Here is a 115343-nt window from a genome sequence, read left to right as displayed (position 1 = left end):
GCTTCGAGGCCGATATAGTCGAGCGCGCGGCGCAACGCGGCGGCGGCTTCCGGTGTCTTTTGCGTGGCCGCGGCGGGAATCCGTTCGTCGACGGCGATGGCCTGGTCGGGACTCGTGCCCCACGTGACAAACGGCGCGATATCACGCGCATCGAATACATGCTCGCTATCGAAGCGCGCGCCCGGGTCCGATTTCAGTTCGCGCCAGTCGCTCATCGCGGCGTGCCACGCGGTCTCATCGAGCGACGTTGCGTGTGCGCGGATGTAGTCGAACGTGGTGGCATCGGGCGCGATCAGCGCGGCACGCGCACCCGCTTCGACGGTCATGTTGCACAAGGTCATGCGTGCTTCCGCCGACAGCGACGCGATGGTCGATCCAGCGAATTCCACCGCGTAGCCGCGCGCACCCTGCGCGCCGATGCGGCTGATGATCCACAGAATCAGATCCTTCGACGAGGTGCCATACGGCATGGCGCCCTCGATCGTGATGCGCATGGTCTGCGCGACGCGATACACCAGCGTCTGCGTGGCGAGCACATGTTCGACCTCGGACGTGCCGATGCCGAAACCCAACGCGCCGAGCGCACCATACGTGGTGGTGTGGCTATCGCCGCACAACACGACCATGCCCGGCCGAACCAGCCCACGCTCGGGCGCGACGATATGTTCGATGCCTTGCAGCGGATCGTTCGCCGCATGCAACGCGATGCCGGCCTCCGCGCAATTGCGCGCCAGGTTGTTCGCGAGCAGCAACGACGCGGCATCGCGAATCACACGCGGCGATTCCGCGTGCGTCGGAATGATGTGACTGACCACCGCGAGTTGCTGCTTCGGCCGGCGGACGTGCCGCGTTTTCGCGTCCAGCGCGCTGAACGCTTGCGGACTGGTGTATTCGTTCATCAGATGCAGATCGACGTACAGCAGCACGTTCTGTTCATCGACACGCGTCACGACATGCGAATCGACCAGCTTCTGGTAAAGGGTTCGTGTTGACATGATGATGGCCCGCGCGACTAGATCTGCAGAAACGGAAGGACGCGTTCGAGCAATACCCCGGGCGCTTCCTCGGGAATGTAGTGGCCGCACGGCAGCGCTTCGCCGCTCACATTGGCCGACCACTTCCGCCATTCGGCGAGGGGCTCGAAGCATTGTTCGATGACGCCTTGCGCGCCCCACAGCGCCAGGAAATCGCATTCGATCTTCCGCCCTTCGGCGAGCGACGCGCGGTCGTGTTCGAGGTCGATCGTGATGCTCGCGCGGTAGTCCTCGCAGATGCCGTGCGCGGTGCCGGGGTCGCTCAGGCAGCGCAGATATTCGGCGTAGGCGGCGTCGGTGAATGGCGCGAGGCCGGCGCTGCGCGCGCCGATGGTCTGCTTCAGATAGAGGTCGGGATCCGCGCGAATCAACGTCTCGGGAAACGGCGCGGGTCGCACGAGAAAGAACCAGTGCCAGTAAGCGCGCGCGAAATCGAACGAGGTCTGTTCGTACATCGCAAGGGTCGGCGCGACGTCGAGCGTCACAAGCCGCGTCACGGTTTGCGGATGATCGAGCGCCATGCGGGCGGCCACGCGTCCGCCGCGATCGTGGCCGATCACGGCGAATCGGTCGAAACCTTGCGCACGCATTAGCGCGACCTGATCGGCGGCCATGCGGCGCTTCGAATAGTTCGCGTGGTCGTGGGTGCCCTGCGGTTTGCCGCTGTCGCCGTAGCCGCGCAAATCCGCGGCGATCAGCGTGAAGTGCTGCGCCAACGTCGGTGCGACCTTGTGCCAGATCGCGTGAGTTTGTGGATGCCCATGCAGCAGCAGCAAAGCCGGTCCGTTGCCGCCGCGAATCGCGTTGATGCGAATGCCGTCGACCTCGGCCGACGCGTCTGTGAAACCTGCAAACATCATTGCCTCCCATGTTTGAATGAAGTCTAATTGATGCCTGAAGCGATATGGTTTCTCTCAGCGCAATCCGGAATTAACTTTTAGGAACGAATCGATGGACAGCTTTTCCGACCTGAATCTGTTCGCGCTGGTGGCGCGCCATCGCAATCTCGCCGCGGCCGCGCGCGAACTCGGCGTCACGCCGCCGTCCATCAGCAAACGGCTCGCGCAACTCGAACAGCGTCTCGGCGTGCGCCTCGTAAACCGCACCACACGGCGCGTGAGCCTGACGGCGGAGGGCGAGATTTATCTGGCGAATGGTTCGCGCATCCTCGACGACCTCGCCGAACTCGAACAACTGGTCACGCAGAGCCGCGCCGAGCCGACCGGTCTGTTGCGCGTGAATGCGTCGTTCGGTTTCGGCCGCGGGCACATCGCCCCGGCGATTTCGCGTTTCAGCGAGCGGTTCCCATCGATGAAGATTCAGTTGCATCTGACAGACCGGCCGGTCAGCTTGCAGGAGGAAGGCTTCGATCTCGGGATTCGTTTCGGCGAAGTGCCGGATGCGCGCATCAACGCGCGCTTGCTGCTGAAGAACCAGCGTGTCGTATGCGCGTCGCCGGCTTATGTGAAGCGGCACGGGGCACCGCAAATGCCGCACGATCTCACGCGCCATGCCTGCCTCGTCCTACGCGAAAACGAATCGGCGTACGGCACGTGGCATTTTTCGCGCGGCAAGAAATCGGAGACGGTGAAGGTGGACGGTCCGTTGAGCAGCAACGACGGCAGCGCCGTTTTGAAGTGGGCGCTCGACGGCCGCGGCGTCGCCGTGCGTTCCGCGTGGGAAATCGCGGGCCATCTACGGCGCGGCGAACTGATGCCGCTTCTCTCCGACTGGGCGCTGCCGAACGCGGACATTCACGCGATCTATCTGGAGCGGCACCGTTTGTCGGCCAAGCTGAGGACGTTTATCGATTTTCTCGGCGACGAGTTGCGCGAGAGCGTACAGGCCGCCTAGCGAGACGTGTGCTCACCCTGCCCGCTTATTGCGCTGTTGGGCCCGGCTAGCGCGCCAGCGCAGCACTAGGCTGATAAGCGCGGCAAAGGCGGCAGTCGCCACGTAACCGGCGAGACGAATCGCGTCTTCGCCCGGTAGGCGCGAGATCAACAGAACGCCTACGGCAAGCGCCAGCACGGCTAGAAATCCGATGATCCATTTCATCTCTTGTCTCCGCTCTTTTTGCGTAGCATACCTGCGCGAGATACAAGATGAACCTCGTCGTTTACGCGGGCAAGCCTCGGCCCGTGCCATGCGCCTGCTGCAAAATGAAATCAATGAACGTCGACGCCGCGCGCGTGTGATGCCGGTTCGGCATATACAGCATGTACATGTGCGTGCCGAAGATGCTTAAGCGCCATTCATCGAGCGCGGTGAGCACGTCGCCGCGGCGCAGATCGTCCTGCACTACATAGTCCGGCACGAGGCCCACGCCGAGTCCGGCGAGCACCGCCTGGCGCAAAAACAGAAAGTTCTCGGAGATGATGCTCGGTTCCAGCAGCACTTCATGCCGTTCGTCGCGCAAATAGGCGGCTACCCGCAACTGCCGGCCGACCACTGCCGCGGTAATCAGCGGCGCCGTGCGCAGATCGTCGAGCCGCTGCGGCATGCCGTGCCTGTCCGCAAAGTCCGGCGACGCGCATGCCACATACCGCACCGGCCCCATGTCGCGCGCGACGAGGTTTTGCGGCGGCTCGGACATCACGCGCACGGCGATATCGACTTCATCGCGCATCAGGTCTTCAACGCGGTTCTCGAACATCACATCCAGCACGATGCCCGGATACAGCCGCTTGAACGCGATCAGCCAGTCCGACATGACGAGTTGCCCGTAACCGCTCGGCACGCTCAGCCGCACGCGCCCTTGCAGACTTTGCCCGAGCGTGGTGACGGATTCGCGCGCGGCGAGCAGCGCGTTCTGGATCGTGCGGCCATGTTCGTAGAGTTGCAGACCGATCTCGGTCGGCTCCACGCGGCGCGTGGTGCGCCTCACCAGTTGCAGCCCGATGGAACGCTCCAGCTGATTCAAGTGGTAGCTCACGTTCGCGCGGCTCATTTTCAGCCGGCGCGCGGCTTCGCTGAGATTGCCCGCGTCCAGAATGTCCACCAGCAGGGTCAGCGAATTGACGTCCATGGCGGCGCCTTTGTCAAAGAAACTTTGACAGTCTGTCAACCGCCCATGTAATTGTCAATAAACCTTGACCGACTCACAATCGGGACAGTTCGCCAGATCCGGCATGCTTTGCCATGCGACCCACCACACTCAGGAGACGCCATGACCCCCAACCCTTCGGCCGATGTTGTCACGCGCGAATTGCGCGGCAAGGTGCTGCTCGTGACGATCGACCATGCGCCGGTCAATGCGTTATCCGCCGACGTGCGGCGCGGCCTGCTCGCCGCCATCGAAGCCGCGGATGCCGACAAGGCCGTGGAGGCCGTGCTGGTCGTCGGCGCGGGGCGCAATTTCATCGCCGGCGCGGACATTCGCGAGTTCGGCAAGCCGCCGGTCCCACCTTCGCTGCCGGACGTGTGCAACCGCATCGAGGCGTGCACGAAGCCGGTAATCGCTGCGATTCATGGCGCGGCGCTCGGCGGCGGTCTGGAAGTGGCGCTCGCGGCGCACTACCGGATTGCCGTCGACGGCGCGAAGCTCGGCTTGCCTGAAGTGCAACTCGGCCTGTTGCCGGGCGCGGGCGGCACGCAGCGCACGCCGCGTTTGATCGGCGCGCAGGCCGCGCTCGATCTGATCCTGAGCGGCCGCCACGCCAGCGCGAAGGAAGCGCTCGCGTTCGGTCTGATCGACCGTCTCGGCAGCAGCGACGACATCCTCGCCGAAGGGCTCGCCTACGTGCACGAGTTGCTGGCCGCCCACGCGCCGGTGCGCCGCACGCGCGACGCGTCTGCACTCAGCGACCGCGCCGCGAGTCTCGCCGCCGTCGCCGCGGCGCGTGCGGAAACCGCGAAGAAATCGCGTGGCCTGTTCTCGCCGCTGAAAATCGTCGACGCCGTCGAGGCCGCCATCGAACAGCCTTTCGATGACGGTCTGCGGCTCGAACGCAAGCTGTTCCTCGAATGTATCGATAGCCCGCAGCGCGCCGGTCTGATCCACGCGTTCTTTGCCGAGCGCGAAGTGCTCAAGGCGCCGGAAACGCGCGACGCCAAACCACGCGCGCTGAACGCGATCGGCGTGGTGGGCGGCGGCACGATGGGCGCGGGCATCGCCGTCGCGGTGCTCGACGCGGGCTTGCCGGTGACGATGATCGAATGCGACGACGCGTCGCTCGCACGCGGCCGCGCGCACATCGAAAAAGTCTACGACGGCCTGATCGCCAAAGGCCGCCTGAGCGCGGAGAAAAAAGCAGCGCTCATGGCGCGCTGGAGCGGCAGCACGTCGTACGATGCGCTCACCGGCGCCGACCTCGTGATCGAAGCCGTATTCGAAGACCTCGCCGTCAAACAGGCCGTGTTCGCCGAACTCGATCGCGTCTGCAAAGCGGGCGCGGTGCTCGCGACCAATACCTCGTATCTCGACATCGACGCGATCGCGTCGAGCATTTCGCGTCCCGCCGACGTGATCGGCCTGCACTTCTTCTCGCCTGCCAACATCATGAAGCTGCTGGAAGTGGTGGTGCCGAAGCAGGTCAGCGCCGACGTGGTCGCCACCGCGTTCGAGCTGGCGAAAAAGCTGCGCAAGACGCCGGTGCGCGCGGGCGTGTGCGACGGCTTTATCGGCAACCGCGTGCTCGCCGTGTATCGCAGCGCCGCGGACGCCGTGATGGAAGACGGCGCCTCGCCCTATCAGATCGACGCAGCTGTGCGCGCGTTCGGCTTTCCGATGGGACCGTTCCAGGTGGTGGATCTGGCGGGCGGCGACATCGGCTGGGCGGCACGCAAACGGCGCGCGGCCACGCGCAATCCCGCCGCGCGATATGTGCAGATCGCGGACCGTCTGTGCGAGCGCGGCTGGTTCGGTCAGAAGACCGGACGCGGCTTCTATCTGTACCCCGAAGGATCGCGCAGCGGCACGCCGGACCCGGAAGTCGAAGCGATCATCGATGCCGAACGCGTGCGCGCCGGCATCACGCCGCGCAGTTTCACTGACGATGAAATCATCCGCCGCTACATGGCCGCGATGATCAACGAAGGCGCCAATGTCGTGCATGAGCGTATCGCGTTGCGGCCGTTGGACGTCGACGTGACGTTCCTGTACGGCTACGGCTTCCCGCGCTATCGCGGCGGTCCGATGAAATACGCGGACATGGTCGGCCTGCCGAAGATCCTCGCCGACATCCGCGAGTTCGCCAAGCAAGACCCGCTCTTCTGGAAGCCCTCGCCGCTGCTGGTCGAACTGGTGGAACGCGGCGCAGATTTCGCGAGCCTGAACCAGAGCGTCTGAAACGGCGCATCATCATCGACTTGCATCAGGCTGACCGGACGCGCGCGTGCGCGCCGGTCGCTCAACCCAATTCGGAACACCCGCCATGGATCTGAACTTCACTCCCGAGGAAGAAGCCTTCCGCGCCGACGTGCAGGCCTTTCTGCGCGACAAGCTCCCGCAACGTCTCGCCGACCAGGTCCACGGCGGCCGCCGTCTCACGCGCGACGACATGGCCGAGTGGCACGCCATTCTCAACGCGCAAGGCTGGCTCGCCAATCACTGGCCTAAAGAGTACGGCGGCCCGGGTTGGAACGCGGTGCAAAAATTCATCTTCGAAAACGAATGCGCGCTGGCCGGCGCGCCGCGCGTGGTGCCGTTCGGCGTCAACATGCTCGGCCCGGTGCTGATCAAATACGGCAGCGAAGCGCAAAAGCGTCATTGGCTGCCGCGTATTCTCGACGGCTCGGACTGGTGGTGCCAAGGCTATTCGGAACCGGGCGCGGGCTCCGATCTCGCCTCGGTCAAAACCACCGCCGTGCGCGGCATCGACGCGCAGGGCGAGCACTACATCGTCAATGGACAGAAGACATGGACCACGCTCGGCCACTACGCGAACATGATCTTCTGCCTCGTGCGCAGCGCGACCGACGTGCGCAAACAGGAAGGCATCAGCTTTCTGCTGATCGACATGAAGACGCCGGGCGTCGAAGTGCGCCCGATCATCACGCTCGACGGCGAGCACGAAGTCAACGAAGTGTTTTTCACCGACGTGCGCGTGCCGGTCGAGAACCTCGTCGGCGAAGAGAACAGGGGTTGGACCTACGCCAAGTATCTGCTCACGTATGAGCGCACCAATATCGCGGGCGTCGGCTTCTCGGTGGCCGCGTTCAATCGCCTGCGCAAGATCGCCGCGAAACAGCGGCGCAACGGCCGGCCGCTCGCGGAAGACCCCGCGTTCGCGGCGCGCATGGCGCGCGTCGAGATCGATCTGGAGAACATGAAGACCACCAACCTGCGCGTGATCGCAGCGGTGGCGGGCGGCGGCGTGCCCGGTGCCGAAAGTTCGATGCTGAAGATTCGCGGCACGGAGATCCGTCAGGAAATCTCATCGCTTACGCGGCGCGCGATGGGCGCTTACGCGCAGCCGTTCATGGAGGAAGCCTTGCATGACGGCTTCGACGGCACGCCCGTCGGCCCGGACGAAGCCGCGAGCGCCGCGTCGCTGTATTTCAATAACCGCAAGCTGTCGATCTTCGGCGGCTCGAACGAAATCCAGAAGAACATCATTTCCAAAATGATCCTGGGACTGTAAGGGGCGCACGTCATGAATTTCCAGCACACCGAAGACCGCCGCATGCTGGCGGATACGCTGAACCGTTTTGTCAGCGAGCAGTACGGTTTCGCGACGCGCGACCGGATCGCGCGGTCTGACCAGGGCTATAGCAGCGACTTATGGAGCCGCTTTGCCGAGCTCGGCATTATCGGCGCACTGTTCGATGAAGCGGACGGCGGCTTTGGCGGCGGCGGTTTCGATATCGCCGTAGTGTTCGAGAGCTTGGGCCGCGGTCTCGTGGTCGAGCCGTTTCTCGATACGCTGATCGTCGGTCGCGCCATTGCGCGCAGCGGCAACGAAGCGCAGAAGGCCGCGCTCGCGGAATTGATTGACGGCTCGCGGATCGTCGCGCTCGCGCACGGCGAACCGGACAGCCACTATGAACTATCCCGCGTGACGACGCGCGCGGAGCGAAGCGGCTCCACGTGGCGACTGAACGGAGCCAAGGCCGTGGTTCAGCACGGCGAGCACGCTTCGCTTTTTCTGGTCTCGGCACGCACCAGCGGTGATGACGATAGCGAAGCAGGCGTGACGCTCTTTCTCGTGCCGCGCGATACGCCCGGTGTCGGCGTGCGCGGCTATCGCAAGATCGACGGCGGCCGCGCTGCTGAAGTGACCTTCGACACCGTCACGCTGAACGACGGCGCATTGCTCGGCACGACGGACGCGGGCTTCGCGACACTCGAATACGCGATTAGCTGCGGCGTGCTCGCGCTGTGTTCCGAAGCCGTCGGCGCGATGGATGTCGCCAAGGACTACACGCTCGAGTATCTGCGCACGCGCAAACAGTTCGGCGTGCCGATCGGCAGCTTTCAGGCGTTGCAGCATCGCATGGCCGATCTGCTGCTGGAGATCGAGCAGAGCCGCTCGGCTGTAATCAACGCCGCCGCGGCGCTCGGGGCGGAGCGCAAGGTGCGGGAGCGCGCGGTGTCGGCGGCCAAGTACAGCATTGGGCGAATCGGCGCGCTAGTCGCGGAAGAATGCATTCAGTTGCATGGCGGTATCGGCATGACGTGGGAACTGCCGCTCGCCCACTACGCGAAGCGCCTCGTGATGATCGATCATCAACTCGGCGACGAGGACCATCATCTCGAACGATTCGTGGCGCTAGGCCGCGAATGAGACGCCAACCGAGCGGCCACCTCCCGCCGGTCACCTCACGATGACGCGCTTGACGTTCAGCCCGGTCCGCCGGCGTTCCGTTCGTTGTCAGTCGGACATTCGCCAAAGCGAACTCACTCCGGCGAGTCCATGCCCGATTGCAGATAGTTCTGAATGCCGACCTTGTCGATCAACTCAAGATTCGTCTCGAGCCAGTCGATATGTTCCTCGGTGTCGTCGAGAATATGGGTCAGGATCTCCCGCGAGATGAAGTCGCGAACCGATTCGCAATAGACGATGGCCTCCTTGCAGGTAGCCTGCGAAATCTGTTCCAGCTTCAGATCGCACTCCATGATCTCTTTGGTTTCTTCGCCGATTAGCAGCTTGTGGAGGTCTTGCAGATTCGGCAGGCCGTTCAACAGGAAGATACGTTCGATCAGCAGATCGGCATGCTTCATCTCGCCGATGGATTCGTCATATTCATGCTTGCCGAGCTTGACGAGCCCCCAATGCTTGTACATGCGCGCATGCAGGAAATACTGATTGATCGCGGAGAGTTCGTTCTTCAGTTGCGAGTTCAGATATTCCAGGACCTTTGGGTCGCCTTGCATATTACCTCCGTGTTTCGTGTGCGAAGCCCCCGGCGCCGGCGAAGGATGATGGATCGGGCAGGATCTTCAGTGGCATTGCACCAACACCGAACCTGCCTCGCGTCTTGTATTTTTGGCCGTTACCCCAGCATAGCGCATCGAACCGGCGGGACAAAAAATGAGAATCGTTACCAACGCCTGACGGCAAGCTGGCGTCGGTGCAGACGACGCATGGCAAGCGCCGTGCCACCGGCAGCGCAGGTTTTGCCGCCAGGGCGACCGCCGATGCGATCCGCGCAATGCGCGGCAGAGATCGTAGTACGCAGGAAGATTCCCAACCCTGGCAACCGCTCGCAATCCGGCAATCGACAGCCGGGTCACCGAGGCGCCGAAAAGGCGGCACGACACTAGATAGCGTGCTTGGCTACCTTCGATAAACGACTAGTATGGTTGGGTGAGCGCCCTCCTCGGACCTCGGGGAGTACAGCATGGATCGCGACTTGTCTGTCGCACAGACCCGGCACAGAATTCCGCCCCGGTGCCCGCTCACGACGCCAATTAAATGCGGTGCAGTGACATGAATGCGCCCGCTTCCTCACGCCGCGTAAGAACCTGGTTGCACGTTGCAACGCAAAGCGTTCGCCGTCGACAAGACGCCGGAGCCTCTCTTGTGTTCACACGATCGATGAAAAACGATGCCTGCCCGGCGCGAAGGAGCGACAAAATGAACGCGAGTCTTCAGGCAGTGCGTTCGGGTTCCCCGGACACGGTAGTGATAGCGCGCACGAAAGAACTCGAAGACGACGCCATCAAGGCGGCGAACGTCGACGGAATCGATCTGATCGTTCTTCGCCACAGTCACGCCATTTCGATTTTTCAGGGACGCTGCCCGCATCAAGGCACTCTCCTGTCCGAAGGCACAGTCAAAGACGGTGTGCTCACCTGCCGGGCACACAGTTGGCAATTCGACTGCTCGTCAGGCTGCAACCAGGGAGCGATTAGTTCGAATCTGAAGCGCTTCGACGCGATCGTCGAGGACGGCGAAGTTAAAGTCGATCGGAACGAGGTGCGCGCGTGGAATGCACAGCGCGCTGACCCGGCTGGGACAATGCCGTGCCGCGAATCTCCCGTGAGATCGCTTGACCAGCTTCCTGGCCCAAAGCGCGTTCCGTTTCTCGGCAATACGTTGCAACTACGTCCCGAGAAGCTGCACCTCGTCCTCGAACAGTGGTCCAGAGAATTCGGCCCTGTGTACACGTTCAGATTGATCGGCCGCCCGTTCGTTGCGATCGCCGATCCGATTCTCATCAGTCAGGTCTTGCGCGATCGCCCTGGCGCCTATCGCCGCTGGAACGTGATCGAAACGGTTGCGCGCGAACTGGGCATCAACGGCGTTTTCTCCATGGAAGGCGAGGCCTGGCGACGGCAACGGCAACTCGTCGCCAAGGCACTGGATCCTCTGCATCTGCGTGCCTTCTTTCCGCTGCTCTGCGAGATGACACGTCGGTTGCTGCAACGCTGGGAGAAAGCGAATCGCGATCAGCAATCCATTGATATCCAGAAGGATCTGATGCGATATACGGTGGACGTCACCACCAATCTCGCGTTTGGATACGACATGGACACCATCGAGAGTGAGGGCGACGTGATCCAGCGGCACCTCGAAGTCGTGTTCCCGATGATCAACCGGCGCATCAATGCGCCCTTCCCCTATTGGCACTACGTCAAGCTGCCCGCCGACAAGACGCTGGATCGCGCGTTGATTGCGGTTCAGGCGCTCACGAAGGACCTGATCGCCGCCAACCGCGCGCGTCTCGCGCAGCGCTCGGAGACGGACGCGATGCCCACGAATCTGCTCGAGGCGTTGCTCATGGCGCAACAGGAAGGAGAGGCGCCGCTGACAGACGACGAAGTGCTGGCCAATGTGTTCACCATCCTGCTGGCCGGACAGGACACGACGGCGAACACCATCGCCTGGGTGGCGTATTTCATGGCGTCCCTACCAGACGTCCAGCGAAAAATGCAGGAAGAAGTCGATGCCGTTATCGGATCCGCGGCCATGCTCGAAGATTTTGACGCGGGTGATGCGCTCCTCTATCTGAACGCGGTCATCAGCGAGTCCATGCGGCTCAAATCCGTTACGCCCGTTCTCGCAGTCGAGCCGAATTACGACGTGCAAGTGGGCGACATTGCGATCCCGAAGGGCGCGGTGCTGTCGCTATTGACGCGCGAGGCAGGTTTGCAGCAAGGCGGCCATTCGGAGGCCGACCGCTTCGATCCGGAGCGCTGGCTCACTGGCGAGAGTGCCGCCAGCCATCATCGGGCGGGGTTCATGCCGTTCGGCTCGGGACCGCGTCTGTGTCCGGGACGCAGCCTCGCCTTGATGGAAGTGAGATCGGCCGTCGCCATGCTGTGCCGCAACTTCGATCTGTTGCTGGTGCACGACGCGGCCGAGGTGGAGGAAGTGTTCGCGTTTTCGATGGTGCCGCGAAACCTGCGCATCGAATTGCGTCGGCGTGGCTAGTCGATCTCTTCAAACGAATACGAAAGCGAGGACACCAGAGCTTTCCTGGCATTCTGCATCATGCGCGCACGCCGTTCGGGAATGGTGTCGGCTCGGGCTATCTCGGCGACGTTTCCCGAGCCGATATCGAGCGCGCATCGGAGACGATCCGGGGAACCGTCGTCCGCACACCGCTGTTGCCCTACGCCGCTGCCACGGATCGAAGCGTGTTTCTCAAACCGGAGAACCTTCAGCCACGAGGGTCGTTCAAGATACGCTGCGCGCTGAATGCGGTATCGAGCCTTACGGCCGCTCAACTGGCGAACGGTGTCTATACGGCGAGCACCGGCAACTTCGCGCTTGGCGTGACCGAAGCGACGAGGGTTCGCGGCGCGGACGTCAGGGTGTATGTCACCGATACCGCAGCAAGGAGCAAAATCGAGGCGCTTCGCTCGCTGGGCGCCGCGGTGATCGAAGTGCCCTACGAAAGATGGTGGGCAATACTGTGCGGTGAAATACCGCCCGGCGAAACCGGCACATTTCTGCATCCTTGTGCGTGTCGCGATGTGGTCGTCGGCGACGCGTCGATCGGACAGGAGATCCTGGAAGACCTGCCGGATGTCGACGTGATCCTCGTGCCCTTCGGCGGCGGCGGGTTGATCATGGGTACTGCGCTGGCGTGCGCGCATTGGGACTCGCGCGCGAAATTGTATGCGTGCGAAAGCGAAGCGGCGGCACCGTTCTATTCCTCTCTTGCGGCCGGCGCTATCGTTGAGGTATCTGTCGACTCGACGCCCATGATCGCGGGCATCGGCGTCTCGACCGTGCTCGACGCGAATTGGCCATACCTCAATGCGTTGGTGGACGGCGTCATTGTGTCAACGCTCGAGGACACGGCCGAAGCTATCCGCTGTCTGGCGAAGCACAATCATCTTGTCGTCGAAGGCGCGGGCGCGGTTGCGCTTGCCGCGGCTCTCCACCCTTATTTTGCCGGTAAGCGCATAGCCGCTGTGCTAACTGGAGGCGGCATCGATATGCATGTTCTAGCTTCAGTGCTGAATGGCGACCGGTCGGCGTATCTCATGCCGTCGCAGCTTCGTAACTATGAATAGAACATCACTTCGCCGCAGGCGCATACGGAAGTGCAAGCGCGGCTGGCGCTCCTAATGATCGATTGGGCGCGTGGTATCAGTAGTTCGTTCAGGATGCCGTTTGATGCGGGCGCGCCTGGACCCGCACGACAGAGTGCTTACCGACGCGTGACGGTGCTCGCATCCTGTTAACCTGGAATAGACGAAGCCGACGGAAACACCATCCCTCCTTCGGCCTCGCTCCAACGCGCGACCCATTCGGGCAACGCCGGCGATGATTGCGTCACGCCGGACAGTTGCATCAACTCGGCAGTAGTCACGACACCGCCGCTTCGCTTCAGAAAGCGTGCCCGCACGACGGCCAGCGCGACTTGCGCATTGTCACGCACGAATCCTTGTTCGATGAAGATGTGCTTGTCGTCCCAGCCGATCACGCGGGTCCGGACGTCATAGCGATTGCCGAGTTCGAGCGAGCGGTGAAAACGCATCGTTTCCAGCGTGACAACCGGATACCAGCGCTGTGCCTTCAATTGACGCCACAAGCCGCTGCGCATCATCAAATCGACGCGCGCCAGATCGAGGATCGTGAAATAACGGCCGTTGTTCATGTGAAATAACACATCGAGGTCATTCAACCAGACGCGAAACGGCGTGACGCACATATCGAGCACATGCAGCCGGCTGCGCCGCCGGCTGGTGAATATCAGAAGCAACAAACGAAGTAGCAGACTCATGCGGAAACCCGTTGATCAAGACGCGCCGCACGCGGCGGGCAAACGTGCATGGTAGACGCGCGGATCAGGAACAGGATGCAGGTGATGGGCAAATCTGTAGAGCGCTTATTCGAAAACGAGCGGCTGCGATCGAGCCGCTAGTCGTAGATTCGCGCACCGGCTTGCTCGAGATCGAACCAGCCGAGCCCAGACCTCTCAGCGCCCTTCCGCCGAATGGCTCGTTGGCCGCGTTGCAGCAGAACGCAAAGCCACTGTAACGCACCGCGCCGGAAAAATTTCCGTTAGAAAGCGCGGCAGCGTACCTTCGTTCATCGCTAACAATGCGCCGAAAGCAATCTGGATCATCACGAGGCGGAGTGGTACGCGGATCAATTGATCTGATCGTGATAGGCGCGACGAACGATCGCAGCCTTGCCGCGGTGGCGACCAAAAACGAAAAAGCCGCGACGCCTTACGGCGTGCGGCTTTTTTAATCTTGGTCGGGGCGAGAGGATTTGAACCTCCGACCACCTGCACCCCATGCAGGTACGCTACCAGGCTGCGCTACGCCCCGAACAGCTAAAAATTATAACAGACACTTCATTCGATTAGAACCGCCTTCTGCTAACAAACGCGACTAGTGTCCCAACAAATCGATTACGTGCAGCAATTCCTTACGCAACTGCTCGACGTCTACCGTGGCGGCGGTTGTGGTTGCCGCCGGCACCGCAGCGCCCTCGCCCTCCTCGACCATATCGCCCGGCGCACCGTGCGCTCCACCGCCATGTGAATCGAGCCGGTTGCGCGCGCCGTTGATCGTGAAGCCCTGTTCATACAACAACTCGCGAATCCGCCGGATCAACAGCACCTCGTGATGCTGGTAGTAGCGACGGTTGCCACGCCGCTTGACCGGCCTCAACTGCGTGAACTCCTGCTCCCAGTAGCGCAAGACATGCGGTTTCACGCCGCATAGTTCGCTGACCTCACCAATCGTGAAGTAACGCTTCGCCGGAATCGGAGGCAAGACGACTTTTTCGATCGTCGCTGTCATCGTCAGTTAGCCGTCGTGGTGGGTTGCGCAGGAATGCGCCAGTCGATTAGCGCGTGAAGCTTGCGTCAGCGCCGTTCTCAACCAGTGCTTTCAGCTTTTGACTTGCATGGAACGTCACAACGCGACGCGCGGCGATCGGAATCGCCTCGCCAGTCTTCGGGTTTCTGCCGGGACGCTGGGGTTTGTCGCGCAACTGGAAGTTGCCGAACCCCGACAGCTTCACGCTGTCGCCACTCTCCAGCGCGTCGCGGATTACCTCGAAAAACGCTTCGACCATGTCTTTCGCTTCCCGCTTGTTGAGCCCGACATTGTCGAACAGCAACTCAGCAAGTTCCGCCTTGGTGAGCGTCGGCGTTTCAGTGGAAACGACGGCGGGTGATGTCGGAATTTCGCGAATCATGGCGCTACGCTGCGCCGTAAGAAGGGCTTCGAAATCACTCGAGTTCATTTCATTCATATCTATCAAATGGCGCGCCAAGCGGAAAACAATGGATGCGGATACAGCCGTGCAATTGTTAAATGCGGCTTATCCGCGCAACCGTGCGCCATATACTCGAGCCAGACGTTCCACCAGAGTATGAATAGCCAGATCGACCGTTTCATCCTGAAGGGTTCCGCCAGTATCTTGCAAGGTCACACGGAACGCAAGGCTTTTCTCGTGAGCGCCCAGACCACCGGAAGTGTTTGATTTTGGACGGAATTCGTCGAAAAGCACAACCTTCTGAACGGTCTTGCAGGCGGGTTCGGACTGGGCCTTCTGGAGCTCGTCCAACAGTGCCTGGACCTCGATTTTCTGATCGACGACGACCGCAATATCACGACGCACCGGCTGAAACTTAGACACTTCAGACGGAATGGGCAATACGCGCTGCATTAATGCTTCCGCTTCGATTTCAAACAGAATCGGTGCATGCGGTAAATCATATTTTTGCATCCAGCGCGGATGCAATTCGCCAATCCAGCCGACTGCGCGGCCATTCAGTTCGATACGCGCGCTACGTCCCGGATGCAACGCCGGATGTTCCGCTTTGACGAAGCGGGCAACGGCCGGCGCCAGCACGGCTTCCAGGTCGCCCTTCACGTCGAAGTAGTCGACCGTGCGCGTGGCGGCGCCCCACTGCTCTTCGAGCGCGGGACCGTACGCGAGGCCGCCGATCATCTTCGGCTGCGCGAAGCCTTCGACCGTGAGCTCACCGGCCTTGATCGACGGATCGTGCAGGAACACGCGGCCGGCTTCGAACACGCGTACGCGATCCGCCGTGCGACGGTTCAGATTCGTACGCAGCACGTGAATCAGGCTGCCGAACAGAGTCGTGCGCATCACCGACAAGTGGCTCGCAATCGGATTCAGCAGACGTACCGGCTTGTCGTTGCCGGCGAAGTCCTGTTCCCACTCGGCGTCGACGAAACTGAAGTTCACCGTCTCCGCGTAGTCGCGCGCCGCGAGCGCGTGACGGATCTCGTGGATCGAACGCTGCGTCTCATTGGTCGCGCGCATCTCGCTGGTCGCGATCGGCGGACGTGCCGGAATTCTTTCGAAGCCGTAGATGCGCGCGACTTCTTCGATCAGGTCTTCTTCGATTTCGATATCGAAGCGATACGACGGCGGCGTCACCGAGAACGTGTCTTCACTGCGCTCGAACGACAGGCCGAGGCGCGTGAAAATCTGCGCGATTTCGTCTGCATCGATCTTGATGCCGATGATGCGGTTCGCACGCGAAACACGCATCTTGACGGGCTCACGCTTCGGCACGTTGACGATCTGATCGTCGACCGGGCCGGCTGCGCCGCCGCAAATGTCGAGGATCAGTTGCGTGATGCGCTCGATATGCTCGACGGTGGTCGCATAGTCGACGCCGCGTTCGAAGCGATGGCCTGCATCGGTCGAGAAGTTGTACTTGCGCGAACGGCCACGAATGCTGTCGGGCCACCAGAAAGCGGCTTCGAGATAGATGTTGGTGGTGTCGAGCGTGACGGCCGTGCTGTCGCCGCCCATGATGCCCGCGAGACTTTCGATGTGCTGCTCGTCGGCGATCACGCCGACCGTTTCATCGAGTTCGACGGTGTTGCCGTTCAGCAGCTTGAGCGTTTCGCCCTTGCGGCCCCAACGCACGTCCATGCCGCCGTGGATCTTGTCGAGATCGAACACGTGCGACGGACGGCCCAGTTCGAGCATCACATAGTTCGAGATATCGACCAGCGCGGAGATGCTGCGCTGGCCCGAACGCTCCAGACGCTCGACCATCCACTGCGGCGACCTGGCGCGCGCGTTCACGCCGCGAATCACGCGGCCCGAGAAGCGGCCGCACAGATCCGGCGCCGAGATTTTGACGGGCAGCGTCTCGTTGAGCTTCACTTCGACCGGCTTGATCTCGAGCGGGCGCAACGGCGCGCCGGTGATCGCCGAGGTCTCGCGCGCCACGCCGAATACCGACAGGCAATCCGCCTTGTTCGGCGTCAGCTTGATCTCGAACACGGTGTCGTCGAGATTGAGCGTTTCGCGGATGTCCTGGCCGATCGGCGTATCTTCCGGCAGGATCAGCAGGCCGCTATGATCTTCAGAGAGCTTCAGTTCGCGTGCCGAGCACAGCATGCCCTGGCTTTCCACGCCGCGCAGCTTCGAGAGCTTGATCGCGAATGGCGCGCCGCCTTCTTCAGCGGGCGGCAGTTGCGCGCCCACCAACGCGACCGGCACCTTGATGCCGGGCGCCACGTTCGGCGCACCGCACACGATGTTCAGCATCGCGCCCGTGCCGGCGTCGACCTGACACACGTTGAGCTTGTCCGCGTCCGGGTGCTTGACGACTTCCAGCACCTGGCCGACGACGATCTTCGAGGTCGGCGGCGCAGCCGGCCGCAGGTCTTCGACTTCGAGACCCGCCATCGTCAACGCGTGCGACAGTTCGTCGGTTGTCAGTTGCGGATCGACAAAGGTTCTCAGCCAGGATTCCGGGAATTGCATGGTTCTGTGTACGTTCTGATCAGGTTAGGTCCACGTCCGGCAATGTTTTGACTCGGCGCGATGTTCATGCAATGCGATTCATCGGACACTGCCGGGGACGCTGCACGCGGCAGGCACTGTGTGCCTTGCCGCGCTCTATGCTTGTCGCGTTCGTACGCGCCGGTTCAGGCGAATTGACGCAGGAAACGCAGGTCGTTTTCGAAGAACAGACGCAGGTCTTGCACGCCATAACGCAACATGGTGAGCCGCTCGAGGCCGCTGCCGAAAGCAAAGCCGATGTAACGCTCCGGGTCGAGGCCCATATTGCGGATCACCGTGGGGTGAACCTGGCCCGAGCCGGAAATTTCGAGCCATTTGCCGGCGTTCTTGCCCGTTTCGAACAACATGTCGATCTCGGCCGACGGCTCGGTGAACGGAAAATACGACGGACGGAAGCGCACGAGAATGTCGTCGCGCTCGAAGAATTTCTTGAGAAAGTCGGTGTAGACGCCCTTCAGATCCGCGAAGCTGATGTTCTCGTCGATCCACAGGCCTTCGACCTGGTTGAACATCGGCGAATGCGTCGCGTCGCTGTCCACACGGTACGTGCGGCCCGGCACGATCACCTTGATAGGTGGCGTGTTGGTGCGCGCATAGCGCACCTGCATCGGGCTGGTGTGCGTGCGCAGCAGCAGTTGGCGGCCGTCGGCATCTTTGCCGTCGACGTAGAAGGTGTCCTGCATGGAACGCGCCGGATGATTTTCCGGGCTGTTCAGCGAGGTGAAGTTGTACCAGTCGGTTTCGATTTCGGGGCCGTCGGCCACGTCGAATCCGATCGTACGGAAAATCTGTTCGACGCGCTCCCATGTGCGCATCACCGGGTGCAGACTGCCTGCGCCGGTGCCGCGGCCCGGCAGCGTGACGTCGATGGCTTCAGCGGCGAGGCGCTGGTTCAGCAGCACGTCGGCCAGCGCCTGACGGCGGGCCGTCAACGCGGCTTCCACTTGTTGCTTGACGAGGTTGATCCGTGCGCCTTCGGTCTTGCGCGTTTCGGGGTCGAGTTTGCCAAGGCCCTTCAACAGCTCGGTCAGCGCACCCGATTTGCCGAGGAAGCGCGCTTTCTCGTTCTCGAGGGTAGTGACGTCGGAGGCTTCTGCGAAGGCTTTTTGCGCGTCGGCGACAATCTGGTCCAGATCCATTGATCCCATCATTTCAACGTCAGTGTTCAATCGAAGCAAAACTGGTTCTACCAACAAAAACGGGGCTCGGTGAGGAGCCCCGTTTTTGCTGCAGCGTCACCGAGACTACCGGATCTTCGCTGCAACGAACCACGCAGTATTAATTGCCAGAAGCGCAATCAGGCTGCAACGGCGGCTTTCACCTGCTGAACGATCGCAGCAAAAGCAGCCTTGTCGAACACAGCCATGTCGGCCAGCACCTTGCGGTCGAGTTCGATCGAAGCCTTCTTCAGGCCGTTGATGAACACGCTGTACGTCATGTCGTGCTGACGCACCGCCGCGTTGATACGCGTGATCCACAATGCACGGAACACACGCTTCTTGTTGCGGCGATCGCGGTAGGCGTATTGGCCTGCGCGCATGACCGCCTGCTTGGCGATGCGATAGACGTTGTTGCGACGGCCGCGGTAACCCTTGGCCAGCTTGATGATCTTCTTGTGACGGGCCCGTGCGGTAACCCCACGTTTTACTCGAGGCATGTCTTGCTCCTATGAGTTTCGGTTAAGGGTTAAGCGAACGGCAGCATTGCGCGCACGGAGTTCATATCTGCATCATGAACTGCCGTCGAACCGCGCAAATGGCGTTTGTTCTTGGTGGTCTTCTTGGTAAGAATGTGGCGCTTGAAGGCTTGACCGCGCTTGACGGTACCGCCCGGACGCACCACGAAGCGCTTTGCAGCACTCTTCTTGGTCTTCATCTTCGGCATGACAACTCCATTATTAGATGGATATGGGTGTGCGGTCGGCCATTGGCCATTACCCGCCCTTCGAAACCCACTCCACTTGGTATGCAGACCGCCTGAATTGCCGGCAGCCGCTTTTCGGGAAGCGACGCGCATTGTACACGCGTCGTTCCGAAACCTGCTGAGGCGGCACCGGACACCCGGCGCCGCCTCGTTTCAAACTTCACTCACAACCAGAGCGCGCACCACACGGTGCGCCGCAGCGCTGATCGCTTACTTCTTTTTCTTCGGAGCGAGCACCATGATCATCTGGCGCCCTTCCATTTTCGGCATCTGCTCGACCTGACCGACTTCGTCGAGGTCCGTGCGCAGGCGCTCGAGCATGCGCATACCGATTTCCTGGTGAGCCATTTCGCGGCCACGGAAACGCAACGTGATTTTCGTCTTGTCGCCGTCGTCGAGGAAGCGGATGAGGTTGCGCAGTTTGACGTTGTAGTCGCCGTCATCAGTGCCCGGGCGGAATTTGACTTCCTTGACCTGGACGATCTTCTGCTTCAGCTTGGCCTCGTGTTGCTTCTTCGCTTCCGAGTACTTGAACTTGCCGTAGTCCATCAAGCGGCAAACCGGCGGAACCGCTTGCGGAGCGATTTCGACCAGATCCACGTCTTGCTGTTCCGACATGCGGAACGCATCAGCGAGCTTCACGATGCCGAGCGGTTCGTTCTCGACGCCGACCAGACGCACCTCGGGTGCCGTAATTTCACCGTTGATGCGGTGCGCAGACTTATCAGTAGCGATGTTACGTTTCCTCTAAAATTTAAAAAAACGAGCCGGGCTGCCAAGTGGCTCAATTGAACGACTGCACATCCTGGCGCAGACGCTCAATGAAGGTGTCGGGGGGCATCACACCCAGATCGACACCGCCACGGGCACGCACGGCTACCGTTTGGGCTTCACGCTCTTTGTCGCCGACCACAAGCAGGTACGGCACCTTTTCCAGCGTGTGCTCGCGTATTTTATAGCTAATCTTCTCGTTGCGCAAATCGGCCTCTACTCTAACCCCTTGTTTTTGCAACGATTGGGCCAAAGAACGCGCATATTCCGCCTGACTTTCCGCGATATTCATCACTACGACCTGCATCGGAGCCAGCCATGCGGGCATTGCACCAGCATGGTGCTCGATCAGAATGCCGAGGAACCGCTCCATTGATCCGACGATTGCCCGGTGCAGCATGATCGGGCGGCGGCGGCTGTTGTCTTCGGCAACGTACTCCGCGCCCAGACGCTCCGGCAGCACCATATCGAGCTGCAGCGTACCGCATTGCCACGAGCGGCCAAGCGCGTCCTTGATGTGGTATTCGACCTTCGGGCCGTAGAACGCGCCCTCGCCCGGCAACTCTTCCCACGTCACGCCGCAGGCCGTCAGCGCCTCGCGCAGACCCTGCTCCGCGCGGTCCCACGTCTCATCCGTGCCGGCACGCGCGTCCGGGCGCAGCGACAGCTTGATCTCGACATTGTCGAAGCCAAAATCCTTGTAGACGCTCATCGCCAGCGTATTGAACGCGATCGATTCGCTGATGAACTGGTCTTCGGTACAGAAAATGTGCGCGTCGTCCTGCACGAAGCCGCGCACGCGCATCAGACCGTGCAGCGCGCCGGACGATTCATTGCGGTGGCACGAACCAAATTCCGCATAGCGCAGCGGCAGATCGCGGTACGAACGCAGACCGTGATTGAACACCTGCACGTGACCAGGGCAGTTCATCGGCTTGATCGCGTAATCGCGCTTTTCCGATTCCGTCGTGAACATGTTTTCACGATAGTTCTGCCAATGGCCCGACGCTTCCCAAAGCGAACGGTCCATGATCATCGGCGTCTTGATTTCGAGGTAACCCGCGTCGTTCACGCGACGGCGCATGTACTGCTCGACCTGCTGCCACAGCGTCCAGCCGCGCGGATGCCAGAACACCATGCCCGGCGACTCGTCCTGCATGTGGAACAGATCGAGTTGCTTGCCGAGCTTGCGGTGATCGCGCTTCTCCGCTTCTTCGAGCATGTGCAGATACGCTTCCTGGTCTTCCTTCTTCGTCCAGGCCGTACCGTAGATGCGCTGCAATTGTTCGTTCTTCGAATCGCCGCGCCAGTAGGCACCCGCGACCTTCATCAGCTTGAATACTTTCAGCTTGCCGGTGGACGGCACGTGCGGACCGCGGCACAGATCGGTGAAGCCGCCATGCGAGTACAGCTTGATGTCGTCGGTAGCGGGAATCGATTCGATGATCTCGGCCTTGTACTTTTCGCCGATGCTCTTGAAGTAGTCCACCGCTTCGTCGCGCGACACTACGCGGCGCGAAACGGGTTCGTCTTTCTTCGCGAGTTCCTGCATGCGCTTTTCGATCTTCTCGAGATCTTCCGGCGTGAAGGGACGGTTGTATGCGAAGTCGTAGTAGAAACCGTCGTCGATGACCGGGCCGATCGTGACCTGCGCTTCCGGGTACAGATCCTTCACCGCGTATGCGAGCAAGTGCGCGGTGGAGTGACGGATGATATCGAGACCGTCCGCGTCTTTCTCGGTGACGATGGCCAACGCCACGTCGTGATCGATCAGCGCAGACGTATCGACCAGTTCACCGTCGATCTTGCCGCCAAGCGCGGCTTTCGCGAGGCCGGGGCCGATCGAGGCGGCCACTTCGGCGACGGTCACCGGATGCTCGTACTGTCGAACAGAACCGTCAGGCAGACGTATCGAAACCATTGCGTTCTCCGAGGTGCCGACCGGCGGTGGCACATACAACCAGGTCAAAAAAACAAAAAAAATGCGGCCCCGCTTTCGAGGGGCCGCATTCACATTTCCTGCTAACTACAGTGGCGAAAGTGGTCCTCGACTAGCGTCGCTCCGAAGTAGTCTCGGTCAACGTTCGCGGTGTCATAACCGTATTCGCCTTTTGCGCCAAAGGCGCTTACTGCAGCTTGCGAAACCCCGGCAAAGCCGGAATTTCTCTTTCGTTGGTAGGCTCGATTGGACTCGAACCAACGACCCCCACCATGTCAAGGTGGTGCTCTAACCAGCTGAGCTACGAGCCTGAAGAAACGAGATTATATGGAGCGCCACACTGCTTGGCAAGTACTTTTATGCACCGACTTTAAATTTCTACTCACGCGCTCACGCATGCCCAGCAGATACCTCGACTGGCCATGCGTGCGTCGCACACTCGTCAACTCTTGCGCGAAGCGCGCACGACGCCCGTAACTTCGCCGAGCAACGTGCACGCGCGCTGAATCTGCGCCGCGCTCGAGACCTCGACGGTAAATTGCATGAACGCAGCGTTACGGCGCGTCTGCGTTTTCACTCCGATCACGTTCATTTTCTCGCGCGCGAACACTTCGGAAATATCGCGCAGCAAGCCCTGCCGATCCGTTGCATCGATCGAGAGATCGACCGGATAGACCGACTGCCCGCGGCCGCTCATCACCTCCGCCGACCACGCCGTTTGCAACACGCGCTCGGGCGCACGGTCGGCCATGCGCAGGAACGTCGGGCAATCGCTGCGATGAATCGACATGCCTTTGCCGCGCGTAACGAAGCCGCAAATATCGTCAGGCGGCGCGGGCCGGCAGCAGCGCGCGAGTTGCGTGAGCAACGCATCGACGCCGACCACCAGCACGCCGGTGGACGCGCCGCGCGCCACGCTCGCGCCACTACTGCGCTTCTCGAATTGCTCCGGCGCTTCGACCACCGGCTCAGGCGGCGGCGCATCGTGCAGCGCCTGCTCGACGAGCCGCAAGCTGAATTCTTCCTTGCCCACCACGGAGAACAAGTCGTCGGTAGTCTTGAAGCCAAGCTTGGCCGCGAGCTGATCCAGATTGACCGACGTCTTGCCCTCGCGCTGCAAGGTCTTCTCGACCATCGCGCGGCCGCTCGCGATATGTTCCTGCACTTCGACCGCATTGAACCACGCGCGCACCTTCTGCCGCGCGCGCGGACTTTGCAGATAGCCGAGTTGCGGGTTGAGCCAATCGCGCGACGGCCCGCCCTCCTTCACCGCAACGATCTCCACCGTCTGACCGTTTTGCAAGGGCGTGTTCAACGGCACCATCGCGCCGTCGACGCGCGCGCCGCGGCAACGGTGCCCCAACTCGCTATGCAAGTGGTACGCGAAATCGACAGGCGTGGCGCCGTGCGGCAACGGAATCACCCGCGCCTGCGGCGTCAGCACATAGATGTGGTCGTCGTCGAGCGTGGCCTGGCGCAGTTGTTCCCACGGCTGCGACGCGCGCTTCTCACCGTGCTCGCCTTCGGAGACTTCATCTTTCCATGCGAGCAACTGACGCAGCCACGCGATCTTCTCGTCGTACTTCTCGTTGGCGGCGAACTGGCCGCCGTAGCCGCGCGTGCCGGCTTCCTTGTAACGCCAATGCGCGGCCACGCCGTATTCGGCGAACTGATGCATTTCGTGCGTACGGATCTGCACTTCGAACGCGCGGCCGTCGTCGCCGATCACCACCGTGTGCAGCGACTTGTAGCCGTTCGGCTTGGGCCGCGAGATATAGTCGTCGAACTCTTTCGGCACCGGTTGCCACAGGTTGTGCACGATGCCGAGCACCGTGTAGCAATCCTTGATGTCCGGCACGATCACACGAAATGCGCGCACGTCGTACAGTTCGGCGAAGTCCAGCTCCTTGCCGCGCATCTTGCGCCAGATGCTGTAGATGTGTTTCGGCCGGCCGCTCACTTCCGCGCGAATATGCGCCGCGGCCAATTCCTTTTGCAGGCGTTCGATAGCCTGCGCGACATAGCTCTCGCGCTCAACGCGTTTTTCGTCGAGCAACTTGGCGATACGCTTGTAAGTCACCGGCTCTTCGAAGCGCAGCGCGAGATCCTCGAGCTCCCACTTCAGTTGCCAGATCCCGAGACGATTGGCGAGCGGTGCATAGATATCGAGCGTCTCGCGCGCCACGTCCGGTGAAGGCGTGATTTTCGCCGCCGCGTAGTAACGCAGCGATTGCAGGCGCGATGCGAGCCGGATCAGCACCACCCGAATATCCTGCGCGAACGCGAGCAGCATCTTGCGCAGCGCCTCGACCTGCGCGCGGCGCGCAGCCTGCGCATCGCGCCCGGCTTCAGGCATGGCGTTCTGCGCGGCGCGCATGCTCACCGTGCCAAGGCGCAGCAACTTGCGCACGTCGCCGACCAGTTGCGCGACTTCTTCGCCGAAGTTGTCGGCGATCAGGCGCTCCGGGTCCTGCAGATGCGGCGTCAATGCAAACAGCGCCGCCGCCAGCACCGCCGGCGGATCGACATTGAGCTTGCGCATGATCGACGCCGTGCCCGCCGCGTGATCCGCCAGCATTTCGCCCGACGACAGCCGCACCTCGCCCGCATGCTCGCGCACGAACGCCATCGCTTCATCGAAAGAAGGAAGAGGGTTCGGCGCGTTCGTAACGGTTTCGGTATTCATGGTGCGACGGCCCACCGGGCCAGACGATTCAACGGAATTTCAACTGCACGTGCCCAGCTTACGCGCGCTGCGCAGCGACTACGCAGATTTCGACCAGGCACTTCGGATTGGCGAGCTTTGCCTCGACGGTTGCGCGCGGCGGCGTGGCGCCTTGTGCAACCCACTCGTCCCAAACCGCGTTCATGCCCGCGAAGTGCACCATGTCAGAGATGTAGATCTGCACCGACAGCAAGTGCGACTTGTCGCTGTTCACTTCGCCCAGCAGACGGTCGATGTGGCCGAGCACTTCGCGCGTCTGACCCGTGATGTCCTGATCCGCGTCTTCGGCGATCTGGCCCGCGAGGTACACGGTGCCGTTATGCACGGCGATTTCCGAGAGGCGCTTGCCGACGTGGTGACGAATGACTGCCATGGCGAATCCTGAGTTGGTTTGAAAATTGATCGGAGATGCGCTGCGCTTCGCGCCCCGTCGAGGACGCCGCGCGCAACTGCATATTATGACGCGTCGGCGGCCGGTCCGATAAAGAACTGCCTCGCGATGTCGATCTGATCGGCCGACAAAAACGCCGGCGCGTGTCCGACACCGGCGATTTCCGCGCTCGACACCGCACGCCCGGTCTCGATCATCTTCGCGACGGTTTCACGCGAGAGCAGATCGGACAGCTCGCCGCGCACCACCAGCACCGGCCCTTGAAACGAGGCCAGCGAATGCCACAGCGCGGCCTCGCCGAGCTTGGCCGCCTCCTCGGTCGTCGCGGTAAAGGGCTGCGCGATCCGCGGGTCGTAACGGAACAGCCATTTGCCGTCCTGTTCGTGCAGAAGCGGGGTGTTGATTTCGCGCCACTCGTCAGGTGTGAGCGGGCCAAAAGTCTGCACGAGCAAGGCTGCGTAGTCGATACCCTGCTGCAGCGTTTCAAACTGCACGGGCTTGCCGAGATACTCGCCGATGCGTTGTACCGCAGCCGGCTCCAGGTGCGGACCGACATCGTTCAACAACATCTTGCGGATCGGCGTTTCGGGCAACCCGGCAAGTCCAAGCCCAATCAGGCCGCCCATCGACGTGCCGAACCAGTCGACCGTCTCCACATTCAGGCGCGCGATGAGTGTGACCATGTCGGCGACGTATTGCGGCACCGTATAGAAGTTGGGGTTCGCAAGCCACGATGACAAGCCCCGCCCCGCGACATCCGGACACACCACGCGGTAAGTGCCCGCGAACTCCTGCGCGAGCCGGTCGAAATCGCGCCCTGAACGGGTCAAGCCGTGCACGCACAACAGCACGCGCGGATTGGCCGGGTCGCCCCACTCGGTATAAGCGATGCGGTGCAAGCCACCGGCGCTCGCGCACTGCACATAACGTTGGCGCGGCGCAAGCCGCCCGGTGGTGGAAGCGAACGTGGTTGCGGTCATCTGGGTTCCTTGCAAAAGCGCTGCGGGTTCGGCCTGGGCACAGCAGGGACAGATATGCGTTCAATCTTCAAACGATTGTAAACCGCTTTGCCGAGCGGCAAGAGTCGGCCGGATGGCATAGGACGGCTCGAAACGAATGTCCGTCGCAGAAAACAAAACGGGCGAGACTCACGCCTCGCCCGCCTGGGAACCGCCTCGCGGCCGCCTGCCGCTCACACCAGCCGCATCCGGCCGCACAGCGGCCTCAACAAGCCTCAACCCGCCTCAAACAGCCTCCAACCGCTTCAGACGGCCTCGCCACACGCCAATCAGCTAACCGCGCTCACATCGAGCGGCGCGCCCGTCTTGGCCTTGATTTCCTCGACGCTCACGCCCGGCGCCAGTTCGGTCACCTTCAGCCCGTTGTCCGTGACTTCGATCACGCCAAGGTCGGTGATGATCTGGTCGACCACGCCCACGCCCGTGAGCGGCAGCGTGCATTCGTCGAGAATCTTGTGCTGATCGCCCTTCGCGACGTGCTCCATCAGCACGACCACGCGCTTGACGCCCGCGACCAGATCCATCGCGCCGCCCATGCCCTTGATCATCTTGCCCGGGATCATCCAGTTGGCCAGATCGCCCTTCTTGCTGATCTGCATCGCACCGAGAATCGCCAGATTGATGTGGCCGCCGCGAATCATCGCGAACGAATCCGCCGACGAAAAAATCGACGAGCCCGGCAGCGTGGTCACCGTCTGCTTGCCGGCGTTGATCAGGTCGGCGTCCACTTCTTCTTCGGTCGGCGACGGGCCGATGCCGAGCAGGCCGTTTTCCGACTGCAGCCACACTTCGACGCCCGCCGGCACGTGATTGGCGACCAGCGTCGGCAGGCCGATGCCGAGGTTCACGTAGAAACCGTCCTGCAATTCCTTCGCCGCGCGTGCGGCCATTTCGTCACGAGTCCATGCCATGATCAGTCTCCTTTCGCGCGGACAATGCGTTGTTCAATGCGTTTTTCCGGATTCGCATTGAGCACAATGCGTTGCACGAAAATGCCAGGCGTATGGATCGCGTCCGGATCGAGTTCGCCCACTTCGACGATCTCCTCGACTTCCGCGACGGTGATCTTGCCGGCCATCGCGCACATCGGGTTGAAATTGCGCGCGGTGCGGCGGTAGATCAGGTTGCCCGACTTGTCGGCCTTCCACGCCTTCACCAAAGCGACGTCGGCCGTCAGCGAGTGTTCCAGCACGTAGTGGTTTTCGCCGAACTGGCGGGTTTCCTTGCCTTCGGCGATCAGCGTGCCGTAGCCGGTATTGGTGAAGAACGCCGGAATGCCCGAACCGCCCGCGCGCAGCTTCTCGGCGAGCGTGCCTTGCGGCGTGAATTCGAGCTCGAGTTCGCCGGCCAGATACTGGCGTTCGAACTCCTTGTTCTCGCCGACATACGACGAGATCATCTTCTTGACCTGGCGCGTTTCGAGCAGCAGACCGAGGCCGAAACCGTCGACGCCCGCATTGTTGCTGATGCAGGTGATGCCCTGCACCTTCGAATCGCGCAGTGCGCCGATCAGCGCCTCCGGAATGCCGCACAGCCCGAAGCCTCCGACGGCAAACGTCTGCCCGTCCTTGACGATGTCTTTCAGCGCCTCGGCGGCGCCTGGATAGACCTTGTTCATCAGTATGTCCCTTCCTTTATGGAAACCCGAATTCGGATCGTTGCGGCTGATATCACGTTGGGCGGGCCCGAGCCCGACACGTCATTCTAGTCATCCCCGGCGGGCCGCGCCCCGGTTTCGCTGCGCGTAGTACAAAGCCCGCCGCGGACGGCTTCGCCGCGTTGTCATGTGCTCGAAAGAGTACGCTGGGCGCGCCATGCGGCACAATACGCAAAAATACATAAGTACTTGCCGCCAATTCATGCCCGCACTGGATTATCAAACCGCGTTCCAGCTCGCTCCAATCGGACTCGTCCTGTCGCGCGAACGAACTATCGAAGACTGCAATGACGAGCTCGCGTCGATATTCGGCTGCACGCGACAGTCGCTGCTCGGCCAGTCGTTCCAGGTGCTGTATCCGTCCACAGACGAATTCGAGCGGATCGGCGCGCGGATTCCGCCGATCATGACGGCGCACGGCAGCTACGCGGACGACCGCATCATGAAGCGGGCCAACGGGGAATTGTTCTGGTGCCACGTGACGGGCCGCGCGCAGGAACGCGCCGACCCGCACGCGGCGGGCGTCTGGACCTTCGAGGACTTGAGCGCGACACGGCGCGTGGCGGTCGAACTGACACCGCGCGAACGCGAAATCGCCGCGCAACTGGTGACGGGAAAGACCAGCAAGCAGATCGGCCGGGTGCTGGATATCAGCCCGCGCACCGTCGATGTCTACCGGGCGCGGCTTATGCGCAAATACGATACGGGTAACGCGACGGAGTTGTTGCAGCGCCTGCTCGGGCATTGAAGCAGCGGCGCGTGTGTCGGGACGCTGGTTCGCGCGACGCTGAGTCGCGCCTTTAGCAGGCCACTCAGAGGCAAGCGGCAATGCACGGCGACGTTAGCGAACGCCGCCAGTTCGCCACGAAAGTCGGCTCAAGGCCCGGCTATTAGGCCACCTTGACCAGCGCCGCCCGCTCGATGGTTTCGCGCAGCAGGTCCGGCACCGGCACCGACTTGCCCGCCGCGTAATCGATCCAGACGCAGCGCGCGGCGCCACGTGCATAGACGGTATTCGGATCGTCCGCGCGCACGAGTTCGAAACCCGTGTCGAAGCTGCTGCGGCCGGGCGTGGCCACCGTCATCCGGCCGATCACGTCGCCGGGATAATGCAGTTGCTTGAGAAACTCCATCGACGCATTGACGATCACCGGACCCTGGCCGTCGGCATTATTACCGGCCAGGCCCAGCTGTTCGAACCAGGAAATCCGCACCTGCTCCATGTAGCGGAAATAGACCGTGTTGTTCACATGGCCGAAGGCGTCCATGTCGCCCCAGCGGATCGGCATCGACATCTCGAAAACTGCGTGAAAATCGCTCATCGTACTTCTTTAACGGGTTGAAATCAGGTTGAAGCCGGCACGCGGACCGGCGTAGAGACAGACAACAACATAGCGCGCGCCCTCAAAGAGACAAAGGCCCGAGGGTGTAAAACAGTTTCTTCGAACGGACGCAAATCCGGGCCCTCGCGACCGGCAAGCACGAGCGCCGGCCGCGCCGTGCTGCGTTCAGGAGAGCCCGAAGCCGTCGTCGGCGGCGATCACCGAGCCGTTGATGAACTGCGATTCGTCCGCCGCCAGCAGCAGCAGGAGCCCGTCCAGATCTTCCGGTTTGCCGACGCGGTGACGCGGCAGCATCGACACGAGCTTCTGCCCTTGCTCCGTCGACCAGTGATGGTGATTGATCTCCGTGTCGATATAGCCCGGGCAGATCGCGTTCACGTTGATGCCGTGCTTGCCCCACTCCAGCGCCATGGCTTTCGTCATATGCACGACAGCCGCCTTGCTGATCGAATACAGGCCGATCTGCGGCAGCACGCGCAAACCCGCCATCGACGCGATATTGATGATGCGGTACGACGGTTTCTGCGCGCCGTTGCCGCGCATGATCATGCGCTTGGCGACTTCCTGAGCGACGAAGAACGCGCCGCGCGTGTTGGTATCGAACACATATTCGAAGTCGGCGGGGGTGACTTCCGAGAGCTTCTGCGTGGTCGACACGCCCGAATTGTTCACCAGAATGTCGATCGTGCCGGCCTCGGTCTCCGCATGGGCGACCGCCGACTTGATGCTCTGGTAGTCGGTCACGTCGAGCGAAACGACGTGCGCCGCGCCGCCGGAGGCCTCGATCTCGGCGCGCAACTCCTTCAGACGCTCGGTCCGCCGGCTCGCCAGCACGACCTTGGCGCCCGCCTGCGACAACACTTGAGCAAAGCGCTTTCCCAACCCGCTCGAGGCGCCGGTAATCAGCGCGACCTTGCCTTCCAGATTGATCGAACGGCCCATTGTCGTTCCTTGTTCGGTTGTTGTTACGGCTGCGGTTGACGGGTGCGGTAAGACCGTCACTACGGGTCATACCGTATCATAGAAATAGAACGATCGTGCTAATCTCTGTTCATCTGGTTGCAGTGCGGGTGTGCATCGCCCACAATACGAACCCGAAAAAAGCATTCTAACGGTAAGAGGAGCATCAATGACCCCCGCAAGTCTCATTGAGCAATACGGTCCACGCGAGTCGATGGAATACGACGTCGTGATCGTCGGTGGAGGCCCGGCCGGCCTGTCCGCGGCGATCCGCCTGAAGCAGCTGGCAGCGGAAAAAGGCGTCGAGCTTGGCGTGTGCGTACTGGAAAAAGGCTCGGAGATCGGGGCGCATATCCTGTCGGGCGCGGTGATGGATCCGCGCGCGATCACCGAACTGATTCCCGACTGGAAAGAAAAAGGCGCACCGCTGACGGTGGGCGTGACCGAAGACAAATTCCTGTTCCTGACCGAAACCGGCTCAAAGAGCGTGCCGACCTGGGCGTTGCCGGACAATTTCAAGAATCACGGCAATTACGTGATCAGCCTTGCGAATGTCACGCGTTGGCTCGGTCAGCAGGCCGAAGCGCTGGGCGTGGAGATCTTCCCGGGCTTTCCGGCGGCGGAGATTCTGTATAACGGCGATGGTTCGGTCAAAGGCGTCGCCACCGGCAACCTCGGCATCGGCAAGGACGGCGAGCCGACCGAAAACTTCCAGCTCGGCATGGAGCTGCACGCGAAGTACACGCTCTTCTGCGAAGGCGCGCGTGGGCATCTGGGCCGTCAGCTGAACGATAAATTCAAGCTGCGCGAAGGCGCCGATCCGCAGGTCTACGGGATCGGCATCAAGGAACTGTGGGAAATCGATCCTTCGAAGCACAAGCCGGGTCTGGTGATGCACACCGCCGGCTGGCCGCTGGAGAACGATACTTACGGCGGCTCGTTCCTGTATCACATGGACAACAACCAGGTGGTGGTGGGCTTCGTGGTCGGCCTCGGCTACACGAACCCGTATCTGTCGCCGTTCGAGGAATTCCAGCGCTACAAGACGCATCCGGCGATTCGCGCTGTGCTCGAAGGTGGCAAACGTGTGTCGTACGGCGCACGCGCGATCACGGCCGGCGGCCTGATGTCGCTGCCGAAGCTGGTGTTTCCGGGCGGCGCGCTGGTCGGCGACGATGCGGGTTTCCTGAACGCATCGCGGATCAAGGGCTCGCATGCGGCGATCAAGACCGGCATGCTGGCTGCCGAAGCTGCTTTTGAAGCCGTGCAGGCAGGTCGCACCAGCGATGAACTCACCGCGTATCCGGAGAGTTTCAAGACTTCGTGGCTGCATACCGAACTGCACCGCGCGCGCAACTTCAAGCAGTGGATGAGCAAGGGTCTGTACCTCGGCACGCTGATGGTCGGCATCGAGCAGAAGCTGCTGGGCGGCAATGTACCGTGGACGCTGCATCACCAGCATTGGGATCACGAGATGCTCAAGCCGGCTTCCCAATGCAAGCCGATCGTGTATCCGAAGCCCGATGGCAAGCTTACTTTCGACCGGTTGTCGTCGGTGTTCATCTCGAACACGAACCACGAAGAGAATCAGCCGGCTCACCTGACGCTGAAAGATCCGTCCGTGCCGGTGAATGTGAACTGGCAGACGTATGCCGGGCCGGAATCACGCTACTGCCCGGCGGCCGTGTACGAGTTCTTGAAGAACGACGACGGCAGCGAACGCCTCGTGATCAACGCGCAGAACTGCGTGCACTGCAAGACCTGCGATATCAAGGACCCGACGCAGAACATCGTGTGGGTCACGCCTGAAGGTGGCGGCGGTCCAAACTATCCGAACATGTAATCGATGCTTCACTTGCCTTCGCAGCGCCCGCTTCTGAATGCGGGCGCTCTGTGAAGGCAAGCAAACTCAGCGCCGCCCCACCGCTTCAATCCGCTCTCGCACCTTCGCCACCACCGGCGCCCAGTCGCCGACATGCGGCTGTCGAACTAACTCGATCGAATCGTACCAGGCAGTCTCCGGCGATCCATCGCCCCAGAACCAGGCGGAGACGTGGTCGATCATCAAACAGGTCGGCACGCCGAGCGCCCCCGCAAGATGCGCGGGCCCGCTATCGATCGTGACCACCAGATCCAGATTCGCAAGCAACGCTGCGACATCGTCGAAGCCGGACTGAAAATGATGCGTCAGATCGACGACGTCGAGACCCTTGGCCCGCCACTGCGCGACCGTCTCGCCGCGCCCCGGCGACACAGCGAAATAGGTCACACCGGCTACATTCAACAGCGGTTCGATTTGCTCGACTGGCACCGAACGCCGCGTATCGCGGATATGGTCCGGATTGCCGTTCCACACCAGACCGACCTTGCGATTGCCGCGCTTACCCGCCGTGTGCGCTTCGACTCGCTCACGCCATGTCTGCTCAAGAGCAGGATCAGCGCTCAAGTAGGGCGCGCCCCACCCCGTTGCGTCGACAATACCGAGCCGCAGCGGCAGGCTCATCAGCCCGCAATGAAAATCCGGCTGCGTCTCAAGACTCGTTTCGAGCGGCAAATCGGCGGGCAGCATTCTTTCGAATAGATGCCGCAGGGGTCCGTCGTGGCCGAAAATCACCCGGCCGCCCTCGCGCCGCGCCCGCTCGGCCAGCACCGGCAAAAAACGCACTGCCCACAGGCAATCGCCATTGCCTTGCTCGCCGTACACCACCAGCGTTTTGCCGGCAAGCGATTCGCCCTGCCAATGCGCACTGATCGCCGCGAGGGCTTGCTGCGCGTTATTCAGTTCGCCCGCCGCGAACGCGATGCGCGACTCGTAATGCGCCCAGCCCTCGGCAAAACGTCCACTGCGAATCTCGAGTTCCGACAGATCGAACAGCGCATGGGCGTTGTGCGGCGAAAGCGCCAGCACTTGCCGCAGCAACGCCTCGGCCTCGGCGAACCGCGCCTGCTCCTTGATACACAGCGCCAGCTTGTGAAGCGCCACCGGATTACCCGGCACGACGCGCACGGCTTCGCGTAAATGCGCTTCGGCCGCGGCGAAGTCATCGCGCTGCTGGACGGCCGCCGCGCGCCAGATCAACGCGTTGGCGTCTTCGGCATGGCGCGCGAGCAGCAGGCCGGTGGCCGAGTCGACCAATGCCCAGTCGCGCAACACGAACGCCGTTTGCGCAATCGTATGCAGCAGTGTCGGTTCGCAGGAAGGATCGAGTTGATAGGCGCGCACCAGCGCAGCAAGTGCCTCGCGCTGGCTCGCCTTGTCGCGGCCGGCGTGTTGCAGCAGCGCCAGACCGAACGCCAGGCAGTCGCCGGCGGCGGCATTGGGCGCGGCGGCTTGCGCACGCAGACCCGCGAGGTGGCTCGCGGACGGCGCGGAGTTGAGATCGGTCATGGAGAAGGCACTGCCAACGGGTACAGAGCTGCCTGAAGCAGGCCCGTTAAGGCGCGCTCGCCGCGATCTTCGGCGTGCTCACGGCTACGTCGCCGCATTGCGCGCGATGGCGCAGCGCATGGTCGATCAGCACCAGCGCGAGCATGGATTCAGCGATCGGCGTCGCGCGGATGCCGACGCACGGGTCATGCCGTCCGAACGTTTCGACGACGACCGGTTGCCCCGCCTTGTCGATCGAGCGGCGCGGCGTGCGAATGCTCGACGTCGGCTTGATCGCGATCGACACTGTCACGTCCTGGCCGGTCGAGATACCGCCGAGCACACCGCCCGCGTGATTGCCGACGAAACCCTCCGGCGTCAATTCGTCGCCATGCACCGAGCCGCGCTGCGCGACGCTGGCAAAGCCCGCGCCGATCTCGACACCCTTCACTGCGTTGATGCCCATCATGGCGTGCGCAATGTCCGCGTCGAGGCGGTCGAACAACGGCTCGCCGAGGCCGACCGGCACACCCGACGCCACGACGTTGATGCGCGCGCCGATCGAGTCGCCGTCTTTGCGCAGCGCGTCCATGTAGGCTTCGAGCTGCGGCACGATCTCCGCGTTAGGCGCGAAGAATGGGTTCTCGCGCACGTGCGCCCAATCGACGAACGGCACGTCGATCTCGCCGAGCGCCGCCATATACCCGCGAATCTCGGTGCCGAATTTCTCGCGCAGCCATTTCTTGGCGACCGCGCCCGCAGCCACCGTCGGCGCCGTGAGGCGAGCCGACGACCGGCCGCCGCCGCGATAGTCGCGGATGCCGTATTTCTGCCAGTAGGTGTAGTCGGCGTGGCCCGGGCGGAACGTGTCGGCGATGTTGCCGTAGTCCTTGCTGCGCTGGTCCGTATTGCGGATCAGGAGCGCGATCGGCGCGCCGGTGGTCTGGCCTTCGAACACGCCCGACAGAATCTCGACCTTGTCTTCTTCCTGACGCTGCGTGACGTGGCGCGACGTGCCGGGCTTGCGGCGGTCGAGTTCGAACTGGATGTCGGCTTCGTTGAGCGCCATGCCCGGCGGGCAGCCGTCGATCACACAGCCGATAGCGGGGCCGTGCGATTCGCCGAAGGTCGTGACAGTGAAAAGCGTACCGAGCGTGTTGCCGGACATGGGCGTCGTCCAAAGAAATGCGGGGAAAGCGTTATTATGCCAGCCCCGTGGCGTCCGGACCGCGTCGCGCGGCCGCTTTGGCCGATCGGCCAGGGGTGCATGCGCGAGCGCTTCCCGCTCGATCACCCGGTTTGTCAGGACACATGCCGCGCGATGTAGGAACGCTCGCATCGCCGCCGGCCCAAGTCATTCAGGCTGCGGGAATGCAAAACATCGCGAGTCGGAAATTTCTGCGCCGATGTTGCGCACAACTTGGCCGGCAATCTGCGCCTGGCCGGCGCCGGCATTCCACCACCTTTCACCCGAGCCCCGCCCGCGCTGGCATCTTTCGTTTTCCGTGACGCCGTTCGCGGGCTTCAGCGCCGCGGTCACGCTACTTCCGTGCCCCGCGCAACTCGGTGACGATCTGCTGCAACTTCTCCGGCGTTGCCAATGCCGGCTCGATCGGCTCGCCCACCGCCAGCGTCAGGCGACTCATGACGCCCTTCTGGATCGGCCGCGGCCAGCGCGCGTCGCCCGCGCGCGAAAACACGCTGCCCCACAGGCCGCGCAACGCCATGGGAATAACCGGCGCCGGCGTGCGCCGGATGATCTCGGTGACGCCATGACGGAACGGATTCATGTCGCCGGTTCTGGTCAGCTTGCCCTCCGGGAAGATGCAGACCAGATCGCCCTCCGCGAGCGCCTGCGCGCAGCGTTCGTAGGCGCGCGTCAGCAGTTGGGGGTCCTGATGCGCGGGCGCGATCGGAATTGCCTTGGCGTGACGAAACACCCAGCCGGCGAACGGCGATTTGAAGATCTGGTGGTCCATCACGAAACGGATCGGCCGCGGGCTCTCGGCCATGATGACGATCGCGTCGACGAAACTCACGTGATTACAGACCAGCACGGCCGCGCCTTCTTCCGGAATGCGCTCGGCATGGACGAGGCGAATCCGGTAGAACGTGTGCACCAGCACCCACGCGATGAAGCGCAGCAGAAACTCCGGCACCAGCGAGTAGATATAGGTCGCCACCACGATATTGAGCAGCGCGGTGACGAGAAAAATCGCCGGAATGCTGAAGCCCGCAGAAGTCAGAGCGACGGCCATCAGCGACGAAACGATCATGAACAGCGAGTTCAGGATATTGTTCGCCGCGATGATGCGCGCACGGTGGCTCGGCTGGCTGCGGCTCTGGATCAACGCATACAGCGGCACGCTGTAGAAGCCGCCGAACATGGCGAGCAGGAACAGATCGGCCAGCACTCGCCAGTGCGCGGGCCGCAGAACGAACTCGCCTACGCTCAGCAGATGTCCCGGCAGCGGTAGCGCGTGGCTAGCGAAAAACAGGTCGATCGCGAACACGCTCATGCCGATCGAACCGAGCGGCACAAGCCCGATTTCGATGCGCCGCTTCGAGAGCTTTTCGCACATCAGCGAGCCGAGGCCGATGCCGATCGAGAAGGTGCCGAGCAGCACGGTCACAACGTCCGGATCGGCCGACAGCACATTCTTCGCGAAGCTGAAAAACGATGACAGGAAAATCGCGCCGACGAACCACAACCAGGAAATCCCAAGCAGACTCAGAAACACGGTGCGGTTCTCGCGCGCCAGTTTGAGGTTGCGCCACGTCTCGCTGACCGGATTCCAATTGATGCGCAGATCGGCCTGCGGCGCCGGCGTGGTCGGCACGAAGCTCGACACCACGCGCCCGACCAGCGCGATCGCAACGCACGCACAGGCCAGCACCACCGCGCCATGTTCGACAAAACCCGCGCCCACTCCGCCGACGATCGTACCGATCAGGATCGCCACGAAGGTGCCCATTTCGACCATGCCGTTGCCGCCGACCAGTTCCGCCTTCGACAGATGCTGCGGCAAATAGGAGTATTTGACCGGCCCGAACACGGTGGAGTGCACGCCCATCAGAAACGTGCACAGGTACAGGAGCGGCGCGCTATGCAGCCAGAAACCCGCGCCGCCAACCAGCATCACGACGATTTCGAAACTCTTGACCGAGCGCGTGAGCATCGCCTTGTCGTACTTGTCGGCAATCTGGCCGGAGGTGGCCGACAGCAGCACGAACGGCAGAATGAAAATGGCCGAGATCAGGAACGCCGCCGTTTTCGGATCGACTCCGGAAAAGCGCGCCGCCTGATACGTGACAAGCGACGTGAAGCCGATCTTGAACACGTTGTCGTTCATCGCGCCGAGGAACTGGGTCCAGAAAAACGGCGCGAAACGGCGCTGACTGAGCAGCCGGAACTGGGATTCGTGCGCCTCGTGTTGACGGGCAGCGCGGCGGGCAGCAGGTAACGGACGATCGCTCATGGAATTCCAAACACAGGCTGGAAGAACGACATGGAAGAAAGTGCCATGCACGGTGTTGCGTGTGGGCGGGTCGCCGGGCGCCGCGCGGTGCCGGATTGCAAACCCCGGACTGCAAATCCATTACGCGCGCTCGCGCGGGCCTCGGCGTCGTGCCGGCCCCCGAACTGGACACGAAACTCCACATGAGGCGGAACCCAGCGCCGGACACAAAAAAAGCGCACGCTTTCGCGCGCGCCTCGACTGCCTTTTCGCGCTCACAGCAACGACCAGCGCGTCGCAGTGAATCGCCGCGCATTAACGCGCCGGCTGCTGTTCCTGCTGTTCTTCCGGCCAGTCGCGGATATATGCCTTGAGCATGCGGTTTTCGAAGCCCTGCTCTTCGACCACTGCCTTGGCGACGTCGTAGAACGAAATCACGCCCATTAGCGTGCGGCTTTCCAGCACCGGCAGATAACGCACGTGATGCTCGAGCATCATGCGGCGGACTTCGTTGACGTCCGTTTCCGGCGTGCAGGTGAGCGGATGGTCGTCCATCACCTTGCGGATCGTGGAAGTGCCGACGCTGCCGCCGTTCTTGCTCAGCGTCAGCATGATTTCGCGGAATGTGAGCATGCCGACGAGGTCGCCGTACTCCATCACCACCAGCGAGCCGATGTCGTGCTCGGCCATGGCATTGACTGCGTCGTGCAGCGTGGTATCCGGCGTGACCGTGAATAGGGTATTGCCTTTGACTTTGAGGATGTCGCTGACTCGCATGATCTGTCTCCCGTAGTGCCCGCTAAGCTGGTAAAGCATCGATGTTTTTCGATCCTAGCGGAAAGACCCATAAAAGGAAAGCGGCCCGCCCACCAAGGCGCAGCGGGCGTTCGCCGGTTCGAAGCGGTGCTTGCGCGCGCACCCACATCGGGAAAACCGCGCTTGAAGCGCCGCATGCCGGTGATAGGATGGCCGCCACTTTCACCATTCGCGAGGCCGTCCGTGGCCTCGCCGTCCAGCATGTCCGCCAACCGTTTCGACACGCTTGCGCTGCACGCCGGCGCTGCTCCCGACCCGACAACCGGCGCGCGCGCCACGCCGATTTACCAGACTACCTCGTTTTCGTTCCGCGACTCGGACCACGCCGCGGCGCTCTTCAATATGGAGCGCGCCGGTCACGTGTACTCACGCATCTCGAACCCGACCGTGGCCGTGTTCGAGGAACGCGTCGCCGCGCTGGAAAACGGCGCGGGCGCGATCGGCACGGCAAGCGGCCAGGCGGCCTTGCATCTGGCCATCGCCACGCTGATGGGCGCGGGCTCGCACATCGTCGCCTCCAGCGCGCTGTACGGCGGCTCGCACAATCTGCTGCACTACACGTTGCGGCGCTTCGGTATCGAGACGACCTTCGTCAAGCCCGGCGACCTCGATGCGTGGCGCACCGCGCTGCGTCCGAACACGCGGTTGCTGTTCGGCGAAACACTCGGCAATCCGGGCCTCGACGTGCTCGATATCGCCGCCGTGGCGCAGATCGCGCATGAGCACCGCGTGCCGCTGCTGGTCGACTCGACTTTCACCACGCCTTATCTGCTTAGACCGTTCGAACACGGCGCGGACTTCGTTTATCACTCGGCCACCAAATTTCTCGGCGGCCATGGCACGACGATCGGCGGCGTGCTGGTGGACGGCGGCACGTTCGACTTCGAAGCCTCCGGGCGTTTTCCCGAATTCACCGAGCCTTACGACGGCTTTCACTGCATGGTGTTCAGCGAGGAAAGCACCGTCGCGCCGTTCCTTCTGCGAGCACGCCGCGAAGGCCTGCGCGACTTCGGCGCCTGCCTGCATCCACAGGCCGCGTGGCAACTGCTGCAAGGCATCGAAACGCTGCCGTTGCGGATGGAGCGGCACGTTGCCAATACACGCCGCGTGGTCGAATTCCTGGCCGGTCACGCGGCAGTCGAATCCGTCGCCTATCCGGAGTTGCCGACGCACCCGGATCACGCCCTTGCGAAGCGCCTGCTGCCGCGCGGCGCCGGCGCGGTGTTCAGCTTCAATCTGCGCGGCGACCGCGCCGCCGGGCGCAGTTTTATCGAGGCGCTCTCGCTGTTCTCGCATCTCGCGAACGTGGGCGACGCGCGCTCGCTCGTGATCCATCCCGCATCGACCACGCACTTTCGCATGGACGCCGCCGCACTCGCCGCGGCCGGCATAGCCGAAGGCACGATCCGCCTCTCGATCGGCCTTGAAGACCCGGACGATCTGATCGACGACCTCAAGCGCGCATTGAAAGCCGCACAGAAAGCGGGCGCGACGAGCGCGCCGCATGCCGGCACAGCCGCCCAACCCCGCCCGGAGTCAGCATGATCCTGACCGTTCAAGGCAAACCCGCCTACGCGTACACCGGCGGCAAAGCGTTCGATGCGAACCTGCCGACCGCCGTCTTCATCCACGGCGCCGAGCACGATCACAGCGTGTGGGCGCTGCAAACGCGCTACTTCGCGCATCACGGCTTCAACGTGCTGGCCGTGGATCTGCCCGGTCACTGCCGCAGTGGCGGCCCGGCGCTGACCACCGTGCCGGCCATGGCCGACTGGCTGGCCGCGCTGCTCGACGCCGCCGGTGTGCAACGCGCCTTCGTGGCCGGCCACAGCATGGGCTCGCTGATCGCGCTCGACTTCGCCGGCCGCTATCCGGAACGGGCAACGCATCTCGCCCTGCTTGCCACGGCGATTCCGATGGCCGTCTCCGACGCGCTGCTCGACGCCGCCTTGCACCGTGAGCCCGAAGCGATCGCCATGGTCAATCAATGGTCGCATTCGACCTTCGCAGCCAAACCCTCCTTCCCCGGCCCCGGCTTCTGGCTGCACGGCATGAACCAGCGTTTGATGGAGCGTGTCTCGGCAAGCGGCGAGCCGAACCTGTTCCACACCGACTTCGCCGCCTGCAACAGCTATGCGGACGGCCTCGCCCGCGCCGCGCAGGTGCGCTGCGCCGTACGCCTGATCGTCGGCCGGAGCGATGCGATGACGCCGCCGCGCGCCGCCAAAGCACTTGCGGGCGCCCTGGCGCAGGCCGGCGTACCGGTCGACACAGTCACGCTCGAAGCCGGTCACGCGCTCATGTCCGAGCAACCCGACGCCACGCTCGACGCCCTCTTTGGCTTCGCTTCCAGAGCGCCCCGCGAGGTCCGATAAACGTCACGAGCCATCACGATAACCGCGCGAAGAGCGGCGCGCCATTGGCCGAATGGCCAGGTTGCGCGCGTCGGCCGATAGCCGCACAATGGATCAAGCCTGTCCTGTTTCGAGCGCGCGTGCCTGGCATGTTGGCGCACGCCGGAGCATCGAGAAGCGTCGCAATCCGGAGGCCGTGATGGCTCAAACCGCGCACACCGATCACTTCGCGAGTTTCGCGGAGTTCTATCCGTACTATCTGAGCGAGCATCGCAACACGGTCTCGCGGCGGCTGCATTTCGTGGGATCGCTCGGCGTGATCGGCTGTCTCGCCATGGCGCTCGCCACTGGCGACTGGCTATGGCTGCCCGCCGCCGTGATCTGCGGGTACGGCTTCGCCTGGGTCGGGCATTTCTTCTTCGAGAAGAACCGGCCGGCTACCTTCCGGCATCCGCTTTACAGCCTGATGGGCGACTGGGTGATGTTCAAGGACATCTGCGTCGGCAAGATTTCGCTGTAGCGATGCGCTGGTTTTCAGCGCCGACAGTACGCATTCCGTGCGACTCAGGCCGCCTGATGCGGCATGGAAGGTGTGCCGGGTTCGCTCTGCTCGGCAGGCGCCGCACGAGCGGCCGCGCGCGCGGTCATCAACGCGGCGAGTGTGACTTTCAGCTTGTCGTTTTCCAGCGCCGCCAGCAGCATCTGGCCATCCACGCGGGTGGACGCCAGTTGCAGCTGATACTCGAGTTCGGCGCGGTCGATCACGAACAGCTCGAACAGGCGCTCAACCGTGATCTGCGCCGGATTCGCCAGCAACAGGAAGTGCGGACGCATGCCGTCCTCCTGCAGGCGCGCGATCCATTCGATCTCCTCGAGTTTCTGCAGCAGGTTGATGGTGGTGTCCATATCGCGTCGAAGCATTCGCGAAAGTTCGGGTACGGTGTAGCCGCGCTTGCCTGCCTCACGCGCTTCCGAGAGCCGCGCGAGCAGTTCGAGCGAGTCGAACAGATTGCTGCCCTCGAAGGTGGGCCGATGAAACTGGCCGATGCGAATGGCCGGCAACGCGGACGCGATCATCGCGCCGGCAAGCGTGATGAACCAGCACAGATACATCCACACCAGGAATAGCGGCACGGCCGCGAATGCGCCGTACACCGCGGTGTAGGTCGGAATGCGCCGCACGTAATAGCCGAAGCCGCGCTTCGCCAGTTCGAAGGCGATCGCCGCGGTCACGCCGCCAATCACCGCGTCGCGCCATTCCACGCGGCAATTCGGCAGGTAGACATAGAGAATCGTGAAGGCGAGCGCGGTGAGCGGCAGCGCCGCGCCCGCGAGCGCCCATTCGATGACGGGCGTCATGCGCTGCGCCGCCGTGAAGGTCATGGACTGCGTGAACAGATACGACGATATCGACAAACTCACGCCGATCAGAATCGGCCCGAGCGTGATGATCGCCCAATACACCAGAATGCGCTGCGCGATCGGCCGCGCCTTGCGCACGCGCCAGATCACGTTGAAAGCGGATTCGACCGTCATCATCGTCATCACGGCGGTGACGAACAGAAAGATCATGCCGATGGTCGTGAGACCCTTCGCCTTCGCCGCAAACTGATTCAGATAGTTAAAAATCTGACTGTTGAGCTGCGCGGGCATCAGGTGGTCGGCAAGAAAAATCTGCAGCGACATCTGGAACGAAGCAAAGATCGGAAACGCCGTGAACAGCGCGAACGCAACCGTCGCGAGCGGCACGAGCGAGAGCATGGTGGTGAACGTGAGGCTGCCGGCCACCTGCGGAATGCGGTCTTCGCTACTGCGCTGCGCGGCAAATTGCGCGAGCCGTTTGAGCGTGTCGAGATCGAAACGCACCCTGGACAACAAACCCCACCTCCTTGCTGCATGCACCGGTATGACAGGACCGCGCGCGAGACCTGGCCGAATGGCTATGGGCGGCCTGTGGAGCGGACCCAGCCCCTATAATACCCGTTCACCGATGAGGCCTATGAAAGACATTCTCGTGCTCTATTACAGCCGTCACGGCGCCACGCGCGAGCTCGCGCTGGCGATCGCGCACGGCGTCGACAGCGTTCCCGGCATGCAGGCGCGCGTGCGTACCGTGCCGGCGGTGTCCACCGTCTGCGAAGCGACCCAGCCCGATATTCCCGCCGAGGGGCCGCCCTACGTCGAACTGCGCGACCTCGAAGATTGCGCCGGTCTCGCACTCGGTTCGCCTACCCGCTTCGGCAACATGGCCGCGTCGCTGAAATATTTTCTCGACGGCACCACGCCGCAGTGGCTGTCCGGCGCGCTTGCCGGCAAACCCGCTTGCGTGTTCACGTCCACCGGCAGTTTGCACGGTGGCCAGGAGTCCACCCTGCTCTCCATGATGCTGCCGCTTCTGCATCACGGCATGCTGATCGTCGGCATTCCGTATACGGAGAGCGCATTGAGCACCACGCAAACCGGCGGCACGCCGTACGGCGCGTCGCATTTCGCGCGCGCGGGCAGCGCCGAACACGGTATCTCGGCGGACGAGAAGACGCTCGCCATCGCGCTCGGCGCGCGCGTCGCGCGCACGGCGGCATCCATGAGTGAAAGGCCGTGAACGAGCCGCACGCGCAACCGGCCGGCGCGTCGAACGCCGACACCGCAACGCGGGCGCCCGCGCCTCCGAGCGCTCCGCCCGTGCCGCGAAATCGCGCCGCCGCGCTCGGCGCCACCACGACCCTGGTCGCGCTGATCGTCGTGTCCGTCGTGTGGGAATGGTGGCTCGCGCCGCTGCGCCCCGGCGGTTCGGCGCTGGTGCTCAAGGCGGTGCCGTTGCTGCTCGCGTTGCCTGGCGTCTGGCGGCATCGGCTTTATACGCTGCAATGGGCGTCGATGCTGATCCTGCTGTATTTTGCCGAAGGCATTGTGCGTGGCTGGAGCGACCGCGGGCCGAGCGCAGGGCTCGGCTGGCTGGAAGCCGCGCTCTCCGTGGTCTTCTTCGTCTGCTCGCTGGCCTACGTCGCGCCGTACAAACGCGCGGCGAAACGAGCAGCAAAGCAGGCTGCAATTCAACCCGCAATTCAGCCAGCTAATCACGCCGGAAGCGAGCCGGCCGATCACGCCAATCCGTCCGGCTGACAAGAAACGCTCCGCCTCGCCCGACATTTCCGTCCGAATACGCTGACCGACCGACATGACCCAAACCGCTTTCCTCGCCGCCTGCCGCGACGCCATCGGCGCCGCGCAGGTGCTGACCGTTCCGCATGACACCGCCCCGTATCTGACCGACTGGCGCCGCCGCTACACCGGCGCGGCGTGCGCAGTGCTGTGCCCGGCCACATCTGACGAAGTCGCGGCACTCGTGAAGCTCGCCGTCGAGCATCGCATCGCGCTGGTTCCGCAAGGCGGCAACACGGGCCTTGCCGGCGGCGCCACGCCGGACGCAAGCGGCGCGCAGGCGGTCATCAGCTTGCGGCGTCTGAACCGGGTGCGCGACATCGATTCGCACAACAATACGATCACGGTCGAAGCCGGCGTGATTCTCGCCGAAGTGCAAAAGCACGCCGACGAGGCCGGCCGCCTCTTCCCCTTGAGCCTCGCCGCCGAAGGCAGCTGCACGATCGGCGGCAATCTCGCCACCAATGCGGGCGGCACCGGCGTGCTCCGCTACGGCAACGCCCGCGAGTTGTGCGTCGGGCTCGAAGTGGTCACGCCGCAAGGCGAACTGTGGGATGGCCTGCGCGGACTGCGCAAGGACAACACCGGCTACGATCTGCGTGACCTGTTCATCGGCGCGGAAGGCACGCTCGGCATCATCACCGCCGCCGTGCTCAAGTTGCATCCGCAACCGGCCGCGCGCGTCACGGCGCTCGCCGCGCTCGCGTCGCCGCATGCCGCGCTCGACTTTCTGTCGCTCACGCAGCGTGCCGCCGGGCCGCTGTTGACCGGGTTCGAATTGATGTCCGATTTCTGCCTGCGGCTGGTCGGCCGGCATTTCGAGCAGATGCGCTATCCGTTCGCCGAGCCGCACGCGCAAGTCGTGCTGCTCGAACTGTCGGACAGCGAAAGCGAGGAGCACGCGCGCCAACTGTTCGAGCGTCTGATGGAGACGGCGCTCGAAAACGGCCTGGTGCAAGACGCGGTGGTCGCGGAAAATCTCAGCCAGTCGCGGGCGTTCTGGAATCTGCGTGAACACATTCCGCTCGCCCAGGCCGAGGAAGGCCTGAACATCAAGCACGACATCGCGGTGCCGATCTCGAGTATCGGCCGCTTCATCGAGGAAACCGACGCGGCGATCGCGCAGGCCGTGCCCGGCGCGCGCATGGTGACGTTCGGCCATCTCGGCGACGGCAATCTGCACTACAACGTGCAGGCGCCCGAGGGCGGTGACGCGAAAGCGTTCCTCAGGCAATACCAGAGCCCGATCAACCGGATTGTCTACGACAGCGTGCACCGGCATCGCGGCAGCATCAGCGCGGAACACGGGCTCGGCCAGTTGAAGATCGACGAGGCGATGCACTACAAGCAGGACGTCGAGGTGCAGTTGATGCGAACCGTCAAACACGCGCTCGATCCGCTGAATCTGATGAATCCTGGCAAGGTGCTACGCTAGCGTTTGAAGCTCCGCGTCCCTTGCGGAGGCCATTGTAGGAGTCGTGGTCGTGAAGATTCGAGTGCTGTCCGATCTGCATCTGGAGAACGACGAGCCCGAGCTGATTCCGCATGCGCAGGCGGATCTGATCGTGCTCGCCGGCGACATCCACAATCACGCGGCCGGACCGCGCTGGGCCGCGCAAACTTTCGACGGCGCCGTGCCGGTGGTCTACGTGCCCGGCAATCACGAGTACTACGACGGCGAGTTCGGCGCGCTTGACGCCGCGCTGTACGACGCGGCAGCGCAGGTCGATAACGTGCACGTCTTGAACAACACCGCGCTGATCGACCCGCAAGGCCGGTGGCGCGTGCTCGGCACGACCTTGTGGACCGACTTCGCGTTGTACGGAAGCGATCCGGACATGCTCGCCGAATCGATCGAGGCGTCGCGAAAGGTGATGCTCGACTTCCGCGGACTGATTCAGATGAACTGGCCGCACGACACCCACGACGCCACGCGCGACTTCACGCCCGGCGACTCGCTCGCGTTGCACCGGCAAGCGCGCGCCTGGCTCGAAAGCGAGCTGGCCAAACCGTTCGGCGGCAAGACGATTGTTGTCACGCATCACGCGCCGCATCGGCTGAGTCTGGCCGAGCGCTATGCGGAAGACCACGTGTCGGCGGGCTTCGTCAATCACTTGCCGGACCTCGTGGGGCCGCCCGTCGCGCTGTGGATTCATGGGCATACTCATACGCCGTTCGACTACAGCGTGAACGGCACGCGCGTGGTCTGCAATCCGCGCGGCTATCGCGACCGGCGTACTGGCCAGTTGGAGAATCCGCTTTTTGCGTGGGATAAGGTCGTCGAGATTTAGCGGTCGCTTGAGGTGGCTTGGGGCGCGCACGACTTGGCGCCGCTGATCGCTCGGGACGGCTGGGCTGGGCTGGGTTCGGCTGGGCTGGGTTCGGCTTGGCCGGGGCGGCGTCGCTCGGGTCGGCTTCGCTTAAATCCGCTTGGCTTGAATCGGCATGGCTTGGATCCGCTTAGAGCCACTGGGCCGACTCGAGTCCCTCGGCATAGTTGCCGCCTTGGGGCCGATCTGAATAGCGCGCCCGCACAGCACGCACTACGCTGTCGTAGGTTGTCGAATCGCGGTTATCCGGCCGCGGTTATCGAAACCCAGGCCGGTCGTCCCCGGAGGTCGCTCATGTGTGGTCGAATCAGCCAGTATCGCGAGCCGCGTTTCTACACCGAGCACCTCGGCCTCGCCGACCCGCTCATGCTCTTCGATGCCGCCGACCGCCGTCCCGGCTACAACCTCGCGCCCGGCACCCACCCGCTCGCCATCTACCCGGATCAAACGGTGCACGCGATCCACTGGGGTTATTGCCCTGACTGGGCGCGCGAACAGCATCTGCCGCAAACGATCAATGCGCGAGCCGACGCCGCGCCGAACGGGCGCTACTTCAAGGAGTTGTGGAAAACCGGACGCGTATTGGTGCCGGCAGACGGCTGGTTCGAGTGGCGCATGGAAACCGCGGCCGTGCCCATCATCGGGAATCGTAAAGACAGACCAGACGAGCCGTCAGACCGCCAGCCCTACTTCGTGCATTTGAAGAGTGACGCGCCCATGTATCTCGCGGCGCTCTCGAGCGTGCGCGGCACTGAACCGCAAACGGAAGGCATGGGGATGGTGATCGTGACGGCGGTCGCCGACGCGGGTCTCGTCGACGTGCACGACCGCCGTCCGCTGGCATTCGCGCCGGACGCGGCGCGCCGCTGGCTGGACCCTGAATTGCCGCTCGATGAACTTGAGCAGCTGACGCGCACCACCGGCATCGCCGCCGCGCGCTTTTGTTGGCATAGAGTGAGCCACGAAGTGGACCGCACGCTGAACGACGAGCCGGGTCTGATCGCAGCAGTAAACTGAATTTGAGCGCCTGATAGGGGCGCGGAAGGCGGGTGAACCACGGCGGCCCAAAGCTTAAGCGCCCAATCGCCGCGCGCAAAGCTCAACGTAAGCGAGGGACGTGAGCTCGGATCAACTCCGTCACCCCAAGGACAGAAAACAGGCTGCCCGCTAGCGAGGCGCCACGTCGAATCTCAACGATCGCGCCGCTGCCCCTGCAAATCCGGGCGTTCGACCTTGACCGGCACCAGTTGCGGCTGCTGTTCGCGCAGCCGGCGCAGCAAATCGCGCGACGCGGCAATCCCGATCAAGCCAAACATGACGGCCACGCCGATCATCAGATGCGTATCCATGAATCCCTCGTCCTTCTGTCGTTGCGATTTGTAGCGATTTGCCGAACCACGGCGAACTCAGCGCGTCCGGTGCGCGCGGTGTAAGACGGCAGCGCATGAACGACACGTTAGCAAATCAACCGCGCGGCAGAAGTAAGGAAATGTTGCGACGCGGCAGTTATGTAACAGGCGCTCGCGCCAACTCCCAGCGGACGTCGACAATCCTCGGAACCCGCGCACGGCGAGGCTTCAGGTCCGCGCGAACTCGCGCAACTCCTCCTGGTCCGCGGCCAGCGTGGCGGGCAATTCGTCGCGCAGGAATTCGACCCACGTGCGAATCTTGGCGTCCAGATACTGCCGCGACGGGTACAACGCGTACAGATTCATTTCCTGCGACGTGTATTCCGGCAGCAGCCAAACGAGTTCGCCCTTTCGCAAACCACTGATCGCCGAGTAGATCGGAATCAGCCCGACGCCCATGCCGCTCGATACGGCCACCGCCATGGCTTCGGCCACGTTCACCTGAAACGTCGTCGCGCCAAGAGCGATGGTTTCCTCACCGTTCGGGCCGTCGAAAGTCCACTTGTCGGTCGGGAACACCGGCGTGACCATTTGCAGACACGCGTGGCGCGAGAGGTCCGCCGGCGTTTGCGGCACGCCGTGCCGCTCCAGATAGGCAGGCGACGCGCAAGCAATGCTGAACGCGCTACCGAGCCTTTGCGACACCAGCCCCGAATCCGGCAGACCGGTGGCGAGCGTGAGCGATACGTCGAAGCCTTCGTCGAGCAGATCGGGCATGCGCTGCGCCAGCGTCAATTCGATTTGCACGTCCGGGTAACGGTCCTGATAGCGGCCGACGGCCGGCACCACATAGTGCTGGCCGAAGCTCGTCATGGCGTGGACCTTCAGCTTGCCGGACGGGCGGGCGTGGGCGTCGCTCGCCTCGGCTTCCGCCTGGTCCACGTACGCGAGGATCTGCTCGCAGCGCTGCAGGTAGCGTTCGCCGGCCTCGGTCAGCGCGATGCGGCGCGTGGTGCGGTTCAACAGGCGCGTGCGCAGATGTGCTTCGAGATCGGACACCGCGCGCGACGCGTAGGCCGTGGTCGTATTCAGATGCTGCGCGGCGCCCGTGAAGCTGCCCGCTTCGACGACACGGACAAATACGCGCATGTTTTGAAGCGTATCCATAACTTTCCCTAGTAATCTGAGGCGATTGTTACACGATTCGCAAAGGCGATTGTCTCATATCTCGTAAAAATGCCTTGCATCTTTACCGGTTATTCCCCAATCAATCAAAAAATATAATGACGCACATGCTTCTATAGTCAATTTTGGAGGAAATCGTGCAGTCTCCGGTACAGAAAGGGATCGCCGCAGCCGCGGTTCTTACGATCCTATTAACAATCGCCGGCTGTGCAAGTACCGGAGGCGTCGCGCCGCAGGCCAGCGGAATCGAACCCGCTTCGCTCGACGCGGGCAACGCGATCCGCGCGGCCAATGCGGACGCCCAATGGCCCGCGGTCGACTGGTGGCGCGCCTATAACGATCCACAGCTGAACCAATGGATCGAAGACGCGCAAACGGGCAACCCCAGCCTCGCCGCCGCCCAGGCGCGCGTGCGCGAAGCCATGTCGATGGCCGGCGTGGCCCGCGCGGCGCTGTCGCCGCAAGTCAACGGCAGCCTGTCGATCCAGCGCCAGAAGTGGGCCGACAATCTTTACTACGGCCCGGGCCCGCTGGCCGGCGAGCAATCGTGGAACAACACCGGCACGCTCGGCCTGTCGTATCACCTCGACATCTGGGGCAAGGACAAGAACGCCGCCGAGCGCGCTTTGGACGCCGCGCACGCGAGTTCGGCGGATGCCCGCGCTGCCCAGCTCGAACTGGAAGGCAACGTGGTGCGCACGTACATCGAGATGTCGCTGAACTACGCGCTGCTCGACATCGCCAAGGCTACCTTGCAGCAACAGCAGCAAATCGCGGATCTGGCCAACCGGCGTCTGAAAGGCGGCATCGGCACGCAGCTCGAAGTGAGCCAGGCCGAAACGCCGCTGCCGGAATACGAACGCCAGATCGACGAAATCGAAGAAAAGATCGCGCTCGGCCGCAACCAGCTGGCCGCGCTGGCCGGCAAGGGTCCGGGCGCGGGCGATTCGATCCAGCGCCCGAGCCTGTCGCTCGAGATGGGGCCTGCCGGCTTGCCGAGCGCGTTGCCCGCGGACCTGATCGGCCATCGGCCGGACGTGGTCGCGGCGCGCTGGACGGTCGCGGCGCAAGCGCGCGGCATCGATGTCGCCAAGGCGGACTTCTACCCGGACATCAACCTGCTGGCGTCGATCGGCGGTTATGCGGCGATGGGGCCGCTGTTCCAGTTCCTGAAGAGTCCGTCGCATAGCTGGAGCGCGGGGCCGGCGCTGTCGCTGCCGATCCTCGATGGCGGACGGCTGCGTTCGCAACTCGGCGCGGCGTCGGCGGGCTATGACGAGGCCGTCGAGAGCTATAACCAGTCGATTGTCGGCGCGCTCAAGGACATTTCCGACCAGGTGATCCGCATCCGTTCGCTCGCCACGCAGGCCGAGGATGCCGACCGTTCGGTCGCGGCGGCCCGCAAGAATTACGATTTGTCGCGCGAAGGATATCGGCGCGGCCTGACCGATTATCTGAACGTGCTCATCGCGCAGAACCAGTTGCTGCGCGCGCAGGAAGGCGTGGCGAAGATTCAGGCCGAGCGGCTGGGCGCGCATGCGTCGCTGGTGACGGCGTTGGGCGGGGGACTTGACGACCCGGCTAACGGTCCCCAGGCGAATGAGACGCTGCCGGCGCATGGGAAGGGGAAAGTGGCGAGTTCGGCTGTTGGCGTTTTGCCGGCGAACGCGTCGGCGAGCACTAATGCCGCTGCCCGGCCGTCTAAGTCAGGAAGCTGATCATGTCCGCCTCCCCTGCTTCCGCGTCGCGGTCGGCGTTTACAGCGAAGTTCGCCGCGTTCTACGCGGCCGCCGCCGACTGGGCCCGCAACGACGGCCTTACGTGGATCTACCTCTTCAAAGCGCTCGCCGCCTGCTTCCTCGCGCTCGGCGTCGCAATGAAACTTGACCTGCCGCAGCCGCGCACCGCGATGACCACCGTATTCATCGTGATGCAGCCGCAAAGCGGCATGGTGTTCGCCAAAAGCTTCTACCGGATCTGCGGCACCCTCGTCGGTCTCGTCGTGATGCTCGCCTTGATCGGCCTGTTCGCGCAGCAGCCCGAACTGTTCATCGTCACGACCGCCATCTGGGTCGGCATCTGCACCGCCGGCGCCGCGCGCAACCGCAACTTCCGCTCGTACGGTTTCGTGCTGGCCGGCTATACCGCCGCGCTGATCGGCATACCCGCCTCGCAACATCCGGACGGCGCGTTTCTGAGCGCCCTCACGCGGGTGGCGGAAGTGGTGGTCGGCATCGTCTGCGCGGGCGCGGTGAGCGGCCTCGTGTTTCCGCAGTACGCCGGCTTGCAGATCCGCGGCACCGTGCGTGCGCGGTTCTCGGCGTTCGTCGAGTATGTGTCGGCGTCACTTGCCGGCCGCAACGACCGCGCGCAGATCGAAGCGACCAATGCGCGCTTTGTCGCCGACATCGTCGGTTTCGAAGCGGCGCGCAGCGTGGCCGTGTTCGAAGGCCCCGCTTCGCGCATGCGTGGCGGCCGTCTTGCGCGCCTGAACAGCGAGTTCATGACCGCGTCGACGCGCTTTCACGCGCTGCATCAGTTGATGAACCGCTTGCGCAACACGAACACCAGCGGCGCGGCCACCGCGATCGACGCGCTCGAACCGTACTTCAAGGAAATCGCCCCGCTGCTCGCGAAGTCCGGCGAACCCGTGCTGAGCGCCGCCGATGCCGCGCATGCCGCCGCGCAACTCGAGGCCTACAAAGCCGAGTTGCCCAAGCGCGTGCGCGCGACGCGCGCGGAACTGGAAGTGCATCCCGAGGCGCCGCTGCTCGACTTCGACACCGGCGCCGAACTGCTGTACCGCTTCATCGACGATCTGCATGCGTACGCGGCCACCTACGCGTCGCTTGCCGTCGATACGCATGAGCGCGAGCGCTGGATCGAACGTTACGAACCGAAGACGAATGCGATCGCGGCGGGCGTCGCGGGCGTGCGCGCCGCCATCGTGATGATGGCGCTCGGCGCGTTCTGGATCGCGACCGCGTGGCCGAGCGGTTCGACCTTGACGCTGAATGCCGCGGCGATTTGCGCGCTGGCGTCGTCATCGCCGAATCCGAAGCGCACCGCCTTCCAGATGGCCGGCGGCACACTGGTCGCCACGGTGATGGGCATGATCGCGGTGTACGGTGTGTTTCCGCACATCGACGGCTTTCCGCTGCTGTGCGCCGCGCTCACGCCGTTCCTGCTGCTCGGCGTGTTCATGACGACGCGTCCCGCGCTGGCCGGCTATGGCGTCGGCTACTGCATCTTCTTCTGCTTTCTTGCCGGCCCGGACAACGTGATTCACTACGACCCGAGCGCGTTCATGAACGATGCGATGGCGCTGGTGCTGTCCATGCTGGTGTCGTCGATCGCGTTCGCCGTGCTGCTGCCGCCTTCGACGCCGTGGCTGCGCAACCGCCTGCTGGTGGATCTGCGCCGCCAGGTCGTGCTGGCGAGCCGCGCGGGCCTGCGCCGCGTGAGGTCGCGCTTCGAGAGCGGCGCGCGCGATCTGATGTTTCAGATCAATGCGCTCGCTCAGAACGAGCCCGAGCTCAAACGCGACACCTTGCGCTGGCTCTTCTCGGTGCTCGAAGTGGGCAACGCGATGATCGACCTGCGCCGCGAAGTGACGGCGCTACCCGCCGACGCGCGCTATGCCCGGTCGATGCCGTGGCGTGTCGCGTTGCGTTCGATGTGCGATGCACTGGCCGCGCTCTTCGAGCGGCCGCGTGAAGACCGCTTCGACCGCGCGCTGGCAGCGACCTCCGATGCGATCGCTGCCGTCCAGCAGATGCTGGCCACTTTCACGCCGCCGCGTGAAGAGCGGCATCGGCTGCAACGCATTTTGAGTCAACTGCATTTCATTCGTACCGCGCTGCTCGATCCGCAATCGCCGCTTGAACCGCTGATGAGCGAACGTGTCGACGCGTCAGAAGGAGTTCTTCATGCCACGTGATATCGCCGTTTTCGACGCCTACGTGCCGGCCATCGTGCTGCTGTTTATCGCAGGCGCCGCGCTCACCTGGATGTTGGACCGCGTGATCGCCTATACGGGTTTGTATCGCGTGGTGTGGCATCCGTCCTTGTTCCGGGCCAGCTTGCTCGTGTGTGTGTGCGGCGTGCTGGGTCTCGCCGTTTATCGTTGATCAGAGTCGAAACATGACCATCCGAAATCTTGTGGGCTTCGTCGCGACAGCCGTCATTTTTATCGTCGCGATTTTGATTGGACGCGTGCTGTGGGTTCATTACATGGACGAACCCTGGACACGCGATGGGCGCGTGCGCGCCGAGATCGTGAATGTCGCGCCGGATGTTTCCGGCGCGGTTGTGGATCTGCCTGTGAAGGACAATCAACTGGTGAAGAAGGGCGATCTGTTGATGCAGATCGATCCGTCGCACTATGAGATTGCGGTTGAGCAGGCGCAGGCTGCGGTGGCGGCGCGAAAGGCCGAGTTGCAGATGAAGCGCGATGATGCGCAGCGGCGCGCGGATATGGATGCTTTGGTTGTGTCCAAGGAGAGCCGGGAGAATGCGACTCATACGGCTTCGGCTGCGGAGGCTTCCTATCAGCAGGCTTTGGCGGCTCTCGATGCGGCCAAGTTGAATCTTTTGCGGACGCGGGTGGTGTCGCCGGTGGATGGTTACGTCACCAACCTCAGCGTGTTTCGCGGCGATTATGCGACGGCGGGTTCGGCCAAGCTGGCGATTGTCGATAGTCACTCGTTCTGGGTGTATGGGTACTTTGAGGAGACCAAGCTTCCTCATGTTCGGGTCGGGGATAAGGCTGAAGTTCGGTTGATGAGCGGTGGCACCTTGCAAGGGCACGTGGAAAGTATTTCTCGTGGCATCTATGACCGCGACAATCCGGAAAGCCGCGAATTGCTCGCCGATGTGAATCCGACTTTCAACTGGGTGCGCCTGGCGCAGCGCGTGCCTGTGCGAGTAAAAATTGATTCGGTTCCCGAAGATGTTGTGTTGGCTGCCGGGATTACTTGCACTGTTGTTGTTACACCCGGAATTCGGAAGGCTGGGTGAGTTGTTCGGATTTCTAAGTGGTTGGCCTTTCCTTGTTTTGCTGGCGGTCTATTAGCGTTGCCCCTGTGCGGGGCGGCACCTACTTCTCTTTGCCGCCGCAAAGAGAAGTAGGCAAGAGAAAGCGGCTCACACCGCTAATTCTTAAGCGGGTCTCTCGCGCAGTCGCGGTAGTGGCGCATCTGGAATCCGTGTTCTCGCACACTCCGCGTCAGTGACAAGGCGCTCATTCTTCCGGCGGCGCTGCGCGCGCCGTCGCGGTCGTTCCGCACGCAATCGCACTGGCTATTTTCGGATTTTCAATAGTTTGCAATCCAAAATTTAAGATGCTGAACGGCTGGCTAAATCCATGCAGTAAATTTGGCAGCCCGTCTTCTTTCACCCGCCCAAACCAGGGCGAAGCTGATAGCCCCACCGCGCGCATGCGCACCCACTGTTTTCAGGCAGACCGCTCCGACTAGCGCGCAGCGCGAGGCGGGAAGAATGAGTCCCTTGTCACTTACGCGGAATGTGCGAGAACACGGATTCCAGATGCGCCACTACCGCGACTGCGCGAGAGACCCGCTTAAGAACTGGCGGTGTGAGCCGCTTTCTCTTGCCTACTTCTCTTTGCGGCGGCAAAGAGAAGTAGGTGCCGCCCCGCACAGGGGCAACGCTAATAGACCACCAGCAAAACAAGGAAAGGCCAACACCCTAAGCATTCCAAAACAACCCCACCCGCCAGGGCACCCCCCCCAAACTCACAACCTGAATTTCCCAACCATCGCCTTCAGACCTCGCGCCTGATCGTCCAACGACCTGGCCGCCGCCGTCGCCTGCTCCACCAACGCCGCATTCTGCTGCGTCCCGGAATCCATCTGCGTCACGGCAAGGTTGATCTCTTCGATCCCCGCGCTTTGCTCGGAAGAAGCCGCCGAAATCTCGCCCATGATGTCGGTCACGCGCTTCACCGCCTTGACCACTTCATCCATGGTTTGTCCGGCGTCCTGAGCCAGGGTCGAGCCATTGCTCACGCGCTCCACAGAAGTACTGATCAAGCCTTTGATCTCCTTGGCAGCCGCAGCGCTCCGCTGAGCCAGATTCCGCACCTCGGCAGCGACAACAGAAAATCCCCGCCCTTCCTCACCCGCCCGCGCAGCCTCGACCGCCGCGTTCAGCGCCAGAATATTGGTCTGAAACGCAATCCCTTCGATCACCCCGATGATGTCGCCGATACTGCGCGCGCTATCGTTGATATCGTTCATCGTCGCGACCACGCGGCTCACCACCGCGCCGCCCTTCTCCGCGATCTCCGACGCGTTGTTGGCCAGCGTGCTCGCCTGCTTCGCGTTATCGGCGTTCTGGCGAACCGTCGACGTCAACTGCTCCATACTGCTAGCGGTGCGCTCGAGCGCCATCGCCTGCTGCTCGGTGCGCTGTGACAGGTCGAGATTACCCATCGAAATCTCACCGGATGCCGTCGCAATCGCATCCGCGCTCGACGCGATATCGGCGACTGTGGTCGCGAGCCCGCTTTGCATGTCGTGCAGCGCGTACAGCATGCTCGACTTGTCCTTGCGACCGAGCGCGATCTCGGCCGACAGATCACCGGCCGCGATCCGGCTGGCGATTTCCTTCGCATACGCCGGCTCGCCGCCGAGCTGGCCGGCGAGGCGCCGGACCACCCACTCGCTGATGCCGAACGCGAGCACGATCAGCCCAAGCGTCGCCACCGCGATCATCACGAACGACGAGTGGTAAATAAAGCCCGACGCCTCGATGGTCGCCTTGGCCGCGGTGCCGCGCTGCGCGACGAGCTCGTCGACCATTTTTTCCAGCTTGCCGGTCTCGACCAGCATCGACACGTCCTGCGTGCCGACCTGCCAGTTCATCTGCGAGAGATCGAGCGGCTGCGCTTTCACGAGCGTCACGAAGTCGCGCAGATGCGCACTCCACACCGTCACGGCAGCGGCGAATTTCTTCTGCTGATCGACGGCCTTCGCGTCGGACGTGTCGACGTACTGTTGCAGCGTGCCGAGTTGCGCGGCGAGACCGCTCAGGCCCGCTTCGATGTCGGTGCCGAGTTCATCGCGCTCTTTCGCGGTGGTCGCGGTGAGCAGCATTTTTTGCGCGCGGCTCGCACGTAGCATGTAGCCGCGCGCTTCTTCCGCGGCGCGGCTGGCGACGTGTCCCTGATCGTAGATGGATTGAGCGGACGCATTCAGACGGCTGATCTGGGTCAGCGAGAACACGCCGATCAACAGCGTACCGATCAGCAGCACGGCAAACGCGAGGCGCAACATCGCCTTCACCGACAAACCCTTGAGCCTTACCGCCCGCGAGCGGCTGCTCTGGCCACGCGGCGGCTGGCCCGCCGCTTCTCCCTGCGCAACGAATCCCGCACCCGTCTGGCTGCCCAGCGAAACTGCTTTCATATTCCCCGTCCCCACGTTTAGAACTGCCGGAAAGGTCGGTTCCGGCATTGCTTCTTATCTCTCCGGGTCTACGGCAAGAACGCCCGCGATCTTTAACGTCGCTCGCGAAATGCCGGCCGGCTTTCGCCGCAAGTGTCGCCCGGTCCTCGACGCGCCGCTTTGTGAGCCGCGCGCCCGCGACCGTTTTATACATGGCCAAAAATCGCCGGTCGGCATATATCGGCCGCCTTGCCAGCCGCGCGCGATCGTGGCAGCACACGCGTGCCCGGCACCGTCGAGGTGCGCACGGTTCCCGGTTTCGGCGCACAGTCTCTGGCCCTCACCAGCAGCGCGTGTCCGATTCGCGACAAAACTTGTCCTTACAATTCGGTCAGGCCACATTAAACTTCGACGAATAGTTGCCGATGCAAAACGCCGCGTCGAAATGCCGCAGCGTTGGAAGGCTTGCTCAAACAGCGCCTTGCTGGCTTCAGATCTCTCATTGTTCTCACTCATCTAGCGTATGGAAACGAGCCTCGATAAAAGCGCCCTCGCCGGCGCGCCAGCCGGAGCTGGCACGGCAACAGGAACCGGCGCGGGCAGCGCCGCGCAACCCGCCGCCAAGGTGCAGCGCACGGTCTACTCCGTGCTCGGCGCGATCAGCTTCTCGCACCTGCTCAACGACATGATCCAGTCGTTGATTCTGGCGATCTACCCGATGCTGAAGGACAACTTCTCGCTGTCGTTCGGCCAGATCGGCCTGATCACGCTGACCTATCAGATCACCGCGTCGCTGCTGCAACCGCTCGTCGGCAGTTACACGGACAAGCATCCGAAGCCGTATTCGCTGCCCGTCGGCATGGGCTTCACGCTCGCGGGTCTGCTGCTGATGTCGGTCGCGCCCAGCTTCGGCGTGCTGCTGGTGGCGGCCGCGCTGGTCGGCTGCGGTTCGTCGGTGTTCCATCCGGAATCGTCGCGGGTCGCGCGCATGGCGTCCGGCGGCCGTCATGGGCTCGCACAGTCGCTGTTTCAGGTGGGCGGCAACGCGGGTTCGTCGCTCGGGCCGCTGCTCGCCGCATTGATCGTGATTCCGCACGGCCAACGCAGCATCGCGTGGTTTTCGGTGGCGGCGCTCGTTGCGATCGTCGTGCTGACGCAGATCGGCCGCTGGTACAAGGCGCATCCGTCGGTGAAGAAGGCGCGCAGCGTCGCCGGTCACGCCACGCTCTCGCGCAACAAGGTCATGTTCGCGATGGGCGTGCTGATCCTGCTGGTGTTCTCGAAGTACTTTTATCTCGCGAGCATCAACAGCTACTTCACGTTCTATCTGATCGACAAGTTCCATCTGCCGGTGCAGGCCGCGCAGGTCCATCTGTTCGTGTTCCTCGCGGCTGTCGCGGCGGGCACGGTGATCGGCGGTCCGATCGGCGACAAGATCGGCCGCAAGTACGTGATCTGGGTGTCGATCCTCGGCGTGGCGCCGTTCACGCTGCTGTTGCCGTATGCCAATCTGTTCTGGACCGGCGTGCTGACGGTGATCATCGGCGTGGTGCTCGCCTCGGCGTTCTCGGCGATCCTCGTGTATGCGCAGGAGTTGATCCCCGGCAAGGTGGGCATGGTCGCGGGCCTCTTCTTCGGCTTCGCGTTCGGCATGGGCGGGATCGGCGCGGCGGTGCTCGGGCAACTGGCCGATGCCACCAGCATCACGTACGTCTACAAGGTCTGCTCGTTCCTGCCGCTGATCGGCGTGCTGACGGTGTTCCTGCCGGATGTGGAAGGCAAGCGCGCGAAGGCGTGAGGGCCGACTGACCGCAGGTCTGGTGAAAAAGGCGCTTCGGCGCCTTTTTCTTTGTCTGTGCGAGAGGCCGGCGACTACGGCGCAATGTCGGAAGCGCGACTCCTCACCAATCCGACACCACGCCGCGCCGCTCATGGTGAACCCGCGTTGTCCGCCGAGCCACGCCTGCTCTATGCTTGTGCGGACACACGCCCTGCTCTCGCGCCGCGCCACACGGCCGCACGACCCGACATCCGTTCACCCACGCAGCAGAAGGATCGCCGCAGATGACAAGCTATCGCGACTTCCACCGCCGTTCGATCGAAGACCCCGAAGGATTCTGGCGCGACGAAGCGCGGCGCATCCACTGGCACACGCCGTTCGACACCGTGCTCGACCGTTCGAATCCGCCGTTCGCGCGCTGGTTTGGCGGCGGCCGCACGAACCTGTGCCATAACGCGGTGGACCGACATCTGGCCGAGCGCGCGCAGCAGAACGCGCTGGTGTATGTGTCGACGGAAACCGGCATCGAGCGGCGCTACACTTACGCCGAACTGTACGGCGAGGTCAACCGGATGGCGGCGGTCATGCGCTCGCTCGGCGTGAAGCGCGGCGACGTGGTGCTGCTCTATCTGCCGATGATCCCCGAGGCCCTGTTCGCGATGCTCGCCTGCGCGCGGCTCGGCGCGATTCACTCGGTGGTGTTCGGCGGCTTCGCCGCGCCGAATCTCGCGGCCCGCATCGACGACGCGAAGCCGGTGCTGATCGTCACCGCCGACGCCGGCGCGCGCGGCGGCAAGGTGATCGACTACACGCCGCTGATGGACGAAGCGCTCGCCCGCGCGAAACACAAGACGCCGCATGTCCTGCTGATCGACCGGCAACTCGCGCCCGAGCGGCTCAATGCCAGTTATCTCGTCCCCTACGAACCGTTGCGCGAGCAGTTTTTCGACGCCCATGTGCCGTGCGAGTGGCTCGAATCGAACGAGCCGTCCTACGTGCTGTACACGTCGGGCACGACCGGCAAGCCGAAGGGCGTGCAACGCGATGTCGGCGGCTACGCGGTCGCGCTGGCGGCGTCGATGGAGCACATCTTTCAGGGCAAGCCGGGCGACGTGATGTTCACCGCGTCGGACGTGGGCTGGGTGGTCGGCCACAGCTATATCGTCTACGCGCCGTTGCTCGCGGGCCTCACCACCGTGATGTACGAAGGTACGCCGATCCGTCCGGACGGCGGCATCTGGTGGCGTCTCGTCGCCCATCACCGGATCAATCTGATGTTCACCGCGCCGACCGCTTTGCGCGTGCTGAAGAAGCAGGATCCGGCGCTGCTGAAGCAAGCCGACCTGACGAGCCTGCGCGCGCTGTTCCTCGCCGGCGAGCCGCTCGACGAACCGACCGCCGCCTGGATCGCCGGCGCGCTCGGCAAGCCGGTGATCGACAACTACTGGCAGACCGAAACCGGTTGGCCGATGCTGGCGATTCCACGCGGCGTCGAAGCACTGCCGACCAGGCTTGGCTCGCCGGGCGTGCCGTCGGCGGGATTCAATCTGACCCTGCGCAACGAGTTGAGCGGCGAGCCCTGCCCGCCCGGCGAAAAGGGCGTGCTGACGCTGGACTATCCGCTGCCGCCGGGTTGCATGTCGACGGTATGGGGCGATGACAAACGCTTCGTCAGCACCTACTGGTCGAGCATTCCGAACCAGCAGGTCTATTCGACCTTCGACTGGGGCGTGCAGGACGAAGACGGCTACGTGACGATCCTCGGCCGTACCGACGACGTGATCAACGTCGCCGGCCACCGGCTCGGCACGCGCGAGATCGAGGAAGCGCTGTCGAGCCACGCGGCCGTCGCGGAAGTGGCGGTGGTCGGCGTAACGGATCCGGTGAAGGGTCAGGCGGCGATGGCCTTCGTGGTGCTGCGCGACGCGCAGGCTTACGCGGACACGAAAAAGCGCAGCAAACTGGAAAGCGAACTCACGGCGACGGTAGACCGCCAGCTTGGTGCGATTGCGCGGCCGTCACGAGTCGTGGTGGTGTCGATGCTGCCGAAGACACGCTCCGGCAAGCTGCTGCGCCGCGCGATCGCGGCGCTCGCCGAGGGACGCGAGCCGGGCGATCTGCCGACAATCGAAGATCCGGCGGCGTTGCAGCAGGTGCGCGAGGCATTGGACGACGCCGGGGGGAAATAGCTTGCAAGGCTGCGGCGGGGGCTGAAGCGCGGGTTGTTATCAATGCGTCGACATGCGCGCCACGACGCCGGCCGTCAGATTGTCGAACTGCGTGCTTCTAAAAACCGCGTCAGAATCGCGTTCGAATACGTGCCCGCGATCGCCGTGAGAAACGACACGAAAGACTCGGGCGCGTGATCGTCCGCGGTATCTGAAACGGTACGCACGACCGCGCACGGCACGCCGTATTCGTAACAGACCTGCGCGATCGCCGCGCCTTCCATTTCCACGGCGAGCGCATCCGGCAATGCCTCGCGCAAGGCCTGAACGCCTGCGGCGCTGGCCACGAACTGATCGCCGCTGATGATCAGACCGCGATGCACGCGCGGCTCACGCGTGCCGAAACGCGCCGCCGAGGCCGCGCCCTCTTCCGCGACGAACCGCTCGCAGGCCGCGGCGAGTTGATCGGCGAGCGCCGCATCGGCGTCGAAGCGCGAGATGCCCAGCAACGGCACTTCGAAACGCGGAAACAGCGGCGATGCGTCGAGATCGTGCTGCAACAGCGCGTCGGCGACCACGATGTCACCCACCCGCACCTCGCGCCCCACGCCGCCTGCCACGCCCGTGAAGACGATCGCCTCGACGTCGAATGCATGGATCAGCGCGCTGACCGTGGCCGCCGCCGCGACCTTGCCGACGCGCGCCAGCGTTACGACACACGGCGCCCCGTGGACGCTGCCCAGGTGATAGTCGCGCTGACCGTGCGTGATCGTGCGCACGCCGGACTCGGCGCGCATTGCTTCGATCAGATCGCCAAGTTCTTGCGGCAACGCCGCCAGAATCCCGAGCGGCCGATGCGAAACCGGCGTGCCGCCGCGGTTCGGATCGATCGCGGACATGCTTGCGGCTGACGGGTCACCCACCACAGCTGGCGTGCCGGCAGCTTCCACGCCGTGAGCCTCGACGCCCACCGTTCCAGCGCCATGCGCCTCTTTGCCCGCCGCGTCGACGCCAGATGCCCCGACGCCCGCGCCCGGCGCGCCTGCGCCCGTGCCGCTCATTCCACCGCCTGCAATTTAGCGACCGCGAGCGCCAGCCATTTCTCGCCGTGCCGCTTGAACTTGACCTGTGCTTTCGCGTCGGTGCCGCCGCCTTCGAGCGCGGTGATCGTGCCTTCGCCGAACTTGGTGTGGAACACCTGCTGGCCGACGCGGAAACCCGTTTCAGCCGCACGCTGTTCGTTCGCGAACGCAGGCAACTGCGCGGGCGTGGACGACGCGGGCCCGGTATAACCCGGCCGCGCGAACCAGTCGCGCCCATAACCCGCGTTGTCAGAGCGGCCGCCCCAACGCGCGCCCGCCTCGACCTTCGGCGTGAGCCACTTGAGCGTTTCCTGCGGCAGTTCGTCGAAGAAACGCGAGCGGATGTTGTAGCGGGTCTGGCCGTGCAGCATGCGGCTCTGCGCAAACGACAGATACAGCCGCTCCTTGGCGCGCGTGATCGCCACGTACATCAGGCGGCGCTCTTCTTCCAGACCGTCCGATTCCATCGCGCTGTTTTCGTGCGGGAACAGCCCCTCTTCCAGACCGGTGATGAACACCGCCGTGAACTCGAGGCCCTTCGCCGCGTGCACCGTCATCAGTTGCACGGCTTCCTGCCCGGCTTGCGCCTGGTTGTCGCCCGCCTCCAGCGATGCGTGCGACAGGAAGCCGGCGAGCGGCGTCATCGTGTCCGGGTTTTGCGCCGGGTCGGCGATGCCGGGCGCGTCGAGCACGACGGTATTCGGATCGTCGGTGGCGACGGCCAGTTCGGGCGCGGCGGTCGCGCCCGGACGCAGCGGGATGGAGCGCGCCGGCGTGTCCATGCCGTAGCCCTCTTCGCTGACGAACGCGGCGGCCGCGTTGACCAGTTCCTGCAAGTTCTCCAGCCGGTCCTGGCCTTCGCGTTCGTTCTGATAGAACTCCGAGAGGCCGCTCGTGCGCACCACGTATTCGACGGTTTCCGGCAGGCTCATCTGCTGCGTTTCCGCGCGCATCTTGCCGATCAGATTGGCGAAGCCCGCGAGGCTCGAACCCGCCTTGCCCGCCACGTACGGAATCGCCGCGGCCATCGAGCAGTTGTACTGACGCGCCGCGTCCGCGAGTTGCTCGATGGAGCGTGCACCGATGCCGCGCGTCGGAAAATTGACGACGCGTGCGAACGCGGTGTCGTCGTTCGGATTGTCGATCAGGCGCAGATAGGCGAGCGCGTGCTTGACTTCCTGGCGCTCGAAAAAGCGCAAGCCGCCGTACACGCGATACGCGATACCCGCGTTGACCAGCGTGTGTTCGATCGTGCGCGACTGCGCGTTGCTGCGGTAGAGAATCGCGACTTCGCTACGCGACGTGCCGGTGCTGATCAGCGCCTTAATCTCCTCGACGATCCAGCCGGCTTCCTGCGAATCGGTCGCGGATTCATACACGCGAACCGGTTCACCGTGACCCGCGTCGGTGCGCAGATTCTTGCCAAGCCGGCGCGAATTGTTGGCGATGAGCTGATTGGCCGCGTCGAGAATATGGCCATGCGAGCGGTAGTTCTGCTCGAGCTTGATCAGATGGCGAACATTGAACTCGTGTTCGAAGTCGCGCATGTTGCCGACGTTCGCGCCACGGAAGGCGTAGATCGACTGGTCGTCGTCGCCGACGGCGAAGATCGAGTTGGTCTGGCCCGCCAGCATCTTGAGCCAAGCGTACTGCAGCTTGTTGGTGTCCTGGAACTCGTCGACCAGAATGTGACGGAAACGCGCTTGGTAGTGGGCGCGCAGCGGCGGATTGTGCGCGAGCAGTTCGTAGCAGCGCAGCAGCAGTTCCGGAAAGTCGACTACTCCTTCGCGCTGACATTGCTGGTCGTAGGCTTCGTAGAGTTCGACGAATTTTCGGTTGAAGTTGTCGGTCGCGTCGACGTCTTTCGGCCGCAGGCCCTGTTCCTTCGCGTTGTTGATGAAGTACTGGAGATTTTTCGCCGGGTACTTTTCGTCGTCGATGTTGAGGCCCTTCATCAGACGCTTGATGGCGGACAGCTGGTCGGCGGTATCGAGAATCTGGAAAGTGGCCGGCAGTCCGGCGTCGCGGTGATGCGCGCGCAGCATGCGGTTACACAGGCCGTGGAAGGTGCCGATCCACATGCCGCGCGTGTCGATCGGCAGGAGCGCCGACAGACGCGACATCATTTCGCGGGCGGCTTTGTTGGTGAAGGTCACCGCCAGAATCGTGGCGGGCGATGCCAAGCCGTGCTGGATGAGCCACGCGATGCGGGTGATCAGAACGCGGGTCTTGCCGCTGCCCGCGCCGGCGAGAATGAGGGCGGGCTCGTTGGGGAGCGTGACGGCGGCGTGTTGTTCGGGGTTTAGATTGGCTAGCAGGTCGGGCATTTTTTCGGAAGGGCGGCGGGTCGTTCGACATTATATGCCCCTGACGGGGGGGCGATTTTTTGCCTGCTTGGCGGGGTGGGTTGGTTTGTGGTGCTTGGGTTTTTTGTTGGGCTTTTTTTGCGGTCACTGGAGGTGGGTTTGCTTGCTGGGTGGGCCTTTTCTTGAAATCTTTGTGGTTTATTGGCGTTGCCCCTGTGCGGGGCAATGCTCTCAACTTAAGCCTCGAAGGGCTTGTAAACGAGGCATGGCTCCGGTAAACTCGATCGCATAACTCACTGATAAATCAACGATATGAACTCAAATACCAGCGTCCTCAAGGCTTCTGGCTGAGTTCTCCGAATTCCTGTTCGATCCGACGCTCGCCGATCGCGTGCGTCGTTCTCCCACCGCCTTTACCCGCAATCGCACACTGACCTTGCCGCGCATGGCCGCGCTGATGATGTCGGGCATGTGCGCCAGTGTGCAGGCCGAACTTGACGCGCTATTCGGCGCACTGGGAAGCCGCGGCGGGCGCACCCGCGCTGTCAGCGCACAGGCCTTCAGCAAGGCGCGACGGGGCGTGTCTGCCGAACTGTTCGAGCTGGCCCGTGCCCGCCTGATCTCGCTGGCCCAACCCCATATCGATTCGATGCGCTGGCACGGCCTGAGGCTGGTCGCCGCTGATGGCAGCCGCCTGCGTGTGGGCACGCGTCGCGGCCATGAACTGCGCGCCGATCACTACGCGTTTGCGCTATTCCTGCCGGGTTCCGAACTGACCCTGCACGCTGCACTTCATCCCGCCGACGGCGGCGAGCGGCAGATGCTGTTCGAAGCCCTCGATGTGCTGCAACCGCATACCGACCTGCTGCTGCTCGATCGCGGCTATATCGGCAACGCGATGGTGGCCGCACTCGCACAGCGCGAAATCCCGTTCTGCATGCGCGTCGATGCGCGTAACTGGAAATGCGTCAGCGCCTTTGCCCGCAGCGGTAAAGCCGAGCGTGTGGTGACACTGGACGCGCCCGGCGAACTGGATGCCCGCGACTATGAACTGGCGCGTACGCCCACCACTGTTCGCCTGATCCGCGACGTCACGCCGGGCGGTCGCGTGCGGATGCTGATGACCTCGCTGCTCGATGGCGGGCGTTATCCGGCGGCATCGTTCGGCGCGCTCTATCATCAGCGCTGGCGGGTCGAGGAAGCGTTCAAACGACTCAAGCACCGGCTGCGGCTGGAAGCCGTCACAGGCCTCGATTACCTGGCGTTACAGCAGGACTTCGGCGCAAAAATCCTCGCCGACAACCTGTTCACCCTGCTCAGCGATCTCGATGCGCCGCACGACGACAGACATGCCAGCCGTCCCAACCGGGTGTATGCACTGGGCGCACTCAAGCCCATCCTCGGCGCGTGTCTTCTGCGCATCCAGCGCTGCCTGGACGGCCTCGCCGGTGTGCTGGAAATGATCCAACAGACCCGATGCCGGATACAGCCCTCACGCTCCTATCCAAGACCACCCAGAAAAGCCAAGCCCCACTTCCATCTCGCGTACAAACTCGCATGATCCAGCGGAGCTTAAGTTGAGAGCATTGCCCCGCACAGGGGCAACGCTAATAAACCACAAAGATTTCAAGGAAAGGCCCACCCAGCGACCAAACAGCCCAAAAAACCACCTCCCGGCAACCACAATAAGCCTGCTGTAGAATTTGACCCTCCGGCGTCAAAAAACACGCCCACTCCCCCGAAGGTCATCGTCGATGCAAATTCAGATTCACAAGGAAGTCGATGCACGCGGGCTCATGTGCCCGCTGCCCATTTTGCGCGCCAAGAAGGCGCTCGCCGACATGGAAAGTGGCCAGATTCTCAAGGTGCTCGCCACCGATCCGGGCTCGCAGCGCGATTTCGCCGCGTTTGCGAGACAAACCGGCAATGAAATCGTCGAAAGCTCCGCGCATGACAAGGTTTTCACCTTCCTGATGAAGCGCCGCTGACCTCGGCGTACCAGCGCGCGCCCGCCGGAGCGATCGCCAGAAAACAAAAGGCGCTGTGCCCACGAATGCGGGCACAGCGCCTTTTAACTTCGGTTCAACGCTACCGGGTGGCTAACGGCTCACAGCCGCTCAACCTTCCAGCACCGGCGAACGGGTGCGCAGATATTCCTCGAAATCGGCGGCCACTTCCGGGTGACGCAAGGCAAACTCGACGGTTGCCTTCAGATAGCCCAGCTTGCTGCCGCAGTCGAAACGCGTGCCGTGATACTTGTACGCCAGCACCTGTTCGTCGGCGAGCAGCGACTGAATCGCGTCCGTGAGCTGCAATTCGCCGCCTGCGCCCGGCTTCAACGCACGCAGATGGTCGAAGATGCGCGGCTTCAGCACATAGCGGCCGACCACACCGAGATTCGACGGCGCCACGCTCGGCTCCGGCTTTTCGACAATGCCCGACATCTTGATGATCGAGTCTTCCCACTCCTTGCCGTCGACGATACCGTACGACTTCGTCTCCTGAGCCGGGATCTCTTCGACGCCGATCACCGAGCTGTGATAGTGGTCGAACACCTCGATCATCTGCGTCATGACAGGCGGCGTGCCGTACAGCAAGTCGTCCGCGAGAATCACCGCGAACGGGTTGTCGCCCACCAGCTTTTCGGCGCACATCACCGCGTGGCCCAGGCCCAGCGCTTCCGGCTGACGTACGTAGAAACAGTCCACATGGCTCGGCTTGATGCTGCGCACGAGCTCCAGCAGCTTGTCCTTGCCGCGCGCCTCGAGTTCGGCCTCGATTTCATATGACTTATCGAAGTGGTCCTCGATCGCGCGCTTGCTGCGGCCCGTGACGAAGATCATTTCGGTGATGCCGGCCGCCATTGCCTCTTCGACCGCGTACTGGATCAGCGGCTTGTCGACAATCGGAAGCATCTCTTTCGGGCTCGCCTTCGTGGCAGGGAGGAACCGGGTGCCAAGACCTGCTACCGGAAAAACCGCCTTTGTAACTTTTAGCATGTGATTACCCTGAATCCTCTGAATTAGCGATCGGTCCTTGCCCGCCGCCTGGGACGGGCACGGAGCGTGATCAAACCGGCAAGCGCGCCAGTTGGGCTTTCAGCTTGCCCACTGTCGCTTCGAATTCTGCCAGTCTTTTCTGCTCCTGCTCAACGACTGCCGGCGGTGCCTTGGCAACGAAACTTTCGTTCTGCAATTTGCCGTTGCACTTGACGATTTCCGTACTCAACCGCGCAATCTCCTTCGACAACCGCTCGCGCTCGACTGCCACATCGATTTCCACTTTCAGCACGAGCTTGTCATTCCCAACGATAGCAATTGGCGCGCCATCTGCCTGCGCATCCAGGCTTGCCTCGTCGGCAATGATCTGCACTTCGGACAAACGGGCCAATGCCTGTGCGTAAGGAGCAAAGGTGCGCAGACGCTCCGCGTTGCCGGTAGCGAGCAACGGCACCTTGACCGCCGGCGACAGATTCATTTCGCCGCGCAGATTCCGGCACGCGTCGATCACTGCTTTCAGATCGGCCGCCCACTGTTCCGCGTCTTCATCGATCTTCGACGGTTCGGCGACGGGGTACGGCTGCACCATGATGGACGCTTCGCCCTCAGCTTTGTCCTTGGGATAACGCCCGGCCAACGGTGCCACTTTTTGCCACAGCGCTTCGGTGATGAACGGAATCACCGGGTGCGCCAGTCGCAGCACCGTCTCGAGCACGCGCAACAGCGTGCGGCGAGTTGCGCGCTGCTGGTTCGGCTGACCCGTCTGGATCTGAACTTTCGCGAGTTCCAGATACCAATCACAGTATTCGTCCCATACGAACTTGTATAGGGCGTTGGCCACATTGTCGAAACGATAATCGGCGAAACCCTTGGCGATTTCCGCTTCCACGCGCTGCAGCCGCGAGACGATCCAGTAGTCGGCCTGGGAGAAATGCAGGTGCCCGTCCGGGCCGCATTCGCCGCATTGTTCCGGCTTGCCGAAGCCGCAATCGTGACCTTCGCAGTTCATCAGCACGAAACGGGTGGCATTCCACAGCTTGTTGCAGAAGTTGCGATAGCCTTCGCAGCGCGCCAGATCGAAGTTGACATTGCGCCCGAGCGTGGCCATCGACGCCATCGTGAAGCGCAGCGCGTCCGTGCCGAATGCCGGGATGCCGTCGGGGAATTCCTTACGGGTTTTCTTTTCGATGGACGCGGCCTGCTTCGGATTCATCAGGCCGGTGGTGCGCTTGGCGACCAGCGCGTCGAGGCCGATGCCGTCGACGATATCGATCGGGTCGAGCGTATTGCCCTTGCTCTTCGACATCTTCTGGCCTTCGGCGTCGCGCACGAGGCCGTGCACATACACTGTGTCGAACGGCACCTTGCCGGTGAAGTGCGTGGTCATCATGACCATGCGCGCGACCCAGAAAAAGATGATGTCGAAGCCGGTGACCAGCACCGACGACGGCAGGAAGTGTTTCAGTTCCGGCGTTTCATTCGGCCAGCCGAGCGACGAAAACGGCACCAGCGCGGACGAGAACCACGTGTCGAGCACGTCCTCATCGCGCTTGAGCGCGCCTGTGTAGCCGGCGGCCGCAGCCTTGGCGCGCGCGCCTTCCTCGGTCTTCGCGACGAAGATTTCGCCGTTTTCGCCGTACCATGCCGGAATCTGATGGCCCCACCAGAGCTGGCGCGAGATGCACCAGTCCTGGATGTTTTCGAGCCACTGATAGTAAGTGGTGGTCCAGTTTTCCGGCACGAACTTGATTTCGCCGCTGCGCACCACGTCGAGGGCCGTTTCGGCGATCGATTTTCCTGGATTGAAGGTGCCTTCCGGTGCCGGCTTGCTCATGGCGACGAACCATTGGTCCGTCAGCATCGGCTCGATCACGACGCCCGTGCGGTCGCCGCGCGGCACCATCAGCTTGTGCGGCTTGACCGATTCGAGTACGCCGAGCGCTTCGAGGTCGGCCACAACTTGCTTGCGGGCTTCGAAGCGGTCGAGGCCGCGGTATTTTTCCGGTGCGTTGTCGTTGACCTTCGCGTCGAGCGTGAGGATTTCGATCATCGGCAGCTTGTGGCGCAGGCCGACCTGATAATCGTTGAAATCGTGCGCGGGCGTGACCTTGACGACGCCGGTGCCGAACTCGCGGTCGACATAATCATCCGCGATGATCGGCACTTCGCGGCCTGACAGCGGCAGCGTGACCGTCTTGCCGATCAGATGCGCGTAGCGCTCGTCTTCCGGGTGGACCATCACGGCGGTGTCGCCGAGCATGGTTTCCGGGCGCGTGGTGGCGACCGTCAAGTGGCCAGAGCCGTCCGTGAGCGGATACTGGATGTGCCAGAGCGAGCCGTTTTCTTCTTCGCTGACCACTTCGAGGTCGGAGACGGCGGTGAGCAGCACCGGGTCCCAGTTCACGAGGCGCTTGCCGCGATAGATCAGGCCCTGTTCATACAGGCGTACGAAGACGTCGCGCACGGCGGCCGACATCTTGTCGTCCATCGTGAAGTATTCGCGCGACCAGTCGATCGAAGCGCCCAGGCGGCGCACCTGGTTCGTGATGGTCGAGCCGGATTCCTGCTTCCATTCCCAGACGCGTTCGACGAATTTTTCACGGCCGAGGTCGTGGCGCGAGATGCCCTGTGCGTCCAGTTGCCGTTCGACGACGATCTGCGTGGCGATGCCCGCGTGGTCCGTGCCCGGCACCCACAGGGTGTTTTCGCCGAGCATGCGGTGATAGCGGGTCAGGCCGTCCATGATCGTCTGGTTGAACGCATGGCCCATGTGGAGGGTGCCCGTGACGTTCGGCGGCGGCAACTGGATCGAGAAATCTTTCCGGTTTTCCTCGATGGTGGGCGTCGCGTAGGCGCGCTTTTCCCATTCGGGGCCCCAGTGGGCTTCAATGGTGTGGGGCTCAAAGCTTTTGGCAAGCGTAGAGGTGGTGTCGCTCGGGGTCTCGCTCATTTGTGTCGGTTCGGCTGGTGAATGCTGAGAATGGTTGATTATAAGCGGCGCCTGGCGGGCGGGCGGGTTTTGGGTGTTTTGGTGGGATGGTTCGGTTGCGTGGCGATGTGGGCCTTTCCTTGAAATCTTTGTGGTTTATTGGGGTTGCCCCTGTGCGGGGCGGCACTTCCTTTCTTTGCCGGCCGCAAAGAAAGGAAGCAAAGAAAGCGGCTTCACACCGCCAACTTATAAGCGGGTCCTCCGGCTGGGAGGAGGTAGTGGCACATCTGGAATCTGTGCCCTCGCGCATTCGGAGCTTGTGACAAGGCAGTCATACCGCCCGCCTCGCGCTGCGCGCTCGCCGGAACGGTCCGTCCAAAAAACCGTCGCTGCGCGCGCGTGCGGTGGGGCCACCGGCATCGCCGCGGCGATGCCGCGAAGCGGCCGGCGGTCTTGAAGGCGGCGGCCGCGATGGACGGAGCGGGCACCACGGGAAATGCCGTCGGACGTGGGAAATGACGGGACGAAAACAGTTGCGCGCAAAAAAGCCGAGCACCCCGGCAAGCCGCCCATGCCGGAAATCCGTCCACGACTCATTGAACGCTTGGCATCGAAACGACCGATTTTTTGCAGAACGACCGCGACGGCGCGCGCAGCGCTGCCGGAAGAATGAGCGCCTTGTCACGAACGCGGAAGGCGCGAGGGCACAGATTCCAGATGCGCCACTACCTCCTCCAAGCCAGGAGACCCGCTTACAGGCTGGCGGTGTGAAGCCGCTTTCTTTGCTTCCTTTCTTTGCGGCCGGCAAAGAAAGGAAGTGCCGCCCCGCACAGGGCAACGCCAATAAACCACAAAAATTTCAAGGAAAGGCCCACACAGCAAGCAAACCAGACCTTGGTCACAGCAAGAAAAGCCCAACACCCCCCAAAAAAACACAACCCACCGCGTAAAGGCAAAAAAAAACAAAAAGACAAAAAAACCTACAACCTAACAGCCTCCCCACTCAACAAAGACTCCCGCAACGCCACCCCAATCCGCGTAGCCTCCAACGCATCAGCGAGTGAAGCCCCAGCCTGCGCAGCAGAAGACCCCACCCCATCCCGCACAGCCGTAACAAACGCCCGCGCCTCAAACAAAAACGCATCTTCGAACCGCTCGAAAAAATTCGGCGTGCACTCATTCCGAATCCCGGTGGCGTCGTAAATCTCAACGCGATTCGCCCGCGGATTACGCCCGATAGCCAGCGCGCCCGCAGTGCCAATCACCTCGCTATGCGTGTCATTACCATGCGCCTGCGTCCGCGACGCATAAAACATCGCCAGCTTCCCGCCCTCGAACTCGCAGATCGCGATGCCGTTATCCACATCGCCGAACTCACGCAAGCCTTCATGCATCACCGCCGCCCCTGCGGCAAACACGCGTTTCGCGCGCGGCTTGCCGAGCAGCCACCGCGCGACATCGATATCGTGCACCGTGCAATCCAGGAAGATCCCGCCAGAGGTCGCCGCAAAACGCACGAAAAAACCATCGCTGTCGTTCTGATCCGCGGTCTGCGAGCGCACCAAAAACGGCCGGCCGATCTTGCCCGCTTCGATCTTGTCGAACGCGTCCTTATAGCTCGGGTCGAAGCGCCGCATGAACCCGATAGTGGCCTGCAGATGCGGATAGCGCGCGGCTTCCGCCAGCACCCTTTCGCACTCGGCGACATCCAGCGACAACGGCTTCTCGCAGAACACATGCTTGCCGGCTCGCAACGCATCGACAATCTGTTGCGCGTGCAACGAAGACGGCGTGACGAGCCACACCGCGTCCACCTCGCGGTCAGCCAGCAGCTCCGCATAATCCTCGTACAGACGCGGCGCGGGCAACGCTTCACGCGCCCAGGCCCGCTCTTCTTCCACCGGACTGCAGGCGGCCACGAGCGACGCGCCCGGCACGCGATGCGCCAAATTCTCCGCGTGCCGCTTGCCAAGACGCCCGAGGCCGACTACGCCCACACGAACCCGCGCCGTCGCGACCGTCATCACGATCCCTCACCGAGCTTGACCGCGCGCCCCTCGCGCCACGAACGGGTCGCGGCGTCGGCGAGTTCGAGTGCCTTCAAACCGTCGGCGACGGTCGTGCGCACCGGCTTGCCATGTGTCACCGCATTGAAGAAATGCGCGATTTCGTGCGCGTAAGCCGCGCGGTAGCGTTCGAGGAAAAACGCTTCGGGCACATCGCTCGACACCTCGGTTTTCGAATAGGCCGTGACTTCCGTGGGACGCACATTGCCCGCTTGCAACATGCCGTGGCTGCCCAGTACTTCGAAACGCTGGTCGTAACCGTACGCGGCGCGACGCGCGGTGTTGATCTGGCACAGGCGGCCGCGCTTCGTGCGGATCGTGACCGCGGTCGAATCGATATCGCCCGCCTCCGCGATCGACGGGTCGCTCAAACAACTGCCGGTGGCGTGCAGCGTGTCGGCTTCGTCGTCGAGAATCCAACGGAAGATGTCGAAGTCGTGAATCAGCATGTCTTTGAAAATGCCGCCGGAATGCTTGATGTAATCGACCGGCGGCGCGCCCGGATCGCGACTCGTCACGACCAGCATCTCCGGCGTGCCGATCTCGCCGGCGTCGAGTCGCGCTTTCAACGCCGAGAAAGTCGGATCGAAGCGGCGCTGAAAACCGATCATGCACACCACGCCCGCGCGCTCCACCGCGGCCGCACAGGCACGCGCACGCTCCAGCGTCAGATCGACCGGCTTCTCGCAGAACACGTGCTTGTTCTGCGCGGCGGATTGCATGATCAGATCGGCATGCGTATCGGTGCTCGAACAGATCACGGTCGCGCCGATCGACGCATCGCCCATCGCGCCGTCGATATCGGCGACCTGCGCGCCGTGCTCGGCGGCGAGTGCCGCGGCGGCTTCACGATTCACGTCGACCACGTATTTGAGTCGCACGCCCGGCTGCCGCGCGAGATTCGCCGCATGAATCTTGCCGATGCGCCCCGCGCCGAACACCGCTACGTCGATCGTCTTTGCCCCATCAGTCATCGTATCCTCCAGTGTCTTTGGATTCTTCAACATTCAATTCGAGCTTGTAAGCAAGCGCGATAAACAACGCCTGGCACAAACAGATCGTGCTGGTCAGCGAGCGGAACGCGAACGCGCTGCCCTCTTTCACATACAGTTGCGTACTGGCATAACGCGCGAGCGGAGATAGTTGGCTATCCGTAATAACCAGCGTTTTGGCCTGGTGATGATGCGCGACCCGCAAGCAATACTGCGTCTCTTTGCCGTAGGGCGCGAAGCTGATCGCGATCACCACATCGCCCTTTTTCACACTCCGAATCTGTTCGCGGTACATGCCGCCGAAACCGGACACGAGATGCACGCGCTTGGGCGTGTGCTGCAGCGCGTAGACGATATAGCTCGCCACCGGAAACGAGCGCCGCACGCCGATCACGTAGATGTTGTCGGCTTGCTGCAGCATCTTCACCGCGGCGTCGAACTCCTTGTCGTCGAGGCCCGCCTCCAGTTCTTCCAGGCCGCCGCGCGAGGCCGCGATGAATTCGCGCGCCACCGAACCGCCGGACAGCGCGCCTGGCTTCTCGTCGATCAGCTTGCGAATGCGCTGCTGATAACTCGGCGACGAACTGCCCTGCCCCGTGTAAGCCTGCCGGAAAACCGCCTGCAGATCGGAGAAGCCGGAGAAGCCGAAACGCTGCGCGAAACGCACCACCGCGGACGGGTGCACGCCGCAGCTCGCCGCAATGTCGCTGGTGCGGTCCACCATTACGCTGGAGCGATGCTGCTCGATATACGTCGCGACGTTCTTCAACTGACGCGGCAATGCGTCGTAGTTTTCTGCGATGCGCTGCATCAATTCCTCGACGCTGGGCAATTCCTCGGTGCTCTCTTCCGCCATGGCTCTCTCTCGGGTGCTTTATTGCAGTGCCGCAGCGGCTTCAAACGCCCGCCACATGGCCTCCTGACGCTGCCGATTATAGGCAGCGGGCGGATCAAATGGAACTTATTTTCTATTTTTATTTTCAATGAAATTTTCATTGCAACGCGTTGGAAGATCGCCTAATCTTGGTCGTGAGCGATGGCGCTTTGGTGGCAACACCCGGGTTTGTACGCAGATGCAAAGCCGCCCGCCAGACGCTCCCTTCAAAAACGACATACCGAGAAAGGTGGAGACAATGAGACTTTGCAAGGGCAAGGCTACGCTCAGGATTCTGGTGACGGCATTGACGTTGGCGACGGGATTCGGCGCGGCCTCGGCCGCCCGCGCGGCTGACGCGCACTTCGTGCTGATCAGCCACGCGCCGGATTCGGATTCGTGGTGGAACACCATCAAGAACGCCATCAAACAGGCCGACGAAGACTTCAACGTCGAGACCGACTACCGCAATCCGCCGAACGGCGACATCGCCGATATGGCGCGTCTGGTCGAGCAGGCCGCCGCGCGCAACTACGACGGCGTGATCGTCACCATCGCCGACTTCGACGTGCTGAAAAGCTCGATCAACAAGGTGACCGCGAAGAAGATTCCGCTCGTCACGATCAATTCCGGCACCGAGGAACAGAGCGCGCAACTCGGCGCGATCATGCATGTGGGCCAACCCGAATATGTGGCAGGCAAAGCCGCCGGTGAGAAAGCCAAGGCAGCAGGCGTGAAGTCGTTCCTGTGCGTGAATCACCTCGCCACCAACACCGTGTCGTTCGACCGGTGCCGCGGTTTTGCCGAGGCGATCGGCGTCGATTACAAGTCGTCCACCATCGACTCCGGCCAGGATCCGACCGAAATTCAATCGAAGGTCAGCGCGTATCTGCGCAATCATCCGAACACCGGCGCGATTCTGACGCTCGGACCGACCCCGGCTTCGGCCACCTTGAAAGCGGTTCAGCAGATGGGTCTGGCTGGCAAGATCTACTTCTGCACGTTCGACTTCTCCGACGACATCGCCAAGGCGATCCAGAACGGCACGATCCAGTTCGCGATCGACCAGCAGCCATACCTGCAGGGCTACATCCCCGTGGCCGTGCTGGCGATCGTCAAGAAAGAGCACACCACCGATCCCGCGAAGATCCGCCAGATTCTCGAAGCCAATCCGAAGTTCAAGGAACGGCTCGCAACCTACGGCCTCGCACCGTCGTACGGACCGAAGAACATTCGCTCGGGCCCGGGTTTCATCACCAAGGAAAACCTCGACAAGGTCATCAAGTACGCAGGGCAGTATCGCTGATTCTTTTCTCTAGCTAGTCACGCGCACGGCGGGCACCGCTTCGATTCGGAGCGGGCCGCCCGCCCCCGCGCATTTCACCGGCTGTCGTTCTCGCCACGCATCCTCGCGTGCGAGCCGCACACGGCCGGGCTCCAAGGAGACATCATGGGTGTAGCCGGCAAACACTTCCCACCGCACGTCAAGACGAATACCGGCGAGGCCGCGCCCTCGCTGCCCGATTCGGATGAACGGCTGCGCAAGGAATCCCGATTCGGCCACGTGCTGAATCGCCCCGAATTCGCCGCGATTTCCGGCGCGGTACTGGTGTTTCTCGTTTTCGCGCTGACGGCCGGCGGTTCCGGCATGTTCAACCTCGACGGCGTGATGAACTGGTCGCAGGTCTCCGCGTATCTCGGCATTCTCGCCGTAGGCGCCTGTCTGTTGATGATCGCCGGCGAGTTCGATCTGTCCATCGGCTCGATGATCGGTTTTGCCGGCATGATGGTCGCGATTCCCTCGGTGTACTTTCACTGGCCGATTTCGCTGGCGATTCTCTTCGCGTTCGCCGGATCCATGCTGCTCGGCGCGCTGAACGGCTATCTGGTGATGCGCACGCGCCTGCCGTCGTTCATCGTCACGCTCGCGTTTCTGTTCATCCTGCGCGGCCTCACGCTCGCGCTCTCGATCATGTTCGCGGACCGCACGATCGTCTCCGGTGTCGGCGACCTCGCGCAGAACGACTGGTTCGCGAATACGCTGTTTCATGGCGTCGCGCTGAACGGTCTGTTCACGATGCTTGCGCGCCACGGCATCGGCACCATGCTCGATAACGGCCATGCGCTCGTGCCTGGCATTCCGAAGGTAATTCTGTGGTGGCTCGGACTCGCGGCGGTGTGCGCGTTCGTGCTGGCAAAAACGCGCGCGGGCAACTGGATTCTCGCTGTAGGCGGCGACGCCAACGCGGCCAAGAACGTGGGGGTGCCAGTACGTCGCGTGAAGATTTCACTGTTCGTACTGACCGCGTTCTGCTCGTGCCTCTTTGCGGTACTGCAAGTGTGCGACATCGGCTCAGCCGCGGCCGACCGCGGTCTGCAGAAGGAATTCGAAGCGATCATCGCCGCGGTGATCGGCGGCACGTTGCTGACGGGTGGTTATGGTTCGGTGGTCGGCGCGTGTTTCGGTGCGTTGATCTTCGGCGTGGTGCAAATCGGCATTACCTACACCAACGTCAGTTCCGACTGGTTCCGCGTGTTCCTCGGCGTGATGCTTTTGATCGCCGTGCTGTTCAATCACTATGTGCGCCGCCGCGTTTCGCAGGCGTAAAGAGGAGACGAACATGTCCGATATGAATACCACGGCGAACGCCTTGCCTGAATCGAACGCAAACGCGACCGCAGCCGCGCCGCACGAAGACGTGATCCTCGCATTGGAGAACGTCAACAAATACTTCGGCAAGGTGATCGCATTGAGCGGCGTGACCTTGCGCCTGAAACGCGGCGAAGTGCACTGCCTGCTCGGCGACAACGGCGCGGGCAAGTCGACGCTGATTAAGACCCTCGCCGGCGTGCATCAGCCCTCTTCCGGCCAGTATCTGGTGGACGGCAAACCCGTGCTGTTCGAGTCCCCGAAAGATGCACTCGATCTCGGCATCGCCACCGTGTATCAGGATCTCGCGCTGGTGCCGCTGCTCTCCGTGGCACGCAACTTCTTCATGGGACGCGAGCCGCAAAAGAAGTTGTTTGGTTTCCTGAGCGTGATGGACCTCGAAACCAGCGCCACCACCGCGCGCGAGAAGCTCGCCGAAATGGGCATCAACGTGCGCGACGCGCATCAGCCGATCGGCACCATGTCCGGTGGCGAGAAACAGTGTCTCGCGATCGCGCGGGCGATTCACTTCGGCGCGCGCGTGCTGATTCTCGACGAACCAACCGCCGCGCTCGGCGTGAAGCAGAGCTTCAACGTGCTGAAGCTGATTCACAAGGCGCGCGCCAAAGGCATCTCGGTGATCTTCATCACGCACAACGTGCACCACGCGTATCCGATCGGCGATTCGTTCACGGTGCTCAATCGCGGCAAATCGCTCGGCACGTTCACCAAGGAAACCATCAGCAAGGACGAGGTGCTCGACATGATGGCCGGCGGCGCCGAGATGCAGAAGATGATCGGCGAACTCGAAGGCGCGACGATCTGATTCATTCGCGCGACGGTTCGGCGCAGTCGCGCCGGCCGTCTCGCCCAGCTATTCAGGAAACTTCATGGATCATTCCAGCACATCCAGCGGCATCACGTCCGCCTCGACGCCGGCCAGCGGCAGCCGCTTTGCGCCGGGCCGCAGCCGCGATATTGTCTGCCTCGGTCGCCTCGCTGTCGATCTCTACGCGCAGCAAGTCGGCGCGCGGCTCGAAGACGTGTCGAGCTTCGCGAAGTATCTTGGCGGCTCGTCGGCGAATATCGCCTTCGGCTGCGCGCGGCTCGGCCTCGCGTCGTCGATGCTGGCGCGCGTCGGCAACGATCACATGGGCCGTTTTCTCACCGAGACGCTCACCAAAGAAGGTTGCGACGTCAGCCACGTGCGCATCGATCAGGAGCGTCTGACCGCTCTAGTGCTGCTCGGCCTCAAAGACCGCGATACTTTTCCGTTGATCTTCTATCGCGAGAACTGCGCGGACATGGCAGTCGATGAAGCGGATTTCGACGAAGCCTTCATCGCGTCGTCGAAAGCGCTGTTGATTACCGGGACGCACTTCTCCACCGAGCAGGTGAACCGTACGAGCCGCCGCGCGCTGGACTATGCGCGCCGCAACCAGGTGCGCACCGTGCTCGATGTCGACTATCGCCCGGTGCTGTGGGGCCTCACCGGCAAAGCAGACGGCGAAACCCGCTTCGTCGCGAGCGAGGGCGTCACCGCGCATTTGCAGCGCATTCTGCCGCTGTTCGATCTGGTGATCGGCACCGAAGAGGAATTCCGCATTGCCGGCGGCAAGACCGAATTGGTCGACGCACTCGCGATGGTGCGCGCCGTCACGCCGGCCACGCTGGTGCTGAAACGCGGACCAATGGGCTGCCAGATCATCGACGGCGCGGTGCCCGCCTCGCTCGACGATCTGCCGATTCACGGCGGCGTGGAAGTCGAAGTGCTCAACGTACTCGGCGCGGGCGATGCGTTCGCCTCGGGTTTCCTCTCCGGATGGCTGCGCGATCAACCGCTGGAAGCGTGCGCGCGCATTGCAAACGCGAGCGGCGCGCTGGTCGTCTCGCGTCACGGCTGCGCGCCGGCCATGCCCACGCCCGCCGAACTCGACTATTTCCTGCGCGAAGCGAAAGCCGATCCGCAGCGCATGCGCCGCCCGGATCGCGACGCAACGCTCGCGCGGCTGCATCGCGTCTCGCCGGCCCGCAAACAATGGGACGAAGTGCTTGGTTTCGCCTTCGACCATCGCAACCAGTTCTTCGAACTCGCGCAGCAAACGGGCGCCGACGAAGCGCGCATCGCGCGTCTGAAGGGTCTGTTCGTCGAAGCCGTCGCGCAAACCGAAAGCGCGTTGGGGTTGCAGAACCGCATTGGCGTGCTGATCGACGACCGTTATGGTCAGGACGCGCTGAACGCCGCCACCGGCCGCGGCTGGTGGATCGGCCGGCCGGTGGAATTGCCGGGCTCGGTGCCGCTCGTGTTCGATCATGGCCGTTCGATCGGCACCACGCTGATTCCGTGGCCGCAGGAACATATCGTCAAGTGCCTCGTGCAGTTCCATCCGGACGAGCCCATCGAGCAGCGTCTCGAACAGGAAGCGCAACTGCGCGCGCTCTTTGACGCGACGCAAGCAAGCGGCCATGAATTGCTGCTCGAAGTGATTCCGCCGAAACACGCGCAACTGCCGCAAGCGCCCGACACCGTGTATCGCGCGTTAAAGCGCCTGTACAACATCGGCATCTATCCCGAGTGGTGGAAGCTCGAACCGATGGACGCCGCGCAGTGGCGCAACGTCGACGCGTTGATCGCCGAGCGCGATCCGTACTGTCGCGGCGTGGTGCTGCTCGGTTTGTCGGCGGCCGTCGAGCAGTTGGACGAAGGCTTTCGCGCGGCGGCGCAATCGGCGACGTGCCGTGGCTTCACGGTCGGACGCACGATCTTCCACGAGCCGAGTCATGCGTGGCTCGCCGGAGAAATCGGCGACGACGAATTGATCGCGCGCGTACGCCGCACCTTCGAAACACTGATTGCTTCGTGGCGTGCAACGCGTGGCGCATGCGCCGCGCAGCCCAGCGCGCCGAACCCTGTCCAACAGGAGCAAGCCGCATGAATCAGCGCGTATTGCATCACGACGCGGCGTCCGCCAACGACGCCAGCCACGCTGGCACGCGCCCGGGTGGCACGGTGCGCCTGACGACCGCGCAGGCCTTGGTCCGCTATCTCGCCGCGCAACGCGTCGCGACTGAAGACGGCGAAGGCACCGAGCCGCTGTTCGGCGGCGTGTTCGCGATCTTCGGCCATGGCAACGTGGCGGGGATCGGCGAAGCGCTGTATCAGCACCGCGACGAACTGCCGACCCTGCGCGCCCACAACGAACAGGCGATGGCGCACAGCGGGATCGCCTATGCGAAGGCGCATTTCCGCCGCCGCATGATGGCCGTCACGACGTCGATCGGACCGGGCGCCACCAACCTCGTGACCGCGGCGGCGCTCGCCCATGTGAACCGTTTGCCGGTGCTGCTGTTGCCCGGCGACATCTTCATCTCGCGCGCCCCCGATCCCGTCTTGCAGCAGGTCGAAGACTTCCACGACGGCGGCGTCTCCGCCAATGACGCGCTCAAGCCCGTGTCGCGCTACTTCGACCGTATCGTGCATCCCGCGCAATTGCTGAGTGCGTTGCCGCGCGCGGTGCGCGTGCTGACCGACGCCGCCTTGTGCGGGCCCGTCACGCTCGCGTTGCCGCAAGACGTGCAAGCGCAGGCTTGGGATTTCCCGGTCGACTTCTTCAAGCCGCGCGTCGTCACGTTTTATTCGCCCGCACCGCGCGTCGACGAAATTGAAGCCGCTATCGCGCGTCTGCGTCATGCCAAGCGGCCGCTGATCGTCGCGGGCGGCGGCGTGCTCTATGGCCGCGCAAGCGACGCGCTGCACCGCTTCGCGACCGCGCACGGCATTCCAGTGGCGGAAACCCAGGCTGGCAAAGGCTCGCTCGCGTGGAACGATCCGCTGAACGCGGGCGCGCTGGGCGTGACGGGCTCGCCCGCCGCGAACGCGCTCGCGCACGACGCCGATTGCGTGCTGGCCATCGGCACGCGTTTGCAGGACTTCACCACCGGCTCCAACACCTTGTTCTCGCAAGCCGACGTGATCGCCATCAACGCCAATGCGTTCGACGGTCTCAAGCATCGCGCGCAAGTGGTCGAAGCCGACGCGCGTCTCGCGCTCGAAGCGCTCGCCGAACCGCTGCAAGGCTGGCACGCGGATCGCGCGTGGACCACGCGCGCGCACAAACTCGCGGCAAGCTGGCGCGATACGGTGGGCACGCTCACGCATGCGCCGCAGCGCGATGCCGTGCTGCCTTACGAGGGCGATGTGATCGGCGCCGTGCAGCGTTCGAGCGCCAGTTCACCCGCGAACGATATCGTCGTCTGCGCGGCCGGCACCCTGCCCGCCGAATTGCACAAGCTGTGGCGCGCCGGCAAACCGGGCGCGTATCACGTCGAGTACGGCTACTCGTGCATGGGCTATGAGATTGCCGGCGGACTGGGCGTGAAGCTCGCGCGGCCCGCGCGTGAAGTGATCGTGATGGTCGGCGACGGCAGCTATCTGATGATGAACAGCGAGATCGCCACCTCGGTGATGATCGGCGCGAAGCTGATCGTCGTAGTGCTCGACAATCGCGGCTATGGCTGCATCAACCGCTTGCAGCAGGCGTGCGGCGGTGCGCCGTTCAACAACCTGCTGGAGAACTGCATGCAAGGCCCGCTCGGCGCGCCGCAGATCGATTTCGCCGCGCATGCGCGTGCGCTTGGCGCGCAAGCCGAACATGCGGCGAATGTCGCTGAACTCGAAGCTGCTTTGGTACGCGCCCGCGCGGCGGATCGCACTTACGTCATCAGCATCGATACCGATCCCGCTCGCACTACCGACGACGGCGGCTGGTGGTGGGAAGTGGCCGTGCCGGAGGTCTCGCCGCGCCCCGCCGTGCGCGACGCGCGCGCGAAATACGAAACGCAACTCGCGGCCCGCGCCGAACCGGCCGGCTCCGCGCAAAACACCGGCTCCGCCGACAACGAATGAGGACGCCCGCATGACTGCTTTCGACGTACGTATCGGCATCAATCCGCTTTCGTGGATGAACGACGATCTGCCTTCGCTCGGCGGCGAAACGCCGCTCGAAGTGGCGCTGACGGAAGGCCGCCAGATCGGCTATCAAGGCTTCGAACTCGGCAACAAGTTTCCGCGCGAGCCTCAGGCGTTGAAGACGCTGCTTGCACAGTACGATCTCGCGCTGGTCTCCGGCTGGTATTCCGGACGCCTCGCGCGACGCAGCGTCGAGGAAGAAATCGCGGAAGTCGACCCGCATCTGGAATTGCTCGCGCAAAACGGCGCGACGGCGATGGTGTACGGCGAGGTCGCCGATTCGATTCAGGGCGCAGCGCAACCACTTTACCAACGCCCGCGTTTTTTCAGCGAGAAGCAATGGGCCGAATACGCGGCACGTGTCGATGAATTCGCGCGTTATACACTGAGCCGCGGCGTGCGGCTCGCCTACCATCACCATATGGGCGCTTATGTCGAAACACCGGCCGACGTCGATCAACTGATGGCACGCACCAGCGACGCTGTCGGCCTGCTGTTCGACGCGGGGCACATCACGTTTGCCGGCGGCGATCCGCTCGCCGTGCTCGACAAACATATCGGGCGCGTTTGCCACGTACACTGCAAGGACGTGCGCCCCGCCGTCATGAAGCTCGCGCGCAATCGCAACTGGAGTTTTCTGGACGCGGTCATCGCCGGCGCCTTCACGGTGCCGGGCGACGGCGCGGTGAATTTCCCCGCGATCATCGAGCGCCTGAAGCGGCACGGTTATTGCGGCTGGCTCGTGGTGGAAGCCGAACAGGATCCGGTCGTGGCGCCATCGTTCGAGTATGCGCAGAAAGGCTACAAGACATTGCGCGCGCTGGTCGATGCGCCGCTCGACCGCACAGAACAGGAGGCAGCATGAGTTTATTGGTGAAGGCGCAGCGCGAAGGCCAGACAATCGCGCGAGTAACACCGGAGTCGGCGTGCTGGCGTTATGTCGGTTTTGCCGCTTACCGGCTGGGCGAAAACGAAGTCGCGCACGTGTTCGAACCATCGCGTGAAGTGTGCATCGTCGTGCTCACGGGCGCAGTGGATATCGAAACGGCGGACACCAAATGGAGTTCGCTGGGTTCGCGCGACAGTGTCTTCGAAGACGCCGCGCCGTATGCGGTCTATCTACCGCCGAATGTGCGGATCACGGTACGCGCTTGCCGCGATGCCGAGATCGGCGTGGCGAGCGCACCGGCCAAAGGCGAATTACCGGCGCGGCTGATCGAGCCGGGTTCGATGAAACGCTCGACACGCGGCAAAGGGCTGAATACGCGATACGTATGCGACATTCTTCCGCAGACCGAGCCGGCGGAGTCGCTGCTGGTGGTGGAAGTCAGGACGCCTGGCGGACACGCTTCGAGCTACCCGCCGCACAAGCACGACACCGACAATGTCCCGCACGAGAGCTCACTTGAAGAGACTTACTATCACCGGCTCGATCCGCCGCAAGGATTTGCGTTTCAACGCGTGTACACCGACATGCGCGATATCGACGAGTCCATGGCCGTCGAGAATCACGACGTCGTGATGGTGCCGCGCGGCTATCATCCGGTGATCGTGCCGTATGGGTACGACTCGTACTATCTGAACGTGATGGCGGGCGGGCAGCGAGTCTGGCATTTCCGCAACGACCCGGCGCACGAATGGATCATCAATAAGGACGCTTGATGTAGCAGCCCGCGCGGCGCTTACTACAGGTGCCCCGCAGGCTATTTTCTAACGGCCAGATCGACGTCCAGGCCGCCGTCTTCGCCCATCTTCACCGTTCCCTTCGACACGTCCTTGCGATAAGCGTACAGATCGAACTTCATCACGCCGGGGTTCGAACTGTCCTTGATGAAGGTGCGCGTATTCGTCACCAGCGAGTTGAACATCTTCACGTCGCCGGATTCGATCCAGACGAAGCTCTTGCCCGCGCCCGCAGGCGGCCTCGCGGCGACGACGTTGCCGTCGCGCTTGAACTTCAGCACGAGACCTTCGTCGGTGACCGTCGCGCTGGCGAGACGCCCTTGCAAAACCGGCGGCGGAAACACGGTGTACTGATCGAACACCAGCTCGCTGCCCTTCAGCGCAACGCCCTTGCGCGTGAACGGCGTGAGCGAGGCGAGCGGAATATCCAACGCGCGCAGCAAGCCGGCCTGCGGCACACCGAGCACCTTCACCGAGGTCGGCTCATACACGAGATGCCGCTCATCTCTGGCGACGATCGTGCCGCTCATCGTGGTCGGCAGCCAGACACCGGGAAAGTGATTCCATAACTTGATGCCGCCGCTCACTTCCAGCTTGCCGTCCACGGGTTTCAACTGCAAATCGTTGAGCGAGCGCGGCTCGTAGTCGAGCAGATAGTCGTTGAAAAGCGCCGCCATCGCGGGCCACGGCTCCACGACCTCGCCGCCGATGATACGGATATCGTACTGATCGGGATCGTCCAGATCGACCGGTTGTCCTGGTTTTTTCGGCACCATCTGCGCGTCCAGCGTACGCACGTGAAAACCGATGCGCCCCGACACGTAGAAGTCGACATTCTCGACGTGAATCAGCGGTGCGGGTCCCGACGAATGACGCTCGTCGCTCAAAGCCGAACCCGGCGTCGCCATGCTCTGCCTCGCGAATGCCGCGCGCGTGCCGACCGGAATCGCACGCGCCACCGACGCGGTCCGCACCGTCTGCGGCGCGTGTTGCCAGACGAGCCGCGCCTGCGCGAGCGCGGCCTGCTGCACGCGAATGAAGCTGTCGTTAAAGCGCGCACTCGGGCTGCCGGTTTGCAGAGGCGTGTCTTTGTCCGCGCCGGCTAGCGTCGTATATGACGGCAGATGCACGTCCAGCGCGCCCGCTTCGTCGAAGGTGAAATAGCCCGCCGCCATCTGCTCGCGATAGTGGTACAAGTCCAGCACGAAGGGCCCTGTACCGTCGACCGGCGTGAGCGCCATGTCGATGTTCATCGGCATCGAGCGCATGAATTTTACGTCGCCGCCCTGCACCAGCATGCCGCGTGCGGGCATCGTCGCGGGCCAGACGATGCCCGGCACGGTACGGTCGTCGAGCGTGAAGCGTACGCCTGCCGCACTCGTTTCAATCTGCGTGATCGTCATACGCAACGCGGGCGGCGGCGTCAGTCTGGCCACCTGCATCACGACATCGTCGCCGTCCAGACGCGCGATCGGCGTGTCCACTTTCAGCAGGTCTGCCATCTTCACGTGCGCGGCATGCATCAACTTGTCGGCGCCGACGCCGGCCACTTCGACGTGATCGGCGTGAAAGACGAGTTCGTCGGCATCGCGCATGGACAGCGATCCGCTCAACACGATCGGCACCCACGTCTCACGATGCATTTCGCCGGTGATGCGCAGATTGCCGCCGTCCTGCGGCACGACGCGCATGTTGCGCAGCGGCGAGCCCTGATACTGGAACAGGTAACGGTTGAAGATTGCCGTGAGCTTCGCCATGTCGAGCGTTACATGGCCGCGGTGGACGTTGATCGTCACGCTGGTCGGATCGTCGAATACGATCGGCTGGCCGGGCCGCGCCGGGCTCAGCGTCGCCGCCATGTCGTGAATCATGAAGCCGATATCGCCGGTCACGCGAAAGTCGACGTCGCGCGCGAACATCAGCGAGCCGTCGATGCCGGAATCGCGCAGCGTTAGCGGACGGCTGCGTTTCTCGCTCATCCCGCTCGCCGAGGGCACGCGCGCGGCGACGCTTTGCTCCGCGGCCAGTTGTCTGGCCTTGGCGAGTTCGAGTGAGGGGCGCGTCGACGAAGCAGGTTGAGCGGCGAGCGCGGCGTCCGGCGCTGTAGTGGCATTCGCGCGGCGGTCAGCGGTTCCGGCTTCGTTGCTTGACGCACCGGCTGTCGTGTTCGCGGGATTCGGCGTTGCGGAGGCCGCGTCGCCGGTTGTCGAACTGGCGTCGGCGCAGGCGGACATTAGCAGCGCGGCCGTCAACAAGGCCGTGCTCACGCAGATCGGCGTATACCACCGCGCGTGCTTCGACTTCAGATCTTTCAGCGAGTACGTCAAGTTCTGCACATCGTTCGCCGACGCCACATGCAATGCGCGTCTCCGTCTCATGATGTCTCCTCCTGAAGCCGCGATGCGCCTCTCGCGCGCCGGGCACGACATGGTTCGTCGCGCATACGGCGGCTTTAAACGGCAAGCCGCCGTCGCACGTCTTTTACCCCATTGTCTTTATTTGTCGGCGCGCTGCCGACAAGATTTCTGGAGGACGCTCACCAAACGATCAAGCGTTTGAATCGCTGCGGCGGGCGAGCGGAGAACCGCGTGCACGTGGCGTGAGCGGCGCGTGGACAAATGGGATTCAAACGGCACGATTGGCGCGATCGGAGCGCTCTGCGCGGATCAAACGACTCGTTCGACGCGAGAGGCATTCGGCAAGAACAGCGCAACGGTCACTCATCACGGTGCGGCGCCGCAATAAAGCGCCGCCAGCGGACGTGGATCCCTCAACCGACGCCGAGCCATTCCCGCATCACGTCCGCCCGCTGCAAGAACGACACGAGCGCGCCGTCGAACACGATTTCGCCGTGCCCCATCACCGCGACGCGGCTGGCGACGTCCTGCGCGATCACGAGACGCTGCTCGATCAGCAGCATCGCCACGCCGCGATCACGCAAGGTCCGCAAGCATCGCGCGACCTGCTCCATCACGAGGCTCGCGAGACCCTCGCCGGGTTCGTCGATGACGAGCAGATCGGGGTCGCCGAGCAGCGCGCGAGCGAGCGTCAGCATCTGCTGCTCGCCGCCCGAGAGCGCGCCCGCGCGCGTGCGCTTTCGTTCGTGCAGCACGGGAAAAAGCGCGTACGCGTCGTCGAAGGTGAAGCGCGGCGCGCGGCCGCGATCCCGTGGCGCGACGCCGAGTTGCAGATTCTCGTGCACGCTCAGCGTCGGGAAAACGTCACGATGTTCCGGTACGTAGCCGAGCCCGAGACGCGCGATCTCGAAGGTACGCAGACCGCCGAGCGGGCGGCCCGCGAAACGCAACTCGCCTTCGGTACGCACGAGGCCCATGATCGCGCGTGCAAGCGTCGAGCGGCCCGAGCCGTTACGGCCGACCAGCGCCAGCACTTCGCCCGCTTCGATACTGAGCGTGACGCCGTGCAGCGCCTGGCTCGCGCCGTACCACGCGTTCAGCGCGCGAATCTCGAGCAACGCGCTCATGTGCCGAACCCTTCGCCGAGATAGGCGGCGCGCACGGTCTCGTCGGCGCGGATCGCCGCCGGCGTGCCGCTCGCAATGATGCGTCCTTGCACGAGCACCGAAATGCGATCGGCGATCGCGAAGACCGCGTCCATGTCGTGCTCGACCATCAGCAGCGTGCGGCCCGCCGTGGTCTCGCGAATCAGTTCGACCGTGCGCGCCGCTTCCGCGCGATTCATGCCAGCAGTCGGTTCGTCGAGCAGCAAGGTATGCGCGCCGCCCGCGAGCGCGATGCCGAGATCGAGCGCGCGCTGCTCGGCATAGCTGAGCGTGCCGGCCTGAACGTGGCGGCGCTCGCTCAGGCCCACCGCGTCGAGCACGTGTGCGGCGCGCGCGTCGACCGTTGGCGAGCCGCTGAAACGCTGCCACCAGCGTGCGCGGTCACGTTCAGCCAGCATCGCCGCGCAGCGCAGGTTGTCGAACACGCTGAGCCGCGTGAACACGCTGGTGCTCTGGAAGCTGCGCGCCAATCCGCGACGCGTGATCGCGGCCGGCGCGAGCCGGGTGATCTCGGCGCCGAACAGATCGATGCGCCCCGCGTTCGGCCGCGCGCCGCCGGCGATCAGATTGAAGAGCGTCGACTTGCCCGCGCCGTTCGGACCGATCAGCGCGTGGCGCTCGCCGGGTTGGATCGCGAGATCGACGCCGCGCAGAATCCGCGTCGAGCCGAAGCGTTTTTCGATGCCGTAGAGCGCGAGCGCGGGGATCATCACGAGGCTCCGGCGGTGGGTGTAACGCTTGAGCGCGGGCTCATGAGCAACGCTTGAGCGCGCCTCGCGTAATGCGCGGCCAGTGCTCCCAGCGTGGCCAGCACAAAGACCATGGCGCCGAAGTAAAGCGGCGACGCGATGATCCACGACGGCAAGCCCGGCACATCGAACGCCGCGCCGTCGCTCGCGCCGAATTGCGCCGCGTAGGCCCATTGCACGGCAAGCACGACGGCCACGGTCCACAACAATGCGGCGGCCGTGCCCCACCAATACGTAGCAGCGCAGCGGCGCCAGCCGTGCACGGCGACTCGCGCCATGAAACGCTGCGCGAAGCCCGCCAATCCATCGGGCGACATCGCCACGACCACGATGAAGAACAGTCCCAGATAGAACAGCCAGGCGCGCGTGACGATCGCCACCGCGACGCTGAAAAACGTCAGAACGACCGCGCCCGCGACCGGCCCGAAAAACGCCGCCGTGCCGCCGATCACCGTCGCGATCAACACCGCGCCCGAGCGCATCATGCCGACGCTTTCCGTCGACACCAGTTCCACATTGATCAGCGCCAGCGTCCCCGCGATACCCGCAAAAAACGCTGACATCACCACGACGCCATGGCGAATGCGACGCGGATAGCAGCCGATGGCCGCGGCCCGCACGGGGTTGTCACGCACGGCATTGGCAAGGCGCATGAAAGGCGTGCGCGAAAGCGCGAACATCGCCGCGCACGCGAGCAGGCACCACACGGCAATCAGCGCATACGCCTCGCGCGCCGGGCCGAAGCTCCAGCTTCCCAGCGGCACGCCGCTCGCGCGATCGATCGCCACGCCCGCCTCGCCGCCGAACCAGTCAGGCAGCGTCCACGCCGCGGCCGCGACGAGTTCGCCGAGACCGAGCGTGATCATCGCGAAGGCCGTGCCGGCGCGCCGCGTTGAAATAAAGCCGAACGGCACGCCGCACAGCGCGCCGCCAATTCCGCCGACCAGCGGCAGCAGCGCGAGCGGCACACCGATCCGGTTGAACACCTGCGCGGCCGCCAGCGCGCCCAATCCCGAGTAAGCGGCATGGCCGAACGACAGCAGCCCCGTCTCGCCGAGCAGCAGGTTGTATGAAAGCGCGAACACGATCATCGTTGCGGTCTGCGCGAGATAGGCGAGCAGCCAGCTTTGCGGCCAGATGAAGGGCGGCACGGCGAGGAACAAAACCAGCGCAAGCCACGGCGCGAGCACGCGCCACAGCGCACGCGGCGCGCTCGCGGACAGCGCCGATGATTCGTTGGCCTCACGCATGATCGTCGCGCCGTCCGAGCAGGCCACGCGGGCGCAACGCGAGCATCGCCACCAGCAGCAGATACGGAATCAGCGGCGCGAGTTGCGCGAGCGTCAGCGCGTCCCATTCGACGGGCAGCGTTGCGTCGAAAATCGACAGGACGTCGCCCAGCGACACATTGCTCGCCACAGCCAGCGTCTGCACGCAACCGACCAGCAGCGACGCTGCCAGCGCGCCCGTCAGCGAACCCAGCCCGCCGATCACGACCACCACGAACACGATCGAGCCGAGCGACTCCGCCATCCCCGGCTCGACCACGAAGAGCGGCGCGCCGATCACGCCGGCCAGCGCGGCGAGCGCCGTGCCGGCCGCGAACACGCCGGTGAACACGCGCGGCACGTCGTGGCCGAGTGCTTCGACGGCGCTCGCGTGCGTGAGCGCGGCGCGCACGATCAGGCCCGCCTTCGATACGCGCAACACCGCGAACAGAACAGCGAGCATGGCGAGCGACACCGCCATCATGAACGCGCGGTAGCGGGCGAACGCCGCGCCGTAGACGGTGAAGAGCGGCCCATCGAGCACGGCGGGCACGGTCGCGGACAGCGGACTCAAGCCCCAGCCGAGCTTGACCAGTTCGCCCAGCAGATACGCAGCGCCGAACGTCAGCAGCAACTCGGCGAGATGCCCCTGCACGCGCACGCGCCGTAACAGCCAACGCTCGAGAGCCGCGCCGATCAGCCCGACGACAAGCGGCGCGACGACTAACGCGCTCCAGAACCCCGCGCGCGCCGCCACCGAAAATCCAACATACGCGCCGAGCATGTAAAAACTCGCATGCGCGAAATTCAGCACGCCGAGCATGCTGAAGATCAGCGTCAGGCCCGCCGACAGCATGAACAGCAGCAGGCCGTAACTGGCGCCGTTGAGCAGATTGATAACGAACGACTGCACGCGCCTAATCCGGCTGTTCCGCGACGCTCAACGGTTCGAGCGCCGCGCGCAATTGCGTGGACAGATTCACCGGGCGCCGTGTGACACGATTCACATACACATGCACGAAGTGTCCTTGCGCGGCGGGTTGGTCCTCGCCTTCCTTGAAGAGGCCGACCTGATAGCGCACGCTCGACGTGCCGAGCCGTGTCACGCGCAGGCCCGCGTCGATCCGCTCGGGGAACGCCAGCGGCGCGAAGTAGTTGCATTGCGTCTCCACTACAAGGCCGATCGTCTCGCCCTGCTCGAAATCGAGCACGCCGGCGCGGATCAGATACTCGTTCACCACGGTGTCGAAGTAGCTGTAGTAGACGACGTTGTTCACATGACCGTAGACGTCGTTATCCATCCATCGGGTCGGAATCGTCAGGAAGTGCGGGTAGGCGCCGCGCGGGGCGGATGCGGGTTTGTTCATGCTGGCGTGGTCGTCTCGGGCGTTATCGTGAACGTTGTGCGACTGCTTGTTTCGTCAATGCGATTCGGTCAGCATGCGCTGCGAGCGCCTTCGCTGACGGCGCGTGATCAGACAGGAGATATGAGCCGTGCCGCGCTACTCGCCCGGCACGGCTCACCGGCGAACTCGTCAACCGGCTCACTGCCCCGGTCTTTCGACGAACTCGAACGGCAGGCCGCGCCGCCGCATCCATTCGCCGAGCGCCTGGCCGGTGCCCGCGCGCCACGGCCGCAATTTGGCCGGCTCGACCAGCCGGTACTCCAGCAATTCCGGCGACAACGCGATCGTGCCGTATGCCTTCACGTGATACGCGATGATCAGTTCGTTCTTGCGCATGAATTCGTACACGCCGATCAGCTCGGCCGTCTCCGCGTGCAGCGAGGTTTCCTCGAACACTTCACGGGCAATGCCCTCTTCCGGCGTCTCGCCGTTTTCGAGGAAGCCCGTGATCAGCGCGAACATGCCCTCCGGCCAGGCGGCGTTGCGCGCCAGCAGAATCTTGCCTTCGTATTCGACGATCGCCGCCACCACCGGCAGCGGGTTGTTCCAATGGACGTAGCCGCACGCCGTATCAGGACAGCTCTGACGGATGCGGCCGCCTTCGTGTGCGGCGTCGGCGCGCTCGGTCAAAGGCGCGGCGCAGCGTGGGCAAAATCGGTAATCGGTCATGGCGAGGAGGACGTCTTGTTGTCGTGTGTGATCGTGTTTGTCGTTAGCTTCTGGTTTTCACGCCGCGCACAACTCGCGCACCTCGGCGGCGAACCGCTCGACCGTTTCCGGCTGCGTATCCCACGCGCACATCAGCCGGCATCCGCCCGCGCCGATGAATTCGTAGAACTTCCAGCCACGCGCGCGCATGGCCTTGGCGGCTTGTGCGGGCAGTTGCGCAAAGACCGCGTTCGATTCTCCGGGGAACATGATGCTCACGCCCGGAATTTCCCGCAACCGCGTTTGCAGCAGTTGCGCCATCGCGTTCGCGTGACGCGCGTTGCGCAGCCACACGTCGTTATCGAGCAAGCCGAGCCACGGCGCGGAAATGAAGCGCATCTTCGAGGCCAGTTGGCCGGCTTGCTTCAGGCGGTACGCGAAATCGTCGGCGAGCGCGCGGTCGAAGAACACCACCGCTTCACCCACCGGCAAGCCGTTCTTGGTGCCGCCGAAGCACAGCACGTCGACGCCCGCGCGCCACGTGATCTCCGACGGATGCACGTCCAGCGCGGCGACCGCGTTGGCGAAACGCGCACCGTCCATATGCACCTTCAGATGACGCCGTTTGGCGATCGCCGCGATCGCCCGCACCTCCTCGACGCTGTAGACCGTGCCGACTTCTGTCGATTGGGTCAGTGTGACGACTTTCGGTTTCGGGTAATGGATGTCGGCGCGGCGCGTGACGACGGCTTCGATCGCATCCGGCGTGAGCTTGCCACCGATGCCCGGCGCGGTCAGCAGCTTCGAGCCGCCCGAGAAGAACTCCGGGCCGCCGCATTCGTCGGTTTCGATGTGCGCGAGTTCGTGGCAGATCACCGAGTGATACGACTGGCACAGCGAAGCGAGCGCCAGTGAATTGGCGGCCGTGCCGTTGAACACGAAGAACACTTCGCAGTCGGTCTGGAACAGCTCGCGCAGGCGGTCGCACACCCGGTTGGTCCAGGAATCGTCGCCGTAGGCTGGTTCGTGGCCGCTGTTGTTGGCGGCGATCAGCGCGTCGAGCGCTTCGGGACAAATGCCGGCGTAGTTGTCGGACGCGAAATGTTGCATGGCGGGCGGCGCGTCCGGCGATGGGCGCGCTGGGATGACGGAAAGCGGACATTTTAGTGCGCGCTGCGGTTATTTGTTTCCGCTCGCTGCAGCGTGGGCAGCAACGCCTTTATCGACGTGCGCTCAGCGGCAGCCGCAATCGGGCATGCGGCCCCGGCCGCGCGGCATGCGCGCGACGACGACCAGCCCGGTCGCGCCCAGCAACAACGCCCCCGCCGCCAGCCACAAGGCCGGTGAAAACGATCCGGTCTGCTCGGCGATCGGCGCGGCAACCAGTGGGCCGACGATCTGACCGACGCCGTAGGCCGCCGTCGCGTAGCCCATCAGGCCGGCAGCGTCGTCGCCACGCAGACGCCGCGCCTCGCGCATCGCGAATAGCGTGATCGCGGTGAACGGCAGGCCGATCAGGATGCTGCCGAATGAGAAGCCGGCCGCCGTCGGCCGCACGATGCCAAGGGCGATGCCGCACGCCTGCAGCACATAGCAGCCGGCCAGCAGCGTGCGGTTGTCCCAATGCACGGGCAAACGCGCGGCAAGCACTGCGCCGACGATCAGCGCCGCGCCGAACATTGGCCAGAACAGGTCGGGCCACGACGAGCCGGGCAATGCGTGACGTGCGATGACGGGCAGGAACGTCGCGGTGATGATGTAGCCGAACCCTGGGATGCCATAGAGGAGGACGAGCCAGAGGGCGTCGGCGTGGTGAGTGGCGTGGGTGGTTGCACCCTGGACTGCGGCGCGTTCAGTCGCGCCGGCCTGGCCGGCGACACGCTGGCTTGTGTTGCCGGCACGCGCCTGATCGCCACTACCGGAACCGACCATGCGAGCGCTTCGAGCTTTTTCTCCGCCGGCGGACGCAGCGCCGAACACCGGCCAGACCACGACCGACAGAATCCCCGCGATCAGCCCGAACCCGATCCATCCGGCGGCGGCACCGTACCCACCTGCCACACTGACCAGCAAGCCGGTGCCGACAATGCCCACGCCCGGCCCCGTATAGATCACCCCGCCCCACCCGTGCGCCCCGATTTCGGCGAGCCGCCGCAGGCCCCACTGGGACGCGAAGACGAACGTCCAGGCACTGACGGCGCCCGCGATAAACCGCACCGCCGCCCAGATCCAGAACTGGCTAGTCACGCCCATCGTCAACGTCAGCAGCACGGTTGCGGCGAGCCCCATGCGCACCATCCGCGCCGGCTCGATCCGCAGCGCCGCGCACGTGACCGCGCCGACGAAATACCCCGCGTAATTGAACGACGCCAGCCAGCCGCCATGCTGAATATCGAGCTGCGGCTGACCGGATCCGCTGCCGTGAAGCATCAGCGGCAAGAGCGGTGTGAATGCAAAGCGCCCGATGCCGAGCGCGACGGCCAGCGTGACCATACAGGCAAGCGCCGCGCGACGGGCGGCGTGGCGTTGGGCGAAGCTGCCGTGCGGGGTGGAGGCGAGGTCGTTCATGGGCGGCGGCAATGAATGCAGTCAACGGGTCGGATGGCGGATATCCATACTAGCTTGACCTTTCAATCACGAAAAATGAATAATTCGGATATCACCCATCGCCTAGAGAGAATCATGGACCTGGCCGCTTTGACCATTTTTCGCGCCGTCGTGCGGGAAAACGGCGTGACGCGCGCTGCCGCCAAGCTCAATCGTGTGCAATCGAACGTTACCACGCGTATCAAGCAGCTCGAGGAGCAATTGGGCACCGACCTGTTCATCCGCGACGGCCGCCGTCTCGTGCTGACGCCCGCCGGCGAAACGCTGCTGCCGTACGCCGAGCGCCTGCTCGCGCTCGCGGATGAAGCGCGTCACGCAGTGCGTGAGGATCGTCCAAGCGGACGGCTGCGTTTGGGCACGATGGAAAGTGTCGCGGCAACGCGTCTTCCCGCCCTGCTCGCGCGTTATCACCAGCAGTGGCCCGCCGTCGCGCTGGAACTCGAGACCGGCACGACCGGCAAGCTGATCGAGCGGGTGCGTGAATTCGAAGTGGACGCGGCGTTGGTGGCGACGCCGTTGGATCCGGCCACGCTCGGCGATTTATTCGAGTCGGTGCCGGTGTTTCGGGAAGAGCTGGTGATGCTGACGCCGCGCGGCCATCGGCCGATTCGCGACGTTCGGGACATTGCGTTGTCCACGCTGATCGCGTTCGAGCGCGGCTGTGCTTACCGGTCTTATATCGAGAAGTGGTATCTGGAGCACGGCGTGAGGCCGGCGCGGGTGCTGGAGCTGGGCTCTTATCACGCGATCGTGGCCTGCGTGGCCGCTGGCGCGGGGGTGGCGGTCGCGCCCCGGTCGGTGCTGAATTTGCAAACCGACGCGAGCAATATCGCGGTGCATGAACTGCCCGATATCGGCGTGATCGAGACGCTGCTGGTGTGGCGGCGCGGACACTTTTCGTCCGCGCTGAACGCGCTGAAGCAGGCGCTGGTGATGCGGCAGGATGCGGTGAATTCAACTGGGATCGCGACCGCCGCGGAAGGCGCGGGCTGATCTTTGGCGGGGGGCCGGCATCCGGCGAAACGAACACTGCAAGCAAAAATCAAGGCGCGGCGCGGCGCCAATCCAGAACCCGGCGCGCCAGACTCTGAAAAAACTCGGGCCACGCGAGACGCTCGATCTTCCAGCGCCCCGCGTGGCCCAATCACATCAAAATCAAAGCTGGCCTTCGACCCAGCCCTTCACACCGGCAAGCGCCGCCGGCAGATTCGCCGGCTCGGTGCCGCCAGCCTGAGCCATGTCCGGACGACCGCCGCCCTTGCCGCCGACCTGCTGCGCCACGAAGTTGACCAGATCGCCTGCCTTGACCTTCTTGCTCGCGTCCGCCGTAACGCCGGCGATCAGGCTCACCTTGCCGCCTTCGACCGATGCCAGCACGATCGCCGCGCTCTTCAACTTGTCCTTGAGCTTGTCGACGGTTTCGCGCAGCGTCTTGACGTCCGCGCCTTCGAGCGTAGCCGCCAGCACATGCACACCGTCGACTTCGATCGCCTGCCCGGCCAGCTCGTCGCCCTGGCTCGACGCCATCTTCGACTTCAGCGCGCTCAGTTCCTTCTCCAGCGACTTCACCTGGTCCTGGACCTGGGTGATCCGCTGCGTCAGTTCCGACGGTTGCGCCTTCAACACAGCAGCGGCCGCGTTGATACGCGCGTCGAGGTCCTGCACGAAGCGCACGGCGTTGTCGCCCGTGATCGCTTCCACGCGGCGGATGCCCGCCGCCACGCCGCCTTCCATGACGATCTTGAAGAGGCCGATGTCGCCGGTGCGATGCACGTGCGTACCGCCGCACAATTCACGCGAAAAGCCCAGGTCGAGCACGCGGACTTCGTCGCCGTACTTTTCGCCGAACAGCGCCATCGCGCCGCCCTTCACCGCTTCGTCGAACGGCATGACGCGCACGATGCCAGGCGCATTCGCCAGCACTTCGGCGTTGACGATTTCTTCGACGCGGCGGATCTGCTCGTCGGTCATCGGCGCGTTGTGCGCGAAGTCGAAACGGGTCTTGTCCGCGTCGACGAGCGAGCCCTTCTGCTGCACGTGCGAACCGAGAACTTCACGCAGCGCTTTATGCATCAGGTGAGTGGCCGAGTGGTTGCGTTGCGTGCGAGCGCGGCGCAACGCGTCGATTTCCGCCTTGACGACGTCGCCCACCTTCAGCGTGCCCTGTTCTAGCGTGCCGTGATGACCGACCACGTCGGCCTGCACCTTGAGCGTATCGCTCACCGCGAAGCGGACGCTCGCGTTGGCGAGCACGCCCTGGTCGCCGACCTGGCCGCCCGACTCCGCGTAGAACGGCGTGTGGTCCAGCACGACGACAGCCTGCTGGCCGTCACGCACTTCCTGCACGGAGGCGCCGTCTACATACAACGCGATAACCTTCGCGTCGTCGAAGACGATTTCTTCGTAGCCGTGGAACGTGGTCTTCGCGCCCGAGTATTCGAGGCCTTGCGCCATCTTGAACTTGCCCGCCGCGCGAGCCTGCTCGCGCTGACGCGCCATGGCTTCGTCGAAGGCGGCTTCGTCGACCGTCACTTCGCGTTCGCGGCACACGTCCGCCGTCAGGTCCAGCGGGAAGCCGTACGTGTCGTGCAGCTTGAATGCGAGTTCGCCGTCGAGCGTCTTGCCGCCCTTGGCTTCGAGGTCGGCCAGCGCGCTCTCGAGAATCGACATGCCGTGCTCGATGGTCTCGAAGAAGCGCTCTTCTTCCTGACGCAGCACGTCGGTCACGCGTTGTTCAGCTTCCTTCAGTTCCGGGTATGCGCTGCCCATTTGCGCGACGAGATCGCCCACCATGCGATGGAAGAACGAACCCTTCTTGCCCAGCTTGTAGCCGTGGCGGATCGCGCGGCGCACGATGCGGCGCAGCACATAGCCGCGGCCTTCGTTGCCCGGAATCACACCGTCGACGATCAGGAAGGAGCACGCGCGGATGTGGTCGGCGATCACCTTCAGCGAGTTGTTGGTCAGATCGCTCACGCCGGTTTCGCGGCCCGCGGCCTTGATCAGCGCCTGGAACAGGTCGATCTCGTAGTTGCTGTGCACGTGCTGCAGCACGGCGGCGATACGCTCCAGACCCATGCCGGTGTCGACGCACTGCTTGGGCAGCGGCGTCATGTTGCCTTGCGCGTCGCGGCTGAACTGCATGAACACGAGATTCCAGATCTCGATGTAGCGGTCACCGTCTTCCTCGGGCGATCCGGGCGGGCCGCCCCAGACTTCCGGGCCGTGGTCGTAAAAGATTTCCGAGCACGGGCCGCACGGACCGACGTCGGCCATCTGCCAGAAGTTGTCCGATGCGTAGCGCGCGCCCTTGTTGTCGCCGATGCGGATGATGCGCTCGACCGGCACGCCCACCTCTTTCGCCCAGATGTCGTGCGCTTCGTCGTCTTCGTGATAGACGGTGACCCAGAGCTTGTCTTTCGGCAGCTGATACACGCCCGTCAACAACTCCCACGCGTAGTGGATCGCGTCGCGCTTGAAGTAGTCGCCGAACGAGAAGTTGCCCAGCATTTCGAAGAACGTGTGGTGACGCGCGGTGTAGCCGACGTTTTCCAGATCGTTATGCTTGCCGCCGGCGCGCACGCTGCGCTGCGCGGTCGTGGCGCGCGAGTACGGGCGCGATTCCGCGCCCAGGAACACATCTTTGAACTGCACCATTCCCGAATTGGTGAAGAGCAGCGTCGGGTCGTTGCCGGGCACAAGGCTCGACGAGCGAACGATCGTATGGCCCTTCGATTCGAAGAACTTGAGGAATTTCTCGCGGATTTCGGCGGCTTTCATGGCGTGCGGGGGACGGGTTTGCCAGTTCCCTGGCTGTTACCGGCGGCATCGTGGGATGCGCCAACTGTTTGTTTCTTAAACGACTGATTATACGGGATCGGCGCCCGTGCGCGGCGGCGCGGGCTGTATGGCTGGCCGTTCGGCCAGGTTCGAGCGGGCGCCGTGGGACAGGGCGGCACTTTGCGAGGCCCGTCATTCGTCCTATACCGTTCGGCCGACTGCGCCAGCGCGCGGGAATCGCTTAAGATTGCCTCCATCCCGCAGCGCCTCGCGCGCCGCCTTGGCCACGAAGAAGGAGACATCGAACAATATGGGCGCTCTCAGTCATATCCGCGTGCTAGATCTCACACGCGTACTCGCCGGCCCCTGGTGCGCGCAGACGCTCGCCGATTTCGGCGCCGACGTGATCAAGATCGAACGCCCCGAAGTCGGCGACGACACCCGCCACTGGGGCCCGCCGTACCTCAAGACGCCGGAAGGCGAGGACACGCGCGAGGCCGCGTACTACCTTGCAGCGAACCGCAACAAGCGCTCGGTCACCGTGGACATCGCCTCGCCAGAAGGTCAGCGGATCATTCGCGAACTGGCCGCGCAGAGCGACGTGGTGCTGGAAAACTACAAGGTAGGTCAGCTACAGAAGTATGGCCTCGACTACGCATCGCTCAAAGAAGTGAAGCCCGACATCGTCTATTGCTCGGTGACCGGCTTCGGGCAGACCGGGCCGTATGCGCAGCGCGCCGGGTACGACTTCATCGTGCAAGGCATCGGCGGCTTCATGAGCATTACCGGCGAGCGTGACGGCCAGCCGGGCGGCGGTCCGCAGAAGGCCGGCGTCGCGATTGCCGACCTCATGACCGGCATGTATTCGACCATCGCCGTGCTCACCGCCCTCACCCACCGTGACCGGACGGGCGAAGGCCAGTACATCGACATGGCGCTGCTCGACGTGCAGGTCGCGATGCTCGCGAACATGAATTCGAACTACCTGGCAAGCGGCCAGCCTCCGGTGCGCTGGGGCAATGCGCATCCGAACATCGTGCCGTATCAGACCTTCCAGACGAGCGACGGGTGGATCATCGTCGCGGTCGGCAACGACGGTCAGTTCCGCAAGTTCGTCGAAGCGGGCGGCCGCCCGGAACTGGCGGACGACGGGCGCTTCGCCACCAACCCGGCGCGGGTGCGCAACCGCGACATCCTCGTGCCGCTTCTCGCGGAGATGGTCCGCCTGCAGGGCAAGCAGCAATGGATCGCCGCGCTCGAGGCGGCGGGTGTGCCATGCGGGCCGATCAACGATCTCGGCGAAGTGTTCGAGAACGAGCAGGTGCTGGCGCGTGGGCTCCAGGTGGACCTGCCGCATCCGTCGGGCGGAACGGTCAAGCTGGTGCGCAATCCGATCAATATGACCGGCACGCCGCCTGAAGCGCTTACCCATCCGCCCATGCTCGGGGAGCACACGGAAAGCATCTTGCGCGACGTGCTGGGCTATGACGAAGCGAGGATTGCGGCGTTGCGGAGCCAGTCCGTGATTTGAGTCCGTGATTTGAGTCCGTGATTTGAGTCCGTGATTTGAGTCCGTGATCTGAGTCCGCAGTCGGGCCGCCGCAAGCTCCGAAGATGCGAGGTGCGCTGCGGAGCGCAACGTCGCGATGAACCCAGCGCGGAAACGGACTCCCAAATCGACGGCGCGGGCGGCTAGCGCCGCCCGAACGACTCCAGCCACTTACGCCCTTCGTCCCAATCGCCGAGCCCGCTGTCCGCGTTGATATGGCCGCGCGGTCCGAGGTCGATCCAGCGGCTGCCCCACGCGTTCGCACAGGTCTGTGAAAACGGCACGCCGCCGTAGGGATCGTCGCTGCTGGCGACAACAATGGTCGGAAACGGCAACCGCTCGAGCGGCACAGGCGCGAAACCGCGCGCGTCCCGCGGAAAATGCGCCTCGGCCGGATCGGGCGGCGCGACCAGCAACGCGCCCGCCACCTTCGCAAGTTGCGCGGCGCTCGCATATTGCGCCGCCCAGAAAGCCGTCGTCAGGCAGCCGAGGCTGTGCGCGGCGAAGACCACGGGCGCATCGGCGGCGGTCACCGCGGCGTCCAGCGTGCGGCACCAGGCGTCGCGTTCAGGGTGATCCCAGTCCGGCATCCGCACCCGCGCGAAGGCCGGATTCAGTTCTTCCCAACGCGTCTGCCAGTGGCCGGCGCCGGAGTTCTGGTAGCCCGGCAGCACCAGTGTGGTGGGTTGTTTTCGTACGCTCATCCGCGTTCCCCGTGTCGGTTGTTAGTCGCAGTTTATTGTTTTGGCCTGTGGTTTTTGCTCGCGCCGGCGCAAGCCCGCACCGCCGCGTCAATGCATTACGCGTCCCACGCCCACGCCGCGCGGATCCGCCGCCGGCACGGGCGTCGTGCCCTCGATGCGGATCATCTGCACGTTGCCGTTGAACGACTGCCCTTCGAGCGTGTAGCCCTTGGCCTGCAATTGCTCGGCCAACTCACCCGTGATGGGACGATACGGCTCGAAATAGATCGTCTTCCGCGGCAGCAACTGGTGGTGAAACCGCATGGCGGCGAGCGCGTCGGTGGGCGACATGTTGAAGTCGTACAGGTCGGTCATCACCTGGAAAATCGACGTCAGAATGCGCGAGCCGCCGGGCGTGCCGATCACGAGCGACACCTTGTTGTCCTTCAGCAGAATGGTCGGCGTCATCGACGACAGCGGACGGCGCCCCGGCGCCACGGTGTTCAGTTCGGCACTGTTCGCGCCGGCGGGTTTGGTCACGAAGTCGTCCATGGCGTCGTTCAGCAGAAAGCCGGCGCCGTCCACCACCACGCCCGAACCGAAGTCCCCGTTCAGCGTGTAAGTGTTCGACACGGCGTTGCCCCACTTGTCGACCACTGAGAAATGTGTGGTTTGCGCCTTCTCCGGAACAGCGTCGCCGAGTCCCGGCTTGACCGGCGTCGCGCCCGGCACTTCGTCGGGTTTGACTTCGTCGGCGCGCTGGGCGAGGTAGGCGTCGTCGGTCAGTTTGGCGCTCGGCACCTTGTACGCATCCGGATCGCCCAGGTATTGCTGGCGATCGGCGAACACGCGGTCCTCGATCTGCGCGATCAGATGGATGTACGGCACGGAATTCAGTTCGAGGCCGTCGAACGCCGGCTTGAGGTCGGCTTTCATCTTCAGCATCTGGATCAGCCCCACGCCGCCCGAACTTGGCGGCGGCGCGGTGACAACCTGGTAGCCGTTCCAGTCGGCGGTAAGCGGCTGACGCCACACGGCCTTGTACTGAAGCAGGTCCTGTTTCGTGACCAGACCGTGGCCGTACATCTGCTGGGCGATCAGGTCGCCGGTGCGGCCTTCGTAGAATTCGCGCCCGCCGTCGCTTGCAATGCGCGACAACGTCTGCGCCAGTTCAGGCTGGCGATATGTCACGCCCGCCTTCAGACTGGAGAAGTAGGCGTCGAAATTGGTCTTGCCGGCGAGATTACTCGCGGCCGCGTCGTGGCGTTGCTGCAACCACGGTTCGACCTGGAAACCGTCGGTGGCGTAGCGGATCGCGGGCGCGAGCACCTGCTTCCACTTCAGTTTGCCGAAACGCTGGTGCGCTTCCCACATGCCCTCGACGGTGCCCGGCACGGCCACCGCGCGATGGCCGACGGCGCTCATGCCCGGCAGCAGATTGCCCTTGTCGTCGAGATACATGTCGCGGGTCGCCTGTCGCGGCGCGCTCTCGCGATAGTCGAGGAAATACGGCTTGCCGTCCATGAACACCGTCATGAACCCGCCGCCGCCGAGGTTGCCCGCGTCCGGCGCGGTCACGGCCAGGGTGAAGGCGACGGCGACAGCGGCATCCACCGCGTTGCCGCCGGCGGCAAAGATCTGCTGCGCCGTGTCCGCGCTGTAGCGGTCCGGCACGGCCACCGCCGATGCGTCGAACACGGCCTTGGGCGGCGGCGTTTTCGCCAGAGCGACCGTGCCGCCCGCGAAGGAGGCGAGCACGGCCGACACGGTCAGGATCCGGGTCAGGGAAAGAAAAGTGAAAGGCGCGCGAGGCGCGCCGTGCGTCGGGACAGACATCCGAGAAACTCCGGCAACTGAGGGCGCCATGGTGCACGAACGGCAGGAAATCGTGCAAGGCGACAAGGGGCGGTGCAACCTGCGAGGATCGCTGCGACGAGTGCGCGCTGCGCGTCGTGGGCAAGCTGCACTGCCCCGGGAAAAATCGGGGGCGGGCTTTGAGGCGCGGCGAGGCGACTAATGCACCTCTGCTAACGCACCTCTCGATGCGCGCTGATCTCCCGCCCGCGGACTCACGCCGCACGAAATGCAGCCTGACTGGCTGCCCGAGGCAACGTGTCGAAAGCGGGCGCATACGGCCCATTGCGGCGCCAGCACACTTGACGCGGACAACCCGCGCAGCCAGCGTGGGCGAAGCCGCGCCGCTCGCATCCTAAGTCGGCGGCGCTCGCGTGAACAAAACGTTTTACCTCCTGTTACAGCGCCGGCCTGACCCTTCAACTACCGTCAAAATGGCTCAAACGTTGGCTGCGCGCCGCACTCGCCTGCCGCAACGGGGCTCGTCAGGTAGAATTGGCGGATAAGAGGACGCATTGCGCGCCCCCGACAGACTCTCACCTTCTCGCATGAATACCGAACGCAACGACGCGCCAGCGGCATCCAATTTCATCCGCAACATCATTGACGACGACAACCGCACCGGCAAGTGGGGCCAGCGCGTCGAAACGCGCTTCCCGCCCGAGCCGAACGGCTATCTGCATATCGGTCACGCCAAGAGCATCTGCCTGAATTTCGGCGTGGCGCGCAGCTACGGCGGCGTGTGCCATCTGCGCTTCGACGACACCAACCCGGAAAAGGAAAGCGTCGAATACGTCGACTCGATCATCGACGCCGTGCGCTGGCTCGGCTTCGAGTGGGAAAAAGACGGCAAGTCCGAGCTCTACTACGCGAGCGACTACTACGACAAGCTGTACGAATTCGCCGAACTGCTGATCGAGCGCGGCAAGGCGTACGTGGACAGCCAGTCGGCCGAAGAAATGCGCGCGAACCGCGGCTCGGCTACCGAAGTCGGCACGCCGTCGCGCTTCCGCGAGCGTTCGGTAGAGGAGAATCTCGACCTGTTCCGTCGCATGAAGGCCGGCGAGTTCCAGGAAGGCGAGCACGTGCTGCGCGCGAAGATCGACATGGCGTCGCCGAACTTCAACATGCGCGATCCGGTGATCTACCGGATTCGTTTCGCACATCACTACCGTACCGGCGACAAGTGGTGCGTGTACCCGATGTACGACTACACGCACTGCATCTCGGACGCGCTGGAAAACATCACGCATTCGCTGTGCACGCTGGAGTTCGAGGACCATCGTCCGCTGTACGACTGGATTCTGAACGAGCTCGCCGAGGCCGGCATTTTCACGCGCCCGCTGCCGCAACAAATCGAATTCTCGCGACTGAATCTGACCTACGCGATCACCAGCAAGCGCAAGCTGCTGCAACTCGTGACCGAAGGCCATGTGGACGGCTGGGACGATCCGCGTATGCCGACCATCGTCGGCGTGCGCCGGCGCGGCTTCACGCCGGAATCGATCCAGTTGTTCTGCGAGCGCATCGGCGTGACCAAGGTCGATTCCTGGATCGACATGAGCGTGTTTGAAGGCGCGCTGCGCGACGATCTGGACGACAAGGCGCCGCGCACCGCCGCCGTGCTCGACCCGGTCAAGCTGATCATCGACAACTTCCCCGAAGGCGTCACCGAGCCGTGCCATGCGCCGGTCCATCCGCATCATCCGGAAATGGGCGTGCGCGAGTTTCCGATTTCGCGCGAACTGTGGATCGAACGCGACGACTACAACGAAACGCCGCCGAAGGGCTACTTCCGCCTGTTCCCAGGCAACAAGGTGCGTCTGCGTTACGGCTACGTGATCGAATGCGTCGGTGCGGATAAAGACGAGAACGGCAACATCGTCGCGGTCCATTGCAACTACTTCCCGGACAGCAAGTCGGGCACCGAAGGCGCGAACAACTACAAGGTCAAGGGCAACATCCACTGGGTCAGCGCGGCAGCCGCGTGCCCGGCCGAAGTGCGCATCTACGACCGCCTCTTCAAGGAGCCGCAACCGGACGCCGGCGGCCGCGATTTCCTCGAAGCGCTGAATCCGGATTCGAAGCGCGTGGTCAACGCCTACCTTGAGCCGGGCGCACGCGAAGCGCTGCCGGAACAGCGCTATCAATTCGAGCGCCACGGCTATTTCGTCGCCGACCGCGTCGATTCGAAGCCGGGTAAGCCCGTATTCAATCGCATCGTCAGTCTGCGCGACAGTTGGGGCAAGCCGGCGTAAGCTGGAACGCACTCTTTTGCCGCGCATCTGAGGTTGGCTACGGCGTGCGTCTTGATCGAAAGATGCACGCCGTTTTGTTGCACCATGTTTCCATCGACGGCGACGGCGCGCATCCGCACACGCCAGTCCGGGAGGTCCGATGAAAGTTGCAGGCCGTCGCGGGGCCCGTACCCGGCACATGACGGGGCACACGGCATACGCCGCGCGTTTCGCCCATGGCGCGGGTTGCGCGCTCGTGGCGCTGATCACCTTCGCAGCGGCGTCGCTCAGCTGCGCCGCTGAGGCGGATGAACTCACCGGCACGCTGAGAAAAATCCACGACGACGGCGTGGTCGTGCTCGGCGTGCGTGAAGCCTCGATTCCCTTCTCTTACTTCGACGGCAAGGGCACGGTCGGCTACTCGCAGACCATCGCGCTGCAGATCGTCGAAGAGATCAAGAAGACGCTCGGCATGCCGCAACTGAAGGTGCACGAGATCACAGTGACCTCGTCGAACCGCACGCCGATGTTGCTGAACAACCAGATCGACCTGGAATGCGGCTCGACCACCCACACGGTGGAACGCGAAAACCTGGCCGCGTTCTCGAACAGTTTTTTCCAGTATGCGGTGCGCATGATCGCGCGCAAGAACGCCGGCATCACGGATTTTCAGGATCTGGCCGGCAAAGCGGTCGTGACGACCGCGGGCACCTCGGATGAACGCCTGCTGCGCCGCCTGAACACCGACAAGCTCCTGAACATGCGCATCACCAGCGCGCGCGACCATTCCGAGGCCTTCAACGCGCTCAAGGACGGCCGCGCCGTGGCCTTCGTGATGGACGAGCCGATCGTGTACGGATTCAAGTCGACCGATCCGCGTCCCGACGACTTCGTGGTGACCGGCACGCCGCTGGGCTACGAAGTCTACGCGTGCATGTTCCGCAAGGGCGACGAGCCGTTCCGCGCTCTCGTCAACGGCGTGATCGCGCGCGGCCAGACGTCCGGCGAAGCGGAGCGTCTGTACAAACAGTGGTTCACGCAACCCATTCCACCGCGCGGCATCAATCTGAATTTTCCGCTGTCGGAGCAGAATCGCGCTCTGTTCGCGCATCCGAACGACCGCGCGCTCGACTGAGGCCTCACGCGGTCATGGCCTCGCCGCTATAGCGATCGATGCAGTTCCGCGAGCGACAGCGTGGTCTGAAAGAGCCGCGCGAGACTGCGGCTCGCGTACTTGTCCACTTCGTCGGGCGCGGCCCAGCGGTAGGCATCCATTTCGGGAATCAGCGTGCCGTCCGAGCGGCGCGGAAAGAGCGACGTGCAGGTGCACACGCTCAGATCGAGTTCGTCGACGGTGGCACGCGCGCCGAACAGATGCAGATCCTTGTCGCGCCGATAAACGAACAGGCCGAGGTCTTTCAGACGCTCGGGTGCTATGGCGATACCGGTCTCCTCGACCATCTCGCGCAGCGCCGTGACATGCGGCGCCTCGCCTTCTTCGCCGTGTCCTTTCGGAATGTCCCAGTGCGACGTTTCGGTGGCGTGCGCAAGCAGCACGCGGCCGTCCGGATCGAGCAAAACGATGCCGCACGAAATAATCCGTGTGCTCATCGCCGCACCATCTCAGACAAACGCGCGGATTCTTCGACACGCACGCGCGTGGCCTCGGGCCGCGTCGTCTGCCAAGCGGCGCGCGCCGCCATCAAGGCCTGCACGCTCAGTGCTTTTTCTGCAATTGCCAGGTGCCGCTGCCCTGCTTGCAGAACTGCGGGCGCAGGTTCATGGATTGTCCCTTGGCGCTCAGCACGACGCCGAGGTCGCGGCAGGTGCGATCGCCCTCTTTGGCCGTGCTGGTCATCGTGATCGCGGCGTCGATCTTCACGCTATTGCCGGTGCCTTCGTTGACCCAGTTCGCGGTTTCGCCGTCCTGCTTGTCGTTCAATGCGGCGAACACCGCTTTTTTGACGGAGTCGATGTCGCGTTGCTTCATGTAGCTGATCGGCGTGTCGTTCAGAAAGCCAAGATTTGCTGCTTGCGCGCCGATCGCAGCACCCAGCAACAGGCTGCCGGCGGTCAGTTGAGACAGGACACGGATTCGCATCGACATGAAGGGTTCTCCTCGGAAGTGTTCGGCGGTCTCGAGCGCGCATGGCGTCTCATGATCTGGACCCCAAAAGCATAGCATGTCCCTCTCGAAGGGACCGCGAGAAACGACCGCCTGCCGAAGCGGATAAAACGAGGCCAGCCTCGCACAGGACGTGCCTCATTTCCGGGGAGCGCGCGCCGCCGGCCCAGTGAGCGTCCCTAATTTTAGGACAGCTCCCATTCCTGCCACCAGGACGCTTTCTTAAGATTGTTCGGTTGCGCCTCCGCGCCAATCAGAATCTGAAGAGGCCTCACCATGCACACCCTCTCCGTCCTCAAAACCATTGCTATCGCGCTTGCGCTGCTGTGCGCCGCGCTCGCGCCGGTTGCGATGGGCCGCGATCCCGGACTCGCGCGGCGCGCCGTGCGGATGGACGCGCTGCCTCACGCCCGCTGGCCCAATCTGCTGACGCGCGTCGGCATCGCCTGCCTGTTGCTGTCCTTCGCGCTGCTGCTCGCCGGCTGCTATTACATGCTGGCGAACGCCCGCAATTAATCTCGACACTAGCGACCAGCTAAGCCAGCCACCTTCGCGTCACTCGCCTCACTTCGCGGCCACTGAATCGGCCGCTCCGCTTCCCGCCTTATATCCGTCTGTCAGCGTATTCAGAAACGCGACCACGTCCTTGATTTCAGCCTCGTCGAGCGCCGGCTTGTCACCCGGCTTGCGGTCGAACGGTGGATCGGTATTCAGATTGGCCCAGTACTGCTGAGGCAGATCGTCGAATTTCCGTACTTTGCCTTTCGCCACCGGATAGAACTTCTCCGGATTCGTGTCGCGCTCGGCATAGAAACGCACTACCTGATCAAGCGAATGGTAGATGCCGTTGTGGAAAAAGCTCTTCTTCAGCGCCACATTGCGCAGCGTCGGCGTGCGGAAGATGCCGCAAAACTCGCCACGTCCCTTCAGATCGGTGCGCTCCGGGCCGCAAGCGCCGAGGTCGTAGAAACGCGGATCGCGATTCACGGACAGCGCGCGATTGCGCGGCACGCCGATCGCGATCAGGCCGAAGTCGCTGAACTGCGGCGGCGCGCCGTCCAGGGTGCGCTGGCTGATGTGGCAGCTCGCGCAATTGCCTTTTTTCTCGTCGTTGAAGAGTTGCAGGCCACGCAGCTCGGCTTGCGTCAACTGCGCTTTGCCCGCCAGATACGCGTCGTACTTGCTGGTGTACGGATAGAAGGTTTCCGGCGTCTGCTCGAAGGTTTCGAGCGCTTGCAGCACCGCTTTGAAGGTGGCGTCGTCGCTATCGAAAATGTGTGCGCCGAATGCCGCGCGGAACGCGTCGGCGTATGGCGCGGCCTTGACGGCCGCGGTGACCTTGGCCGGCGTGCTGCCCATTTCGAACGACGACAGCAGCGGGATGCGCGCCTGGTCGCCGCCCCGGTCGACGCGGCCATCCCAGGTCAGGCCGCCAGTGGGTCCGGCATCCACGCTTTCGTCGCCTTCATCATCCGACTCGTGATAGTGCTCGGCGAACGCCGGCACCGACTGCAGATACTTCAGCGTCGGCGCGGCGCGCATGCCGGTGCGGTGCATATCGCTGCCGCCCAGTTGCACCGACAACGCATTGGCCGGCGAGAACCCATGCTCCGGACTGTGACACGACGCGCAAGCGAGCTTGCCCGAACCGGAGAGCGACGCGTCGAAAAATAGCTGCTTGCCGAGCGCCGTCATCTGCCGCACGGATTCGTAGACCTGGGCGCGAGACTGGCCCGCTTCATGAGCCGCCACCTGCACCGCGGTCGCCGCCATCGGCGTGGCCGAAGCCGCTACGCCTGCACCGGTGCCCGCCGCGGCTGCCGTGCCTGGCGCACCCGCATCGCAGGCGGCAAGGGTCAAGGTCATGGCCGCCAGGGCGAACGCCGTCGCTTGCCGCAGGCGCGTCGTCGCGAGCCCGGCGTCATGCCGCGCGTCGACCCGAGCCATTATTTTCCGAATCCCCGTCAGACCTGGCCGCATATGAAAGATGTGAGTTTGCGATGGTGAAGTCCGCGAGCGTATTTCATCTGCATGTCGTTTAAATGACATACAGCCGACGATATTTGGCAATCAGAAGCAATTCGTAAATAGTTACATCTTTCTGTCAAATTGCCTTGCCAAACTTTCGCCTGCGGCCATCCGTGTAAGGAGTTCAGATGGCCCGTCCCCAACGCGAGAGAGAGAAACCACATCAAATGAACAAGAAACTGATCTGCGCGACGCCTATCGCGATCGCAGCAGCGCTAAGCCTGTATGCGTGCGGCGGTGACAAAGTCAACGAACCGGACATCACGTCGATCAAGAATGTTGTGGTGATCTACGCGGAAAACCGCAGCTTCGACAACCTGTACGGCAACTTCCCGGGCGCCAACGGTCTGCAGAACGTGACGGCGGCGAGCGCCACGCAGGTGGATCGCAACGGCACCGTGCTCGCGACGCTGCCGCAGGTGTGGAACGGCTTGACGCAAACCGGCGTGACGCCGGTGGTCACGCAGGCCATGACGGCGAATCTGCCGAACAGCCCGTTCGCCATCGACGACCCGAAGGGTTTCAACACGCCGATCACGGCGACGACGCGCGACCTGTACCACCGCTTCTACGAGAACCAGATGCAGATCAACGGCGGCAAGAACGACAAGTTCGCCGCGTGGGCGGATTCGGGCGGCCTCGTGATGGGCCACTACACGCTCGACGCCGACAAGCTGCCGCTGTGGAAGATCGCCCAGCAGTACACGCTCGCCGACAACTTCTTCATGGGCGCGTTCGGCGGCTCGTTCCTGAACCACCAGTGGCTGATCTGCGCGTGCACGCCGACCTACCCGAACGCGGACAAGAGTGTGGCGGCCGGCTCGATCTCGTCGGTGGAGAGCGACGGTGTCACGCTGAAGCTCGCGTCCAACTCGCCGGCTTCAGCGCTGAGCGGTCCGCCCAAGTACGTGAACTCAGGCAACCTCACGCCTGACTTCTACGCGATCAACACGATGCAGCCGCCGTATCAGCCGAGCGGCAACAAGCCGGCGAGCGGCGGCGACACGAATTTCGCCGATCCGACCCAGGCCACCACCCTGCCGGCGCAGTCGCAGCAGCACATCGGCGATCTGCTGAATAACGCGAAGGTGTCGTGGGCATGGTACAGCGGTGCCTGGGGCGCGGCGGTGTCGGCGGTGCAAAACGGCACGTCGAACGTGATTTACGGCGCGAATCTGACGGCACCGAATTTCCAGCCGCATCACCAGCCGCTCAACTACTTCGCCGATCTGGCGCCGGGCACCGCAAACCGTTCGCAGCACTTGCTCGACGGCGGCCTGGCCGGCTCGGAGTTCATCAAGGCGATCGACAGCGGCACGCTGCCGCAAGTGTCGTTCTACAAGCCGCAGGGCAACCTGAACGAACATCCGGGCTACACGGACGTGGCGTCGGGCGACCAGCACATCGCGGACGTGATCTCGCATCTGCAGAAGAGCCCGCAGTGGAACAACATGGTGGTAGTCGTGACGTACGACGAAAACGGCGGCTTCTGGGATCACGTGTCGCCGCCGAAGGCCGACCGCTGGGGTCCGGGTACGCGTATTCCGGCGCTGATCATCTCGCCGTACGCGAAGAAGGGTTACGTCGATCACACGCAGTACGACACCACGTCGATCCTGCGCTTCATCACGCACCGCTTCTCGCTGCCGACGCTGCCGGGTATCGCGGCGCGCGACGCGGCGCTGGTCAGCAACGGCGGCAAGCCGATGGGCGACCTCACGGCTGCGTTGAACATCAAGCAGTGAGCGAGAGGTGCAACTTGTCCGAGATTGGACGGAAAAGGTTAAGCGTTAAGCAACAGTCCGCCTAAGGGTGAGACTTTGACGGGGCAGCTTCGGCTGCCCTTTTTTATGGCTGTACCGTGAACGCCGGGTCCGACGCGTTTTCATGAGCGGCGTATGCTTCGAACCAGGCCGCGTTCGCCTCGTCGATCGCGGCTCGATATCTTCCGCAACACGTTGCAGGCTTGCCCACATTCAGGAGTTCAACAGCATGACTGAAAAAACCATCAAGGTGCCCGGTCCCGATCATCCGATCACGGTCGAGCCGTCCAACGCGCGCGTGGTCGTGACCGTCGCCGGCAAGGTGATCGCGGATACCGTCAAGGCGCTCGTGCTGCGCGAAGCGTCGTATCCGCCGGTGTATTACATTCCGCGCAACGACGTCGAGATGACGCTGCTGGAGCGCACCGATCACGCGACCTACTGTCCGTACAAGGGCGATTGCGCGTACTACAGCATTCCGTCGGGCGGTGAAAAGACAGTCAATGCGGTGTGGACTTATGAATCGCCGTATGCGGCCGTGAAGGAGATCGCGCAACATCTGGCGTTCTATCCGAACCGCGTCGACTCGATCGATGTGAAACCGGCGCAGTGACAGTCGCGCGCGGCGCGGCCGGGCGAATGGGCTAGCGCCTGTCGCGCGTCATGAGTTAGCCCTTGTGTTAGGCCTTGTGCTAGCTCTTGTCCCGGGTTTCGATCAGTACCGCACAGGGCGACCGTTCGATGACCTCTCCGCTGGTCGAAGGGTTGGCCCAGCGGTGCAGCCGTGACAAATGGTGATGTCCCATCACAATGACCTCCGCGTTAAGCACTCGGGCTTGTTCGACGACGACATCGGCCGGATGATTTCCCGCGCACAGGTGCTGTTCCACCGTGAGGGTCCGGCCGGCAAGCTGTGCGCCCGCGGCAGTCAGGACGGATTGTGCGAAAGATGTCTGCGCGTACGCGGACGGGTAGGTCTGGCCGTCGGGCGCGACATTGCTTTGGCTACCGGGCGGCAACAGATAGGAAGGGTCGACAACGCAAAGAAGGTGTACGGTAGCCGTACCTGGCGCCGCGACGCGATTGACCAGGTCGATGACGTGGACACTCTGGGGCGAGCCGTCCAGCGGAACGAGGAGGATATTGAACATGGCTGGCGATAAGGTCAGAAATGGTGATGCGGCGCGTATCACCTTCAGCCGCTCGCATGGCCTATCTAACAGTAGCCGAAAAGCTTAGAACTTTGAATTGGTAAGTGACGGCTGAGCGAGACATAACTCGACGCGTGATCGGACATTGAAGGAGCATGCGGGAGATTTTTGCTTCTATTTTTCGCATGAGTTCTGCCTCGTCAAGGTGCATGCGAGAACCAGGCGCGACACGTGTTTCTACGCGCTCAGTTGACCCCGAAGGAGAAGAGCTTTCAGCTTAAGCTCGATCTCGACTCACCTTACTCAAGGGTCACTCTCAGATCGGGGGCCGACGCCCTGCACGAAGAAATCTGGCAGCTAGCCAGGTCGCGAATTACCCTGGTAACAGCTTGATTTTGTTGGTACGGCAGGAGGGACTCGAACCCCCCACCCTCGGCTTAGAAGGCCGATGCTCTATCCAGCTGAGCTACTGCCGTATTGAACTGAGGCGATGCCGCCGCGTACAACGTGCATCGCCCGCAATGAGATACTGCTCTCGGGTATTGAAACCTGTGGCTCTGCAAGCAACAAGGTCCGTGGGATACCGAAATTCTAACTGACCGTGCCGTAGACAGGAAATCCACTCCGGCGCGTGCGTGAAAGACAATCTGCGCGTCACACCGGCCGCCGCAAGCCACGAAACAGACCACCAAACAAACAGGCCCGGCATGCTGAGCCGGGCCCGGATTATAACCGATCGTCCCCTGCCCGCCAGCGCACGCTAGCGGACATGCCGAACGCCATCAGACCGGTTGCGGATGCAGCATGAACCAGCCGAGGAACACGATACCGGCGATCACGCAATATACGCCGAACGACGCCAGACGTCCGCGACCTTCGAAATAGCGCATCAGGAACCGCACGCTGAGATAGGCCGCGATCGCGGTCAGCACGCCGCCGAGCAACGCATCCGCGAGTTGGCCCGGCGCATGGAACAGCTTCGGCAACTCGAGCACGCCTGCCGCGAAAATGATCGGCGTGCCGAGAAGGAACGAGAATTCCGCCGATTTTTCCGCCGTGAGGCCAGCAGCGTTGCCGGCAATCATCGTCAGGCCGCTGCGCGAGAAACCCGGAATCAACGCGCCGATCTGCGCAAGACCGACGAAAAACGCCTGACCGAAACTCAGCTTCTCCGGCGCCTGATGCGCGCGCGAACGCTGCAGGCGATCGCCGAACCACAACAGCACGCCGTTGACGATCAGTGCGATTGCGACGATCCGCAAGTCGTGAAAAAGCCGTTCGAGCCGCTTTTCCAGAATCAGTCCGACCAGACCCGCCGGAATGGTGCCGATGATGAGCGCCCACATCATGTGCGCGTCGTCGTTGCGGCGGCCGCCGAACGACGCGAAGAAACCGCGCACCAGCGCGCACCAGCGTTTGCGGAAGTACCAAAGCAGCGCGAGCGCCGTGCCGAGATGCAACGCGACAAGGAACGGCAGCAATTGCGGCGCGTGTTTGTCGATATGCATGCCGAACAGGGCGGGCACGAGCAGCGTATGGCCGAGGCTGCTCACCGGAAACAGTTCGGTGACGCCTTGCAGCACGCTCAGGAAAATGAGAAACGACAGGTTCACGCGGGGCGTCCTTGTAAGGAAAATGTCGGGGACAAGCGCGCCGGATAAGGAATCCACGTGCGCCTCAAAGCGCACCGATTATGCCTGGCTGCAATGTCAGCGCCAAGCGTTTGAACCGCATTCGGGGAAATATTGTGCGTTGCGTCACAACTCGAAACCGTTGTTACGCCGCAGAAAAAAGAGCGGGCGCCGCGAATGGCCGCCCTGTGGGATCAGCGAAATGACGTGAAACGAACCGAGTGGTACACGGTAGAAGAAGCCTTGTCCAATAGCCCGACGCCGCTGACGAGCAAAGCCAGCAGGCGTGGACTGCCCATATCAGCGTTCGAGCTTGTAAAAGAAGTAGACCGTGCTTGCCGCGAACATGCCGAACAACGTAACAGCCATTGCCATTGCGAGATCCATACAGCCTCCTGAGGCAGTCTCGCCCGGTCGTCGAAGTTACCGGGCAGTCGGACGAATTATCGGCAAGGATAGCCTTGCGGCGACACCCGCAATTTCCCCAGAAGGGTTTCCCCGTAGCGGAAAGCAGCGCAAAATCATTCTCTCGCGTGGCGCCGCGCGGCAAAAGCCGACGCGCGTACGCCAGGATGGCGCCTTCTCCGGCCATCCTGGATCTGCCTTCAACCTCTTACTCATCAATCCATCGACCATGCCCCTCTCCCCGCAACAGGACATTCTCGAGATCGCCCAGGACGCCTCCGTACTCCGTTTCGCGCCGCAAGCCGGCGGCAGACTGATGTCGTGGACGATCGGCGGCGAAGAAGTCATCCATTGGCCGGAGCACGCCGACTGGAGCCAGCCGGCGCGGATTCGCGGCGGCAATCCGCTGCTGTTTCCATTTCTGGGCCGGCATCGTGTCGACGGCAAGATCGGTTTCTGGCGTGACGCTCAGGGCACGGTGCGCGAACTGCCGATGCACGGCTTCGCCCGCGACCTGCCCTTCGAAGCCCACGCCGACGTGCACGGCGCCGGCCTGCGCATGATCCTCACCGACAGTGAGGCAACCCGCGGCGGCTATCCATTCGGCTTCCGTTTCGAGGCCGCCTACGACCTCGTGGATGCGCATACGCTCGACGTCACATTCACCACCACCAATACCGGCAATACGCGCCTGCCCTACTACGCCGGCCATCACTTCTACTTCGCGCTGCCGCACACGCAGCGTGGCGAGACCTCGCTCGAACTGCCGCGCACGCAACGGTGCTTTCAGCAAGAAGACGGCTCGATCAGCGCCGCCGAGCCGGGCGAAGCGCGCTATACGCTCGACGAGGCGCGCATCCATGACCGCTTCCATTGCCTCGTCGGCACACCGGATCAACCGGTACGGCTCGTCGCGCCAGGTCTCGACCGGCTCATCACCATCGACCTGCAACGGCCGGGCTCGGTGCCCTGGTACGCCGTCACCACGTGGACCGAAGCACCGGAGTCGGACTTCTACTGTGTCGAACCGTGGCTCGGACTGCCGGACGCGATTCACAACGGCTTGGGTCTGCGCTGGCTCGAAGCGGGGCAGACAGAGGTCGCGGCGCTGCGCATCAGCGTGGCCAGGCTGGGTTGATTGCGGGGATTCCAGACTAAGCGGCGTGGTCGGCTTTAAGGCGAATTTCGCTGCATTTCGCCGCAGCCTGCGCCGCGCGTGCCTGCCTCGCAGCCCGCTTTTTCGCGTGCTGCAGCGCAAAACCGTTAGAATCGAGCGCTTTGTATCTACCTGCCGCGTGATCGGGATCGGCGCGCGGCAGCGCTTTGCGAGGTCCAATGCTTAGCACAACAAGAATGACGAAACGGCTCGCCTGCGCGTCGTTGGTGGCACTGCTCGCCGCGTGCGGGTCGGCGCCGGTAGGGCCGGGCTTTTATCGGGTGGAACGGGGCGATACGCTGTCGAAGATCGCGCGCAGTAGCCGGCAATCGGTGCAAAGCATCGTGCGCTGGAACAATCTGACCAATCCGGACAGCATCGAGGTCGGCCAGGTGCTGCGCGTCGCGCCGTCGGGCGGCGCCGCATCGACCAGTGGCGCGGTGCGCAGCAGCGGAAGCGGCAGTGCTTCGGCCACGCCACGTCCGGCGCCCGTCGATAGCGCACCGTCCGCGCCGCCGGCTTCGACGATCTCGCTGGTATGGCCGGCCGACGGCACAGTGATCCGGCGTTTCGACGGCGGCAGTTCGAAGGGCATCGATATCTCGTCGGCAGCGGGCACGCCCGTCGTCGCCGCGGCGCCCGGCACGGTGGTGTACGCGGGCAACGGTTTGCGCGGCTACGGCAATCTGCTGATTCTCAAACACAACGCCGAGTATCTGACCGCCTATGCCCACAACCGCAGGCTGCTGGTGAAGGAAGGCGAATCGGTCACGCGCGGCGAGAAAATTGCCGAGATGGGCGACACCGATACAGACCGCGTGATGCTGCACTTCGAACTGCGCTATCAGGGCCGCTCAATCGATCCGTCGCGGGCACTGCCGCCACGCTAGAAGGCTGGCTTGGTTGTGGCACGGGCCGTCCCGCCGGCGGGTGCTCCCCCAGCCCGGGCCGTCCCGCCCGCGTGCTGTCACGCCGCGCGCACCGCCTGGTGCCGGGCATGCATTCTGCAACGGCAGCCGCGGGAACCCGGCGTGTTATAAAACGCTCAATCAGGACACGACGTGGCTTCGCGTCACGTCTTTCTCCGTCTATCTGTAAGGAATCTGTATGAAGAGCGCATTTGCGTCCGTCGCGACGGCCGCGGCGATCGGTCTCGGCCTGCTGACGCTCGGCAACCTCGGCGGCTGCTCCAGCACCACGACTATGACCTACCTGCCGAGCGGCGACACCGGCTTTGCAATCAACTGCAGCGGCAGCGACGCAAGTTCGAGCTGGGCCGAGTGCTACAAGCAGGCGGGTCAGGTCTGCGGCAACTACGGCTACGACGTCGTTTCGAAAGATGTCGACAACGGTGCGACGGCTGGCGGCACGGTGGGCGGCATTTTCGGCGCGAACGTGAAGAACCGGTCGATGGTGGTTCGCTGCAAGCAATAACCACGACGCCACGCGCGCCGCAGCCCGGGCTAGCGGCGGCGCCAGCGTCCTGAGCGCGGATCGATGCGCGCGGCGAAGGCGACCAGGACGCCGAGCGCGACCGGGCAGATGCCGAGAAAAATGATTAGCGCGGTCATGCTCGTGCAAGGAAATGTGAGCTTTCATGATCCACTGCACATGTGAACCAGTGGTGACTCGGACGTGGCGCACAAGAAAAAAAGCCCGGCACGAGGCCGGGCTAACGGGGGTTCGGCGCATATCGGCAAAGGACCGGTTCACCATGCGCCAGAACGAAATCTAACAATCCCCTTTTACAAGCGCAATATATTAATTTCGCAGTCAGTGTGATGCGGCGTACGGATTCCGCGTTATGTGAACGGGAAAAGTCGGAATCATACAGGCCAAATGCGCCCGCCGTTTCAACGTGAAACGCTTTAAATGGCGCGACTCGAAACCCGATATTGCCCGCAGAACCGGGCGAGGCAAGGGATCCGCCCGAAAACGGCCCGAAAAGCCTGAGGAAAGGCCACTGGCGGATTTCTGCTAACCCATCCAGCATGATTCGGACGCTTTACGTACTGCGTAGCTTTAGTGCGCCACCGCACTCTTTCGAATTATTATCCGATATTGACCGACTTAATCAAAGTAGCCGGCTTCTTCACAGCAATTCGCAAACAGCGTAAATATCAAAGCGATTAAATCCGCCGACAAATTACAGCACTGAAAATGGACTGGCTTAATTGATTCGACCATTCGAATGATAAGCATCGGCATCCAATCGTTCAAGCAGGCCGAGCGGCTAAAATCGGCCAACCTGAGAGCACGCTCACATGACCCGCAAACCCAGCTCGGTGACGAGCACGGCCGCCTGAGCATGCGAGATCGTCGCGCCCTTGAAGAGCGCCGCGTCCACCAGCCGCACGCCGCTGAGGTCGGCTTCGCGCAGGTCCGCGCCGTCGAAGCGCGCGCCCTTCAAATGGGCGTCCTTCAGGCTGCCGCCG

At 63.3% G+C, this 115343-nt stretch carries 96 protein-coding genes and 3 tRNA genes (2 of these 99 cut by a window edge); 41 read left to right on the top strand and 58 right to left on the bottom strand.

What is annotated here, in order from left to right; genetic code table 11:
• Together leuC and B0G82_RS12165 are read right to left on the bottom strand one after the other, a co-directional pair.
• Positions 1 to 995 carry the 5' portion of a 3-isopropylmalate dehydratase large subunit gene (leuC, locus tag B0G82_RS12170; RefSeq protein WP_121307504.1) on the bottom strand. 421 nt of this gene lie to the left of the window's left edge, so only the first 995 of its 1416 coding nucleotides appear in the window; the start codon lies at positions 993 to 995; the stop codon falls past the left edge of the window.
• Positions 996 to 1012: 17 nt separating this feature from the next.
• Entirely contained in the window at positions 1013 to 1891 is an 879-nt protein-coding gene (locus tag B0G82_RS12165) for an alpha/beta hydrolase (protein ID WP_121308668.1), read from the bottom strand.
• A 94-nt stretch (positions 1892 to 1985) separates the two neighbouring features.
• Between B0G82_RS12165 and B0G82_RS12160 the strand changes: the two genes are divergently transcribed.
• Complete coding sequence (locus B0G82_RS12160; protein ID WP_121307503.1) at positions 1986 to 2888, top strand: LysR family transcriptional regulator; 903 nt, start codon at positions 1986 to 1988, stop codon at positions 2886 to 2888.
• 12 nt (positions 2889 to 2900) lie between these two features.
• Here the strand turns inward: B0G82_RS12160 and B0G82_RS12155 are convergent, their stop codons facing one another.
• On the bottom strand, positions 2901 to 3092 hold the full coding sequence (locus B0G82_RS12155) for a hypothetical protein (RefSeq protein WP_121307502.1): 192 nt from the start codon (positions 3090 to 3092) through the stop codon (positions 2901 to 2903).
• 61 nt (positions 3093 to 3153) lie between these two features.
• On the bottom strand, positions 3154 to 4062 hold the full coding sequence (locus B0G82_RS12150; RefSeq protein WP_116139937.1) for a LysR family transcriptional regulator: 909 nt from the start codon (positions 4060 to 4062) through the stop codon (positions 3154 to 3156).
• Between the two features lie 141 nt (positions 4063 to 4203).
• Between B0G82_RS12150 and B0G82_RS12145 the strand changes: the two genes are divergently transcribed.
• The 3 genes from B0G82_RS12145 to B0G82_RS12135 all read left to right on the top strand — a co-directional run bounded on the left by B0G82_RS12145 (position 4204) and on the right by B0G82_RS12135 (position 8761).
• The gene (locus B0G82_RS12145; protein ID WP_121307501.1) at positions 4204 to 6324 is read left to right on the top strand and encodes a 3-hydroxyacyl-CoA dehydrogenase NAD-binding domain-containing protein; all 2121 of its coding nucleotides are present in this window, start codon (positions 4204 to 4206) and stop codon (positions 6322 to 6324) included.
• A gap of 85 nt (positions 6325 to 6409) precedes the next feature.
• A complete protein-coding gene (locus tag B0G82_RS12140) occupies positions 6410 to 7618 on the top strand; it encodes an acyl-CoA dehydrogenase family protein (protein ID WP_121307500.1) in 1209 nt (402 codons plus the stop codon).
• Positions 7619 to 7630: 12 nt separating this feature from the next.
• A complete protein-coding gene (locus B0G82_RS12135; protein WP_121307499.1) occupies positions 7631 to 8761 on the top strand; it encodes an acyl-CoA dehydrogenase in 1131 nt (376 codons plus the stop codon).
• A gap of 113 nt (positions 8762 to 8874) precedes the next feature.
• On the opposite strand, the gene bfr is transcribed toward B0G82_RS12135, so the two are convergent.
• Positions 8875 to 9351, bottom strand: coding sequence for a bacterioferritin (bfr, locus tag B0G82_RS12130; protein ID WP_106279220.1), 477 nt, complete (start codon positions 9349 to 9351; stop codon positions 8875 to 8877).
• A gap of 703 nt (positions 9352 to 10054) precedes the next feature.
• On the opposite strand from bfr, the gene B0G82_RS12125 reads away from it, so the two are divergent.
• Together B0G82_RS12125 and B0G82_RS40295 are read left to right on the top strand one after the other, a co-directional pair.
• Entirely contained in the window at positions 10055 to 11854 is a 1800-nt protein-coding gene (locus B0G82_RS12125) for a cytochrome P450 (protein WP_121307498.1), read from the top strand.
• On the top strand, positions 11743 to 12945 hold the full coding sequence (locus B0G82_RS40295; protein WP_121307497.1) for a pyridoxal-phosphate dependent enzyme: 1203 nt from the start codon (positions 11743 to 11745) through the stop codon (positions 12943 to 12945). Before B0G82_RS12125 ends, B0G82_RS40295 begins: the two co-directional genes overlap by 112 nt.
• Positions 12946 to 13112: 167 nt before the next feature.
• On the opposite strand, the gene B0G82_RS12115 is transcribed toward B0G82_RS40295, so the two are convergent.
• From B0G82_RS12115 to B0G82_RS12030, 16 genes are all read right to left on the bottom strand, one after another.
• The gene (locus B0G82_RS12115; protein ID WP_121307496.1) at positions 13113 to 13658 is read right to left on the bottom strand and encodes a thioesterase family protein; all 546 of its coding nucleotides are present in this window, start codon (positions 13656 to 13658) and stop codon (positions 13113 to 13115) included.
• A 476-nt stretch (positions 13659 to 14134) separates the two neighbouring features.
• A tRNA-Pro gene (locus B0G82_RS12105) sits at positions 14135 to 14211 on the bottom strand.
• Positions 14212 to 14274: 63 nt separating this feature from the next.
• The gene (locus tag B0G82_RS12100; RefSeq protein ID WP_116139924.1) at positions 14275 to 14688 is read right to left on the bottom strand and encodes a MerR family transcriptional regulator; all 414 of its coding nucleotides are present in this window, start codon (positions 14686 to 14688) and stop codon (positions 14275 to 14277) included.
• A 46-nt stretch (positions 14689 to 14734) separates the two neighbouring features.
• Positions 14735 to 15145, bottom strand: coding sequence for an integration host factor subunit alpha (locus B0G82_RS12095; protein ID WP_106279208.1), 411 nt, complete (start codon positions 15143 to 15145; stop codon positions 14735 to 14737).
• Positions 15146 to 15214: 69 nt separating this feature from the next.
• Positions 15215 to 17650 (bottom strand): phenylalanine--tRNA ligase subunit beta, encoded by a 2436-nt coding sequence (gene pheT / locus B0G82_RS12090; protein ID WP_121307495.1) that lies wholly within the window; start codon positions 17648 to 17650, stop codon positions 15215 to 15217.
• A 164-nt stretch (positions 17651 to 17814) separates the two neighbouring features.
• Positions 17815 to 18828 (bottom strand): phenylalanine--tRNA ligase subunit alpha, encoded by a 1014-nt coding sequence (pheS, locus tag B0G82_RS12085; protein WP_181196504.1) that lies wholly within the window; start codon positions 18826 to 18828, stop codon positions 17815 to 17817.
• A 158-nt stretch (positions 18829 to 18986) separates the two neighbouring features.
• A complete protein-coding gene (gene rplT, locus B0G82_RS12080) occupies positions 18987 to 19346 on the bottom strand; it encodes a 50S ribosomal protein L20 (protein ID WP_006052502.1) in 360 nt (119 codons plus the stop codon).
• 29 nt (positions 19347 to 19375) lie between these two features.
• Positions 19376 to 19573 carry a 50S ribosomal protein L35 gene (rpmI, locus tag B0G82_RS12075; protein ID WP_012433738.1) on the bottom strand — a complete coding sequence of 66 codons (198 nt, stop codon included), beginning with the start codon at positions 19571 to 19573 and terminating at the stop codon, positions 19376 to 19378.
• A 249-nt stretch (positions 19574 to 19822) separates the two neighbouring features.
• Positions 19823 to 20347 carry a translation initiation factor IF-3 gene (infC, locus tag B0G82_RS12070; RefSeq protein WP_074263967.1) on the bottom strand — a complete coding sequence of 175 codons (525 nt, stop codon included), beginning with the start codon at positions 20345 to 20347 and terminating at the stop codon, positions 19823 to 19825.
• A gap of 49 nt (positions 20348 to 20396) precedes the next feature.
• Entirely contained in the window at positions 20397 to 22304 is a 1908-nt protein-coding gene (thrS, locus tag B0G82_RS12065; RefSeq protein WP_121307494.1) for a threonine--tRNA ligase, read from the bottom strand.
• A 252-nt stretch (positions 22305 to 22556) separates the two neighbouring features.
• Positions 22557 to 22633, bottom strand: a tRNA-Val gene (locus B0G82_RS12055).
• A gap of 131 nt (positions 22634 to 22764) precedes the next feature.
• Positions 22765 to 25008 (bottom strand): bifunctional (p)ppGpp synthetase/guanosine-3',5'-bis(diphosphate) 3'-pyrophosphohydrolase, encoded by a 2244-nt coding sequence (locus B0G82_RS12050; RefSeq protein ID WP_116117817.1) that lies wholly within the window; start codon positions 25006 to 25008, stop codon positions 22765 to 22767.
• A 58-nt stretch (positions 25009 to 25066) separates the two neighbouring features.
• Positions 25067 to 25420: a RidA family protein gene (locus tag B0G82_RS12045; RefSeq protein ID WP_106279733.1), complete on the bottom strand. Its 354-nt coding sequence runs from the start codon at positions 25418 to 25420 to the stop codon at positions 25067 to 25069.
• Between the two features lie 83 nt (positions 25421 to 25503).
• On the bottom strand, positions 25504 to 26418 hold the full coding sequence (locus B0G82_RS12040; protein ID WP_121307493.1) for an alpha/beta hydrolase: 915 nt from the start codon (positions 26416 to 26418) through the stop codon (positions 25504 to 25506).
• Between the two features lie 308 nt (positions 26419 to 26726).
• Positions 26727 to 27368: a CoA transferase subunit B gene (locus B0G82_RS12035; RefSeq protein ID WP_106279198.1), complete on the bottom strand. Its 642-nt coding sequence runs from the start codon at positions 27366 to 27368 to the stop codon at positions 26727 to 26729.
• 2 nt (positions 27369 to 27370) lie between these two features.
• Positions 27371 to 28075 carry a CoA transferase subunit A gene (locus B0G82_RS12030; protein WP_106279196.1) on the bottom strand — a complete coding sequence of 235 codons (705 nt, stop codon included), beginning with the start codon at positions 28073 to 28075 and terminating at the stop codon, positions 27371 to 27373.
• Between the two features lie 241 nt (positions 28076 to 28316).
• Between B0G82_RS12030 and B0G82_RS12025 the strand changes: the two genes are divergently transcribed.
• Entirely contained in the window at positions 28317 to 28862 is a 546-nt protein-coding gene (locus B0G82_RS12025; protein WP_121307492.1) for a LuxR C-terminal-related transcriptional regulator, read from the top strand.
• Positions 28863 to 29004: 142 nt separating this feature from the next.
• Here B0G82_RS12025 and B0G82_RS12020 read toward each other — a convergent pair whose 3' ends face one another.
• Together B0G82_RS12020 and B0G82_RS12015 are read right to left on the bottom strand one after the other, a co-directional pair.
• Positions 29005 to 29436, bottom strand: coding sequence for a thioesterase family protein (locus B0G82_RS12020; protein WP_041758509.1), 432 nt, complete (start codon positions 29434 to 29436; stop codon positions 29005 to 29007).
• Positions 29437 to 29622: 186 nt separating this feature from the next.
• Positions 29623 to 30399 carry an SDR family oxidoreductase gene (locus tag B0G82_RS12015; RefSeq protein ID WP_012433748.1) on the bottom strand — a complete coding sequence of 259 codons (777 nt, stop codon included), beginning with the start codon at positions 30397 to 30399 and terminating at the stop codon, positions 29623 to 29625.
• A 187-nt stretch (positions 30400 to 30586) separates the two neighbouring features.
• On the opposite strand from B0G82_RS12015, the gene B0G82_RS12010 reads away from it, so the two are divergent.
• Complete coding sequence (locus B0G82_RS12010) at positions 30587 to 32260, top strand: electron transfer flavoprotein-ubiquinone oxidoreductase (protein ID WP_121307491.1); 1674 nt, start codon at positions 30587 to 30589, stop codon at positions 32258 to 32260.
• Positions 32261 to 32326: 66 nt separating this feature from the next.
• Here B0G82_RS12010 and B0G82_RS12005 read toward each other — a convergent pair whose 3' ends face one another.
• From B0G82_RS12005 to B0G82_RS11985, 4 genes are all read right to left on the bottom strand, one after another.
• Positions 32327 to 33805 (bottom strand): tetratricopeptide repeat protein, encoded by a 1479-nt coding sequence (locus B0G82_RS12005; protein WP_121307490.1) that lies wholly within the window; start codon positions 33803 to 33805, stop codon positions 32327 to 32329.
• Between the two features lie 46 nt (positions 33806 to 33851).
• Complete coding sequence (gene aroC / locus B0G82_RS12000) at positions 33852 to 34952, bottom strand: chorismate synthase (RefSeq protein WP_106286403.1); 1101 nt, start codon at positions 34950 to 34952, stop codon at positions 33852 to 33854.
• A gap of 373 nt (positions 34953 to 35325) precedes the next feature.
• Positions 35326 to 37263: an MFS transporter gene (locus tag B0G82_RS11990; protein WP_121307488.1), complete on the bottom strand. Its 1938-nt coding sequence runs from the start codon at positions 37261 to 37263 to the stop codon at positions 35326 to 35328.
• 294 nt (positions 37264 to 37557) lie between these two features.
• Positions 37558 to 38019 (bottom strand): CBS domain-containing protein, encoded by a 462-nt coding sequence (locus B0G82_RS11985; protein WP_012433753.1) that lies wholly within the window; start codon positions 38017 to 38019, stop codon positions 37558 to 37560.
• 240 nt (positions 38020 to 38259) lie between these two features.
• Between B0G82_RS11985 and B0G82_RS11980 the strand changes: the two genes are divergently transcribed.
• From B0G82_RS11980 to B0G82_RS11970, 3 genes are all read left to right on the top strand, one after another.
• Positions 38260 to 39603, top strand: coding sequence for an O-acetylhomoserine aminocarboxypropyltransferase (locus B0G82_RS11980; RefSeq protein ID WP_121307487.1), 1344 nt, complete (start codon positions 38260 to 38262; stop codon positions 39601 to 39603).
• Entirely contained in the window at positions 39600 to 40433 is an 834-nt protein-coding gene (locus B0G82_RS11975; protein WP_121307486.1) for an alpha/beta hydrolase, read from the top strand. Before B0G82_RS11980 ends, B0G82_RS11975 begins: the two co-directional genes overlap by 4 nt.
• Before the next feature lie 178 nt (positions 40434 to 40611).
• Positions 40612 to 40932, top strand: a complete 321-nt coding sequence (locus B0G82_RS11970; protein WP_012433756.1) for an Mpo1-like protein — start codon at positions 40612 to 40614, stop codon at positions 40930 to 40932.
• Between the two features lie 44 nt (positions 40933 to 40976).
• Here B0G82_RS11970 and B0G82_RS11965 read toward each other — a convergent pair whose 3' ends face one another.
• Complete coding sequence (locus B0G82_RS11965; RefSeq protein WP_199730078.1) at positions 40977 to 42290, bottom strand: YihY family inner membrane protein; 1314 nt, start codon at positions 42288 to 42290, stop codon at positions 40977 to 40979.
• A gap of 121 nt (positions 42291 to 42411) precedes the next feature.
• Between B0G82_RS11965 and wrbA the strand changes: the two genes are divergently transcribed.
• The 5 genes from wrbA (at position 42412) to B0G82_RS11940 (ending at position 46921) form a co-directional block, all read left to right on the top strand.
• Positions 42412 to 43014, top strand: a complete 603-nt coding sequence (gene wrbA, locus B0G82_RS11960; RefSeq protein ID WP_106309597.1) for an NAD(P)H:quinone oxidoreductase — start codon at positions 42412 to 42414, stop codon at positions 43012 to 43014.
• Complete coding sequence (locus B0G82_RS11955) at positions 43011 to 43535, top strand: DUF2069 domain-containing protein (protein ID WP_121307485.1); 525 nt, start codon at positions 43011 to 43013, stop codon at positions 43533 to 43535. The genes wrbA and B0G82_RS11955 overlap by 4 nt, the downstream gene beginning before the upstream one ends.
• Positions 43536 to 43590: 55 nt before the next feature.
• A complete protein-coding gene (locus B0G82_RS11950; RefSeq protein ID WP_121307484.1) occupies positions 43591 to 45009 on the top strand; it encodes an FAD-binding oxidoreductase in 1419 nt (472 codons plus the stop codon).
• 49 nt (positions 45010 to 45058) lie between these two features.
• On the top strand, positions 45059 to 45865 hold the full coding sequence (locus B0G82_RS11945) for a metallophosphoesterase (protein WP_121308666.1): 807 nt from the start codon (positions 45059 to 45061) through the stop codon (positions 45863 to 45865).
• A gap of 333 nt (positions 45866 to 46198) precedes the next feature.
• Positions 46199 to 46921, top strand: a complete 723-nt coding sequence (locus tag B0G82_RS11940; RefSeq protein WP_121307483.1) for an SOS response-associated peptidase family protein — start codon at positions 46199 to 46201, stop codon at positions 46919 to 46921.
• Positions 46922 to 47094: 173 nt separating this feature from the next.
• Here the strand turns inward: B0G82_RS11940 and B0G82_RS40050 are convergent, their stop codons facing one another.
• Positions 47095 to 47253 (bottom strand): hypothetical protein, encoded by a 159-nt coding sequence (locus B0G82_RS40050; protein WP_166679038.1) that lies wholly within the window; start codon positions 47251 to 47253, stop codon positions 47095 to 47097.
• A gap of 228 nt (positions 47254 to 47481) precedes the next feature.
• Entirely contained in the window at positions 47482 to 48420 is a 939-nt protein-coding gene (locus B0G82_RS11935) for a LysR family transcriptional regulator (RefSeq protein ID WP_106286393.1), read from the bottom strand.
• Between the two features lie 155 nt (positions 48421 to 48575).
• Here B0G82_RS11935 and B0G82_RS11930 point away from each other — a divergent pair, with 155 nt between their 5' ends.
• Genes B0G82_RS11930 through B0G82_RS11915 form a run of 4 tightly spaced genes read left to right on the top strand, consistent with a single transcriptional unit; the run spans position 48576 to position 53457 of the window.
• Positions 48576 to 50156, top strand: a complete 1581-nt coding sequence (locus tag B0G82_RS11930; protein ID WP_116148312.1) for an efflux transporter outer membrane subunit — start codon at positions 48576 to 48578, stop codon at positions 50154 to 50156.
• A gap of 2 nt (positions 50157 to 50158) precedes the next feature.
• Complete coding sequence (locus B0G82_RS11925) at positions 50159 to 52378, top strand: FUSC family protein (RefSeq protein WP_121307482.1); 2220 nt, start codon at positions 50159 to 50161, stop codon at positions 52376 to 52378.
• Positions 52368 to 52568 carry a DUF1656 domain-containing protein gene (locus tag B0G82_RS11920; RefSeq protein WP_106286390.1) on the top strand — a complete coding sequence of 67 codons (201 nt, stop codon included), beginning with the start codon at positions 52368 to 52370 and terminating at the stop codon, positions 52566 to 52568. The genes B0G82_RS11925 and B0G82_RS11920 overlap by 11 nt, the downstream gene beginning before the upstream one ends.
• 13 nt (positions 52569 to 52581) lie before the next feature.
• Entirely contained in the window at positions 52582 to 53457 is an 876-nt protein-coding gene (locus B0G82_RS11915; RefSeq protein WP_121307481.1) for an HlyD family secretion protein, read from the top strand.
• Between the two features lie 223 nt (positions 53458 to 53680).
• On the opposite strand, the gene B0G82_RS40290 is transcribed toward B0G82_RS11915, so the two are convergent.
• Together B0G82_RS40290 and B0G82_RS11910 are read right to left on the bottom strand one after the other, a co-directional pair.
• A complete protein-coding gene (locus B0G82_RS40290) occupies positions 53681 to 53836 on the bottom strand; it encodes a hypothetical protein (RefSeq protein ID WP_206751613.1) in 156 nt (51 codons plus the stop codon).
• A 358-nt stretch (positions 53837 to 54194) separates the two neighbouring features.
• Entirely contained in the window at positions 54195 to 55868 is a 1674-nt protein-coding gene (locus B0G82_RS11910) for a methyl-accepting chemotaxis protein (protein WP_121307480.1), read from the bottom strand.
• Between the two features lie 502 nt (positions 55869 to 56370).
• Between B0G82_RS11910 and B0G82_RS11905 the strand changes: the two genes are divergently transcribed.
• Together B0G82_RS11905 and B0G82_RS11900 are read left to right on the top strand one after the other, a co-directional pair.
• Positions 56371 to 57645, top strand: coding sequence for an MFS transporter (locus tag B0G82_RS11905; RefSeq protein WP_121307479.1), 1275 nt, complete (start codon positions 56371 to 56373; stop codon positions 57643 to 57645).
• A gap of 266 nt (positions 57646 to 57911) precedes the next feature.
• Entirely contained in the window at positions 57912 to 59816 is a 1905-nt protein-coding gene (locus B0G82_RS11900; RefSeq protein ID WP_121307478.1) for a propionate--CoA ligase, read from the top strand.
• Positions 59817 to 59890: 74 nt separating this feature from the next.
• On the opposite strand, the gene B0G82_RS11895 is transcribed toward B0G82_RS11900, so the two are convergent.
• Together B0G82_RS11895 and B0G82_RS11890 are read right to left on the bottom strand one after the other, a co-directional pair.
• Positions 59891 to 60694: a 5'-methylthioadenosine/adenosylhomocysteine nucleosidase gene (locus B0G82_RS11895; protein WP_121308665.1), complete on the bottom strand. Its 804-nt coding sequence runs from the start codon at positions 60692 to 60694 to the stop codon at positions 59891 to 59893.
• A 158-nt stretch (positions 60695 to 60852) separates the two neighbouring features.
• Entirely contained in the window at positions 60853 to 63204 is a 2352-nt protein-coding gene (locus B0G82_RS11890) for a UvrD-helicase domain-containing protein (protein ID WP_116139883.1), read from the bottom strand.
• A gap of 301 nt (positions 63205 to 63505) precedes the next feature.
• Between B0G82_RS11890 and B0G82_RS11885 the strand changes: the two genes are divergently transcribed.
• Both B0G82_RS11885 and B0G82_RS11880 read left to right on the top strand, forming a co-directional pair.
• Positions 63506 to 64744 carry an IS4 family transposase gene (locus B0G82_RS11885; protein ID WP_347237492.1) on the top strand — a complete coding sequence of 413 codons (1239 nt, stop codon included), beginning with the start codon at positions 63506 to 63508 and terminating at the stop codon, positions 64742 to 64744.
• Between the two features lie 199 nt (positions 64745 to 64943).
• Positions 64944 to 65171 (top strand): sulfurtransferase TusA family protein, encoded by a 228-nt coding sequence (locus B0G82_RS11880; RefSeq protein ID WP_041759012.1) that lies wholly within the window; start codon positions 64944 to 64946, stop codon positions 65169 to 65171.
• 129 nt (positions 65172 to 65300) lie between these two features.
• Here B0G82_RS11880 and galU read toward each other — a convergent pair whose 3' ends face one another.
• The 5 genes from galU to B0G82_RS11855 form a co-directional block, all read right to left on the bottom strand.
• Positions 65301 to 66182 carry a UTP--glucose-1-phosphate uridylyltransferase GalU gene (galU, locus tag B0G82_RS11875; RefSeq protein ID WP_116117836.1) on the bottom strand — a complete coding sequence of 294 codons (882 nt, stop codon included), beginning with the start codon at positions 66180 to 66182 and terminating at the stop codon, positions 65301 to 65303.
• Positions 66183 to 66252: 70 nt separating this feature from the next.
• Entirely contained in the window at positions 66253 to 69132 is a 2880-nt protein-coding gene (locus tag B0G82_RS11870) for a valine--tRNA ligase (protein WP_121307476.1), read from the bottom strand.
• Positions 69133 to 70091: 959 nt separating this feature from the next.
• Positions 70092 to 71135, bottom strand: coding sequence for a Gfo/Idh/MocA family oxidoreductase (locus B0G82_RS11865; RefSeq protein ID WP_121307475.1), 1044 nt, complete (start codon positions 71133 to 71135; stop codon positions 70092 to 70094).
• Positions 71135 to 72151: an inositol 2-dehydrogenase gene (gene iolG, locus B0G82_RS11860; RefSeq protein ID WP_121307474.1), complete on the bottom strand. Its 1017-nt coding sequence runs from the start codon at positions 72149 to 72151 to the stop codon at positions 71135 to 71137. The genes B0G82_RS11865 and iolG overlap by 1 nt, the downstream gene beginning before the upstream one ends.
• Positions 72144 to 73025, bottom strand: coding sequence for a MurR/RpiR family transcriptional regulator (locus tag B0G82_RS11855; protein ID WP_106283662.1), 882 nt, complete (start codon positions 73023 to 73025; stop codon positions 72144 to 72146). The genes iolG and B0G82_RS11855 overlap by 8 nt, the downstream gene beginning before the upstream one ends.
• Positions 73026 to 73302: 277 nt before the next feature.
• Between B0G82_RS11855 and B0G82_RS11850 the strand changes: the two genes are divergently transcribed.
• From B0G82_RS11850 to iolB, 7 genes are all read left to right on the top strand, one after another.
• A complete protein-coding gene (locus B0G82_RS11850) occupies positions 73303 to 74349 on the top strand; it encodes a sugar ABC transporter substrate-binding protein (protein WP_012433788.1) in 1047 nt (348 codons plus the stop codon).
• A 144-nt stretch (positions 74350 to 74493) separates the two neighbouring features.
• Positions 74494 to 75651 (top strand): ABC transporter permease, encoded by a 1158-nt coding sequence (locus B0G82_RS11845; RefSeq protein ID WP_106283664.1) that lies wholly within the window; start codon positions 74494 to 74496, stop codon positions 75649 to 75651.
• 13 nt (positions 75652 to 75664) lie between these two features.
• Positions 75665 to 76519, top strand: coding sequence for an ATP-binding cassette domain-containing protein (locus tag B0G82_RS11840; protein ID WP_241974525.1), 855 nt, complete (start codon positions 75665 to 75667; stop codon positions 76517 to 76519).
• A 64-nt stretch (positions 76520 to 76583) separates the two neighbouring features.
• Positions 76584 to 78629 (top strand): 5-dehydro-2-deoxygluconokinase, encoded by a 2046-nt coding sequence (gene iolC / locus B0G82_RS11835; RefSeq protein WP_121307473.1) that lies wholly within the window; start codon positions 76584 to 76586, stop codon positions 78627 to 78629.
• Positions 78626 to 80599: a 3D-(3,5/4)-trihydroxycyclohexane-1,2-dione acylhydrolase (decyclizing) gene (iolD, locus tag B0G82_RS11830; RefSeq protein ID WP_121307472.1), complete on the top strand. Its 1974-nt coding sequence runs from the start codon at positions 78626 to 78628 to the stop codon at positions 80597 to 80599. The genes iolC and iolD overlap by 4 nt, the downstream gene beginning before the upstream one ends.
• 10 nt (positions 80600 to 80609) lie before the next feature.
• Complete coding sequence (gene iolE, locus B0G82_RS11825; protein ID WP_121307471.1) at positions 80610 to 81527, top strand: myo-inosose-2 dehydratase; 918 nt, start codon at positions 80610 to 80612, stop codon at positions 81525 to 81527.
• Positions 81524 to 82324 (top strand): 5-deoxy-glucuronate isomerase, encoded by an 801-nt coding sequence (iolB, locus tag B0G82_RS11820; protein WP_121307470.1) that lies wholly within the window; start codon positions 81524 to 81526, stop codon positions 82322 to 82324. The genes iolE and iolB overlap by 4 nt, the downstream gene beginning before the upstream one ends.
• A gap of 41 nt (positions 82325 to 82365) precedes the next feature.
• On the opposite strand, the gene B0G82_RS11815 is transcribed toward iolB, so the two are convergent.
• The 9 genes from B0G82_RS11815 to B0G82_RS11775 form a co-directional block, all read right to left on the bottom strand.
• The gene (locus B0G82_RS11815) at positions 82366 to 84723 is read right to left on the bottom strand and encodes a hypothetical protein (protein ID WP_121307469.1); all 2358 of its coding nucleotides are present in this window, start codon (positions 84721 to 84723) and stop codon (positions 82366 to 82368) included.
• 392 nt (positions 84724 to 85115) lie between these two features.
• On the bottom strand, positions 85116 to 85829 hold the full coding sequence (locus B0G82_RS11810; RefSeq protein WP_121307468.1) for an ABC transporter ATP-binding protein: 714 nt from the start codon (positions 85827 to 85829) through the stop codon (positions 85116 to 85118).
• On the bottom strand, positions 85826 to 86578 hold the full coding sequence (locus tag B0G82_RS11805) for an ABC transporter ATP-binding protein (RefSeq protein WP_121307467.1): 753 nt from the start codon (positions 86576 to 86578) through the stop codon (positions 85826 to 85828). Before B0G82_RS11805 ends, B0G82_RS11810 begins: the two co-directional genes overlap by 4 nt.
• Positions 86578 to 87867: a branched-chain amino acid ABC transporter permease gene (locus B0G82_RS11800; protein WP_121308664.1), complete on the bottom strand. Its 1290-nt coding sequence runs from the start codon at positions 87865 to 87867 to the stop codon at positions 86578 to 86580. The genes B0G82_RS11805 and B0G82_RS11800 overlap by 1 nt, the downstream gene beginning before the upstream one ends.
• The gene (locus tag B0G82_RS11795; protein ID WP_121307466.1) at positions 87860 to 88798 is read right to left on the bottom strand and encodes a branched-chain amino acid ABC transporter permease; all 939 of its coding nucleotides are present in this window, start codon (positions 88796 to 88798) and stop codon (positions 87860 to 87862) included. The genes B0G82_RS11800 and B0G82_RS11795 overlap by 8 nt, the downstream gene beginning before the upstream one ends.
• Positions 88799 to 88802: 4 nt before the next feature.
• The gene (locus B0G82_RS11790; RefSeq protein WP_121307465.1) at positions 88803 to 89252 is read right to left on the bottom strand and encodes a thioesterase family protein; all 450 of its coding nucleotides are present in this window, start codon (positions 89250 to 89252) and stop codon (positions 88803 to 88805) included.
• A 177-nt stretch (positions 89253 to 89429) separates the two neighbouring features.
• Positions 89430 to 89960 (bottom strand): NUDIX domain-containing protein, encoded by a 531-nt coding sequence (locus tag B0G82_RS11785; protein ID WP_121307464.1) that lies wholly within the window; start codon positions 89958 to 89960, stop codon positions 89430 to 89432.
• Between the two features lie 57 nt (positions 89961 to 90017).
• Positions 90018 to 91049, bottom strand: coding sequence for a low specificity L-threonine aldolase (locus tag B0G82_RS11780; protein ID WP_116139855.1), 1032 nt, complete (start codon positions 91047 to 91049; stop codon positions 90018 to 90020).
• A gap of 123 nt (positions 91050 to 91172) precedes the next feature.
• Complete coding sequence (locus tag B0G82_RS11775) at positions 91173 to 92507, bottom strand: YbfB/YjiJ family MFS transporter (RefSeq protein WP_121307463.1); 1335 nt, start codon at positions 92505 to 92507, stop codon at positions 91173 to 91175.
• A 114-nt stretch (positions 92508 to 92621) separates the two neighbouring features.
• Between B0G82_RS11775 and B0G82_RS11770 the strand changes: the two genes are divergently transcribed.
• Positions 92622 to 93539, top strand: coding sequence for a LysR substrate-binding domain-containing protein (locus tag B0G82_RS11770; protein WP_121307462.1), 918 nt, complete (start codon positions 92622 to 92624; stop codon positions 93537 to 93539).
• A gap of 162 nt (positions 93540 to 93701) precedes the next feature.
• Here the strand turns inward: B0G82_RS11770 and alaS are convergent, their stop codons facing one another.
• Positions 93702 to 96326 carry an alanine--tRNA ligase gene (alaS, locus tag B0G82_RS11765; RefSeq protein ID WP_121307461.1) on the bottom strand — a complete coding sequence of 875 codons (2625 nt, stop codon included), beginning with the start codon at positions 96324 to 96326 and terminating at the stop codon, positions 93702 to 93704.
• 310 nt (positions 96327 to 96636) lie between these two features.
• Here alaS and B0G82_RS11760 point away from each other — a divergent pair, with 310 nt between their 5' ends.
• Complete coding sequence (locus B0G82_RS11760; protein WP_121307460.1) at positions 96637 to 97857, top strand: CaiB/BaiF CoA-transferase family protein; 1221 nt, start codon at positions 96637 to 96639, stop codon at positions 97855 to 97857.
• A gap of 161 nt (positions 97858 to 98018) precedes the next feature.
• On the opposite strand, the gene B0G82_RS11755 is transcribed toward B0G82_RS11760, so the two are convergent.
• Positions 98019 to 98579 carry an alpha/beta hydrolase gene (locus tag B0G82_RS11755; protein WP_121307459.1) on the bottom strand — a complete coding sequence of 187 codons (561 nt, stop codon included), beginning with the start codon at positions 98577 to 98579 and terminating at the stop codon, positions 98019 to 98021.
• A gap of 87 nt (positions 98580 to 98666) precedes the next feature.
• Complete coding sequence (ggt, locus tag B0G82_RS11750; protein WP_121307458.1) at positions 98667 to 100394, bottom strand: gamma-glutamyltransferase; 1728 nt, start codon at positions 100392 to 100394, stop codon at positions 98667 to 98669.
• 566 nt (positions 100395 to 100960) lie between these two features.
• Here ggt and B0G82_RS11745 point away from each other — a divergent pair.
• Complete coding sequence (locus tag B0G82_RS11745; protein ID WP_121307457.1) at positions 100961 to 102670, top strand: glutamine--tRNA ligase/YqeY domain fusion protein; 1710 nt, start codon at positions 100961 to 100963, stop codon at positions 102668 to 102670.
• Positions 102671 to 102809: 139 nt separating this feature from the next.
• A complete protein-coding gene (locus B0G82_RS11740; protein WP_121307456.1) occupies positions 102810 to 103784 on the top strand; it encodes a transporter substrate-binding domain-containing protein in 975 nt (324 codons plus the stop codon).
• A 26-nt stretch (positions 103785 to 103810) separates the two neighbouring features.
• Here B0G82_RS11740 and B0G82_RS11735 read toward each other — a convergent pair whose 3' ends face one another.
• Both B0G82_RS11735 and B0G82_RS11730 read right to left on the bottom strand, forming a co-directional pair.
• Positions 103811 to 104260 (bottom strand): NUDIX domain-containing protein, encoded by a 450-nt coding sequence (locus tag B0G82_RS11735; RefSeq protein WP_121307455.1) that lies wholly within the window; start codon positions 104258 to 104260, stop codon positions 103811 to 103813.
• Between the two features lie 106 nt (positions 104261 to 104366).
• The gene (locus B0G82_RS11730; protein ID WP_116139835.1) at positions 104367 to 104756 is read right to left on the bottom strand and encodes an RT0821/Lpp0805 family surface protein; all 390 of its coding nucleotides are present in this window, start codon (positions 104754 to 104756) and stop codon (positions 104367 to 104369) included.
• A 294-nt stretch (positions 104757 to 105050) separates the two neighbouring features.
• Here B0G82_RS11730 and B0G82_RS11725 point away from each other — a divergent pair, with 294 nt between their 5' ends.
• A complete protein-coding gene (locus B0G82_RS11725) occupies positions 105051 to 105290 on the top strand; it encodes a hypothetical protein (protein ID WP_121307454.1) in 240 nt (79 codons plus the stop codon).
• Between the two features lie 48 nt (positions 105291 to 105338).
• On the opposite strand, the gene B0G82_RS11720 is transcribed toward B0G82_RS11725, so the two are convergent.
• Positions 105339 to 106721, bottom strand: a complete 1383-nt coding sequence (locus B0G82_RS11720; RefSeq protein ID WP_199730077.1) for a cytochrome c peroxidase — start codon at positions 106719 to 106721, stop codon at positions 105339 to 105341.
• A gap of 248 nt (positions 106722 to 106969) precedes the next feature.
• On the opposite strand from B0G82_RS11720, the gene B0G82_RS11715 reads away from it, so the two are divergent.
• Both B0G82_RS11715 and B0G82_RS11710 read left to right on the top strand, forming a co-directional pair.
• A complete protein-coding gene (locus B0G82_RS11715) occupies positions 106970 to 108547 on the top strand; it encodes an acid phosphatase (protein WP_121307453.1) in 1578 nt (525 codons plus the stop codon).
• A 247-nt stretch (positions 108548 to 108794) separates the two neighbouring features.
• Positions 108795 to 109178 (top strand): DUF427 domain-containing protein, encoded by a 384-nt coding sequence (locus tag B0G82_RS11710; RefSeq protein WP_116139829.1) that lies wholly within the window; start codon positions 108795 to 108797, stop codon positions 109176 to 109178.
• 79 nt (positions 109179 to 109257) lie between these two features.
• Here the strand turns inward: B0G82_RS11710 and B0G82_RS11705 are convergent, their stop codons facing one another.
• The 3 genes from B0G82_RS11705 to B0G82_RS11695 all read right to left on the bottom strand — a co-directional run bounded on the left by B0G82_RS11705 (position 109258) and on the right by B0G82_RS11695 (position 111329).
• Positions 109258 to 109716, bottom strand: a complete 459-nt coding sequence (locus tag B0G82_RS11705) for a universal stress protein (protein WP_121307452.1) — start codon at positions 109714 to 109716, stop codon at positions 109258 to 109260.
• 399 nt (positions 109717 to 110115) lie between these two features.
• Positions 110116 to 110192 (bottom strand) — tRNA-Arg (locus B0G82_RS11700).
• Between the two features lie 306 nt (positions 110193 to 110498).
• Entirely contained in the window at positions 110499 to 111329 is an 831-nt protein-coding gene (locus B0G82_RS11695) for an undecaprenyl-diphosphate phosphatase (RefSeq protein ID WP_121307451.1), read from the bottom strand.
• A gap of 652 nt (positions 111330 to 111981) precedes the next feature.
• On the opposite strand from B0G82_RS11695, the gene B0G82_RS11690 reads away from it, so the two are divergent.
• From B0G82_RS11690 to B0G82_RS11680, 3 genes are all read left to right on the top strand, one after another.
• Complete coding sequence (locus B0G82_RS11690) at positions 111982 to 112890, top strand: aldose epimerase (protein ID WP_121307450.1); 909 nt, start codon at positions 111982 to 111984, stop codon at positions 112888 to 112890.
• A 197-nt stretch (positions 112891 to 113087) separates the two neighbouring features.
• Positions 113088 to 113798, top strand: coding sequence for a peptidoglycan DD-metalloendopeptidase family protein (locus tag B0G82_RS11685; protein ID WP_121307449.1), 711 nt, complete (start codon positions 113088 to 113090; stop codon positions 113796 to 113798).
• 217 nt (positions 113799 to 114015) lie between these two features.
• A complete protein-coding gene (locus tag B0G82_RS11680) occupies positions 114016 to 114342 on the top strand; it encodes a hypothetical protein (RefSeq protein WP_116139821.1) in 327 nt (108 codons plus the stop codon).
• An 826-nt stretch (positions 114343 to 115168) separates the two neighbouring features.
• Here B0G82_RS11680 and B0G82_RS11675 read toward each other — a convergent pair.
• Positions 115169 to 115343, bottom strand: the end of a protein-coding gene (locus tag B0G82_RS11675) for a pentapeptide repeat-containing protein (protein ID WP_121307448.1). 554 nt of this gene lie beyond the right edge of the window; the window shows 175 of its 729 coding nt (coding positions 555-729); its start codon lies off the right edge, out of view; the stop codon is at positions 115169 to 115171.

The sequence above is a fragment of the Paraburkholderia sp. BL17N1 genome (assembly GCF_003634175.1).
In the GTDB taxonomy this organism is placed as follows: Bacteria; Pseudomonadota; Gammaproteobacteria; order Burkholderiales; family Burkholderiaceae; genus Paraburkholderia.
Note: the sequence above shows the minus strand (reverse complement) of the source record. Positions and strands in the feature narration are given on the sequence as shown.

Coding starts and splice junctions, on each gene's coding strand:
- B0G82_RS12145 (WP_121307501.1), top strand. CDS start 4,204: ATGACCCCCAACCCTTCGGCCGATGTTGTCACGCGCGAATTGCGCGGC.
- B0G82_RS12150 (WP_116139937.1), bottom strand. CDS start 4,062: ATGGACGTCAATTCGCTGACCCTGCTGGTGGACATTCTGGACGCGGGC.
- B0G82_RS11705 (WP_121307452.1), bottom strand. CDS start 109,716: ATGTTCAATATCCTCCTCGTTCCGCTGGACGGCTCGCCCCAGAGTGTC.
- B0G82_RS11710 (WP_116139829.1), top strand. CDS start 108,795: ATGACTGAAAAAACCATCAAGGTGCCCGGTCCCGATCATCCGATCACG.
- galU (WP_116117836.1), bottom strand. CDS start 66,182: ATGCTAAAAGTTACAAAGGCGGTTTTTCCGGTAGCAGGTCTTGGCACC.
- iolG (WP_121307474.1), bottom strand. CDS start 72,151: ATGACTGATGGGGCAAAGACGATCGACGTAGCGGTGTTCGGCGCGGGG.
- B0G82_RS11745 (WP_121307457.1), top strand. CDS start 100,961: ATGAATACCGAACGCAACGACGCGCCAGCGGCATCCAATTTCATCCGC.
- B0G82_RS11845 (WP_106283664.1), top strand. CDS start 74,494: ATGGGTGTAGCCGGCAAACACTTCCCACCGCACGTCAAGACGAATACC.
- B0G82_RS12160 (WP_121307503.1), top strand. CDS start 1,986: ATGGACAGCTTTTCCGACCTGAATCTGTTCGCGCTGGTGGCGCGCCAT.
- B0G82_RS11920 (WP_106286390.1), top strand. CDS start 52,368: ATGCCACGTGATATCGCCGTTTTCGACGCCTACGTGCCGGCCATCGTG.
- B0G82_RS12020 (WP_041758509.1), bottom strand. CDS start 29,436: ATGAGCGATTTTCACGCAGTTTTCGAGATGTCGATGCCGATCCGCTGG.
- B0G82_RS12140 (WP_121307500.1), top strand. CDS start 6,410: ATGGATCTGAACTTCACTCCCGAGGAAGAAGCCTTCCGCGCCGACGTG.
- B0G82_RS11810 (WP_121307468.1), bottom strand. CDS start 85,829: ATGAGCGCGTTGCTCGAGATTCGCGCGCTGAACGCGTGGTACGGCGCG.
- rpmI (WP_012433738.1), bottom strand. CDS start 19,573: ATGCCGAAGATGAAGACCAAGAAGAGTGCTGCAAAGCGCTTCGTGGTG.
- B0G82_RS12125 (WP_121307498.1), top strand. CDS start 10,055: ATGAACGCGAGTCTTCAGGCAGTGCGTTCGGGTTCCCCGGACACGGTA.
- B0G82_RS11870 (WP_121307476.1), bottom strand. CDS start 69,132: ATGAGCGAGACCCCGAGCGACACCACCTCTACGCTTGCCAAAAGCTTT.
- B0G82_RS12005 (WP_121307490.1), bottom strand. CDS start 33,805: ATGACCGATCTCAACTCCGCGCCGTCCGCGAGCCACCTCGCGGGTCTG.
- B0G82_RS11900 (WP_121307478.1), top strand. CDS start 57,912: ATGACAAGCTATCGCGACTTCCACCGCCGTTCGATCGAAGACCCCGAA.
- B0G82_RS11790 (WP_121307465.1), bottom strand. CDS start 89,252: ATGAACAAACCCGCATCCGCCCCGCGCGGCGCCTACCCGCACTTCCTG.
- B0G82_RS11895 (WP_121308665.1), bottom strand. CDS start 60,694: ATGTCCGCGATCGATCCGAACCGCGGCGGCACGCCGGTTTCGCATCGG.
- B0G82_RS11715 (WP_121307453.1), top strand. CDS start 106,970: ATGAACAAGAAACTGATCTGCGCGACGCCTATCGCGATCGCAGCAGCG.
- rplT (WP_006052502.1), bottom strand. CDS start 19,346: ATGCCTCGAGTAAAACGTGGGGTTACCGCACGGGCCCGTCACAAGAAG.
- B0G82_RS12015 (WP_012433748.1), bottom strand. CDS start 30,399: ATGGGCCGTTCGATCAATCTGGAAGGCAAGGTCGCGCTGATTACCGGC.
- B0G82_RS11740 (WP_121307456.1), top strand. CDS start 102,810: ATGAAAGTTGCAGGCCGTCGCGGGGCCCGTACCCGGCACATGACGGGG.
- B0G82_RS11775 (WP_121307463.1), bottom strand. CDS start 92,507: ATGAACGACCTCGCCTCCACCCCGCACGGCAGCTTCGCCCAACGCCAC.
- B0G82_RS11785 (WP_121307464.1), bottom strand. CDS start 89,960: ATGACCGATTACCGATTTTGCCCACGCTGCGCCGCGCCTTTGACCGAG.
- B0G82_RS11815 (WP_121307469.1), bottom strand. CDS start 84,723: ATGAGACGGAGACGCGCATTGCATGTGGCGTCGGCGAACGATGTGCAG.
- B0G82_RS12095 (WP_106279208.1), bottom strand. CDS start 15,145: ATGAATGAAATGAACTCGAGTGATTTCGAAGCCCTTCTTACGGCGCAG.
- pheT (WP_121307495.1), bottom strand. CDS start 17,650: ATGCAATTCCCGGAATCCTGGCTGAGAACCTTTGTCGATCCGCAACTG.
- B0G82_RS11855 (WP_106283662.1), bottom strand. CDS start 73,025: ATGGCGGAAGAGAGCACCGAGGAATTGCCCAGCGTCGAGGAATTGATG.
- wrbA (WP_106309597.1), top strand. CDS start 42,412: ATGAAAGACATTCTCGTGCTCTATTACAGCCGTCACGGCGCCACGCGC.
- B0G82_RS12135 (WP_121307499.1), top strand. CDS start 7,631: ATGAATTTCCAGCACACCGAAGACCGCCGCATGCTGGCGGATACGCTG.
- B0G82_RS11680 (WP_116139821.1), top strand. CDS start 114,016: ATGAAGAGCGCATTTGCGTCCGTCGCGACGGCCGCGGCGATCGGTCTC.
- B0G82_RS12025 (WP_121307492.1), top strand. CDS start 28,317: ATGCCCGCACTGGATTATCAAACCGCGTTCCAGCTCGCTCCAATCGGA.
- B0G82_RS11980 (WP_121307487.1), top strand. CDS start 38,260: ATGTCCGCCAACCGTTTCGACACGCTTGCGCTGCACGCCGGCGCTGCT.
- pheS (WP_181196504.1), bottom strand. CDS start 18,828: ATGGATCTGGACCAGATTGTCGCCGACGCGCAAAAAGCCTTCGCAGAA.
- B0G82_RS11975 (WP_121307486.1), top strand. CDS start 39,600: ATGATCCTGACCGTTCAAGGCAAACCCGCCTACGCGTACACCGGCGGC.
- B0G82_RS11770 (WP_121307462.1), top strand. CDS start 92,622: ATGGACCTGGCCGCTTTGACCATTTTTCGCGCCGTCGTGCGGGAAAAC.
- B0G82_RS11685 (WP_121307449.1), top strand. CDS start 113,088: ATGCTTAGCACAACAAGAATGACGAAACGGCTCGCCTGCGCGTCGTTG.
- iolE (WP_121307471.1), top strand. CDS start 80,610: ATGACTGCTTTCGACGTACGTATCGGCATCAATCCGCTTTCGTGGATG.
- iolD (WP_121307472.1), top strand. CDS start 78,626: ATGAATCAGCGCGTATTGCATCACGACGCGGCGTCCGCCAACGACGCC.
- B0G82_RS11755 (WP_121307459.1), bottom strand. CDS start 98,579: ATGAGCGTACGAAAACAACCCACCACACTGGTGCTGCCGGGCTACCAG.
- B0G82_RS11850 (WP_012433788.1), top strand. CDS start 73,303: ATGAGACTTTGCAAGGGCAAGGCTACGCTCAGGATTCTGGTGACGGCA.
- B0G82_RS12030 (WP_106279196.1), bottom strand. CDS start 28,075: ATGAACAAGGTCTATCCAGGCGCCGCCGAGGCGCTGAAAGACATCGTC.
- B0G82_RS12010 (WP_121307491.1), top strand. CDS start 30,587: ATGACCCCCGCAAGTCTCATTGAGCAATACGGTCCACGCGAGTCGATG.
- B0G82_RS12165 (WP_121308668.1), bottom strand. CDS start 1,891: ATGTTTGCAGGTTTCACAGACGCGTCGGCCGAGGTCGACGGCATTCGC.
- bfr (WP_106279220.1), bottom strand. CDS start 9,351: ATGCAAGGCGACCCAAAGGTCCTGGAATATCTGAACTCGCAACTGAAG.
- B0G82_RS11840 (WP_241974525.1), top strand. CDS start 75,665: ATGTCCGATATGAATACCACGGCGAACGCCTTGCCTGAATCGAACGCA.
- ggt (WP_121307458.1), bottom strand. CDS start 100,394: ATGTCTGTCCCGACGCACGGCGCGCCTCGCGCGCCTTTCACTTTTCTT.
- B0G82_RS11865 (WP_121307475.1), bottom strand. CDS start 71,135: ATGACGGTCGCGACGGCGCGGGTTCGTGTGGGCGTAGTCGGCCTCGGG.
- iolC (WP_121307473.1), top strand. CDS start 76,584: ATGGATCATTCCAGCACATCCAGCGGCATCACGTCCGCCTCGACGCCG.
- B0G82_RS11910 (WP_121307480.1), bottom strand. CDS start 55,868: ATGAAAGCAGTTTCGCTGGGCAGCCAGACGGGTGCGGGATTCGTTGCG.
- B0G82_RS11925 (WP_121307482.1), top strand. CDS start 50,159: ATGTCCGCCTCCCCTGCTTCCGCGTCGCGGTCGGCGTTTACAGCGAAG.
- B0G82_RS11970 (WP_012433756.1), top strand. CDS start 40,612: ATGGCTCAAACCGCGCACACCGATCACTTCGCGAGTTTCGCGGAGTTC.
- B0G82_RS12050 (WP_116117817.1), bottom strand. CDS start 25,008: ATGAATACCGAAACCGTTACGAACGCGCCGAACCCTCTTCCTTCTTTC.
- B0G82_RS11720 (WP_199730077.1), bottom strand. CDS start 106,721: ATGGCTCGGGTCGACGCGCGGCATGACGCCGGGCTCGCGACGACGCGC.
- B0G82_RS11780 (WP_116139855.1), bottom strand. CDS start 91,049: ATGCAACATTTCGCGTCCGACAACTACGCCGGCATTTGTCCCGAAGCG.
- B0G82_RS11905 (WP_121307479.1), top strand. CDS start 56,371: ATGGAAACGAGCCTCGATAAAAGCGCCCTCGCCGGCGCGCCAGCCGGA.
- B0G82_RS11990 (WP_121307488.1), bottom strand. CDS start 37,263: ATGAGCGATCGTCCGTTACCTGCTGCCCGCCGCGCTGCCCGTCAACAC.
- B0G82_RS11690 (WP_121307450.1), top strand. CDS start 111,982: ATGCCCCTCTCCCCGCAACAGGACATTCTCGAGATCGCCCAGGACGCC.
- B0G82_RS11950 (WP_121307484.1), top strand. CDS start 43,591: ATGACCCAAACCGCTTTCCTCGCCGCCTGCCGCGACGCCATCGGCGCC.
- B0G82_RS40050 (WP_166679038.1), bottom strand. CDS start 47,253: ATGGATACGCATCTGATGATCGGCGTGGCCGTCATGTTTGGCTTGATC.
- B0G82_RS11985 (WP_012433753.1), bottom strand. CDS start 38,019: ATGCGAGTCAGCGACATCCTCAAAGTCAAAGGCAATACCCTATTCACG.
- alaS (WP_121307461.1), bottom strand. CDS start 96,326: ATGAAAGCCGCCGAAATCCGCGAGAAATTCCTCAAGTTCTTCGAATCG.
- B0G82_RS11735 (WP_121307455.1), bottom strand. CDS start 104,260: ATGAGCACACGGATTATTTCGTGCGGCATCGTTTTGCTCGATCCGGAC.
- B0G82_RS12035 (WP_106279198.1), bottom strand. CDS start 27,368: ATGGCATGGACTCGTGACGAAATGGCCGCACGCGCGGCGAAGGAATTG.
- B0G82_RS12045 (WP_106279733.1), bottom strand. CDS start 25,420: ATGGCAGTCATTCGTCACCACGTCGGCAAGCGCCTCTCGGAAATCGCC.
- B0G82_RS11935 (WP_106286393.1), bottom strand. CDS start 48,420: ATGGATACGCTTCAAAACATGCGCGTATTTGTCCGTGTCGTCGAAGCG.
- B0G82_RS11940 (WP_121307483.1), top strand. CDS start 46,199: ATGTGTGGTCGAATCAGCCAGTATCGCGAGCCGCGTTTCTACACCGAG.
- aroC (WP_106286403.1), bottom strand. CDS start 34,952: ATGTCCGGCAACACGCTCGGTACGCTTTTCACTGTCACGACCTTCGGC.
- B0G82_RS12155 (WP_121307502.1), bottom strand. CDS start 3,092: ATGAAATGGATCATCGGATTTCTAGCCGTGCTGGCGCTTGCCGTAGGC.
- B0G82_RS11890 (WP_116139883.1), bottom strand. CDS start 63,204: ATGCCCGACCTGCTAGCCAATCTAAACCCCGAACAACACGCCGCCGTC.
- B0G82_RS12040 (WP_121307493.1), bottom strand. CDS start 26,418: ATGACCGCAACCACGTTCGCTTCCACCACCGGGCGGCTTGCGCCGCGC.
- thrS (WP_121307494.1), bottom strand. CDS start 22,304: ATGGTTTCGATACGTCTGCCTGACGGTTCTGTTCGACAGTACGAGCAT.
- B0G82_RS11725 (WP_121307454.1), top strand. CDS start 105,051: ATGCACACCCTCTCCGTCCTCAAAACCATTGCTATCGCGCTTGCGCTG.
- iolB (WP_121307470.1), top strand. CDS start 81,524: ATGAGTTTATTGGTGAAGGCGCAGCGCGAAGGCCAGACAATCGCGCGA.
- B0G82_RS11730 (WP_116139835.1), bottom strand. CDS start 104,756: ATGTCGATGCGAATCCGTGTCCTGTCTCAACTGACCGCCGGCAGCCTG.
- B0G82_RS11915 (WP_121307481.1), top strand. CDS start 52,582: ATGACCATCCGAAATCTTGTGGGCTTCGTCGCGACAGCCGTCATTTTT.
- B0G82_RS11800 (WP_121308664.1), bottom strand. CDS start 87,867: ATGCGTGAGGCCAACGAATCATCGGCGCTGTCCGCGAGCGCGCCGCGT.
- B0G82_RS12115 (WP_121307496.1), bottom strand. CDS start 13,658: ATGAGTCTGCTACTTCGTTTGTTGCTTCTGATATTCACCAGCCGGCGG.
- B0G82_RS11760 (WP_121307460.1), top strand. CDS start 96,637: ATGGGCGCTCTCAGTCATATCCGCGTGCTAGATCTCACACGCGTACTC.
- B0G82_RS11805 (WP_121307467.1), bottom strand. CDS start 86,578: ATGATCCCCGCGCTCGCGCTCTACGGCATCGAAAAACGCTTCGGCTCG.
- B0G82_RS12100 (WP_116139924.1), bottom strand. CDS start 14,688: ATGACAGCGACGATCGAAAAAGTCGTCTTGCCTCCGATTCCGGCGAAG.